The organism is Stenotrophomonas sp. STEN008 (assembly GCF_056760435.1).
Map to the genome: position 1 here is coordinate 1 of NZ_JBRRET010000012.1, position 99,448 is coordinate 99,448.

78 protein-coding genes and 1 pseudogene are annotated in these 99,448 nt (G+C 67.1%); 41 read left to right on the forward strand and 38 right to left on the reverse strand.

From position 1 onward, the window contains the following. The first annotated feature begins 262 nt into the window (after positions 1-262). The 4 genes from ACVOME_RS08175 to ACVOME_RS08190 all read left to right on the forward strand — a co-directional run bounded on the left by ACVOME_RS08175 (position 263) and on the right by ACVOME_RS08190 (position 4,595). Positions 263-1,399 (forward strand): ABC transporter ATP-binding protein, encoded by a 1,137-nt coding sequence (locus ACVOME_RS08175; RefSeq protein ID WP_193395569.1) that lies wholly within the window; start codon positions 263-265, stop codon positions 1,397-1,399. After that, positions 1,396-2,328, forward strand: coding sequence for an ABC transporter permease subunit (locus ACVOME_RS08180; protein ID WP_053516578.1), 933 nt, complete (start codon positions 1,396-1,398; stop codon positions 2,326-2,328). The genes ACVOME_RS08175 and ACVOME_RS08180 overlap by 4 nt, the downstream gene beginning before the upstream one ends. Beyond that, the gene (locus ACVOME_RS08185) at positions 2,325-3,167 is read left to right on the forward strand and encodes an ABC transporter permease subunit (RefSeq protein ID WP_005415928.1); all 843 of its coding nucleotides are present in this window, start codon (positions 2,325-2,327) and stop codon (positions 3,165-3,167) included. Before ACVOME_RS08180 ends, ACVOME_RS08185 begins: the two co-directional genes overlap by 4 nt. A gap of 63 nt (positions 3,168-3,230) precedes the next feature. Next, on the forward strand, positions 3,231-4,595 hold the full coding sequence (locus ACVOME_RS08190; RefSeq protein ID WP_065176214.1) for an NAD-dependent succinate-semialdehyde dehydrogenase: 1,365 nt from the start codon (positions 3,231-3,233) through the stop codon (positions 4,593-4,595). Between the two features lie 57 nt (positions 4,596-4,652). Here the strand turns inward: ACVOME_RS08190 and ACVOME_RS08195 are convergent, their stop codons facing one another. The 6 genes from ACVOME_RS08195 to ACVOME_RS08220 form a co-directional block, all read right to left on the reverse strand. Beyond that, positions 4,653-5,675, reverse strand: coding sequence for a magnesium and cobalt transport protein CorA (locus ACVOME_RS08195; RefSeq protein ID WP_053516581.1), 1,023 nt, complete (start codon positions 5,673-5,675; stop codon positions 4,653-4,655). Positions 5,676-5,681: 6 nt separating this feature from the next. Continuing rightward, positions 5,682-6,911: a lipoprotein N-acyltransferase Lnb domain-containing protein gene (locus tag ACVOME_RS08200; RefSeq protein ID WP_065181220.1), complete on the reverse strand. Its 1,230-nt coding sequence runs from the start codon at positions 6,909-6,911 to the stop codon at positions 5,682-5,684. After that, positions 6,908-7,789, reverse strand: coding sequence for an HlyC/CorC family transporter (locus ACVOME_RS08205; protein WP_053516583.1), 882 nt, complete (start codon positions 7,787-7,789; stop codon positions 6,908-6,910). The genes ACVOME_RS08200 and ACVOME_RS08205 overlap by 4 nt, the downstream gene beginning before the upstream one ends. A 64-nt stretch (positions 7,790-7,853) precedes the next feature. Continuing rightward, a complete protein-coding gene (locus ACVOME_RS08210) occupies positions 7,854-8,408 on the reverse strand; it encodes a hypothetical protein (protein WP_053516584.1) in 555 nt (184 codons plus the stop codon). A gap of 64 nt (positions 8,409-8,472) precedes the next feature. After that, positions 8,473-8,958 carry an rRNA maturation RNase YbeY gene (gene ybeY / locus ACVOME_RS08215; protein WP_053516586.1) on the reverse strand — a complete coding sequence of 162 codons (486 nt, stop codon included), beginning with the start codon at positions 8,956-8,958 and terminating at the stop codon, positions 8,473-8,475. Further along, positions 8,955-9,941: a PhoH family protein gene (locus tag ACVOME_RS08220; RefSeq protein ID WP_053516587.1), complete on the reverse strand. Its 987-nt coding sequence runs from the start codon at positions 9,939-9,941 to the stop codon at positions 8,955-8,957. The genes ybeY and ACVOME_RS08220 overlap by 4 nt, the downstream gene beginning before the upstream one ends. A 297-nt stretch (positions 9,942-10,238) precedes the next feature. On the opposite strand from ACVOME_RS08220, the gene ACVOME_RS08225 reads away from it, so the two are divergent. The 3 genes from ACVOME_RS08225 to ACVOME_RS08235 are packed head-to-tail and all read left to right on the forward strand — an operon-like array spanning position 10,239 to position 18,282. Continuing rightward, positions 10,239-13,418 carry a type VI secretion system Vgr family protein gene (locus ACVOME_RS08225; protein WP_481504965.1) on the forward strand — a complete coding sequence of 1,060 codons (3,180 nt, stop codon included), beginning with the start codon at positions 10,239-10,241 and terminating at the stop codon, positions 13,416-13,418. 2 nt (positions 13,419-13,420) lie between these two features. After that, positions 13,421-16,729 (forward strand): phospholipase D-like domain-containing protein, encoded by a 3,309-nt coding sequence (locus ACVOME_RS08230; RefSeq protein WP_481504966.1) that lies wholly within the window; start codon positions 13,421-13,423, stop codon positions 16,727-16,729. Then, the gene (locus ACVOME_RS08235; RefSeq protein WP_481504967.1) at positions 16,726-18,282 is read left to right on the forward strand and encodes a hypothetical protein; all 1,557 of its coding nucleotides are present in this window, start codon (positions 16,726-16,728) and stop codon (positions 18,280-18,282) included. The genes ACVOME_RS08230 and ACVOME_RS08235 overlap by 4 nt, the downstream gene beginning before the upstream one ends. 244 nt (positions 18,283-18,526) lie before the next feature. Here the strand turns inward: ACVOME_RS08235 and miaB are convergent, their stop codons facing one another. Together miaB and ACVOME_RS08245 are read right to left on the reverse strand one after the other, a co-directional pair. After that, a complete protein-coding gene (miaB, locus tag ACVOME_RS08240) occupies positions 18,527-19,948 on the reverse strand; it encodes a tRNA (N6-isopentenyl adenosine(37)-C2)-methylthiotransferase MiaB (protein ID WP_065176220.1) in 1,422 nt (473 codons plus the stop codon). 133 nt (positions 19,949-20,081) lie between these two features. After that, positions 20,082-20,702 carry a glutathione S-transferase family protein gene (locus ACVOME_RS08245; protein WP_053516594.1) on the reverse strand — a complete coding sequence of 207 codons (621 nt, stop codon included), beginning with the start codon at positions 20,700-20,702 and terminating at the stop codon, positions 20,082-20,084. A gap of 81 nt (positions 20,703-20,783) precedes the next feature. Here ACVOME_RS08245 and ACVOME_RS08250 point away from each other — a divergent pair. Beyond that, positions 20,784-21,680 (forward strand): annotated as a pseudogene (locus ACVOME_RS08250) (helix-turn-helix transcriptional regulator); the annotation flags it as partial. Between the two features lie 167 nt (positions 21,681-21,847). Here ACVOME_RS08250 and ggt read toward each other — a convergent pair. Then, positions 21,848-23,566, reverse strand: coding sequence for a gamma-glutamyltransferase (gene ggt / locus ACVOME_RS08255; RefSeq protein WP_053520297.1), 1,719 nt, complete (start codon positions 23,564-23,566; stop codon positions 21,848-21,850). Positions 23,567-24,262: 696 nt separating this feature from the next. Between ggt and ilvC the strand changes: the two genes are divergently transcribed. The 9 genes from ilvC to leuB all read left to right on the forward strand — a co-directional run bounded on the left by ilvC (position 24,263) and on the right by leuB (position 33,924). Further along, a complete protein-coding gene (gene ilvC / locus ACVOME_RS08260; protein WP_053520296.1) occupies positions 24,263-25,237 on the forward strand; it encodes a ketol-acid reductoisomerase in 975 nt (324 codons plus the stop codon). A 37-nt stretch (positions 25,238-25,274) separates the two neighbouring features. Further along, positions 25,275-27,011, forward strand: coding sequence for an acetolactate synthase 2 catalytic subunit (gene ilvG / locus ACVOME_RS08265; protein ID WP_283219486.1), 1,737 nt, complete (start codon positions 25,275-25,277; stop codon positions 27,009-27,011). Beyond that, the gene (locus ACVOME_RS08270; RefSeq protein WP_053520294.1) at positions 26,995-27,258 is read left to right on the forward strand and encodes an ACT domain-containing protein; all 264 of its coding nucleotides are present in this window, start codon (positions 26,995-26,997) and stop codon (positions 27,256-27,258) included. Before ilvG ends, ACVOME_RS08270 begins: the two co-directional genes overlap by 17 nt. Before the next feature lie 96 nt (positions 27,259-27,354). Continuing rightward, positions 27,355-28,446 (forward strand): threonine dehydratase, encoded by a 1,092-nt coding sequence (locus ACVOME_RS08275; RefSeq protein ID WP_053520293.1) that lies wholly within the window; start codon positions 27,355-27,357, stop codon positions 28,444-28,446. Continuing rightward, positions 28,443-30,029: a 2-isopropylmalate synthase gene (locus tag ACVOME_RS08280; RefSeq protein WP_065181712.1), complete on the forward strand. Its 1,587-nt coding sequence runs from the start codon at positions 28,443-28,445 to the stop codon at positions 30,027-30,029. The genes ACVOME_RS08275 and ACVOME_RS08280 overlap by 4 nt, the downstream gene beginning before the upstream one ends. A 10-nt stretch (positions 30,030-30,039) precedes the next feature. Next, positions 30,040-30,816, forward strand: a complete 777-nt coding sequence (locus ACVOME_RS08285) for a class I SAM-dependent methyltransferase (protein WP_481504968.1) — start codon at positions 30,040-30,042, stop codon at positions 30,814-30,816. A gap of 60 nt (positions 30,817-30,876) precedes the next feature. Then, on the forward strand, positions 30,877-32,295 hold the full coding sequence (gene leuC, locus ACVOME_RS08290) for a 3-isopropylmalate dehydratase large subunit (RefSeq protein WP_065181714.1): 1,419 nt from the start codon (positions 30,877-30,879) through the stop codon (positions 32,293-32,295). Further along, entirely contained in the window at positions 32,295-32,873 is a 579-nt protein-coding gene (gene leuD / locus ACVOME_RS08295; RefSeq protein ID WP_053520097.1) for a 3-isopropylmalate dehydratase small subunit, read from the forward strand. Before leuC ends, leuD begins: the two co-directional genes overlap by 1 nt. Further along, positions 32,863-33,924 carry a 3-isopropylmalate dehydrogenase gene (leuB, locus tag ACVOME_RS08300; protein ID WP_164152806.1) on the forward strand — a complete coding sequence of 354 codons (1,062 nt, stop codon included), beginning with the start codon at positions 32,863-32,865 and terminating at the stop codon, positions 33,922-33,924. Before leuD ends, leuB begins: the two co-directional genes overlap by 11 nt. A gap of 112 nt (positions 33,925-34,036) precedes the next feature. Here leuB and ACVOME_RS08305 read toward each other — a convergent pair whose 3' ends face one another. Continuing rightward, positions 34,037-34,810 (reverse strand): SDR family oxidoreductase, encoded by a 774-nt coding sequence (locus tag ACVOME_RS08305; protein WP_053520099.1) that lies wholly within the window; start codon positions 34,808-34,810, stop codon positions 34,037-34,039. Positions 34,811-34,927: 117 nt separating this feature from the next. Between ACVOME_RS08305 and ACVOME_RS08310 the strand changes: the two genes are divergently transcribed. Beyond that, the gene (locus ACVOME_RS08310; protein ID WP_053520100.1) at positions 34,928-35,833 is read left to right on the forward strand and encodes a LysR family transcriptional regulator; all 906 of its coding nucleotides are present in this window, start codon (positions 34,928-34,930) and stop codon (positions 35,831-35,833) included. 187 nt (positions 35,834-36,020) lie between these two features. Here the strand turns inward: ACVOME_RS08310 and ACVOME_RS08315 are convergent, their stop codons facing one another. Together ACVOME_RS08315 and ACVOME_RS08320 are read right to left on the reverse strand one after the other, a co-directional pair. Beyond that, on the reverse strand, positions 36,021-39,182 hold the full coding sequence (locus ACVOME_RS08315; protein WP_481504969.1) for an efflux RND transporter permease subunit: 3,162 nt from the start codon (positions 39,180-39,182) through the stop codon (positions 36,021-36,023). 4 nt (positions 39,183-39,186) lie between these two features. Beyond that, positions 39,187-40,317, reverse strand: coding sequence for an efflux RND transporter periplasmic adaptor subunit (locus tag ACVOME_RS08320; RefSeq protein ID WP_065181718.1), 1,131 nt, complete (start codon positions 40,315-40,317; stop codon positions 39,187-39,189). A gap of 114 nt (positions 40,318-40,431) precedes the next feature. Here ACVOME_RS08320 and ACVOME_RS08325 point away from each other — a divergent pair, with 114 nt between their 5' ends. The 3 genes from ACVOME_RS08325 (at position 40,432) to ACVOME_RS08335 (ending at position 43,272) form a co-directional block, all read left to right on the forward strand. Next, positions 40,432-41,109 (forward strand): TetR/AcrR family transcriptional regulator, encoded by a 678-nt coding sequence (locus tag ACVOME_RS08325; protein WP_065175109.1) that lies wholly within the window; start codon positions 40,432-40,434, stop codon positions 41,107-41,109. A 140-nt stretch (positions 41,110-41,249) separates the two neighbouring features. Next, positions 41,250-41,897, forward strand: coding sequence for a protein-L-isoaspartate O-methyltransferase family protein (locus ACVOME_RS08330; protein WP_053520104.1), 648 nt, complete (start codon positions 41,250-41,252; stop codon positions 41,895-41,897). A gap of 16 nt (positions 41,898-41,913) precedes the next feature. Beyond that, positions 41,914-43,272 (forward strand): TolC family outer membrane protein, encoded by a 1,359-nt coding sequence (locus ACVOME_RS08335; protein ID WP_065175111.1) that lies wholly within the window; start codon positions 41,914-41,916, stop codon positions 43,270-43,272. 69 nt (positions 43,273-43,341) lie between these two features. Here the strand turns inward: ACVOME_RS08335 and ACVOME_RS08340 are convergent, their stop codons facing one another. Together ACVOME_RS08340 and waaA are read right to left on the reverse strand one after the other, a co-directional pair. After that, positions 43,342-44,541, reverse strand: a complete 1,200-nt coding sequence (locus tag ACVOME_RS08340) for an amino acid transporter (RefSeq protein WP_481504970.1) — start codon at positions 44,539-44,541, stop codon at positions 43,342-43,344. Positions 44,542-44,755: 214 nt separating this feature from the next. Further along, positions 44,756-46,054, reverse strand: coding sequence for a lipid IV(A) 3-deoxy-D-manno-octulosonic acid transferase (gene waaA, locus ACVOME_RS08345; RefSeq protein ID WP_263175689.1), 1,299 nt, complete (start codon positions 46,052-46,054; stop codon positions 44,756-44,758). A 60-nt stretch (positions 46,055-46,114) separates the two neighbouring features. Between waaA and ACVOME_RS08350 the strand changes: the two genes are divergently transcribed. Continuing rightward, positions 46,115-47,032: an LpxL/LpxP family Kdo(2)-lipid IV(A) lauroyl/palmitoleoyl acyltransferase gene (locus ACVOME_RS08350; protein ID WP_053517401.1), complete on the forward strand. Its 918-nt coding sequence runs from the start codon at positions 46,115-46,117 to the stop codon at positions 47,030-47,032. Between the two features lie 42 nt (positions 47,033-47,074). Here the strand turns inward: ACVOME_RS08350 and ACVOME_RS08355 are convergent, their stop codons facing one another. The 5 genes from ACVOME_RS08355 to ACVOME_RS08375 all read right to left on the reverse strand — a co-directional run bounded on the left by ACVOME_RS08355 (position 47,075) and on the right by ACVOME_RS08375 (position 52,941). Beyond that, the gene (locus tag ACVOME_RS08355) at positions 47,075-47,278 is read right to left on the reverse strand and encodes a hypothetical protein (protein ID WP_193396797.1); all 204 of its coding nucleotides are present in this window, start codon (positions 47,276-47,278) and stop codon (positions 47,075-47,077) included. A gap of 162 nt (positions 47,279-47,440) precedes the next feature. After that, the gene (locus ACVOME_RS08360; protein WP_481504971.1) at positions 47,441-48,772 is read right to left on the reverse strand and encodes an O-antigen ligase family protein; all 1,332 of its coding nucleotides are present in this window, start codon (positions 48,770-48,772) and stop codon (positions 47,441-47,443) included. Next, positions 48,753-49,868 (reverse strand): glycosyltransferase, encoded by a 1,116-nt coding sequence (locus ACVOME_RS08365; protein WP_481504972.1) that lies wholly within the window; start codon positions 49,866-49,868, stop codon positions 48,753-48,755. Before ACVOME_RS08365 ends, ACVOME_RS08360 begins: the two co-directional genes overlap by 20 nt. A gap of 13 nt (positions 49,869-49,881) precedes the next feature. Further along, a complete protein-coding gene (locus tag ACVOME_RS08370) occupies positions 49,882-50,079 on the reverse strand; it encodes a zinc-finger domain-containing protein (protein ID WP_053517405.1) in 198 nt (65 codons plus the stop codon). 120 nt (positions 50,080-50,199) lie between these two features. After that, positions 50,200-52,941 (reverse strand): TonB-dependent receptor plug domain-containing protein, encoded by a 2,742-nt coding sequence (locus tag ACVOME_RS08375; protein WP_080375260.1) that lies wholly within the window; start codon positions 52,939-52,941, stop codon positions 50,200-50,202. A 459-nt stretch (positions 52,942-53,400) separates the two neighbouring features. Between ACVOME_RS08375 and ACVOME_RS08380 the strand changes: the two genes are divergently transcribed. Together ACVOME_RS08380 and ACVOME_RS08385 are read left to right on the forward strand one after the other, a co-directional pair. Beyond that, the gene (locus ACVOME_RS08380; protein ID WP_481504973.1) at positions 53,401-56,745 is read left to right on the forward strand and encodes a GH92 family glycosyl hydrolase; all 3,345 of its coding nucleotides are present in this window, start codon (positions 53,401-53,403) and stop codon (positions 56,743-56,745) included. Between the two features lie 5 nt (positions 56,746-56,750). Beyond that, positions 56,751-57,497, forward strand: coding sequence for a basic secretory protein-like protein (locus ACVOME_RS08385; protein WP_340044939.1), 747 nt, complete (start codon positions 56,751-56,753; stop codon positions 57,495-57,497). A gap of 96 nt (positions 57,498-57,593) precedes the next feature. Here ACVOME_RS08385 and ACVOME_RS08390 read toward each other — a convergent pair whose 3' ends face one another. After that, on the reverse strand, positions 57,594-59,885 hold the full coding sequence (locus ACVOME_RS08390; RefSeq protein ID WP_065175119.1) for an NADP-dependent malic enzyme: 2,292 nt from the start codon (positions 59,883-59,885) through the stop codon (positions 57,594-57,596). 230 nt (positions 59,886-60,115) lie between these two features. Then, positions 60,116-61,459 carry a dicarboxylate/amino acid:cation symporter gene (locus ACVOME_RS08395; protein ID WP_053517411.1) on the reverse strand — a complete coding sequence of 448 codons (1,344 nt, stop codon included), beginning with the start codon at positions 61,457-61,459 and terminating at the stop codon, positions 60,116-60,118. Between the two features lie 332 nt (positions 61,460-61,791). Between ACVOME_RS08395 and ACVOME_RS08400 the strand changes: the two genes are divergently transcribed. Both ACVOME_RS08400 and ACVOME_RS08405 read left to right on the forward strand, forming a co-directional pair. Further along, positions 61,792-62,961 carry an OprO/OprP family phosphate-selective porin gene (locus ACVOME_RS08400; RefSeq protein WP_053517412.1) on the forward strand — a complete coding sequence of 390 codons (1,170 nt, stop codon included), beginning with the start codon at positions 61,792-61,794 and terminating at the stop codon, positions 62,959-62,961. Positions 62,962-63,029: 68 nt separating this feature from the next. Continuing rightward, a complete protein-coding gene (locus ACVOME_RS08405) occupies positions 63,030-65,675 on the forward strand; it encodes a hybrid sensor histidine kinase/response regulator (protein WP_180875860.1) in 2,646 nt (881 codons plus the stop codon). Between the two features lie 311 nt (positions 65,676-65,986). Here the strand turns inward: ACVOME_RS08405 and ACVOME_RS08410 are convergent, their stop codons facing one another. Genes ACVOME_RS08410 through ACVOME_RS08425 form a run of 4 tightly spaced genes read right to left on the reverse strand, consistent with a single transcriptional unit; the run spans position 65,987 to position 69,820 of the window. Then, positions 65,987-66,634, reverse strand: coding sequence for a response regulator (locus ACVOME_RS08410; protein ID WP_053517414.1), 648 nt, complete (start codon positions 66,632-66,634; stop codon positions 65,987-65,989). A gap of 60 nt (positions 66,635-66,694) precedes the next feature. Continuing rightward, the gene (locus ACVOME_RS08415) at positions 66,695-67,750 is read right to left on the reverse strand and encodes an ABC transporter substrate-binding protein (RefSeq protein WP_481504974.1); all 1,056 of its coding nucleotides are present in this window, start codon (positions 67,748-67,750) and stop codon (positions 66,695-66,697) included. After that, positions 67,747-69,138 (reverse strand): sensor histidine kinase, encoded by a 1,392-nt coding sequence (locus ACVOME_RS08420; protein WP_476340476.1) that lies wholly within the window; start codon positions 69,136-69,138, stop codon positions 67,747-67,749. The genes ACVOME_RS08415 and ACVOME_RS08420 overlap by 4 nt, the downstream gene beginning before the upstream one ends. Next, the gene (locus ACVOME_RS08425) at positions 69,131-69,820 is read right to left on the reverse strand and encodes a response regulator transcription factor (RefSeq protein WP_476340474.1); all 690 of its coding nucleotides are present in this window, start codon (positions 69,818-69,820) and stop codon (positions 69,131-69,133) included. The genes ACVOME_RS08420 and ACVOME_RS08425 overlap by 8 nt, the downstream gene beginning before the upstream one ends. Positions 69,821-70,108: 288 nt before the next feature. On the opposite strand from ACVOME_RS08425, the gene ACVOME_RS08430 reads away from it, so the two are divergent. The 4 genes from ACVOME_RS08430 (at position 70,109) to ACVOME_RS08445 (ending at position 75,833) form a co-directional block, all read left to right on the forward strand. Continuing rightward, positions 70,109-71,248, forward strand: coding sequence for an OprO/OprP family phosphate-selective porin (locus ACVOME_RS08430; protein WP_065175123.1), 1,140 nt, complete (start codon positions 70,109-70,111; stop codon positions 71,246-71,248). Positions 71,249-71,321: 73 nt separating this feature from the next. After that, positions 71,322-72,650 (forward strand): CitMHS family transporter, encoded by a 1,329-nt coding sequence (locus ACVOME_RS08435; protein ID WP_053517450.1) that lies wholly within the window; start codon positions 71,322-71,324, stop codon positions 72,648-72,650. 25 nt (positions 72,651-72,675) lie between these two features. Further along, the gene (gene phbB, locus ACVOME_RS08440; RefSeq protein WP_053517420.1) at positions 72,676-73,416 is read left to right on the forward strand and encodes an acetoacetyl-CoA reductase; all 741 of its coding nucleotides are present in this window, start codon (positions 72,676-72,678) and stop codon (positions 73,414-73,416) included. A 140-nt stretch (positions 73,417-73,556) separates the two neighbouring features. Beyond that, entirely contained in the window at positions 73,557-75,833 is a 2,277-nt protein-coding gene (locus ACVOME_RS08445; protein ID WP_481504975.1) for a TonB-dependent receptor, read from the forward strand. Between the two features lie 81 nt (positions 75,834-75,914). Here ACVOME_RS08445 and ACVOME_RS08450 read toward each other — a convergent pair whose 3' ends face one another. Together ACVOME_RS08450 and rsgA are read right to left on the reverse strand one after the other, a co-directional pair. Next, entirely contained in the window at positions 75,915-77,168 is a 1,254-nt protein-coding gene (locus ACVOME_RS08450; RefSeq protein ID WP_065175125.1) for a flavohemoglobin expression-modulating QEGLA motif protein, read from the reverse strand. 124 nt (positions 77,169-77,292) lie between these two features. Continuing rightward, entirely contained in the window at positions 77,293-78,402 is a 1,110-nt protein-coding gene (rsgA, locus tag ACVOME_RS08455) for a ribosome small subunit-dependent GTPase A (RefSeq protein WP_065175126.1), read from the reverse strand. 115 nt (positions 78,403-78,517) lie between these two features. On the opposite strand from rsgA, the gene ACVOME_RS08460 reads away from it, so the two are divergent. Genes ACVOME_RS08460 through ACVOME_RS08470 form a run of 3 tightly spaced genes read left to right on the forward strand, consistent with a single transcriptional unit; the run spans position 78,518 to position 81,134 of the window. Beyond that, positions 78,518-79,792 (forward strand): pyridoxal phosphate-dependent aminotransferase, encoded by a 1,275-nt coding sequence (locus ACVOME_RS08460; RefSeq protein ID WP_180875858.1) that lies wholly within the window; start codon positions 78,518-78,520, stop codon positions 79,790-79,792. 3 nt (positions 79,793-79,795) lie between these two features. Further along, positions 79,796-80,413, forward strand: coding sequence for an SGNH/GDSL hydrolase family protein (locus tag ACVOME_RS08465; protein ID WP_065175127.1), 618 nt, complete (start codon positions 79,796-79,798; stop codon positions 80,411-80,413). A 4-nt stretch (positions 80,414-80,417) separates the two neighbouring features. Continuing rightward, the gene (locus ACVOME_RS08470; RefSeq protein WP_053517426.1) at positions 80,418-81,134 is read left to right on the forward strand and encodes a class I SAM-dependent methyltransferase; all 717 of its coding nucleotides are present in this window, start codon (positions 80,418-80,420) and stop codon (positions 81,132-81,134) included. An 89-nt stretch (positions 81,135-81,223) separates the two neighbouring features. Here ACVOME_RS08470 and ACVOME_RS08475 read toward each other — a convergent pair whose 3' ends face one another. Further along, positions 81,224-82,003 carry a polysaccharide deacetylase family protein gene (locus ACVOME_RS08475; RefSeq protein WP_481504976.1) on the reverse strand — a complete coding sequence of 260 codons (780 nt, stop codon included), beginning with the start codon at positions 82,001-82,003 and terminating at the stop codon, positions 81,224-81,226. 60 nt (positions 82,004-82,063) lie between these two features. Between ACVOME_RS08475 and grxD the strand changes: the two genes are divergently transcribed. After that, positions 82,064-82,990 carry a Grx4 family monothiol glutaredoxin gene (grxD, locus tag ACVOME_RS08480; RefSeq protein WP_476340465.1) on the forward strand — a complete coding sequence of 309 codons (927 nt, stop codon included), beginning with the start codon at positions 82,064-82,066 and terminating at the stop codon, positions 82,988-82,990. Between the two features lie 87 nt (positions 82,991-83,077). On the opposite strand, the gene ACVOME_RS08485 is transcribed toward grxD, so the two are convergent. Then, on the reverse strand, positions 83,078-83,617 hold the full coding sequence (locus ACVOME_RS08485) for a DUF924 family protein (protein ID WP_065175129.1): 540 nt from the start codon (positions 83,615-83,617) through the stop codon (positions 83,078-83,080). Between the two features lie 43 nt (positions 83,618-83,660). Then, a complete protein-coding gene (locus ACVOME_RS08490) occupies positions 83,661-84,437 on the reverse strand; it encodes an AMP nucleosidase (protein ID WP_053517431.1) in 777 nt (258 codons plus the stop codon). A gap of 151 nt (positions 84,438-84,588) precedes the next feature. On the opposite strand from ACVOME_RS08490, the gene ACVOME_RS08495 reads away from it, so the two are divergent. The 5 genes from ACVOME_RS08495 to ACVOME_RS08515 all read left to right on the forward strand — a co-directional run bounded on the left by ACVOME_RS08495 (position 84,589) and on the right by ACVOME_RS08515 (position 89,394). After that, positions 84,589-85,998 (forward strand): amidohydrolase, encoded by a 1,410-nt coding sequence (locus tag ACVOME_RS08495; RefSeq protein WP_481504977.1) that lies wholly within the window; start codon positions 84,589-84,591, stop codon positions 85,996-85,998. An 11-nt stretch (positions 85,999-86,009) separates the two neighbouring features. After that, positions 86,010-87,278 (forward strand): amidohydrolase family protein, encoded by a 1,269-nt coding sequence (locus tag ACVOME_RS08500; RefSeq protein WP_481504980.1) that lies wholly within the window; start codon positions 86,010-86,012, stop codon positions 87,276-87,278. Positions 87,279-87,295: 17 nt separating this feature from the next. Continuing rightward, on the forward strand, positions 87,296-87,928 hold the full coding sequence (locus tag ACVOME_RS08505; RefSeq protein WP_065181734.1) for a 2-hydroxychromene-2-carboxylate isomerase: 633 nt from the start codon (positions 87,296-87,298) through the stop codon (positions 87,926-87,928). 94 nt (positions 87,929-88,022) lie between these two features. Continuing rightward, positions 88,023-88,964: a DegV family protein gene (locus ACVOME_RS08510; RefSeq protein WP_053517434.1), complete on the forward strand. Its 942-nt coding sequence runs from the start codon at positions 88,023-88,025 to the stop codon at positions 88,962-88,964. Between the two features lie 91 nt (positions 88,965-89,055). Then, on the forward strand, positions 89,056-89,394 hold the full coding sequence (locus ACVOME_RS08515; protein ID WP_053443843.1) for a hypothetical protein: 339 nt from the start codon (positions 89,056-89,058) through the stop codon (positions 89,392-89,394). Positions 89,395-89,439: 45 nt separating this feature from the next. Here ACVOME_RS08515 and ACVOME_RS08520 read toward each other — a convergent pair whose 3' ends face one another. From ACVOME_RS08520 to ACVOME_RS08545, 6 genes are all read right to left on the reverse strand, one after another. Further along, the gene (locus ACVOME_RS08520; protein ID WP_081279736.1) at positions 89,440-90,762 is read right to left on the reverse strand and encodes an alpha/beta hydrolase family protein; all 1,323 of its coding nucleotides are present in this window, start codon (positions 90,760-90,762) and stop codon (positions 89,440-89,442) included. Between the two features lie 159 nt (positions 90,763-90,921). Further along, complete coding sequence (locus ACVOME_RS08525) at positions 90,922-92,349, reverse strand: GGDEF domain-containing protein (RefSeq protein ID WP_481504978.1); 1,428 nt, start codon at positions 92,347-92,349, stop codon at positions 90,922-90,924. 192 nt (positions 92,350-92,541) lie between these two features. Next, complete coding sequence (fghA, locus tag ACVOME_RS08530; protein ID WP_481504979.1) at positions 92,542-93,372, reverse strand: S-formylglutathione hydrolase; 831 nt, start codon at positions 93,370-93,372, stop codon at positions 92,542-92,544. Between the two features lie 51 nt (positions 93,373-93,423). Next, positions 93,424-94,533, reverse strand: coding sequence for an S-(hydroxymethyl)glutathione dehydrogenase/class III alcohol dehydrogenase (locus tag ACVOME_RS08535; RefSeq protein WP_065175135.1), 1,110 nt, complete (start codon positions 94,531-94,533; stop codon positions 93,424-93,426). Between the two features lie 58 nt (positions 94,534-94,591). Continuing rightward, positions 94,592-94,867: a metal/formaldehyde-sensitive transcriptional repressor gene (locus ACVOME_RS08540; RefSeq protein ID WP_053517440.1), complete on the reverse strand. Its 276-nt coding sequence runs from the start codon at positions 94,865-94,867 to the stop codon at positions 94,592-94,594. 68 nt (positions 94,868-94,935) lie between these two features. Further along, a complete protein-coding gene (locus ACVOME_RS08545; RefSeq protein WP_241685994.1) occupies positions 94,936-95,958 on the reverse strand; it encodes a glycoside hydrolase family 43 protein in 1,023 nt (340 codons plus the stop codon). A 130-nt stretch (positions 95,959-96,088) separates the two neighbouring features. Here ACVOME_RS08545 and ACVOME_RS08550 point away from each other — a divergent pair, with 130 nt between their 5' ends. Beyond that, on the forward strand, positions 96,089-96,493 hold the full coding sequence (locus ACVOME_RS08550; protein WP_111186172.1) for a VOC family protein: 405 nt from the start codon (positions 96,089-96,091) through the stop codon (positions 96,491-96,493). Positions 96,494-96,524: 31 nt separating this feature from the next. Here ACVOME_RS08550 and ACVOME_RS08555 read toward each other — a convergent pair whose 3' ends face one another. Then, the gene (locus ACVOME_RS08555; protein WP_053517442.1) at positions 96,525-97,193 is read right to left on the reverse strand and encodes an SMI1/KNR4 family protein; all 669 of its coding nucleotides are present in this window, start codon (positions 97,191-97,193) and stop codon (positions 96,525-96,527) included. A 66-nt stretch (positions 97,194-97,259) separates the two neighbouring features. Continuing rightward, positions 97,260-98,144 carry a LysR family transcriptional regulator gene (locus tag ACVOME_RS08560; RefSeq protein WP_053517444.1) on the reverse strand — a complete coding sequence of 295 codons (885 nt, stop codon included), beginning with the start codon at positions 98,142-98,144 and terminating at the stop codon, positions 97,260-97,262. A gap of 107 nt (positions 98,145-98,251) precedes the next feature. On the opposite strand from ACVOME_RS08560, the gene ACVOME_RS08565 reads away from it, so the two are divergent. Next, entirely contained in the window at positions 98,252-99,304 is a 1,053-nt protein-coding gene (locus ACVOME_RS08565) for an NAD(P)-dependent alcohol dehydrogenase (RefSeq protein ID WP_053517445.1), read from the forward strand. The last annotated feature ends 144 nt before the right edge of the window (positions 99,305-99,448 follow it).

Here is a 99,448-nt window from a genome sequence, read left to right on the forward strand (position 1 = left end):
GCGGGGGGGGGGGGGGTGTGTGGGGGGGGGGGTGGGGGGCGCTGCTTGCGGGGGGGGGGGGGGGGGGGGGGGGGGGGGGGGGGGGGGGGGTCGTCTCCCCCGCCCGGCGGGCCCGGCCCCCCCGCTACCGGAGCCAGGCCATGCGGGTAGCGCCGGGCCATGCCCGGCGGGCAACGGCCGCTCGCCATACCCCGTCATACCGTCATCGCCCCCTGGCCGGTAGAATGGCGCCCGCTGTCCACCGCCCGCTCCCGGAGCCCCCATGCCCGTTGAAGCCCAGCCGGAAGCCGCCGCCGTTGATTCGGTGAGTGCGCCCGGCTATCTCTCCATTCGTGACCTGCGCAAGGAATTCGACGGTTTCGTCGCCGTCGACGACGTCAATCTGGATGTGCGCAAGGGCGAGATCTTTGCCCTGCTGGGCGGCTCCGGCAGCGGCAAATCCACCCTGCTGCGCTGCCTGGGCGGCTTCGAGACACCCACCAAGGGCAGTATCACCCTTGATGGGCAGCGTCTGGACGCGTTGCCGCCCTATCAGCGGCCGGTCAACATGATGTTCCAGTCCTACGCGCTGTTCCCGCACATGACGGTCGAGCAGAACATCGCGTTCGGCCTCAAGCAGGACGGGCTGGGCAAGGATGCGATCGGCAGGCGCGTCGGCGAAATGCTGGAGCTGGTGCAGATGGGCCACCTCGGCAAGCGCAAGCCGCATCAGCTGTCCGGCGGACAGCAGCAGCGCGTGGCGCTGGCACGCTCGTTGGCCAAGGGCCCCAAGCTGCTGCTGCTGGATGAGCCGATGGGTGCACTGGACAAGAAGCTGCGCTCGCAGATGCAGCTGGAACTGGTCAGCATCATCGAATCGTCGGGCGTGACCTGCGTGATGGTCACCCACGACCAGGAAGAAGCGATGACCATGGCCACCCGCATCGCGGTGATGGATGCGGGCTGGATCCAGCAGGTCGGCAAGCCGGACGAAGTGTACGAGCAGCCGGCCAACCGGTTCGTCGCCGAGTTCATCGGCTCGGTGAACCTGTTCGACGGCGTGATCGACGAGGACCTGCCGGAGTATGTGACCGTACGATCGCCGCTGTTCCCGGCGCCGATCTACATCGCCCATGGCATCACTGGATATGAAGGGCAGCCGGTCGCATTCGCGCTGCGCCCGGAAAAGGTGATGATCGGCAAGGACGAGCCGGAAGGGCACACCAACAAGGCACAGGGTGTGATCGAGGACATCGCCTACTTCGGCAGTCACTCGGTCTACCACGTGCGCCTTCCCAGTGGAGCCAAGGTGCTGGCCAACTTCGCCAATTCGCAGCGCTGGGCCAGCGATGGCCTGACCTGGGGTGACAGCGTGTGGGTGCACTGGCGCGACAATGACGGCGTGGTGCTGACCTCATGAGTGTCGCCGGGCTGAAGCGCTGGCTGCCGGGACTGCGCGCCACGGTGATCGGTGTTCCGTATCTGTGGCTGCTGCTGTTCTTCGCAGTGCCCTTCCTGATCGTGTTGATGATCAGCTTCTCGCACAGCCGTGTCGGCTCGCCGCCGTACACCTGGCTGCTGCAGTACGTGGACGGCGGGTTCTCGCTCAAGCTCAACCTCGAGAACTATCTGGCGCTGTTCCGCGATTCGATCTACGCCCAGGCGTTCCTGAGTTCCATCAAGATCGCAGCGATCTCCACCTTCCTGACCCTGCTGATCGGCTACCCGATGGCCTATGCCATCGCCCGGCTGTCGCCGGCGGCGCGCAACGTGGCGATGATGCTGGTGGTGTTGCCGTCGTGGACCTCGTTCCTGATCCGCGTGTACGCGTGGAAGGCGATCCTGGACCGCAACGGCCTGCTCGACCAGTTCCTGCAGTTCACCGGTCTGCAGACGCTGATGACCGGTATGGGGCTGCCCAGGCTGCAGCTGATCGATACGCCGACCGCAGCCTATATCGGTATCGTCTACTGCTACCTGCCATTCATGGTGCTGCCGCTGTACGCCAACCTGGTCAAGCATGACCACCGCCTGCTGGAGGCGGCCTACGATCTCGGTGCGAAGCCGTGGCAGGCCTTCCTGCGCATCACCCTGCCGCTGTCCAGGGCCGGCATCATCGCCGGCTGCATGCTGGTGATGATTCCGGCGGTCGGCGAGTTCGTCATCCCTGAGATGCTCGGCGGATCGGAGACGTTGATGGTTGGCCGGCAGCTGTGGAACGAGTTCTTCAACAACCGCAACTGGCCGGGCGCCTCGGCGATGGCGGTGGCGATGATCCTGCTGCTGCTGGTGCCGATCCTGCTGTTCAACCGTTCCCAGCAGCGCCTGCTGGAAGGGAAGCAGGCATGAGCCCGCGTACCGCCAAGGGCCTGGGTCTGGGCGTGCTGCTGCTCGGCTTCGCCTTCCTGTACCTGCCGATCCTGCTGTTGATGTTCTATTCGTTCAACAGTTCGCGGCTGGCGATGGTGTGGGCGGGCTTCTCCACCCGCGCCTACAGCGATCTGTTCGCCGACCGTGCACTGATGGACGCGATGTGGACCAGCCTGGTGGTGGCGTTCTGGACCGCCTGCACCGCCACGGTGCTCGGTACGCTGGCGGCCATGGTGATGACCCGATTCAAGCGTTTCCGCGGCAAGCCGCTGTTCGGCGCGCTGGTCACCGCGCCGCTGGTGATGCCGGACGTGATCCTGGGTTTCTCGCTGATGGCGCTGCTGGCCTCGATGGGGGCCATTCCGGGCTTCCCGGCGCGTGGACTGGCGACCATCTGGATCGCCCACGTCACCTTCACTCTGTGCTTCGTCACCGTGGTGGTGTCTTCGCGCCTGCAGGAAATGGATCTGTCGCTGGAAGAAGCGGCGATGGACCTGGGGGCCAGCCGGCTGACCGTGTTCACCCGCATCACGCTGCCGATCATCGCCCCAGCACTGGTAGCGGGCTGGCTGCTGGCCTTCACGCTGTCGCTGGATGACGTGGTGGTGGCCAGCTTCGTCGCCACGCCGGGCTCGACAACACTGCCGATGAAGGTCTTCGCTTCGGTCCGCATGGGCATCAGCCCGAAGATCAATGCGCTGGCCACACTGCTGGTATCGGCGGTGTCGATCGCGGCGGTGATCGGCTGGTACATCAACGCGCGCGCCGAGAAGCGGCGCCAGCGCGACCTGCAGCTGGCCCGGCAGGACAACGGCTGATCCGGCAACGCGCGGCTCACGGGCAAGGGCGCACACTGGGGATCTGCCTGAAGGAGATCCCCCATGACTGTCGAGATCATCGATCCCACCACCGGCCAGGTGACCTACCGCCATGAACTGATGGGCGCTGCCGACGTCGAGCAGCGCCTGCAGGCCGCTGCCGACGCATTCCCGGGCTGGGCCGCACGTTCGCTGCAGGAGCGGGGTGCCGTCCTGCGAGGGATCGCCGCGCAGCTGCGCACGCGGCGTGACGAGCTGCAGCAGGCGATGACGCACGAGATGGGCAAGCTGAAGGCCGAGGCATTGGCCGAGGTCGACAAATGCGCGGCGGCCTGCGAGTACTACGCCGATCACGCCGCCGACTACCTCAAGCCCCAGCTGATCGATACCGAGGCACAGCGCAGCTACGTGCGCTACGAGCCGATCGGCTGCGTGTTCGCGGTGATGCCATGGAACTTCCCGGTCTGGCAGGTGTTCCGCTTCCTTGCGCCTGCCTTCATGGCCGGCAACGTGGCGCTGCTCAAGCACGCCAGCAACGTGCCCCAGTGTGCGGACCTGATCCTGGCGGTGTGCCGCGACGGTGGCCTGCCGGCCGGTGTGTTCGACGTTCTGCACATCGACAACGACCAGGCAGCCGAGGTGCTGCGCGATGCGCGGGTGAAGGCGGTGACGCTGACCGGCAGCGAACGCGCCGGGCGTTCGATCGCGTCCAATGCGGGCAGCCAGCTGAAGAAGTCGGTGATGGAGCTGGGGGGCAGTGACGCCTTCGTGGTGCTGGACGATGCCGACCTCGACAAGACCGTGGCGGCCGCAGTGAAGTCACGCTTCGACAACAGTGGGCAGACCTGTATCGCTGCCAAGCGCTTCATCGTGGTGGAGCGCGTGGCCGATGAATTCACCCGCCGCTTCGTCGAGGCGGCTGGTCAGCGCCGGTATGGCGACCCCAGCGAGCGCGAGACCACGCTGGCACCGATGGCCCGCGCGGACCTGCGCGACGAGCTGCACAAGCAGGTGCAGGCGAGTGTGGCCAAGGGGGCGCGGGTGCTGCTGGGCGGCGAGCCGATCGCGGGCACGCATGCCGGCTATCCGGCCACCGTGCTGGACCAGGTCGGGCCGGGCATGCCCGCCTACGACGAGGAACTGTTTGGGCCGGTGGCTGCGGTGATCCGGGTCAAGGATGAAGAGGAAGCGCTGCGCGTGGCCAACGACACCCGCTTCGGGCTGGGCGGCAGTGTCTGGACCGGAGACCCGGTGCGTGGCGAGTCCTTCGCCCAGCGCATGGAATGCGGTGCGGCCTTCGTCAATGCCATCGTCAAGAGTGACGCGCGGCTGCCGTTCGGCGGCAGCAAACAGTCAGGCTTCGGCCGCGAACTGGCGGACCATGGCATCCATGAGTTCATGAACATCAAGACCGTCTACGTGGCCTGATGATGCATTCCGTGTGCCACGGTAAAGAAGCAGCCGAGCCCGAACCTGGGCTCGGCTCTACAACCACCGCGCGCGCTTGAACAACCGGTACAGGCCCACGCAGACACCGCCCACGCCGACGATCATCAGCGGGTACGCCCATGGCTGGCTCAACTCCGGCATGTGACTGAAGTTCATGCCATACCAGCTCGTGATCAGTGTCGGCGCCGCCAGCAGGGCCGCCCACGCACCCAGCCGCTTTACGGTTTCGCCCTGCGCCAGCGTCACCAGCGAGAGGTTCACGCTCAGTGCGGTACCCAGCATCTCGCGCAGGGTATCGATCACGTCGCTGATGCGCACCGCATGGTCATGCACGTCGCGGACGTAGAGCTTCACTTCGTCCGGAATCAATTCGCCCTGGTAGCGGCGCAGCTGCGCCAGCACGTCCTGCAAGGGGGCCACGGCCATCCGCATCTTGTTCAACTCGCGCTTGAGCTCGTACAAGCGCACCACGGTGCTGCGCTTGTAGCTCTCGGCGAAGATGTCCTTCTCCAGCAGCTCCAGCGTGTCGCGGAAGCGGTTGGTGATCGGCAGGTAGTTGTCGACCACGAAGTCGGTGACGGCATACAGGCAATACGACGGACCCATCTTCAGCAGCTGCGGCTCGCGTTCCACCCGGGCACGTACTGGTGCATACGACAGCGAAGCACCGTGGCGCACGGTCACCAGGAAACGCGGCCCGAGGAAGGCGTGGGTTTCACCGTACTGGATGCGCTCATCGACCATCTGCGCGGTGGTCATCACCACGAACAGCGAGTTGCCGTAGGCTTCCACCTTCGGCCGCTGGTGCGCATTCCGCGCGTCCTCGATCGCCAGGTCGTGCAGGCAGAACTCCTCCTGCAGCTTCAGCAGCACGTCTTCATTGGGGTCGAACAGGCCGACCCAGACGAAGCCGTTGCCGCTGGCGATGACGTCGCTGATGGCGTCCAGGCTGATGTCATGGCGGACGCCCTGCTCATCGTAGTGGACGCAGTTGATGACGCAGGCGGGATTGGCCGAAGCAGGTGCGGCAGCGGAGGCGGGCAGTGACATGCCCGCCATCGTGCGTCAGTGCCGCGTATCCGACAAGTGACGATCGCGCCCCAGCACCCAGGCCAGGGCAGCATGGATCGGCAGCAGCAGCACGATCCATTGCACGTTGTACTGTGCCTGCAGGCTCAGCCAGTGCAGGACCAGCGCGGCCAGGGCCTGCAGTGCCACCAGCCACAGCACGACCGTGAACATGCGGCCCGGCGGGCGACGGCGCAGCAGCCGGACCGCGCCCGGCAGCAGCAGCACGCACAACGGCGAAAGCAGCAGCAGGTTGCGGTTGGCCCAGGCGGCGTAATGGGTGCTGAAGCCCCAGAGGAACACCAGCAGGCCACCTGCGACGGCACACAGCAGCCACAACGGCAGTCCCAGTCCGGCCAGCAGGCGCGGCCGGTTGCGCAACGCCAGCACGCCGGCAGCGATGGCCAGGCCGCACAGCAGCCACGGCCACCAGCGGCGCGGGAATTCCTTGGGCTCCGGATCGATGCGGTGCGGCAGCAGTTCCTGCTCGGACTGCACCAGCGGACGACCGTCGCTGTTGCGCGCCTGGCGCAGGGCGTCGGCCAGGCGCATCGGCACGAACGCTTCCTGCCAGCGTGACAGCGGCTGATCGGCGAACGGGCCCAGGCCCACGTCGAAGCCCAGCCACATCCACGGCGCGGGCGAGGCCAGGCGGACCGATTCGCTGCGGTAGGTATTGCCGCGCGAGCGTCCGGACAGCTGCGCATGCAGTCCACCACCCAGCGCCTTGTCCAGCGTGTCGCGCACCATCGTCGCGCAGTTGGCGGTGTAGTAGTCGTAGTGGTAGCGCGCGTTCTCCGGCCTGGCCCGCTCGGCCAGGTCGGCGGCCAGTGCGCGCGCCTGGTCCGGGCGCAGATCCAGCCACTGCACGCTCGCTCCGCGGCCGGTCTCGTCGTAGTACGACAGGTCCTGCTGAAGGGGCAGCGCCACCAGGTAATACATCATGTCGCCACGCACGAAACGACCGATGAAGTCATCCTCGGACGGATCGAAGTAGCCGAAATTGTACGACGTTGCTTCACCACTGGCCGGATCGAGTACCACGATGGCGTCATGACCGAAACGCTCGAAGAACACCGTGCCGGGCTGCATCGTCACCACGCCGATGCGCGGCGCCGGGGTTCCGGCGACTGTAGCCGTCGCCTGCGCGAAGGCGATGGCAGGCACGGCCGTGGCCAGCATGCACAGTGCCAGCCACAGGGTGAGGATCAGCCCGCGCCGCTTCAAGCGTCGTCCTGCGCGTCCGGTGGCAGCACCGTCACGTGGAAGGCCTGTACCCGGCGCGCATCGGCACGCGCGACACGGAACATGAAGCGGTCCAGCGCCAGTTCGTCTCCGATCTCCGGAAGGTGACCGACCGCTTCCGTGACCAGGCCGCCGATGGTGTCGTAGTCCTCGTCGGAGAACGTGGCACCGAAGCGCTCGTTGAAATCCCCGATCGGGGTCAGGGCATCGACCACGTACTGGCCGTCGGCCTGGATCGCGATCTGTGCCGACGGATCCTCGGCTTCGTCGTGCTCGTCATCGATGTCGCCGACGATCTGTTCCAGCACGTCCTCGATGGTGACCAGGCCGGCGACGCCGCCGTACTCGTCGACCACGATGGCCATGTGGTTGCGCGACAGGCGGAACTCCTTCAGCAGCACGTTGAGCTTCTTCGCTTCAGGAATCAGCACCGCCGGGCGCAGCAGTTCGCGTACGTTGGCCGGGCCGTGGTCGGCAACCACGCCGCGCAGCAGGTCCTTGGCCAGCAGGATGCCGAGGATGTCGTCCTTGTTCTCGCCATGCACCGGGAAGCGCGAATGGCCGGATTCGACCACCTGCTTCATCAGTTCCAGGAAGGGCGCTTCGACCGGCAGCGAGACCATCTGCGAACGCGAGATCATCACGTCGCCCACGGTCAGCTCGGCCACCGAAATGGCGCCTTCCATCATCTTCAGGGTATCGGCGGCGATCAGACCTTCTTCCTGCGCGGTGTGCAGGACAGCGACCAGCTCGTCGCGGGTATGGGGTTCGCCGGAGAATGCGGACGTCAGGCGTTCCAGCCAGCCGCGCTTCTTTTCACTGTGCTCCTGCAGGGAGCTACTACTGTCGTCTTCAGACATCTCTGGAAAAAGGGCACCCGGCATGCCGGGCGTTGGCGCCAGTCTAGCAGGATGTAGCGGCCTGTCAGCGCCCCCCGCTGCCGGGGCCGGTGATCGGGGGCGGCGCCAGTTCAGGCCGGGACGCCGGTGCTTCGGGCAGGTCCAGGCTGTAGGTGCAGCCGGCCAGCGTCCGGCCCGGGTGGGAGGCCACCGTTGAGACACTGAGGATGATCGACTCGATCTGCGCCTCGCCGGTGGTCGGGTCGGTCACGTCACGGCTGACCAGTTCGCGCCCCGCCATGAACTTGCCGTCCTGGTCGTATCCGGTCTCCAGCCCGAGCCGCCTGGCCAGTGGCCGGGGGTCGGCCTCATCGAGGATGGCCATGATGCTGGCACCGGCCATCGCGACCCGGTCCGTGCGGGTGCCGAACACCGTGATGGGCTGCGCCAGACGGTACTCGCTCAGGAACCGGTTGCCCTGCGGCAGGGGTTGCAGGCCGCTGGCGACCGCTTTCAGCGGGTCGGCCAGCAGCGGTGCCAGCGCGGCATGGGCGGCCACGTCCTGGCGGCATTCGATCAGTGCCGGCAGGTCCAGCGGAGCGGCGGACGCAGAGGTGGCAAGCAGCAGGGGCAGGAACACAGCGGCACTCCGTGGTGGCGCCGAGCCTGGGCTCGGCTGCCTTCCGGTCAGGGGGGCGGCGGGCTCAGCGCTCGCCGGCGTAAGGGTCGGCGATGCCGAGCTCGGCCAGGATCTCGCGCTCCAGCTGCTCCATCGCCTCGGCTTCCTTGTCGTCTTCGTGATCCCAGCCGAGCAGGTGCAGCACGCCGTGCACGGTGAGGTGCGCATAGTGGGCGTTGAGCGCCTTGCCCTGCTCACCGGCCTCGCGCTCGACCACCGGGGCACAGATCACCAGGTCGCCCAGCAGCGGGAACTTCACGCCCTTGGGCAGGCCTTCGGGCACTTCGGCCGGGAAGCTGAGCACATTGGTGGCGTAGTCCTTGCCGCGGTAGTGGCGGTTCAGCGACTGCCCCTCCTTGGCATCGACCACGCGGATCGCCAGGTCGGCTTCGCGGATCCGCCCCTTCAGGGCCGCGGCAACCCACCTGCGGAAGCTCACCGCGGCCGGCAGTCCGGCGCGGGGCAGGGCGTAACTGACGGCGACGTCCAGCCGTACGGGACCACGGGTCATGATGTCGCTCCGGGTTGGATCTGATGCAGGTCGCGGCGGTCGTAGGCACTGACGATGCGGGCCACCAGCGGATGGCGGACGACGTCGCGCGATTCGAAGAAGGTGAAGCTCACGCCCTCGACATCGCGCAGCACGTCGATGGCATCGCGCAGGCCCGATTTCAGGTGCTTGGGCAGGTCGGTCTGGGTCAGGTCGCCGGTGACCACGGCGGTGGAGCCGAAGCCCAGCCGGGTCAGGAACATCTTCATCTGCTCGATGGTGGTGTTCTGCGCCTCGTCCAGGATCACGAACGCGTCGTTGAGCGTGCGGCCACGCATGTACGCCAGCGGTGCGATCTCGATGACGTTCTTCTCCAGCAGCTTGACCACCTTCTCCACGCCCATCATTTCGTACAGGGCGTCGTACAGCGGCCGCAGGTAGGGGTCGACCTTCTGGGTCAGGTCGCCGGGCAGGAAGCCGAGCTTCTCGCCGGCCTCGACCGCAGGCCGCACCAGGATCAGGCGCTGCACGCGCGACTCGTTCAGCGCTTCCACCGCGCTGGCCACGGCCAGGAAGGTCTTGCCGGTACCGGCCGGGCCGATGCCGAAGTTGATGTCATGGGTGGCGATCTGGTGCAGGTAGCGGCCCTGGTTGGCGCCGCGACCGCGCACGGTGCCACGCTTGACCCGGATCGCCACGTCCTGTGCTTCGTACGAGCGTTCGGCGATCTGCTCCACGTTGGCCTGGGCCAGGCGCAGGTGGATGGCGTGGTTGTCGAAGGTGGTCTCGCCGGCTTCGGCGTACAGGGCCTCGATCAGCTTCTGCGCTTCCACGCTGGCTTCCTTCGGTCCACTGATGCGGAACACGAAGCCGCGATTGGCGATCTCCACGCCGAGTTTCAGTTCGATCTGTCGCAAATGGCCGTCGAACGGGCCGCACAGGTTGGCCAGGCGCGCGTTGTCTTCCGGCGACAGGGTGAAGTCTCGATGCTCGATGTTTTTCATTGCTGGAGGTGGGGCGGAAGCCTTCCACCACAGTGTCTTCAAGGGGAAACAAGGGTAGCGCGCGGGGGCGCACACGGCCAGTACGGGGGTTGCTACGCGGTTTTCCACACGGGGTGTGGATCGGGCCCGCGGGAACCTGTGGATAGACGTTCGCAATGCTTGTGCCACAAGCTTCCTGCGCCGGTGGTGAAAAAAGCGTCACGACCGGGTGGGGAACGGAAACCGGAAGCAGCGGTGGCCACGGGAAGGTTCACAGGCATTGAGCGTCGGGGCGGAGCGCCCGGCCAGGGAGAGGTCATGGATGTTTCACATACGGCAGCTGCGCACGCGCCGCTGGCGGGGCTCGGGTCGAACGGGCAACTGCATCGGCTGCAGGCTGAGGGCCTGCCTCCCTTGTTCGTCGAACAGTGGTGGGGCCACGAAAGCCTGGTCAACGGTTTCGATTACTGGGTAGATGCCGTGCACCCGGATGCGGGCCTGTCATGCGCAGACTGGCCGGGACTGAGCGCCGCGCTGGTCACCTGCCTCGATGATGGCCAGGACCACCATCGCTGCGGCTACATCGCCGCCGCTCACCTCCTTGGCGCAGACGGCGGTCTGGCGCGCTATCGGCTGCATCTCGTGCCATGGACATGGTTCCTGCGGCATGCGCGGCGCAGCCGTGTCCATCAGCAGCGGACCGTCCGGGACATCGTCGAGGACGTGTTCGGCACGCACAGCGGACTGGCCCGCTGGCGCTGGAGCGACGATGCCCTGGCCGCTCTGGCCGCCGCATCCGTGCGCGACTGCTGCATCCAGTATCGGGAGCCGGACCTTGAGTTCGTGCAGCGGCTGTTGGCCGATGAAGGCATTGCGGGCACGTTCGAGAGCGACAGCAGCGGCGGATTGACGCTCGTGCTGTTCGCCGACAGCAGCGTGCAACCTGAGAATCCACAATCGGCCCGAGACGGCGGTATCCGTTTCCACCGTGACGACGCCACCGAGCGCGCAGATGCCCTGCAGCAGCTGGGCAGGTGGCGTCGGCTGGGCAGCAGCCGGCTCTCGCTTGTCACCGACGATGGCCCTGCGGCCACCGTCCGACATGTGCAGATGCCACTGCAGGACGCCGGGCACAGCCCGCGCGAGGTCTATGAGCCGGTGGGCACCCACGCCCTGGCTGGCGCCGATGAGGGGTATCGTCGCGCGCGGCGAGCAGCTGAAGCGCACGAGGCCGGCAGTGCAGGCTGGCTGGCGGCAGGCAGCGTACGCAGCCTGCAGGTCGGTCGCTTCATCCGCGTTCTGGCCGCGGGCGCTGGTTCGACGCCGACCCTGCTGCCGACCGAACTACTGCATTACGGGTGCAATCCGCCGCCGATCACGCAGGGGGCGGAGCAACCACGCGCTGCGGCACCGGCCCGCTGGCTTGAGGCCGGTTCAGCCATGCCCGGCGTGGCGCTGGAGGCAAACGCGCCCCTGGGTTATGCCAATCGCTTCCGCGCCGTCGATCGGAATCGACCGTGGCGGCCCGTGCTGGCCGATGGCACCGGCGAACGCATCCACCCGCGGCCGCTCGCGCCAGGCCATCAGACCGCTACGGTCATCGCTGGCGATGGCCGTGATGATGCCGCTCTGTACGCCGATCACCTGGGCCGGGTACGGGTACGTCTGCATCTTCAGGACGCCACAGATGCCGGTACGACCTGTTGGCTGCGGGTCGCGCAGCGCTACGCTGGACCGGGCGTCGGTGCACAGTTCCTGCCGCGTGTCGGCCAGGAGGTGGTGATCGGCTTTCTGGACGGCAACATCGATCAGCCCTTGGTGCTGGGCGCGCTGTACAACGGTCGTGGCGAGGCGGGCGTTGCGCGCACCCCGGCCGGAGCAGCGGCCGCAGACGAAAGCGGCGGCCTGTTCGGGCATGCCACCGACTCCCGTCCGAGCGCACAGGGCAATGCGGCCGGCGGTCATGCGCCTGTCTGGCACGCGATGGCACCGGGGCAGGACCAGCACCGGCATGCCGGGGCGGTATGGGGCATCCAGTCACGGGAATGGTCCGGAACGGGTTACAACCGGCTGGCCTTCGATGATTCCGACGCACAGCTGCGCGTGCAGCTGGCCAGCAGCCACGCCAGCAGCGAGCTGAATCTTGGTCATCTGCTGCACATGGCTGACAACCATCGTGGTTCCCTGCGCGGAGAAGGCGCGGAACTGCGCACTGACGCGTGGGGCGCGCTGCGTGCCGAACGGGGCGTCTGGTTGACCGCGCGTGGCCACGCTGCGCTGTCACCCGCAGGCGAAGTGGCTGCGGCCGGCGCGCTGCTGCAGCAGGCCGCCCTCCTGGCCGCGTCCAGCCATGGCGCGGCTACGATGCACGGCACGGCTGGCTTGGACAGCCACGCAGTACGGGAGGACAGCACCGGCGTGGCAGGTCTGCAACGGGTTGCGCGGGCCAGTGTGACCGGACTTTCCTATGCGCAGGCCAGCGCCGATGAGGAGGGCCGCCCCGCGCCCGGCGATGTTCCGCATACCGGCCAGCCAACGCTGGGCCTGCATGGGCAGGCCGGTCTGATGATGGTGGCCGGGCAGGCACTGCACTGGGGCGGTGCCCGGAATGTGGCACTGTCCAGTGGCGGGCACACCGATGCCAACGTGGCCGGCGGTGCGCGCCTGCACGCGGCGCAGGCGGTGGGCATGCTGGCGGCCAGTGGCCGCAGCTTTGCCGGTGATGCGGCATTGACCATCGTCGCTGGGCAGGAGGTACTGGACATCCGGGCCCAGTCCGAAACGATCCACCTGCAGGCGCGCAGCACCGTGCGTGCAGCGAGCGGGCAAGGGGCTGTGGAGCTTGCCGCACCGCGCACCCTGCACATCGCCACCGCCGGTGGCGCCAGCATTACGCTGGAAGATGGCAACCTGGTGCTGGTCTGCCCCGGCACGGTGACCGTGCAGGCCGGGCAGCGCACCTTCGTCGGCCCGGCGCAGCTGACCCGTCCCCTGCCGGACATGCCGTCCAGCGCGCTGGACGGGCAGGTTCCGAAGCTTGCCTTCAGGCTGCAGGACATCCCGGGCCCACAGGGTGTGCCGCTGGGCGGGCAGCCCTGGAGGATCGTGCGCACGCACCGCGCCCTGGACGATGAGCAGCGTGACAGCGCCCTGCTGCCGGAACGCTGGGCCGAGACCCTGGCCGAAGGTGAGGCCGACGCACAGGGCGATGTCAGCCTGGACGATGCGCTGTGCGCGAGGATCTGGAGTGACGCAGGCCGCCATCCCGGCTGCCTGTTCCTGGTACACGGAATCGACGTGATCCCGCTGCAGCGGCCCCGGCCATACAGCGGCTCCCCGGGGGGGCGGGCAACCCTGGACACGCTGGAGGCGATCAACTATGGCAAGAGTCTGGCCGACCTGCCCGACGATGCCGCACTGCATGCCTACCGGCAGCGCGCCGAGTACGAGTTCCAGTCCCACATCGACGCCAGCCCGGCCCGGCGCAAGGAGATCTGATCATGGCAGACGCCAACGCATGGGGCAGGGTCGAGCGCGCCTCTCTCATCTGCAGGGATGGCCAGAAAGGCACGACCAGCGGCGACTACTACGCACCACCGGACCGTCAGTTCGCGCCGGTGCGGCACGGGAACCGCGTCGACGCGTTCACCGACGGGCGCTCGGCCATGAAGGCGATGGCCGATGCCATCCGCGGCGCGCAGAAGTTCATCTTCATCGCCGACTGGCAGATGAACTTTGATACCGAGATGGACGCGCGCGGCGACGCGCACTCCGCGCGCCTGAGCGAGCTGCTGTTCGACGCGATCAACCAGCGCGGCGTGGATGTGCGGGTACTGCTCTACGACAGCGTGGAGGCGGCCGCCTACACCCACGAGAACGAGGTGCGCACGGCGCTGTACAAGATGCAGGATGACAAGACGCCCGGGCAGGTGCAGGTGGGCCTGCACAACCCGGCGACCGGCCGCACCGATGCCTTCAACATCGCCTTCTCGCACCACCAGAAGATCCTGGTGGTAGACGGACGCATCGGCTTCGTCGGAGGACTCGACGTCGCCCATGGCCGTTGGGACGACGGCAACTTCGACGTGGTCTGCGACCCGACGCTGCACGTGATCAATGACCATTACAACAACTGCCTGAGCAAGTATCGGAGCATGACGGATGATGAGACGGAGCTCACGCTGGACAAGCCCGATACCAGCCCGGATGCGGCAGGCCGCGTTCGTCCCGGCTTCGCACAGGCGTATGTGCCCGGCATGGCCATCGCACTGGACCAGATGAAGTCGCAGTGGGATGCCGGTGCCGCATTGGCCGAACTGCAGGACTATGCGGACAAGCTGGGCGTACCCGACGCGCTTGAGCGCGAAGGCATCCGCAAGCTCGCCGAGATGGTCATTCCGGGAATGGAAGAGGGGATGGCGGTCAAGCGCACCGTCGCACGCACGTTCCTGGCCATCCAGACGACGCTGGAGGAGATCGGCAAGGAATATGCAGATGTCATTGCCGCGTCGAACCGTGCCGCCGACGAAGCCATCAAACTGAATCCGGTCCAGGCGGCTGCCGCAGCAGGGCGTGCGGTGGCAGGCTTCAGCGCCATCCAGGCGAAGAAGTTCGGCAGCTGGCTCGACCAGCAGAAGAACGACATCCGGGCGGCAGCGCTGCGGCCCTTCCAGACTGCAGAGAAAGCGGCGGGCTACCTGCTCGATCCGCGCAGCCTGCGCGCGGACATCGAAGGCCGACTCAGCGAAATAGAAGCAAAGATCGACAAGGCGAAGAAAGACTGGGAATCGCTGGTGCAGTGGATCAATACGCCGGTTGATCGCACCCAGCGGCTGCTCGACAGCGGCCGCCAGCCTCGCATGCCCTGGCAGGACGTGCACGCGCAGATCGCGGGCCCGGCCGTGTTCGATATCTGCAGCAACTTCATGCATCGCTGGAATGCCATGGTCTGGCAGAACCAGCGCGGCGACCGGACCATCGGCTCGCTGCTGCGCAAGGGGCTGAACACGGGCCTTCGCAAGACCAATGAATGGCTCGACACAGCGCTGCCCGAGCAGACCACCCTGGCGCGTGGCATGGAACTGACGCCATTGAGCGATCAGTGGCTGCAGTCCATGGGGGGCATGCAGGCGGTGTTCGGTGACCTGACGGTGCCGGGCACGGCGGGAAAGATCAGCGTGCAGATCGTGCGTTCCTCGGGCACCGCCCTGCATGCGCTGGAGAAGAAGGGGTGCAGGGAACTCGGCCTGAACCTGGACGACGCCAGCTGCCTGCAGCCGTACTGGGAGCGTGAGCAGCCGATGCACTCCATTCTCGACGCAATGGTCAACTGCATCGCATCGGCCAGTGCCTGCATCTATCTGGAAACGCAGTTCCTCATTTCCGATTGCGGCTGGTCCGACGCGGATCCGGGCAGCGTGGTGGAAACCGCAGTGAAGGGCGGGGAGCGGCGGGATGCGACGGATGCCGAAAAGGCGAAGCTTGGTCACGTGGGGCGCGGCGTGGGGATGAGCGGCCCGGTAGGCAGGGCCGGCATCGTGCAGGATGTGGTGGAACACAGGCAGGGAGTGAAGTCGGCGGCCAGCAACCCGCTGGTGGCCGCCCTGGCCGCGCGCATCCGCCGCGCGATCCTGGCCCGGCAGGGCTTCCATGTGTACATCACCCTGCCGGTGCACCCGGAGGGCAGCCTGGCGGACGGTGCCGTCGTGAAGCAGCAGTACTGGGTGCAGCAGACCCTGCTGCGTGGTGACGACAGCCTGATCCGGCGCATCTGCCGATCATTGATCGCACGTGACAAGGACATCCGCGAGGCCAGCGTGGAGGAGGCTGACCTGCAGGCCGAGGTCAAGGCCGGGCGCTGGAAGGAATACCTGTCGGTGATGAATCTGCGCAGCTACGGCGTGCTGGCCGAAACGCGCAGAAGCGATCATCTGCCGCCGCACACGATCGGCTCCGAGCATGGCCCCTCCCTGTATGTGGTGACCGAGCAGTGCTATGTGCATTCCAAGCTGCTGATCGTTGATGACGCGGTGGCGATCATCGGCAGCGCGAACTGCAATGACCGCAGTCTGCTGGGGACGGGTGATACCGAGATCGCCGCGGTGATCGTTGATGGCGAGGCGAAGCGGATGGATCTGGGCAACGGCGTGCAGGTAATAACCCGAACGTTTGCTCGGGAGCTGCGGTTGAAGTTGTGGAGGAAGTTTCTGGGGCAGGAGATTCAAAAGCTGCCGGAGAAGGAGAATCAGCACTTCGTGTTCTCCGAGTTGACCGAGGGCTACTACCCGTGGTTCAACAAGAACGTGCCAACCTTGACGGTGGACAGGCCAGCAAGTGCCGAGACGTGGAGAAGCATCAGAGATCTTGCCGATTCAAATTCCGCCGCTTATCAGCGTGTCTTCACCAATGTCCCCCGCGACTCGTTCCCTCGCTACGACTCCGTGCTTCATGGATTTCCCGCCGCAGGCCTGAGTGACAAAGGACACGTCAAGCGCGTCCTGTACGCGCAGCCGGCGGACCTGCAACCAGAGTTCATGCTGGAGCCAAGCGTTGTAAGCAACTACGTGACCGGTGCCGTGGGTCGGCACGATGCAGAAAGGGCGACAAGGATGCTGAGAGGCAATGAAGAGCGCAAGGGCATTCAGGGCTTCTGGGTCACCATGCCGCTGCTCTGGGGCAGCGGCATGGATGACCCTGCTGCCGCGATGCCGAAAGAGATCATTGCAGCCGCGCCTGTTCAGAGGGACAGGTCAACTGAACTGGCTTACTCCAGTCGGGAGGTCCCCGGGGAACAAGGAGAGCAGGTATGAGTGGTTATCAACTGTTGAGGGGATTCTTCGTTCTTGGTGGCCTGTGTGCCGTACAGACTGCGCCTGCCTATTGTGATTCGTCAAACGAGAAGAATGCGCCGATCTACGGCAATGAAGTAGTGCTCAAGTTCTCGCCGAGGGAGTTTGGTGGAGGGTCTGCAGTAGCCGCCAGTCTTGATCGTGTGAACGCGACTGCCCCCTTTGTGCGGATTGACATAAGCCCCCATGTCAGTGAGCTGCACAACAAGCCATTCAACTCGAGTGGTGGTTCGGTCTACTACCTGGAAAGAGGCGTTCAAGGGCAACGGATATGTCGCGCCGAGCAATGGAAGAGGCGAGAGTCCCAATTGATTGACGCACAGGCTCCTGAAAGCCTGCACCCTGCAGTCAGGCATGTGTATCCATATTTCGAGCTTTACAAGACGCAGGAGCTTGATTACGACGGGTCAGGTCAACTGACGTCGATTCATGCAACTGACGCGGAAGGGCATAGGGCGACAACCTTCTGTGCGCTCTATGATGGTGATGGTCGCATAGAAGTAGCGAATGAGAGCTCTGGGTTGATTGTCTCGGATAAGCCAGATTTTCAGTGTGCGCAGCTCCGCGATATGCCATCCCGCACTTCAACTCGATACTTCACTTATCGACCGGATGGATCGCGAGCTTCCGACGTAGTCAAGGAAGCCACGCGTAAGCCAGGTGAGAATCCCAATCGCGAGGACACCGGCTTTGGAACCGAGGCAACCGATGGTGCATGGACTGTGAGTGGCTTCATCAATGTCGACGATGCTGAGTTGAAGCGGGTCGTGGGTATTCGCTTCCATGGCAGTGAAAAGCGCGGGCTTCGTGGTGTTGAAAGTGCTTCATTCTCCATGGCGCCGTCGGACGCCACGGCTGTCTTCGCGCAACGCAGCCAAGAGCCCACTAATAAGCTGAAATACAGGTTCCCCGGCGAGCGTGTGCCAGCAGAAATCGCCAAGGGGCTGTTCGAGGGAATCACCGACTACACCCGCGTCCGGGAATATCGCCATCGCTCGCATCGACGGATCTTCGAGGTCTTCGGACCGGGTGCCAAGCAGCCCCACGAACGCCAGTGGCGCACGCTGGATCTGAATCGCCAGGAAAACTACGACGCAAACGGCAGGCTCACGCGGGTGATCCTGTTCGGCCCGGTTCCCGGTAGTGGTGGCTACACCGAGAACCTGCGCGCATACGCAGAGAAGGGTGTGTTGAAGCTCACGCCGCTGACCAGCGGCTACAGCTCCTACCGCGTCTACGACTATGACGCAGCAGGCAACGAGACGCTCTCGTTCGTGTGCTGGCGCCATGAAGTCTCGACCAACAAGCCGTATGCCCATTTCCCCTGGTGGGAGCCCGATCCCCGTCCCAAGCGCAGTCGTGAAGCCGAACTGCAGTACGGCAGGACGCAGGTGGGCACACGCTGCGGGACGCCGGACGGCAGGATGATCATAGAGGGCATGGGACCGGTGAAGAAGCTGATGGAGACCCGGTACGGATTCGGGACGACGAAGCTGGGATTCCTGAGCGAGTAGCGCGGTGCGTCCTTCTGAGGCTCAGAGCAGACCCGCTAAGCGAAGGTTGCGGCCAGCAACGAGGCCCGGCGGGCTCGCCCCTGAGACCCACCGCTTTTCCACAATCACTGTGGAACGACGCGCAATCAACCTGTGGATAGGTGACGCAGAGCCTTCTGCACAGAGGGTATGCGTGGCGTGGTGAGAAAATCACCACGACTGCTGTGTGGGGGCAAGCCGTACATGGCTCCCCCCGCCCCGGCGATCAGCCTTCCGTCACCACCCGCCCGCGCAGCGAATTGGTTAATGCCTCGGTGATCACCACATCCACGAACTGACCGATCAGGCGTGCCGGCGCCGGGAAGTTCACCGAGCGCATGTTCTCGGTCTTGCCGGTCAGCTCGTTCGGGTTCTTGCGCGAAGGACCTTCCACCAGCACCGTCTGCACGGTGCCGACCATCTTCGCGGAAATGCCGGCGGCGTGCGCGTTGATGCGCTCCTGCAGGCGCGACAGCCGCGCGTGCTTCTCGGCATCGCTGAGCGTGTCTTCCAGGTCGGCGGCCGGAGTGCCCGGACGACGCGAATAGATGAAGGAGAAACTGTGGTCGAAGCCGATGTCCTCGATCAGCTTCATGGTCTTCTCGAAGTCCGCCTCGGTCTCGCCGGGGAAGCCGACGATGAAGTCCGAACTGATCGAGATGTCCGGGCGCACCGCGCGCAGCTTGCGGATCTTCGACTTGAACTCCAGCGCGGTGTAGCCTCGCTTCATCGCCGACAGGACGCGGTCGCTGCCGGCCTGCACCGGCAGATGCAGGAAGTTGGCCAGCTGCGGCACATCGCGGAACGCGTCCACCAGCGAGTCGCTGAACTCCAGCGGGTGTGAGGTGGTGAAGCGGATGCGGCCGACGCCATCGATCTCGGCGATGGTGCGGATCAACAGGCCCAGATCGGCGAACTCGCCATCGCCATACGGGCCACGGTAGGCGTTGACGTTCTGGCCGAGCAGGTTGATCTCGCGTACGCCCTGCGCGGCCAGCTGTGCCACTTCCACCACCACGTCCTCGAATGGACGGCTGACTTCGGTGCCGCGGGTGTAGGGCACCACGCAGAACGAGCAGTACTTCGAGCAGCCTTCCATGATCGACACGAACGCCGACGCGCCTTCAGCGCGCGGTTCCGGCAGGCGGTCGAACTTCTCGATTTCCGGGAAGCTGATGTCCACCTGCGGTCGCTTCTGCTCGCGACGCGCTCGGATCAGCTCCGGCAACCGGTGCAGGGTCTGCGGGCCGAACACCAGGTCCACGAACGGCGCGCGCTTGATGATGGCCTCGCCCTCCTGCGAAGCGACACAGCCACCGACGCCGATGATGACCTCGCGGCCCTGGTTCTTCAGCCCCTTCCAGACGCCGAGCTGGCTGAACACCTTCTCCTGCGCCTTCTCGCGGATGGAACAGGTGTTGACCAGGATGACGTCGGCATCCTCCGGGGTGTCGGTCAGCACCAGGCCGTCGCTGGCGGCGAGCACGTCGGCCATCTTGGCCGAGTCGTACTCGTTCATCTGGCAACCGTGGGTCTTGATGTACAGCTTGCCCTTGATCTGCTCCGGCGTGCGCGGAGCGGAGGGCAGGGCAACGAGCGGGGTGCCGCCCGGCGTGGCGGGCGGAAAGACGTCTGGCGTCCCGGTCATGGCGCTTAATCCATTCGGGTGGCGGGAAAGCGGGCAATTCTACCCGCATCCTGCGCCTCCCGCCGCGCTGCACGCTCATGGGGCACGGCCCCTGCCGCGCCCGGTAGCGCCGGGCCGTGCCCGGCGGGCGCCCTTACGCCGCGATTAGCTCCGCGTCGATCTGCCGCGACCTGTCGAAGGCCGTCAGTGCGCCCATCCGGGCGATGTAGTCCGCCGTGGCGGGGGCGGGCTGCACCAGCCCGAAGTCGGTGGTCCATTTCAGGGCATTGCCCCACAGCACGTCGGCGGCGCTCATTTCCTCACCCAGCAGGTAAGGCCCCTGCGCCAGCTGCGCCTCGATCACCTGCAGTACGGTTTCCGCGTCGTTGTAGGGCGACATCGACTGCGGGGGCGGGTCGCGGCGCATCGCGCGGTCGATCATCGCCGGCTCGAAACAGGCGCCGTAGAAAGCCATCCAGCGCAGGTAGGGGCCGCGCAGCGGCGAGCCGATCGGCGGCGCCAGGCCGGCTTCGGGGTAGAGATCGGCCAGGTACAGGTAGATCGCCACCTGCTCGGTCACCAGCGCGCCCTCATGGATGATCGCCGGCACTTTGCCCATCGGGTTGATGGCCAGGTAGGCCGGGGCCAGGTTGGCGCCGGCTTTCAGGTCCAGCACATGCAGGCGGTAGTCGGCACCCAGGGCTTCAAGCAGGGCCACGGCGCCGCTCGAGCGTGAACGGGCAGCGTGATAGAGGGTGATCTGGCGGGACGTCATGGCAGTGCTCCTTGCAGCAGAGGGGTGAACTGGGGCCCATGCTGGGGCACTATTGCGGACGACTTCTGTCCTCGATCCCTCATGCGCCATACCGCCCATCGGCTGCTCCGCCTGATCGCCCTGCTGCAGGCCCGCCGACAGTGGTCGGGGGCTGAACTGGCCGAGCGCATGGGGGTGGACCGGCGCAGCATCCGCCGCGACATCGAGCGCCTTCGTGAGCTGGGCTATCCGGTCAGGGCATCGGCCGGGGTAGGGGGCGGCTATCAGCTGGGGGCGGGCGCACCGGTACTGCCGATGCTGCTGGACGAAGAGGAGGCGACGACCCTGGCCATCGCCCTGCGTGCGGCCTCGGCCACGGTGGCCGGCATCGACGAGACCGCGCGCGGTCTGCTGTCCAAGCTCGATCCACTGGTGCCGACCCGCCGCCGCCAGCAGGCTGGCGAGGTGCACGCCGCCACCGCGACGCTGTCGGATCTGCCTTCCACCGACGCACGTCTGCTGGGGCGCCTGGCCCAGCATTGCCGCCAGGCAACCCGGCTGGCCTTCGAGTACCGCAGCGCGCAGGACGCGGTGACCCAGCGCGAGGTCGAGGCCCAGCATCTGGTCAACTACGGACGTCGCTGGTACCTGCTGGCCTGGGATCTGGGCCGCCAGGACTGGCGCACGTTGCGGGTGGACCGGATGGGCGCGGTGCGCGCACTGGCCGAGCCCGGCCTGCATCGGCGCACGCCCGCACCGCCCGATGTGATGGTGCGGCAGGCGGTCAGCCAGGCGCCGTTCGCGCTGCAGGCGGTGCTGCGCCTGGCCGGCAGCCACACCGAGCTGGAAGGTCGCATTCCCCCCTGGTGTGGCGTGCTCGAAGCGGATGGTGCCGGTCACTGCCTGCTGCGCATGGGCGCGGAAAGCCGCGGCATGATGCTGGCGCAGATTCTCAGCCTCGACCGGGTGCCGCTGGAGCTGTGGACCACGCCGCCGGGGGGGGGGGGGGGGGGGGGGGGTGCGGGCGGGGGGCGCGGGGCGCCGCCCCCCCCCCCCCCCAGACCCCCCCCCGGCCCCCCCCCCCCCCCCCCCCCCCCCCCCCGGCCCCCATCCATGATCGGCTCTGGCGATCAGCCGCGAGGGGGCTCAGCCCGGTGGCCGGGACCTCAATACCCCGCCGCCTGCCCATCCTTCCGACTCTCCGACGCGCCGTAGTACACGCCCGTGTCCGGATCCCGCATGATCGCCTGATACCCGCCGTACGGACCGTCGGCGAACACGATGCGATGCCCCTTGCGCATCAGCGCGCGCACCGTTTCGTACGGGAAGCCCGTCTCCAGGTTCACCTCCCCCCCATCGGTCATCGCCGTGGCCTGACCGGTCGGCTCCGTGGAACCTTCATGCTGGATACGCGGCGCATCTCCGGCCTCCTGCAGGTTCATGCCGAAGTCCACCAGGTTCATCACGATCTGCGCGTGGCCCTGCGGCTGCATCGCACCGCCCATCACGCCGAAACTGGCATAGGGCTTTCCATCCTTGGTGATGAACGCCGGAATGATGGTCTGGAACGGGCGCTTGCCCGGTGCGTAGCCATTCGGATGGTTCTTCTGCAGCACGAACATCTCGCCGCGGTCCTGCAGGATGAAACCGAGCCCCGGGGGCGCCATGCCGCTGCCCATCCCGCGGTAGTTCGACTGGATCAGCGACACCATCATGCCGTCAGCATCGGCCACGGTCATGTAGATCGTATCGCCCTCCTCCAGCTGCTTCGGCGTGCCCGGCTGCACTTCCTTCAACGCCTTGTCCATGGAAATCAGTGCACGCCGCTGCGCGGCATACTCCTTGGAAATCAGCTTCTGGACCGGTGCGGGCTGGAAGGCCATGTCGGCGTAGAAGCGCGCACGATCGGCGAAGGCCAGCTTCTTGGCCTCCACGAACAGATGCACGTGCTCGGGCGAGCCGAATGGAATCTTCGAGAAGTCGTAGCCTTCAAGTACGTTGAGAATCTGCAGCGCGGCGATGCCCTGGCTGTTCGGCGGCAACTCCCATACGTCGTAACCGCGATAGTTGCTGCTGACCGGCTCGACCCACTCGCCGTGGTGGTCGGCCATGTCCTGGTAGCTCAGGTAGCCACCATTGGCCTTGAAGTAATCGCCGATGGTGTGGGCGATCTCGCCCTTGTAGAAGGCATCCCGGCCGCCGTCGGCCACCTTCTGCAACGTATCGGCCAGGTTCGGGTTCTTCCACATCTCGCCCTTGCGCGGGGCATGCCCGTTGACCGTGAACTGTTCCTTGAAGCCGGGATACTGCGACAGCCGTGGCACGGAACGATCCCAGTAATAGGCGATCACCTCGGCCACCGGGTGGCCTTCGCGCGCGTAGCGGATGGCGGGCGCAAGATTGTCGGCCATGGGCTTGCGGCCAAAGCGGCCATGCAGGGCGAACCAGCCATCGACGGCACCCGGCACGGAGACCGGCAACGGCCCGGTCGCCGGGATCTCCTTCAGGCCGCGGCGCTGGAACTCGGCCAGGGTCAGCGACTTCGGCGAGCGGCCGGACCCGTTGTAGCCGTACAGCTTCTGTGTCTTCGGGTCCCAGACGATGGCGAACAGATCGCCACCGATGCCATTGCCGGTCGGCTCCATCAGGCCCAGCGCAGCATTGGCGGCGATGGCGGCATCGACCGCCGAGCCGCCGGATTTCATCACGTCCAGTGCGATCTGGGTGGCCAGTGGCTGCGAAGTGGCCGCCATGGCGTGAGGCGCGATGACTTCCGAGCGGGTGGCGAAGGTGTGGCCGGTGATGCGGTCGGCAGCGAGGGAAAGCGCGGGCATGGCCGCCAGGACGGCGGCAGCCAGCAGGGAACGGGCAAGGCGTCGGGACACAGTCGGGTTCCGATGGAAGGGTGGTAGCACCGATCATCGCCGCTGCGGCCTTCACGCGGTATCGGGCAGAGGTCATGGGGCGAGGCGGCCGCGGCGACCGCTGCCGGCACCGGGTCATGCCCGGCGGGCAGAACCCCCAAAATCCGCGCAAAAACCTTGGTGAAAGGAGTGAATTCGGGTTCACCGAAACACTTTCAGCGGCAACCATCCTTGCGCCACAAGCGATTCCGCTGGACGCAGCGGAAAGTGCCTGGAATCACGCCGACAAGGGTTGACATCGTCAAAACAGCTGTGTTTCTCTCGATCACATGCTGCAACACAACACACCACCGCGAACCCACATCGAAGCCGCCGACATCGGCGCCGCGTCGCTGCGTTCGATTCTTGTGCTCGTACTTATTACCCAACCAACAGGTGCGGGACGAGCCAGCGTGTAAGCAGATAGAACACACCGGAACTCGATCAAAAACCCGCACCCGCCCAGGTGCGGGTTTTTTCATTTCAAGACCTGGTTTCAGACGCAACCACCATGACCACCGCCTTCTGCAAAACCCGGACCTGCTGCACCACGATGCCTCGTGGCGGCCGTTCCTGTGCGATGCGCGGCCCCTCCTCCACCGCTTTCCCCTGACCGGCCGGTACGTCGCTTCGACGACCGGCCGTTCTTTTTTCTTCCCACCGCAAGGAACCTCCCCCATGAGCACCAACGACCTGCCCCAGACCAAGATCGCCGTCATCGGCTACGGCAGCCAGGGCCGCGCCCACGCACTGAACCTGCGCGAATCCGGCTTCGATGTGGTGGTAGGCCTGCGGCCGGGCGGCCCGACCGAAGCCAAGGCCCAGGCCGATGGCTTCACCGTCGTGGCTCCCGCCGATGCGGTGAAGGATGCCGACCTGGTCGCCGTGCTGACTCCGGACATGGTGCAGAAGAAGCTCTACAACGACGTGCTGGCGCCCAACATGAAGCAGGGCGCGTGCCTGCTGTTCGCCCACGGCCTCAATGTCCACTACGGCATGATCGAGCCGCGCGCCGACCTGGACGTGGTGCTGGTCGCACCGAAGGGCCCGGGCGCGCTGGTGCGTCGCGAGTACGAGATCGGCCGTGGCGTTCCGTGCATCTGGGCGGTCTACCAGGACACCAGCGGCCAGGCCGCGCAGCATGCGCAGGCCTATGCGACCGGTCTCGGTGGCGCCCGCGCCAATCTGATCCAGACCACCTTCAAGGAAGAAACCGAGACCGACCTGTTCGGTGAGCAGGCGGTGCTGTGCGGTGGCGCCTCGGCGCTGGTACAGGCCGGTTTCGAGACCCTGGTGGAAGCCGGCTACCAGCCCGAGATCGCCTATTACGAAGTGCTGCACGAACTGAAGCTGATCGTGGACCTGTTCTACGAAGGCGGCATCTCGCGCATGCTGGAATTCATCTCCGAAACCGCGCAGTACGGTGACTACGTCAGCGGTCCGCGGGTGATCGATGCCGGCACCAAGGAGCGCATGAAGGAAGTACTGAAGGACATCCAGGACGGCACCTTCACCAAGAACTGGGTGGCCGAGTACGAAGCGGGCCTGCCGAACTACAACCGGTTCAAGCAGGCCGACCTGGAGCATCCGATCGAGAAGGTAGGCAAGGAACTGCGCGCCAAGATGGTCTGGTTGCAAGGACAGGCCGCGTAACCACGCGGCCCTCCCCCACCCGCTTGCAAGGTCCCCCATGAACTCTTCCACACACCGCAGCGCGCCACCCAACGGGGCGCGCTGGCTGACCCAGGCACTGGAGGCCGAAGGCGTCCGCACGCTGTTCGGCTATCCCGGCGGCACCATCATGCCGTTCTACGACGCGCTGGTGGATTCGTCGTTGAAGCACATCCTGGTGCGGCACGAGCAGGGCGCGGCGCTGGCCGCCAACGGTTTCGCACGCGCCAGCGGCCAGGTGGGCGTCTGCGTGGCCACCTCCGGCCCCGGCGCATCGAACCTGGTCACCGGTATCGCCGATGCGATGCTGGACTCGGTGCCGATGGTCTGCATCACCGGCCAGGTCGGTACGCCCCTGCTGGGTACCGACGCCTTCCAGGAGCTGGATGTGTTCGGCCTGACCATGCCGATCGTCAAGCACAGCTGGCTGGTACGCAGCGTCGATGACCTGCCCCGCGTGGTCGCCGATGCCTTCCGCATTGCCCGCGAAGGACGTCCCGGCCCGGTGCTGATCGACCTGCCCAAGGACGTGCAGGTGGCCGATGCCAGTCACCTGCCGGTGCATGTGCCGAGCAGCGTTGAACCACCGCCGGCAGCCACCGACGACGCCATTGCCGCCGCCATCGCAGCGCTGGCGGCGGCGGAGAAGCCGGTGGTGTATGCCGGCGGTGGCATCGCACTGGGCGATGCAGTGCAGGACCTGCGCGATTTCGTCGAGGCCAGTGGCATTCCCACAGTGATGACCCTGCGTGGACTGGGTGCTCTGCCGGCACACCATCCGCAGTCGCTGGGCATGCTGGGCATGCACGGCACCCGCGCTGCCAACATGGCGGTGCAGGAAAGCGATCTGCTGCTGGTGCTGGGCGCACGGTTCGATGATCGCGCCACCGGCAAGCTGGCGGAGTTCGCTCCGTTCGCGCGCGTGGTCCATATCGATGCCGATGCGTACGAGATCTCCAAGCTGCGCAGCGCCGACGTCGCTGTGCCCGGCAATGTCGGCCACGCCATCCGTGCCCTGCATGCGGCCTTCCCCTCCCCCAGGGCCCATCAGGACGCATGGCGCAGCCGCTGTGCGCAGCATCGCGACCGCTTCGCCGCCCGCTACGATGCGCCAGGGCAGCACATCTACGCACCGGCGCTGCTGAAGCGCCTGAGCGAACTGGCACCCGCCGACACGGTGATTGCCTGCGACGTCGGCCAGCACCAGATGTGGGTGGCCCAGCATTGTCGTTTCAATCATCCACGCAACCATCTGACCAGCGGCGCGCTGGGCACGATGGGCTTCGGCCTGCCGGCGGCGATGGGCGCGCAGCTTGCCTGCCCGGAGCGCGCCGTGGTGCTGGTGTCCGGCGATGGCAGCTTCATGATGAACGTGCAGGAGCTGGCGACCATCGCCCGGTGCCGGTTGCCGGTGAAGATCGTGCTGCTGGACAACAGCTCGCTGGGCATGGTCCGGCAGTGGCAGGAGCTGTTCTTCGCCGAGCGCTACAGCGAGATCGATCTGTCCGACAACCCGGATTTCGTCGCCCTGGCCCAGGTGTTCGGCATCGCCGCCAGCCGCATCGATTCGCGCGATGACGTCGAAGGTGGCCTGGCCGCGCTGCTGGCCGAGCCGGGCCCGGCGCTGCTGCACGTGGCCATCGACGCCCGCGCCAACGTGTGGCCGCTGGTGCCGCCGAACACCGCCAACAGCACCATGCTGGAAAGCAATCCAGCCCATGCCCGCCAGGAGACTCCCAATGCAATACCGGCTTGACCTGGTGCTGCAGCCGGCCGAAGGCGCGCTGCTGCGCGTGATCGGCATGGCCGAGCGCCGTGGCTTCGCGCCGCGTTCGATCAGCGGTGCTCCGGACGCCGCCGATGACGGACGCTGGCACCTGCAGCTGGTCGTGGACGGCCAGCGGCCGGCGGAGACGCTGTGCCGGCAGATCGAAAAGATCTACGACTGCGTATCGGTGGAGCTGACGCCGGTAGACAGCAGCATCGAAGGAGTATCGCAATGAACACCCGTACCGTTGTGACCACGGTGCCGGTACGGAGGCGTCTTCTTCGCCGCCCGTACCCGCATGCGGTGGTCGCGCACACCGCGCCGGTGGCCCATGCCGGCCGCTGATACCAGCAAGGAAAGTGATGTCGGCGACGTAAGCGTCGCCGATGTCCTGGCCGCGCAGGCGCGCCTGCGCCGCTTCCTGCCGCCCACGCCACTGCATCATGCCGAACGCTTCGGCACCTGGCTGAAGCTGGAGAATCTGCAGCGGACCGGCTCCTACAAGGTGCGCGGAGCGTTGAACGCCCTGCTGGCCGGCCGCGAGCGCGGTGACAGCCGCCCGGTGATCTGCGCCTCGGCAGGCAATCACGCCCAGGGCGTTGCCTGGGCCGCCTACCGGCTGGATGTCCCCGCGATCACCGTAATGCCGCACGGTGCACCGGCAACCAAGATCGCCGGTGTCGCCCACTGGGGGGCTACCGTACGCCAGCACGGCAACAGTTATGACGAGGCCTGCGCCTTCGCCGTCGAACTGGCGCAGCGTCATGGCTATCGCTTCCTGTCCGCATTCGACGACGCCGACGTGATCGCTGGCCAGGGGACGGTCGGCATCGAGCTGGCCGCGCACGCGCCGGACGTGGTGATCGTACCGATCGGCGGTGGCGGCCTGGCCGCCGGTGTCGCCCTGGCGCTCAAGTCGCAGGGCGTGCGCGTGATTGGTGCACAGGTGGAAGGCGTGGACTCGATGGCCCGTGCGATCCACGGCGATGTCCGCGAGATCGCCCCGGTGGCATCGCTGGCCGATGGCGTGCGGGTGAAGATCCCCGGCTTCCTGACCCGTCGCCTGTGCAGTTCGCTGCTGGACGACGTGGTGATCGTGCGCGAGGCCGAACTGCGTGAAACGCTGGTGCGGCTGGCACTGGAAGAACACATCATCGCCGAAGGCGCGGGCGCGCTGGCACTGGCTGCCGGTCGACGCATCGCCGGGCGCCGCAAGTGCGCCGTGGTCTCCGGCGGCAACATCGATGCCGGCGTGCTGGCCGGCCTGCTGACCGACATCCGCCCACGCCCGCCGCGCAAGCCGCGCCGGCGTCGCGCCGAGACGCCCCGCCCGCCGGCACGGACCGGCGTCACGCCCACCACCGCTGCCCCCCCTTCCCCCCTGCACGCCGTTGCACCTGTTGTCGAGGAGATCTCCCTGTGACCACCATCGAACGAATTACCACCCCGCGCATCCGCATCTTCGACACCACCCTGCGTGACGGCGAGCAGTCCCCCGGCTGCAGCATGAGCCCACCGCAGAAGCTGGTGATGGCGCGTGCGCTGGACGAACTGGGCGTGGACATCATCGAGACCGGCTTCCCGGCCAGCTCGCAGTCCGACCGCGAAGCGATGGCCCTGATCGGCCGCGAACTGCGCCGTCCGGGCCTGAGCCTGGCCGTGCTGTCGCGCTGCCTGCAGGCCGATATCGAGACCTCGGCACGTGCCCTGGAAGCCGCGGCCAACCCGCGCCTGCACGTGTTCCTGTCGACCAGCCCGCTGCACCGCGAGCACAAGCTGCGGATGACCCGCGAGCAGGTGCTGGAGTCGGTACGCAAGCATGTATCGCTGGCCCGTTCCTACATCGACGATGTCGAATTCTCGGCCGAAGATGCCACCCGCACCGAGCTGGACTACCTGATCGAGGTCTCGCGCGTGGCCATCGCCGCCGGCGCCACCACCATCAACCTGCCCGACACCGTCGGCTTCACCACGCCGGAGGAAATCCGCGCGATGTTCCAGCAGGTCATTGCCGGCGTGGCCGACGTGCCCAATGCCGCCAACGTGATCTTCAGCGCGCACTGCCACAACGATCTGGGGCTGGCTGTGGCCAACTCCCTGGCCGCCATCGAGGGCGGCGCCCGCCAGGTCGAGTGCACCGTCAACGGCATCGGTGAACGCGCCGGCAACTGCTCGCTGGAAGAAATCGCGATGGCGCTGAAGGTGCGCCAGGCCTTCTACGAGCAGGACACCGCGATCAACACCCCGCGCATCGTCGGCACCTCGCAGCTGCTGCAGCGCCTGGTCGGCATGCCGGTGCAGCGCAACAAGGCCATCGTCGGCGCCAATGCCTTCGCCCATGAATCGGGCATCCACCAGCATGGCATGCTGCGCCATCGCGGCACCTACGAAATCATGCGCCCGGAAGACGTGGGCTGGGAGGATTCGCAGATGGTGCTGGGCCGCCACAGTGGCCGTGCCGCCGTCGAAGCGCGCCTGCGTGCACTGGGCTTCTGGCTGGACGAAGAAGAGCTGAAGCTGGTGTTCGAACAGTTCAAGGGCCTGTGCGAGCAGCAGCGGGTGGTCACCGATGCCGACCTGCAGACCTTGATGCAGGGCGGCGCCAATGCACAGGGCTATCGCCTGGCCTCGATGACCATCAGCGATGTCGGCAGTCGCGCCAATGCACTGGTCGAGCTGTCCGACCCGGACGGCAACCGCGTGGCCGAGACCGCACAGGGCGATGGCCCGGTGGATGCGCTGTTCGGCGCGTTGTCGGCCGCCACCGGCGTGCAGCTGATGCTCGACAGCTATCACGTGCACAGCGTCGGCATCGGTGCCGATGCACGCGGCGAGGCCAACCTGAGCGTGCGCCACGACGGCATCGAATACGACGGCACCGGCACCAGCAAGGACATCATCGAAGCCTCCGCGCTGGCCTGGCTGGACGTTGCCAACCGGCTGCTGCGCCAACGCCAGGCTGCTGCCAGCAGCGTCAGCGAAACCGCCACCCCTGCCACCGCCTGAGAAACCTGACATGAGCGCCTTCGACACGACCACGTCCGCTACGGCGGGCCAGCAGTGGAACGCCCAGGACTATGCGATCGATGCCGGCTTCGTGCCGCTGCTCGGCGGCGCGGTGTCGCGCCTGCTCGACCCGCGCGCCGGTGAGCACATCCTCGATCTGGGCTGTGGCGATGGGGTGCTCAGCAGTGAACTGGCGTTGAGCGGTGCACGCATCCACGGCGTGGACGCGTCGCCGGAACTGGTGATCGCCGCGCGCGCGCGCGGCGTAGATGCGCAGGTGATGGACGGCCATGCCCTGTCCTTCGACGGCGCGTTCGACGCGGTGTTCAGCAACGCCGCGCTGCATTGGATGCGCCACCCCGACGCCGTGCTGGAAGGCGTGCGCCGTGCACTGCGTCCCGGCGGCCGCTTCGTGGCCGAGTTCGGTGGCCATGGCAACGTGGCGACCATCATCGCCGCGGTGCAGGCCGCACGTGCTGCGCATGGCCATGGCGCCAGCGGTTTCCAGTGGTATTTCCCGACCGCCGACGCCTATGCCGACCGCCTGCGCCAGCACGGCTTCCAGGTGCAGCTGATCGAATGCCTGCCGCGCCCCACCGCACTGCCGACCGGCGTGGCAGGATGGCTGCGGGTGTTCGCCGCACCACTGCTGGACGACCTGCCGGTCGAGGCCCGTGCCACCGTTCGCGAGGCCGCCGCGGCCCTGCTGGCCGACCTGCCCCGCAACGCGGCGGGCCAGCCGCTGGCTGACTACGTGCGCCTGCGCGTACTCGCGCGCCGCCGTTGACTTGACCCTTTCCCGTTATTTCCCGATGTTCGTTCAATCGTACTTCTGCCAGGCAACCGCATGACCTCCGCACCCCGCACCCTGTACGACAAACTGTGGGACGCCCACGTGGTCGTTCCCGAATCCGACAGCGCCCCTGCGGTGCTGTACATCGACCTGCACCTGATCCACGAGGTGACCTCGCCGCAGGCGTTCACCGAGCTGCGCGAACGCGGTCTCCGCCCACGCCGGCCGGACCGCACCAAGGCGACGATGGATCATTCCACGCCGACCCTGCCGGCCACCGCCGACGGCCGGCTGCCGTACGCCAGCGCCGCCTCCGAGGCGCAGGTCGCCACGCTTGCGCGCAATTGCAGCGAGCACGGCATCGAACTGTTCGACATGAGCTCGGACAACCGGGGCATCGTCCATGTCATCGCGCCCGAGCAGGGTTTCACCCAGCCCGGCATGACCATCGTCTGCGGCGACAGCCATACCTCCACCCATGGTGCGTTCGGCTCGCTGGCCTTCGGCATCGGCACCAGCGAAGTGGGTCATGTGCTGGCAACACAGTGCCTGCTGCAGCGGAAGGCGAAGACGCTGGCAATCACGGTCGACGGCCCCCTGGCGCCGGGCGTCGGCGCGAAGGACGTGGTCCTGCACATCATCGGTGTGATCGGCGTCAACGGCGGCACAGGCCATGTGATCGAGTTCCGTGGCAGCACCATCGAAGCGATGGACATGGAGCAGCGCATGACCCTGTGCAACATGTCCATCGAGGCCGGCGCGCGCGCGGGCATGGTGGCACCGGACCAGGTCACCTTCGATTTCGTCGCCAACACGCCACGCGGCCCCAAGGGCGCCGATTTCGAGGCGGCCGTGGCCCGTTGGCAGGAACTGCGCAGCGATGAAGGCGCGCGCTTCGACAGCGAAGTCCACATCGATGCAGCCGACATCCGTCCGACCTTGACCTGGGGCACGCATCCCGGCACCGCCATCGCGGTCGATGTGCCGATTCCTGCGGCCAACGACGCCGCCGCGCAGAAGGGCCTGGACTACATGCACTTCCAGGCCGGCCAGGCACTGGCCGGCACGCCGGTCGATGTCGTGTTCGTCGGTTCGTGCACCAACGGCCGCCTCAGCGACATGCGCGAAGTGGCACAGGTGCTGCGCGGCCGCCGCGTCGCCGAGCGCGTGCGCATGCTGGTGGTACCGGGCTCGGAGATCGTCAAGCGCCAGGCCGAAGCGGAGGGCATCGATGAGATCGTGCGTGCAGCCGGTGCCGAATGGCGCGAGCCGGGCTGCTCGATGTGCATCGCCATGAATGGTGATCTGGTCGCCCCCGGCCAACTGGCAGTGAGTACCAGCAACCGCAATTTCGAGGGCCGCCAGGGGCCGGGCTCGCGCACACTGCTGGCCTCGCCGATGAGCGCCGCCTGGGCGGCGGTGAAGGGCCACGTGGCCGATACCCGCGAACTGTTCGCGCAGGAGGTGGCGTAATGGCCGGTTTCCGCACCTTGACCTCGTCCAGCGTCGTGCTGCGCCAGACCAACATCGACACCGACCAGATCATTCCGGCCCGGTTCCTGTCCACCACCGAGCGTGCCGGACTGGGCCGCAACGCGTTCAATGACTGGCGCTGGCAGTCCGACGGTTCGCCGGTGGCCGATTTCGCCTTCAACCAGCCGCACAACGCCGGCCGCAGCATCCTGCTGGCGGGCCGCAACTTCGGCTGTGGTTCCTCGCGCGAGCACGCGCCGTGGGCGCTGACCGACCTGGGCCTGCGCGCCATCGTCAGCAGCGAGATCGCCGACATCTTCCGTGGCAACTCACTGAAGAACGGCCTGCTGCCGATCGTCCTGGACGAAGCCGACGTTCAGGCACTGATGCAGCGCCCCGACGACGAACTGACCATCGACGTGGCGGCACGCGAGCTGCGTACGCCGGATGGCCGGGTCTACTCCTTCCCGCTGGATGGCTTCTCGCAGACCTGTCTGCTGGAAGGCGTCGATCAACTGGGTTATCTGCTGGGCCGCGTCCCTGACATCGAACGTTACGAGAGTGAGCATGCACGCTGAGATCGTTGTACTCCCCGGTGATGGCATCGGCCCGGAAGTGGCCGCCGCTGCGGTTGCGGTCCTGAAAGCCATCGGCGAACGCTTCAACCACACCTTCACGTTCAGCGAGCACGATATCGGTGGCATCGCCATCGATCGCCATGGCGAGCCCCTGCCCGCCGCCACCCTCGCCGCATGCCAGGCCGCGAATGCCGTGCTGCTGGGTGCAGTGGGTGGACCGAAGTGGTCCGACCCGAACGCCAAGGTGCGCCCCGAGCAGGGCCTGCTGGCGATCCGCAAGGCGCTGGGCCTGTACGCCAACCTGCGGCCGGTGCGTACCCATGATGCCGCCCTGGGGGCATCGCCGATCAAGGCCGAACTGCTCAAGGGCGTGGACTTCGTGGTGGTACGCGAACTGACCGGCGGCATCTACTTCGGCGACAAGACCCGCGATGCCGACAGCGCCAGCGACCTCTGCCGCTACACCGTGGCCGAAATCGAGCGCGTGCTGCGCAGCGCGTTCCGCCTGGCACAGCAGCGCCGAGGCAAGGTGACCTCGGTGGACAAGGCCAACGTGCTGGAGACGTCCCGCCTGTGGCGTGACGTCGCCGCCCGTATCGGCCGCGAGGAGTTCCCGGACGTCGCGCTGGAACACCAGCTGGTCGATTCGATGGCGATGCACCTGCTGGCCAAGCCACGCGAATACGACGTGATCGTGACCGAAAACATGTTCGGCGACATCCTCACCGACGAGGCCTCAATGCTGGCCGGCTCACTGGGCCTGCTGCCGTCGGCATCGCTGGGAGAACCGGGTGCGGTCGGCATCTACGAGCCGATCCACGGCTCGGCACCGGACATCGCCGGCAAGGGCATCGCCAACCCTTACGCGACGATCCTCAGCGCGGCCATGCTGCTGCGCCACTCGCTGGGCCTGGATGCCGAAGCGGCGGCTGTGGAGGCGGCCGTGCACGCGGTGCTGGATGATGGCGTGTTCACTGCTGATCTGGCTGCAAAGGGCCAGGCCGTGAGCACGACGGCGGCGACCGACGCCGTACTGGCGAAGCTGGGCTGACCCGCCGGGCGGCACCTGTAGCGTCGAGCCATGCCCGATGGCTGTTGCATGAGCCGGGCATGGCCCGGCGCCACAGGTGCAGTGCGGTGGAGCCGCGCCCAGCGTGGCCCGGTTACTTGGTGGTGTAGCCACCGTTGACCAGCACCGTCTGCCCGGTCATCCACCAGCCGTCGGTGACCAGGAAACGGATCCACGGCACGATGTCGGCAATGTCGGTCAGACCGGTGCGGGTGAACGCGGACAGCGCCGCCGCGGTCTTGTGATACGCCTGCGCATCGGCACTCTCGGCAGGATAGAAGAACGGCGTGTCCATCGGCCCGGGACCGATCGCGGTCACCGAGATGCCCCGCTCGCCGAACTCCTTCGATGCCGCGCGGGTGAAGTGCTCCACCGGCGCCTTGGTGCCTGCATAGCTGGAGTAGAACGGCGTGTAGGCGCCCAGCAGCGACGTCACCAGGGTGCAGATGCGGCCACCATCATTGACGTGACGGCCGGCCTCCTTGAGGAAGAAGAACGCCGCCTTGGCATTCACCGCGCTCATCTCGTCGTACTCCGCTTCGCTGATCTCCAGCAGCGGCTTCTTCAGGACCTTGCCGACGGTATTGATGGCGACATCGGGACGGCCGACGGCTGCGACAGCGTCGGCGAACAGGCGCTCCATGGCGGCAGCGGAGGTCAGGTCGCCCTGCAGGGCCACGGCCTTGCTGCCCGCAGCCTGGACCGCCGCGACGGTCGCTTCGGCGTCGGCCTGGCTGGCGTCGCTGTTGTAATGGATGACGATGGCCCCGGCGCCGTGGGCGGCGAAATCGCGGGCGAGCAGGCCACCGAGGTTCTTGGCACCGCCTGCGATCAGCACGGTCTTGCCCTTGAGGGAGTGGTCGGTCATGGCTTCGGTCTCGGAGTGGGGCTGTCCGGGATGGCAACCCTGCCCCGATGACGATATCGTGCGGAAAATGCGGATAAAGCCCGCAACATTGACTTAACTTTCCAGAACGAGCGAACAATGGATCGGATCGACCGCTTCCGCATCTTCAGCCGGGTGGTGGAGTGCGCCAGCTTCACCCGCGCCGCCGACCAGCTCGGACTGCCCCGTTCCACGGTATCGGCGGCGGTCGCCGAACTGGAGCAGCGGCTGGGTACGCGCCTGTTGCAACGCTCGACGCGACGCGTCTCCACCACCCACGATGGCGATGTGTTCCACGCCCGCTGCCTGCGCCTGATCGCCGAGGTCGAAGATGCCGAATCGCTGTTCCGCCAGGAGGACGCGCAGCCGGTCGGCCTGCTGAGGATCGACGTACCCAGCCGCATCGGCAGGCGCATCGTGGCACCAGCGCTGCCTGACTTCTTCGCCCGTTACCCACAGGTGGAGGTGGATCTGGGCATGACCGACCGCGCAGTGAACCTGATCGAGGAAGGCTGCGATGCGGTGTTGAGGGTCGGCCAGCTGGGCGATTCCAGCCTGGTTTCGCGCACGCTGGGCACGCTGGACTTCGTCAACGTGGCCGCGCCGTCCTACCTGCGCGCGTACGGCGTCCCGCAGCAACCGACGGACCTGCAGCAGCACCGGGCGGTGAACTACGCCTCGCCGACGACCGCGCGGGTGGAACCGTGGGAATGGCAGGACGGAACCCAGCTGCGCACGCTGCCCATGCAGGGTTGGGTGCGGGTGAACAGCGCCGAAGCCTCGATCGCCTGCTGCGTGGCCGGACTGGGACTGCTGCAGATTCCGCGCTATGACGTGCAGGACGAGCTGCAGTCCGGCACGTTGGTGGAAGTGATGCCACGGCACGTCGCACAACCGTTGCCGGTGACCCTGCTGCAACCGCATCGGCAGCATCGGGCACAGCGCGTGCACGTATTCCTGGAGTGGCTGGTACCACTGCTGCGGAGCGGCCTGCAACTGCAGTAGATCCACGCCATGCATGGATGCTTCTGTAGAGTCGAGCCATGCTCGACTCATCCCATCATCGCGCAAAGAGCAGCCGAGCATGGCTCGGCTCTACAGAAAGCAGATCCCGCGAGCATGCGTGGATGCAACGCGCCGTGCCAACCAGGGTTGGCACCTGCCAGAGGCGGCGGCCCTGGAACCCGGGGCATTACGCCCCGGATTCATCCGGCTTCACCCGGAACCACGCCGCATACAGCGCCGGCAGGAACACCAGGGTCAGCACGGTACCCACGATCAACCCGCCCATGATCGAAATCGCCATCGAGCCATAGAACGCGCTGCGCGACAGCGGAATCATCGCCAGCACCGCCGCCAGGGCGGTCAGCACGATCGGGCGGAAACGCCGTACCGTCGCGTCGATGATCGCATGCCAGCGATCATGCCCGGCATCGATGTCCTGCTGGATCTGGTCGATCAGGATCACCGAGTTGCGCATGATCATGCCGGCCAGCGCGATTGTGCCCAGCAGCGCCACGAACCCGAACGGTGCACGGAACAGCAGCAGGAACAAGGTCGCGCCGATGATGCCCAGCGGTGCCGTCACCAGCACCATCGCGGCACGCGAGAAGCTGCGCAGCTGCAGCATCAGCAGCGTTGCGACCACGATCAGGAACAACGGCATGCCTGCCTTGATCGAGTCCTGGCCACGTGCCGAATCCTCCACCGTTCCGCCGGTTTCCAGCAGGTAACCGCTCGGCAGTGCAGCGCGGATGCCATCCAGCGTCGGCAGGATCTGCTGCACCACGTCCAGCGCCTGGCTGCCGTCACTGATATCGGCACGCACGGTCACGGTCGGCAGGCGGTTGCGATGCCAGATGATGCCGTCCTCGAACACGTACTCCAGGCGCGCCACCTGCGAGAGCGTCACCGACGTGCCACTGGCGGTGGGAATGGCCAGGCTGCCCAGCATGCCCAGCTGCACGCGCTCGTTCTCCGGCCCCCGCAGCAGCATCTCGATCAGGCGATTGCCCTCGCGATAGGTGCTCACGCTCATGCCCGACAGCGAAGTGCCCAGCAGCTGGCTCACCTGCGCACTGCTCACGCCCAGCGCGCGCGCACGGTCCTGGTCAAGCACCAGCCGCACGACCTTGCTCGGCTCGCTCCAGTCCAGGTTCACGTTCATCACATGCGGGTTCTCCCGCACCTTGTCCTGTACCTGGCGTGCGATCGCCTGCACCTGCTCGATGTGCTCGCCGGAGATCCGCAGCTGCACCGGGTAGCCCACCGGCGGACCGTTCTCCAGCCGCGTCACGCGCATCTGCACATCCGGGAACTGCGGGATCACGTCCTTCAGCAGCCAATCGCGCGTGGCCTCGCGCGCCTTGGCGTCTTCGGTGAGCACCACGAACTGCGCGAAGTTGGTCGCCGGCAGCTGCTGGTCCAGCGGCAGGTAGAAGCGCGGCGAACCGGTACCCACATAGGCCACATAGTTGGCGATGCCCTCACGGCCCTTCAGCAGCTTTTCCAGCTTGCTGGCCTGCGCCTGCGTGGCCTGCAGAGACGCGCCTTCAGCCAGTTCGATATCCACCATCAGTTCCGGGCGGGTCGAATCCGGGAAGAACTGCTGCGGCACGAAGCGGAACATCAGCAGCGAGAACACGAACAGGGCCACCGTTGCTGCGATCACCCACCAGCGGTGGCGCAGGCACATGTCCAGGAAACGGCGGAAACGCGTGTAGAACGGCCGCTGGTACGGATCGTGGTCGTGTGCATGCTCCTTCGGTGCGACCCAGCGCAGCAGCGCCGGATGGCGATCGGCCCAGGCCAGGCGCTTCGCACGCCAGCGACCGGCCAGGCTGTCCGGCTTGGGCAGCTGCGGATTGAACAGATCCGGCAGCATCTTGTCACCCAGGTACGGAATGAACAGCACCGCCGCAATCCATGACACCACCAGCGCGATGGTCACCACCTGGAACAGCGAACGGGTGTACTCACCGGTGCTTGACGCCGCCGTGGCGATCGGCAGGAAACCTGCCGCCGTGATCAGCGTACCGGTGAGCATCGGGAACGCCGTGGATTCCCAGGCGAAGCTGGCCGCGCGCAGGCGGTCGTAGCCCTGTTCCATCTTGGTGGCCATCATCTCCACCGCGATGATCGCATCGTCCACCAGCAGGCCCAGCGCCAGCACCAGCGCGCCCAGCGAGATCTTGTGCAAGCCGATATCGAAGTAGTGCATGACGAAGAAGGTCATCGCCAGCACCAGCGGAATGGTCACGCCCACCACCAGGCCCGTACGCAGGCCCAGCGAGAAGAAGCTCACCAGCAGCACGATCACCACCGCTTCGGTCAGCACCTGCACGAACTCACCCACCGACTCTTCCACCGCATGCGGCTGGTCGGAGACCTTGCGCAGGTGCATGCCCGCCGGCAGCGTCTTCTGCAGGCGCTCGAACTCGGCATCCAGCGTGGAGCCCAGCTTCAGGATGTCGCCGCCGTCTTTCATCGCGACCGCAATGCCGATCGCATCCTCACCCATGAAGCGCATCTTCGGCGACGCCGGATCGGCGAAGCCGCGCTTGATCTCGGCGATATCGCCCAGGTGCACCGTGCGGTCGCCGGCCTGGATCGGGAAGCGACGGATGTCATCGATGCTCTGGAACTGGCCGGTCACGCGCAGCTGCACGCGATCGGTCGGGGTCTCGAAGAAGCTGGTGGCGCTGATCGCGTTCTGGTCGGCCAGCGCCTGCTGCACCTGCTGCAGCGACACGCCCAGCGTGGCCAGCTTGGTGTTGGACAGCTCGATCCAGACCTTCTCGTCCTGCAGGCCCTGCAGCTCGATCTTGCCCACGTCCGGCACCCGCTGCAGTTCCAGCTGGATGCGATCGGCGTAGTCACGCATCACGGCGTAGTCGAAGCCCTGCCCGGTCAGCGCGTAGATGTTGCCGAAGGTGTCGCCGAACTCATCGTTGAAGAACGGACCGACGATTTCGCGCGGCAGGTTCGGCTTGATGTCGCCCACGCGTTTGCGCACCTGGTACCACAGGTCCGGAATGGCCTTGGAGCGCAGGCTGTCCTTGGCCGCGAAGATCACCTGCGACTCGCCCGGGCGCGAGTAGGAGCGGATGAACTCGTACTGCCCGGTGTTGAGCAGCGCCTTCTCGATCGGCTCGGTCACCTGGCGCGAGACCTGCTCGGCGGTCGCGCCCGGCCACATCGTGCGTACCACCATCACCTTGAAGGTGAACGGCGGATCCTCGGACTGGCCCAGATGCTTGTACGACCAGGCGCCGATGAGGGCGAAGGCGAGCATGGCGAACAGCACCAGCGCGCGGTTGCCCAGCGCCCATTCGGATAGATTGAAACGGCGCACAGGCTTACTCCTTCGCCTTCGGTGCGGCAGCCGGCGCTGCGGGCTTCAGCACCGGGCGATTCTGCCGGTCCACCGCGACGACCTGCTGGCCGGATCGCAGCAGATGGCCGCCCGCAGCCACCACCCAGTCGTCGGCGTCCACGCCGGACAGCACCGGCACGGCGTCGATGCCATAGGCGCCCGTGCTGACGGTGACCGATTTCAACGTGCTGCTGGCCGGGTCCACCACCCACACACTGGTTGCGCCACCTGCACCGCGCTGGAGAGCGGCCATCGGCAGCTGCAGGGTGCCGTGGCGGCCGGCGCTGCTGAACACGCGCGCGCTCTGCCCCAGCTCGACATCGGCCAGTGCATCGGCGGGCAGGCTGACCCGGGTTGCGTAGGTCCGCGCCTGCGGATCGGCGGCGGCGGCGATCTCGCGGATCGTGCCGGGCAGGCGCTGCCCCGGGCGGTTCCACAGCTCCACCTCCACCGGCTGGCCTACCGCGTAGTCGCGGATGGTGGCTTCCGGCAGGTCGATCAGCACTTCGCGGCCACCGTCTGCGGCCAGGTTGAAGATGGTCTGGCCCGCGGCCACCACCTGCCCGGCTTCCGCCTCACGGCTGGCGATCACACCATCGGCCGGCGCACGCAGCTGGGCGTAGCCAGCCTGGTTGCGCAGCACGTCCAGGTTGGCCCGGGCCGCGTTGGCCTGGCCCTGCGCGGCCTTGAACGCGGCAGACTGCTGATCCAGCTGCGAGCGGCTGACCAGCTGCTGGTCGGCCAGCACCTGGTAGCGCTTGAGATCGTCGCGGGCGCGTACCAGATCGGCTTCGGCCGCGGCCAGCTGCGCCTGCGAGGCGCGCGCCTGCAGGGCGAAGTCGGCGACATCCAGCTCGGCCAGCACCTCCCCCTTCTTCACCCGTTGGCCGGCGTCCACATGGCGCTTGACCAGGTTGCCGCCGACGCGGAACGACAGCGGGCTCTCCTGGCGTGCCCGGACCGTACCGGGAAACGCCGCCGGCGCCTGCCCGACCTGCTCGCCGGGATGCACCACCAGCACCGGCACGGCCGCCGGTGGCGCCTGCTCCTGTCCCGAACAGGCTGCCAGCGCAGCCACCCACACGATACCGCCCATCCAGCGCACGATCTTCATCGGTCAACGTCCTGACAACACTGAGTTCAGCAGGGGAGCCGCAACGTCCGGCCCAATTTAGTAAACTGGCCGGTATAGTATAAATATCGAACCGCTTGGTCTAGTATTACCGCAATGAGTTCTTCCACTTCCCGCAAGCCGTCGGCCAAGCCTGCTGCCAAGGCCGCCGGACCCGGGCGTCCCAAGGATCTTGGCAAGCGCGCGGCGATCCTCGAGGCGGCCAAGACCCTGTTCATCGAACAGGGCTATACCGGTGTGAGCATGGACAGCATCGCTGCCCAGGCGGGCGTGTCGAAGCTGACGGTGTACAGCCATTTCGGCGACAAGGAGACCCTGTTCTCCGAGGCCGTGCAGTCCAAATGCATCGAGATGCTGCCGGATGCGCTGTTCGTGGCCGACGCCGAAGGGCCACTGCGAGACCAGCTGATCGGGATCGGCCTGGCCTTCTTCAAGCTGATCACCTCCGACGCGGCGATCTCGATCCAACGGGTGATGATGGCCCCGGAGACCGACGAACGCCTGCGTGAGCTGTTCTGGCAGGCCGGGCCCGAGCGCACCTGCGAGGCGCTGGCCGACTTCCTGCGCTCGCGCAGCGAGCGGGGCGAGCTGCAGATTCCCGACCATCACCTGGCCGGGCAGCAGTTCCTGACCCTGGTCAAGGGTGAAGTGCACATGCATATGATGTGCGGCATGCCACTGTCATCGGTGGAGATCGATCCTGTCACCCACGTGGCGGCCAGCGTCGACTTCTTCCTGCGCGCCTATGCGCCCGGAGGAGCCGGAACCGGCTGAAACGGCAAAGCTGAACGAACCGGTGGTCGCGATGACTTCCGGCACTGCGACCCCGGCCCCCCGGCAGCGGATGCTCTGGGCGCGCCGCCGGCCTCCGGCACCGGTAAAATGGCCGGCCCACTGCGCTGGATTTGAACCTCATGACGATTGATTACGCCCACGCCCGCGAACTGATGGTGGAACAGCAGATCCGTCCCTGGGACGTGCTGGACATCAAGGTGCTCGACGTCCTGGCCCGCTTGCCGCGCGAGGCCTTTGTCGCCGACGCGCACCGGGCACTGGCCTACGCCGATGTTGAACTGCCGATCGGCAATGGCCAGAAGATGATGAAGCCCGTCATCGAGGGCCGTACCCTGCAGGCGCTGGACCTGCAACCGGGTGACGAAGTGCTGGAGATCGGCACGGGCAGCGGCTTCCTGGCCGCCTGCATCGGCGCGCTGGCGCGCGACGTGCTGAGCCTGGAGATCGATCCGGAACTGGCGACCGCCGCGCGTGCGCGACTGGATGCCTCCGGCCTGGGTACCAACGTCCGTGTGGAAGTGGCTGACGCGCTGGCGTGGCAGACCGAACGTCGCTTTGACGTGATCTGTGTCACTGGTGCTGTCAACGTGGTGCCGTCACAGTTCGCCTCGTGGCTGCGTCCGGGTGGTCGCCTGTTCGTGATCCAGGGCCGTTCGCCGGCGATGGAAGCGCTTCTGATCAAGGCCGATGGCAGCACCGAATCCCTGTTCGAGACCGATATCGATTACCTGCGCGGTGCCGCCCCGGCACCCCAGTTCCACCTCTGAGTCCAAGGAAGCCGCAATGATCCGCCGATCCCTCGCTGTTGCGCTGGCCACTGCCCTGCTGCCGTTGTCTGCCCATGCCGCTGACCTGTTGCAGGTCTACGAGATGGCGCGCAACGGCGATCCGCAGCTGTCGGCCGCCGAATCCACCCGGCTGTACGACAAGGAAGGCGCCGTGCAGGCGCGCGCTGCCCTGCTTCCGCAGATCAACGGCCAGGCCACGCTGAACCGCACACGCAGCGAAGCCAACGCCGATGCCAATACCGGCACGGTCAGCAGCAAGCGCCGCAACTACACGATCGACGGTTCGCAGACCCTGTTCAACTGGACGCAGATCAACAACCTGCGCTCGCAGCGCGAACTGAGCAAGGCGGCTGACTTCACCCTGGATTCGGCCAACGACAGCCTGATCGTCCGCACCTCGGCGGCCTACTTCAACGTGCTGGTGGCGATCGAATCGCTGAATGCCGCACAGACCAACGAAGCGGCCGCGAAGAAGCAGTTCGACTTCGCCGACAAGCGCCTGGAAGTGGGCCTGGCGCCGATCACCGACGTGCACGAAGCGCGCGCGCAGTATGACCAGGCCCGCGCCAACACCATCGTCGCGCAGAACACCCTGGCCGATAACTACCAGGCGCTGACCGAACTCACCGGCCAGCCGGTGCTGAACCTCAAGGGGCTGCCGGCCGACTTCCGTCCCGAAGTGCCGGCCAACCGCGGCAACATCGATGAACTGGTGCAGCAGGCAACCAGCCAGAACCCCTCGCTGAAGGCACAGGAGCTGAAGGTCAGCGCGGCCGAGGCCGGCGTGCAGGCCGCCCGTGGCGCCCACTACCCGACGCTGTCGCTGGGCGGCAGCTGGGGCAAGACCGCGACCTGGGGCGACAGCACCGGTTCGGGTTCGCTGTCCCCGGATGCGCGCACCAACAGCATCGGCCTGACCCTCAGCGTGCCGATCTTCGCCGGCGGCGCCACCCAGTCCGGCGTGCGCCAGGCGCTGGCCCAGCGTGACATCGCCCAGGATGGCTACGAGCAGCAAAAGCGCGCGCTGGATCGCAACACCCGCAATGCCTACCAGACCCTGGTGCAGGGCATCAGCGAGGTGGAGGCACGCCGCCTGGCCGTCGTCTCGGCACAGAGCGCGTACGACGCCTCGCAGGTCGGCCTGGAAGTGGGTACCCGTACCGTGCTGGACGTGATCCAGAACCAGCGCATCCTGTTCTCGGCACAGCTGGACTACGCGCAGGCCCGCTACACCTTCCTGCAGAACCGCCTGCTGCTGAGCCAGTCGCTGGGCGCGTTGGACGTGGCCGAACTGCAGGACATCAATCGCCTGCTGACCCAGGACGCGGGCAATCCCGCCACGACCACGCAGTAAGTCGTCACCCGCTTTGACGGAAAGCCACCCGGCCGGGTGGCTTTTCTGTTTGTGCCGCGGCGATGTGATCTAGCGCAGGAGCGGCAGCAGGCACAACGCTGCTGCCGCCATGCCCAGCACGGCGTCGGCAGGCGAGCGCGTCACCTCGCTGCGCCGCTGAAGTCCTCCCAGGCACACGGCGGCCACCACCAGCAGTCCCACCGGCCCCGGCATCGCCGGCAAGACGCCGGCCGGCAGCCACAGCGCCAGCAGGGTCGCCAACAGGATGATCGCCACGGTCGCCACGCACGCCGCCGGTGGGTCGCCCTCGTTTCCAAGCGGCCACAGCGGCAGCGCCAGCCGCGTCGCCAGCATCAGCAGCACCAGTTGCAGCGCCGCCAACCCTGCATAGCCTGCCAGCGGCAGCCACGGCAACATCCAGGACAACTGGGGATGGCTTCGCAGCGCAACCGTCAAGGGCCGGCTGCTGGCCAGCGCTGGATAGTCGACCAGGCCCGCCTGCAGTGCGGCCAGTGCGATCAGCATCAGCGTCGCCGCGACGAGCACCATGAGCATCGTCAGTGGGCGTCGCGCCAGCCCGCCAACAGGCACCCCGGGAACGCCCAGTGCCAGGCCGGCGCTGGCAAAGATGCCCAGCAGCGGCACAGCCGCAGTGAGCACGCCTCCCAGGCCGAAGCGATACGGTGCAGTGGCGGGGGGAACCCATGGGATCCAGTGCGCGTAGTGCACATACCGGGCCGCCAGCGCCAGCAGCAGCACGCCGATGCCGATCTTCACGGTCAACAGCGCGCACACCAGCAGCACCGTCCGCGCCGGTCGCATCAGCGCGGTGGCTCCCAATAGCAGCAGGCCTGCAGCGGCTGTCACCTGCACCGGCAGCGTACCGGCGCTGGATGCGCTCGCCGCCGCCAGTGCCGCATGCAGATGGCCAGCCCCGGACTGCGCCGCACCCGCCAGCGTCGCCGTGCACTCCAGCAACAACGCCAGGCACAGTACGCGGGCAATCGACCGCCCCCAGCCGGCCACCAGCAGGCCATGCAGGCCATGCAGGCCATCGGCCATATCCGCCTGCGTCACCACCCTGTACAGGCGTGCCAGCACCAGCGCCGCACCGAGGGCTGCGAGCAGCAGACTGAGAACGACGGCCGGCCCCGCCTGCGCCGCCGTGTACTGACCGACCCGTGCGATGACACTGCCACCGAGCAGCAACGTCATCAGGATCACGCCCAGATGATCCATTCCAAGCCAATGGCCATCGCTGCCGCTCATCTCAAGCTCCCTTGATGCCGTCCAAGCACGGTCGACATCAGGCTGGCAGCCTGTGCGGGCAATCGATATCAGATTTGCATCTGCATGCCGCGAGGTGTGATCCGAGGCACGTTGCGGCGTCGGCGACCGGTCCTGCTACGACAGAACGATAGCCGTCAAGCAGGCTTAATCCAGTTGATCGCGACAGTACGGCGGCGAGCGCGCCGCGTGCGGCTCAGCCGCGGGGCGGTGGCAGGTGCGGGGCCACCAGCGCCAGCGTCCGCTGCAGCGCGCCGCGCCCATTGCTGACCAGCGTGCATCCAGCGTGCGCCATGTCCTCGCGGGCCTGCGGATCCTCCAGCAGGTGCTGCAGCAGACCGCCGACCGCCTGCACGTCTTCGCCGATCAACAGCGCACCGGCCTCGCGCATGCGCCGCGAGATCTCCGAGAAATTGTGCAGGTGCGGACCGGTCACCGCGGCAGTGCCCATCGCCGCCGGCTCCAGCAGGTTGTGGCCACCGATCGGCTGCAGGCTGCCGCCGACGAAGGCGACCTGCGCACAGCCATAGAACGGCATCAGTTCGCCGAGGGTGTCGATGATGAAGGCATCGGTATCGGCGGACGGCCACTGCTGCGCACGGCGGGTCGCCACGTTCCAGCCCTGCTCGCGCGCCAGCGCCTCCACCTTCGGGAAGCGCTCGGGATGCCGGGGTGCCCACAGCAGCAGCAGGTCCGGATGGTGCTGGCGCAGGCGCCGGTGCAGATCGATCACCGCCTGCTCTTCGCCATCATGGGTACTGGCCGCGATCCAGACCGGTCGCGTGTCCGGCACCCGTGCGTGGAACTGTTCGATGAAGGCCTGCACGTCCGGCGTGGCGATGTCGAACTTGAGGTTGCCCAGTGCCTGCACCTGGTCAGGCGCCGCCCCCAGCTGCACGAAGCGCTCTGCGTCGTCCTGCGACTGGGCTGCCACGCACGTCACCGTGCGCAGCGCGCGGCGGATCAGCGCGGCCAGCAGCCGGTAGCCACGCAGCGAGCGGGCCGACAGGCGGGCATTGAGGATGTAGACCGGAATGTCGCGGTCACGGCAGCCGAACAGCATGTTCGGCCACAGCTCGGTTTCCAGGATCAGCGCCAGGCTGGGCTGGAAGTGGCCGAGGAAACGGTTGACGCTGCCGGGCACGTCATACGGCAGGTAGACGTGGTCCAGCGCATCGCCCCACAGCGCGCGCACGCGCTCGGAGCCGGTGGGAGTGATGGTGGTGATGACCCAGCGGATATCCGGGCGCTGCTGGCGCAGGGCGTTGACCAGCGGCGCGGCGGCGTTGACCTCGCCCACCGAGACCGCATGCAGCCAGACCCGTGGCTGGCCGCTGGGCTGGGGATAGGAGGCGTAGCGCTCGTCCCAGCGGCGGAAATACTCACGGACCCGGAAGCCGCGCCAGACCAGGTGGTACACGGTGATCGGCAGCAGGATGTAGAGCACGACCGAATACAGGCCGCGCAGGATCCATTCGACAGGGTCTTTGCGCATGCGGCAAGGATACGGGACACCCCCGGGAAAGACACGCAGCCGGATTGCTAGAATGGCGCCATGTCCGATGCCTCCACTGCCGTCCGCCCGTCACTGCGCGATCCCCGCAACTGGCCGATGTTCGCCGCCATGTACGGCGCTTTCGCCATCGCCCGCCTGCCGTGGATGCTGCAGCGCGCCCTCGGTCGCGGGGTGGGGTCGATCGCCTGGCGCCTGGCCGGCAGCCGTCGCCGTGCAGCCGAGGTCAATCTCGCACTGTGTTTCCCGGAAAAGGACGATGCCTGGCGCAAGCGGTTGGTTCGCGACAGCTTCGATGCCCTGGGCGTGGGCGTGTTCGAGTGCATCCGTGCCTGGTGGGGCAGCATCGACAGCATCCGCCCGCAGGTGCAGATCGAAGGGCTGGAGCACCTGCGGCAGATGCAGGCCGAGGGTCGCGGCGTGCTGCTGGTGTCCGGGCACTTCATGACCCTGGAGATGTGCGGCCGCCTGCTGTGCGACTACGTCGACCTGTCCGGCATGTACCGCAAACATAAGAATCCGGTGTACGAGTGGGCGGTGAAGTTCGGCCGCCTGCGCTATGCCAAGGCGATGTTCGCCAACGAGGACATCCGCGCCACCGTGCGCCACCTGAAGAAGGGCGGCTTCCTCTGGTATGCCCCCGACCAGGACATGCGTGGCAAGGACACCGTGTTCGTTCCGTTCTTCGGCCACACCGCCGCCACCATCACCGCCACCCACCAGCTGGCGCGGATGACCGGTTGCGCGGTCATTCCGTACTTCCACCGCCGCGAAGGCGGGAAGTACTTCCTGAAGATCGGCGCGCCGCTGGAGAACTTCCCGAGCGAGGATGTGGAAGCCGATACCGCGCGCGTCAACCAGGCGATCGAGGAGATGGTGCGCGAAGCCCCTGACCAGTACCTGTGGATCCATCGCCGCTTCAAGCGCCAGCCCGGCGGGCGCAGCGACTTCTACAAATAACCGTGGAACAGAATGGCGACCCGAGACAGCACAGGAACTTTATCAGCGCTGCCCGGGATAGCCAGACGACCGATGGAGTCGCACGTCATCCACAATCACCTTGATCAGTGAAAGAAGGATCGTGAAGGACGACGCCGAGAAGATCATGTTTACGACATTGCCCTGATCCAGGGCTGCCTTGAACACGATGATGGAGAGTATGGCGATATAGAGTGCTGCAGCAGTCGCCACATAAGCGATCTTCATCTCAAGACTCCTGTTCTGTGCCCCCCGCCCAACTGCTGGGAGGGGTGAAGATTGGCATTAGACGCCTGCACTCGGTACTACAACAAGGGCAGCAACTTCAGGGGTCGTCGCAGCGACGTTTGCACCTTGAACTGAAACAGTCAAACGGTCATGGATCTGCGATCAGCCGACGCGTGGTGAGTCATCCGCGTCATGCGCCAGCAGGCTGCCGGCGAACAGCGCCGCCAGCAGCACGGTCAGCCCACCCCAGAACGCAGAGTAGAACGCCAGGTGGGTGTTGAGCGGGAACACGGTGACCGCCAGCGCCAGCATCGCCGGCCGCGCCCGCTCGCGGGCCGCGGTCGGTGCGAAGCGCCACGCCCGCCAGGCCTGTGCCACGGCGGCCAGCCACAACAGCAGGCCCAGCGCGCCGGTCTCGGCCAGGATCTCCAGCACGATCTGGTGCGCGTGCAGGGCCGGTTCCGCGCCCCACACCGCGGTTCCCTCCCCTGCGACGCAGGCGGGATACGCATCGCGGAAGCCACGCGCGCCGACACCGTTGATCGGATGTGCTTCGATCATGCACGCCGCTGCGCTCCAGATTCGCGCACGCCCGGACAACGCCTGGTCGACGCCCGTCTCGTCCCCATCCCAGGCCATCGTCGTGCGCAGCACGCGCTCACGCAGCTGCGGCACACTGGCAACCAGGACCCCGGCCCCCAGGACCCCGACCATCGCCAACAGCGCCAGCCGCTTCCAGCCGAACTGGCGCATGCCGCTGTAGGCCAGCACGAGCGCGAAGGTGATCCACGAGGCGCGTGAGCCGGCCAGCAGCAACACACTGCCGAGGGCTGCAGCGGCCAGCAGCCAGCCGGCAGCACCGAAGCGGCGCGCCAGCGGCAGCAGCAGGAACGGCGACAGGCTGGCCAGCACCTGGCCGAATTTCAGGTTGCACGGGCCCAGTACGCCACTGAGCCGGTCGGCCAACGCCGCTTCATCGGCCGGGCACAGCGCACGCCCGCTGATTGCCAGTTTGAGCTGCTCCAGCGACCAGAACCATGGGCTGGTGCCGGCCACCGCCTGTACCAGCGCATCCAGCGTCCAGGCGCCGGTGATCACCGCCAGTCCACCCAGGCTGAGTCTGCGCCGCTCCGGCGTGGCCACTGCGATCGCTACCAGCCACATGAAGGGCAGGTAGCGCAGGCCTCCTGCCGCCTTGGTCCACGAGGCCGACGGGTCGATCGCATCGAATGCGGAAAATGCCTGCGGCAACCAGTAGCCGAGGAACAGGATCGAGGTCAGCGCCCAGGCCGCCGGGCTCAGCAGATGCGGCCGGCGCTGCAGGCGGCGGATGACCATGCGCACTGCGGCATAGATTGCACCCAGGCCCAGGACGGTCTCGGCGATGCCTGGCAGCGGCCACAACGCCACGTAGGCAAGCACCCACAAGGGCGCCCAGCGCCCGGCGCGTTCATCGCGCAGGACCGCTGCGGTGTCAGCCTGCGAGGTCGGCATAGAGACGGAGGGTATCGCGCTGCATGGCCTGCAGGGTAAACGGGATACGGCCCGGCAACGATGGCGGCTGCGCCAGAAGGGCCAGCGCACGTTCACCCAGTGCCTGCGCATCTCCCACCGGCACCGCGCCGGTGGGCTGGAGCTGCTGCAGCAGTTCGCCCACCCCACCGTGGTTCCAGCCGAGCACCGGCCGGCCCACCGACAGTGCTTCCACTACAGTACGACCGAAGGCTTCGGGCTTGTCGGACAGCTGCAGCACCAGATCGCTGGCGGCATAGGCCTGGGCAATGCGGGCGGTCGGCGTGCTGATGTGGACCGCGTCTGCGATGCCGAGCGTGGCGGCCTGGCGGCGCAGGTCGGCCACATAGGCTTCGCGCCCCGGCTCGTCGGTGCCCAGCATCCACAGCTGCGCCGGCACGCCGGCAGCGCGGACGTCGGCCAGCAGCTGCAGCGCGTGCGTGTGCCCCTTCAGGCGCGTACCACGGCCCGGCAGCAGCAGCAGCGGCCCGTCCACCCCGGCCAGCCACGGGTAGTCCGCCACCAGCGACAGGCGCGGCCGGCGATCACCGCGCGCCACCCGCGGGAACTGACTGACATCGACACCACGCGGGATCACCCGCAGGTGGTCCTCCGGCACGGTCGGATAGTGGCGCTGCACGTATGCGCGCACGCTGTTGGAGACACAGATCACCCGCTCGCCGCTGGTCATCACCGCGCTGTAGCGGCTGGGCGAGTTCAGCCCGTGCACGGTGGTTACCCAGTGCGGCCGCTGCGCCTGCGGCATCGCCCGGATCGCATACAGCCCCAGCCATGCGGGCAGGCGCGAGCGGGCGTGCACGATATCGGCGCCGACCTCGGCGAACAGGCGACGCAGGGTCGGCAGATGACGCAGGGTCAGCAGCGACTTGCGGCCGATATCGAGGGTGAGATGCTCGGCACCGCTGGCCAGCAGCGGTTCAACGAGGCGGCCACCGGCAGACACCACCAGCGCGCGATGGCCGGCTGCCACCAGTGCCGACGCGATTTCCAGGGTCGAGCGCTCGACGCCGCCGGAGTGCAGCGCCGGCAGCAACTGCACCACGGTCAGTCGACGCATCGGTGAAGGCCGTTCAGTCAGCCAGTACGAACACGGAACCGCAGTACGGGCACTGCGCTTCACCGTTGGGTTCGTCTTCGATCGCCAGGTAGACCCGCGGATGCGAGTTCCACAGCGCCATCTCCGGGGTCGGGCAGCTCAGCGGCAGGTCGCTGCGGTGCACGGTGTAGCGCTTCTCGGCGTTGGCGGGCGCGGTGGCGGTATGGCTCATGGCGGATGTCGATGAACGGATTGCGAGGCCTGCGATTCTAGCACCTGGGGCGGCGACCCGGCCGCCCCTGTCCTTTCCTTGCCCCCGTCCCCTGACAGCCGGGACCTGCCAGCGCCCGGCCTACTGGAAGTCCAGCGACAGCTCCAGGAAGGCCGAGCGGCCATAGGCGTTGTAGATGCCCTGATCGTAGTACGGCCAGTTGCCGTTGCTGCGGTCGATCGGCGGCATCTCGTCGGTCAGGTTGTTGACCGTCAGCAGCAGGCTGGCCAGGTCATTGATGCGGTAGCCGACCGTGGCGTTCCAGGTGGTCCACGGGCCGATGTTGCGCTGCTCGCCACGGCTGTCCCAGGTGGGCGCGTTGCGCACGCCGAACGCACTGGCGCTGAACGGCCCGCGCTTCCAGTTCACGCCCAGCGTGGCCCGGTACTGCAGTTCATTGGAATTGCCGCAGCACAACTGGTCGTAGACCGGATCGCCTTCCTTGTCCTGGGTGGTGTGCTTGAGCGGGCGGTAGTAGCCCGCGTTGACCGTGAAATCTCCCACCGAGGAGGTACCCCAGCGATAGTCCAGCGCTGCCTGCACACCGGTCTGGCGTTGGCTGGCGATGTTGATCGGGTAGGAGAACACCTTGTCCACACCGTTGGGGTTGAGCGGATCGGTGGCCGGCTTGCGCTGCACCTGGCCCAGGACCTGCTGGCAGGTGGGCGAGGTGATGTCGAAGCGGGTCTGCCCGTTCTCCGATACGCCCAGCCGGCAGTTGGCCTCGGTGTCGAGGATGCTGTCGGTACCGAGGATGCGTACTTCGTTCTCGATCACCACCGAGTTGTAGTCCACCGACAACGTCAGCGCGTTGTCCAGTGTCGACCACACCGCACCATAGGTGAACGTGCGTGCAGTGATGTCCTTCAGATCGCGGTTGCCGGTACTGGAAGACAGCACCGCCAACCCGGACTGCTCGCAGTCATCGAAGTTGTCGGAGGTGTAACCGGCCTGCCGGCACTGGTAGAGGTCGGTGTTGGTGGTATAGCCGCTGCTCTCGCGGGAAAACAGGTAGAACATGTCCGGCGAACGGAACGCAGTGGCGTAGCTGCCACGCAGCAGCAGCGATTCGATCGGCCGGTACTCCAGGCCAAGCTTCCAGGTCGCCTTGCCGTTGCCGCCACCGCCCTGCAGGGCGTACTTGTCGTAGCGGCCGGACAGATTGGCGCTGAAGGTATCGATGATCGGCACCTGCAGTTCCGCACCCAGCGCGTACAGGTCCCGCTGGCCCTGCGCCGAGGTGCCGGCGGTCTGCCCGCGGAACAGCACACCGGCATCGGGATCGGCCGACTGGTTGAAGAACTTCTCGCGCTGGCCCTGGGCGATCAGCGCGAAACCGACGTCGCCGGCCGGCAGGGTGAACAGCGAACGATGGGTCAGCAGTGCCGTCACTGCTGTGCGCGACGCGCTGGATGCAGCACGGTTGAGGCCGCTGAAGCTGTCGTACTGGTCGCGGGTGATCGGCTGGTACAGGCGCGACAGGTCCGGGGCGTAGACCTCGTAGCCATCCTGCATGCCCAGCATCGGCCCCAGGTAGTAATCGTCCACGCCGTTCCGGGCGAGGAAGTCGGTGGATTTGCGGGTGACATCGGTGCTGGAACGGTTGACGTAGACGTCGTAGTCGAAGCTGCCCAGCACGCCACGCACGCCGGCGGTGACGTTCAGCGATCGCGTGTAGACGCGCTGGTCCTTGGCATCCAGGCCGACTTCCTCGGGCGCGTAGATGCGCTGCCACTGCTCGTACTGGCCGCTGGTGCGGTTGTAGAAGGTCTTGTTCCAGAACGGGCTGCCACCGCTGTAGGTCGGCCGGCTGAAGCCGAACAGGATGTCCGAGTACAACTCGGTATCCGGGCTGAGGTGATAACGCAGGAAGGTGGTCGCGTTGACGTCCTGGCTGGCGTTGTACAGCGACGCGGTGCCGACGTTGTCGGGGGTGCCGCAGTAGTAGCCACCGCCGGAAATGTCGCGGTGCGCGTACACGGTGCTGCCACCGAACAGATTCGACAGCGGCGCGCAGGTGGCCGCGCCCGGGTCGATGTAGGCGTTGGGCCCCTGGCGCATGCGCAGGAAGCTGCGCGATGGATCCTGCGGCCCGGTCGGGTTGTCGTTGACGCTGTCGATGCGGCTGCGGTCGAAGGCGTAGATCGCCTTCTGGTTGGTGTATTCCAGCCCGTAACTGATATCGAGGTTGCCGAAGGTCTGCCCACTGCTGGCGCTGAAGCGCTGGCTGGAACCGCCGCCCTGGCTGTAACCACCGACGCGGTAGCGCAGATGGGTGCCTTCCACGCGGTCTTTCAGCACGATGTTGACTACGCCGGCCACGGCCGAGGAGCCATACACCGAGGACTGGCCACCGGTGAGCACATCGATGCGTTCGACCATGCCCAGCGGGATGTTGGCAATGTCGGCGATGCTGGTGTTGCCGTTGTAGGCCAGCGGATAGCTGTTGATCGGCCGCCCGTTGATGAGGGTAAGGGTGTAGCTGGGGTCCAGACCGAACAGGCTGATGGTCTTGGCGCCCGGAGTGTAGAAGCCGGTTCCCTGGGAATCCTGCACCGACCCATTGGAGACCGGCAGCGAGCGCAGCGCATCGAACACCGTGGTGAAACCCTGCGCCTGGATCTGCTCGGCGGTGATGGTCGTCACCGGTGAGGGGCCCTCCACCTGCGCGCGCGGAATGAGCGACCCGGTCACCGTGACCGCATCCAGGTCGCGCGTACGCGGCGGATCGGCGCCCTCCCCTGCGTTGGAGGACTGGGCCTGCACGGCCAGCGGCGACAGCAGCAGCGAAGACATCAACAACGACAGCAACCTCGGTTTCATCAAGCGCTCTCCAGAGACGGATGACGGTCCTGCCGGTGGGGGACGGACGGGAGGGTCGTGGATGGACGGTGGTGACGGGCAGCAGCAGCAAGCGCAGGCCGCCCGCCCGGATCAGGGCATGCAGGGTGTTCCGGGACAGATGGAAGGGTTGGGATCGGGACGGGAAGGACGCCGCCTTCCCCGGGCCTGGACCCCGGCCACTTTTAAATCGATCCAATCCCCTCTGTCAATAATTTGAAATGAAACGTTTTTCCCGGATTTGGATCGAACTAATTGCACTTGTCAGGGGGCAACGCACTGAGGCAGGATCGGGACCACTCCGACGACCCGATCGCATGGCCCGCCCCCACCGGACCGGCATCGCTCCTTTCCACCGCCCCTGGGCGGCGGGCGCGATGCTGGCCGTGGTACGTGCCGATGCGGGTCCTGCCTGCCGCCTGCCCTTCCGGGAGACCCTGCATGACCCTTTCCGATCCGCGCCGCGCCCTGCTTCCGCTCGCCCTGGCCCTGGCCTGCGCCACGCCCGCCCTGCCCGCAGTGGCACAGGGCCTGCAGACCTCGTTCGAAGCAGGTGAGCCCGCACCGGCCAAGGCCGGCGGCGCGCTGCAGGTGCAGATCGGCACCGGTCCGGCGGCGCCGTATGCGGCCAAGCGCAACGCCGGCTACAGCGGCCTGCGCGCGCTGCACTACCAGGCCGACGGCGGCGCGGCGCGGCGCGACCTGTTCAGCACGGACCTGACCATCGACGCCGACACCACCCTGTCCTGGCTGGTGCTGCCGGAGATCGTCGACAAGGACACGGTGGCCTCCACCTACGTCTCGCTGGACCTGCGCCTGGACGATGGCAGCCGTGTATCGGCCAGCTCCGCGCGTGATCAGCACGGCATCGCCGTGGGCGCGCGTGCGCAGGGCGATTCGAAAACGCTGTACCCGCAGCAGTGGGCGCGCAAGGCCGTACGCCTGGGCGATGTGCCTGCGCTGCGCGGCCGCCGGGTGGTCGCCATCGAGCTGGAAGTGGCCAGCGCCGACGGTGCGCCGGTGTCCGGCTGGATCGATGACGTGCGCCTGGATGCGCAGCCGCGGCAAGTGCCGCAGCGGGTCTCGGACTGGGTGCTGACCACCCGCGGTACGCAGGCCAATGGCACGTTCTCGCGCGGCAACAATTTCCCGGCCACGGCGGTGCCGCACGGCTTCAACTTCTGGACCCCGGTGACCGATGCCGGTGCACTGAACTGGCTGTACCGCTGGAACGAGCAGAACGATGCGAACAACCGCCCGCAGCTGCAGGCGCTCGCGCTGAGTCACCAGCCCAGTCCCTGGATGGGCGACCGCCAGACCTTCCAGGTGATGCCATCGGCCAGCCGCGGTGTGCCCGAGGCCGACCGCAGCAAGCGGGCACTGTCCTTCGACCGCACGCACGAGAACGCGCGCCCCTACCGCTACGACGTGCGCTTCGACAACGGCATCGCCGCCTCCATCGCGCCGACGGACCACGCCGCGGTCTTCCGCTTCGATTTCCCTGCGGAAGGTGATGCCAACCTGCTGTTCGACAATGTGGACGCACGCGGCGGGCTGACACTGGATGCGGCCACGCAGACACTGTCCGGCTACACCGACACCCGCAGCGGCCTGTCCAACGGTGCCGGCCGCATGTTCGTGGTGGCCCGCTTCGACCGGCCCTGGCGCAACAGCGGACGCATCGACAGCGGCCGCCCGACCGGCTACATCAAGTTCGATGCCGGCAGCGATCGCCGCGTCACCATGCGCATTGCCACCTCGCTGATCTCGCTCGAACAGGCGCGGCACAACCTTGCTCTGGAGATTTCCGCCACGGATACGCTGGAAAGCGTGGCCGGCCGCGCCCAGGATGCCTGGGATGCGCGCCTGGCCCGCTTCGATATCGGCGATGCCACGGACGACCAGAAAACCACGCTGTACTCCAGCCTCTACCGGTTGTACCTGTATCCCAACTCCGGCCACGAAAACGTCGGCAGCGCTGCCGCCCCCGAGTGGCGTTACGCCAACCAGGCCAGCGCCAGCGAGAACAACACCGATGGCAGTGACAGTCGCACCTTCAGTGGCGTGCGCGATGGCCGGGTGTTCGTCAACAATGGCTTCTGGGATACGTTCCGCACGACGTGGCCGGCGTACGCACTGTTCACGCCGGAGGACGCCGGCCAGCTCGTGCAGGGTTTCATCGAGCAGTACCGCGCGGGCGGCTGGATCGCCCGCTGGTCATCGCCGGGCTACGCGGACCTGATGGTCGGCACCAGTTCCGACGTGGCCTTCGCCGACGCATGGCTGAAGGGCGTCGGCGGTTTCGATCCCGCCGAGGCCTATGCCGCGGCGCTGAAGAATGCCACCGTGGTACCGCCCGATCGCCATGTAGGGCGCAAGGGCATGGACCGCTCGACGTTCCGCGGCTATGCCAGTGCCGACGTGCATGAAGGCATGTCATGGACGATGGAAGGCGCGCTGAACGACTTCGGCATCGCCAACATGGCCGAGGCACTGGCCAAGCGCGCGACCACCGCCGCGCAGCGCGAGCGCTACAGCACCGAAGCCGACTACTTCCGCTACCGCGCTGCCGGCTACGCGACCCTGTTCGACCCTGCCGCCGGCTTCTTCCAGGGCCGCAAGGCCGACGGCAGCTGGCGCGTGGACGCCAAGGACTACGATCCGCGCGTGTGGGGCCACGACTACACCGAATCCAACGGCTGGACGTTCGCCTTCACCGCCGCGCACGATGGCGAGGGCCTGGCCGCGCTGTACGGTGGCCGCGACAGGCTGGCCGCCAAGCTCGATGCCTTCTTTGCCACGCCGGAGACCGCCGATGCAGCGTTTGCAGGCTCCTACGGCGGCATCATCCATGAGATGACCGAAGCGCGCGACGTGCGCATGGGCATGTACGCGCACAGCAACCAGCCGGCGCACCATATCCCGTGGATGTATCTGTACGCCGGGCAGCCCTGGAAGACCCAGCAGCACGTGCGCGAGATCCTGTCGCGGCTGTACGTGGGCAGCGAGATCGGCCAGGGCTATCCGGGCGATGAGGACAATGGCGAGACGTCCGCGTGGTACGTGCTGGCTTCGCTGGGCCTGTATCCACTGCGGATGGGCGCGCCGGAATACGTGATCGGCTCCCCGGCATTCAGGCACGCCCGGGTGGAACTGCAGGGTGGCGCGGTGCTGACCGTCAACGCGCCGCAGAACTCCGCGGAGAACGTCTACGTCCAGTCGCTGAAGATCAACGGCACGCCATGGACCCGGACCTGGGTACCGCACGAGGTGATCGCCAAGGGCGCGACGCTGGACTTCGAGATGGGCCCGCAGCCTTCGCGCTGGGGCACAGGCGCCGACGACGTGCCCCGTTCGCTGACCGCACCGGGCCAGCGACCGCAGATGCTGCACGATCTGCTGGGCAGCGGCGCGCGCGCTGCGCTGGCCGATGGCCGCGTGGTGCCCGCGCTGTTGGACGACGATGCGACCACGGCCGTTCCGCTGGGCGCGGGTGCCACCCTCATGCTGGGCGCCGTGGGTGATGGCGCGCCGACGATGTATACGCTGACCAGCGGCGAAGGGCCGATCCGGGGGGCTGGATGGACGCTGGAAGCCCGTAACGGCGTCGGCCGCTGGACCACGCTGGACCAGCGGCGTGGCGAAGACTTCAGTGCTGCGCGGCAGACCCGTCCGTTCCGCATCGCCTCGCCCTCACGCTATGCCGAGTACCGCCTGCGCGTAACTGCGCCGGGACGCCTGCAGCTGGCTGAGATCGAACTGCTGTCCCCCTCCACTGTCCGGTGACCCCAATGCGCATTCGCCTGCTGACTCTTGCACTTGCTGCATTCACCCTGCCCGGCATTGCGCTGGCCCAGCCGTCGCAGCCCCGGGCCTTCGATGGCCAGTTCACCCGCGAAGGCATCACGTTGCACTACCAGGATGCGACCGGTGCGCTGGCCGCACCGGCACGCCAGCGCATCGTCGATACGTTCTATTCCGCCTACCTGCGCGAACGGGCGGACTTCCACCCGGCGGCACCGGCCGAGGTGCACATCGTGATCGATCCGGCCTACGACGGCGTCGCCTACGTGGGCGAGAAGGACAAGGCGAGCACCATCACCATCAACCCGGGCTGGCTGGTGAAGCACCCCGATGACATCGACCTGGTGACCCACGAGGCGATGCACATCGTGCAGGGCTACCCGAGCTACGGCGACACGCGGGTGCCGGGCTGGCTGGTGGAAGGCATCGCCGACTACGCCCGCGACCGCTACGGCACGGACAATGCCGCAGCGGGCTGGGCGCTGCCGGAAAAAGTGGGCAAGGGCCAGAGCGTGGAAAGCGGCTACCGGGTAACCGGGGCCTTCCTGAAATGGGCCGAAGCTGGACACCCCGGCTTGGTACTCGCGCTGGACAAGGCCCTGCGCAACGGCCAGTACACCCTGGCGCTGTGGCAGCAGCACACCGGCAAGGGCCTGCCGGCGCTATGGGCCGAGTACGCCAAGCCGCGTTCGGATGCCCCGCCGCCGGCACCGGCACGACCCGGCAAGCGCTGACCGGTAGCGCCGGGCCATGCCCGGCGGAATGCCTGATTTGCCGCGCTGCGCGCTCGCCGGGCATGGCCCGGCGCTACCGATCGCGGTGACGAAGGATTACGCCTTCTTTTCCGCTTCCAGCTGCTTGCGGATCTGCGCATCGACCGCAGCGATGGCGGTCATGTTCAGGATGCGGCGCGAGGTCGCGCTGGTGGTCAGGATGTGCACCGGCTTGTTCACGCCCATCAGGATCGGGCCGATCGCCACGCCATCGGTGAACACACGCACCAGGTTGTAGGCGATGTTGGCCGCTTCCAGATTGGGCAGCACGAACAGGTTGGCGCGACCCTGCAGGGTGGAACCCGGCAGCAGTTTCTGGCGCAGCGCCTCGTCCCAGGCGGTATCGCCCTGCATCTCGCCGTCCACGTTCAGGCGCGGATTGCGCTTGAGCAGCAGCTCGCGGACCTGGCGCATCTTCAGCGCGTCCTTGGAATCGTGGCTGCCGAAATTGGAGTGCGACAGCAGCGCCACCTTCGGTTCGATGCCGAACAGTTTCATGCGGTACGCAGCCTGCAGGGTCGCCTCGCAGATCTGCTCGGCACTGGGATCTTCCTGCACGTGCGTGTCGACGAAGAAGAACACGCCCTGCTGGTTGATGACGCCGGTCATCGCCGAGGTCGAGGTGACCTTCGGCTCCAGCGGCAGCACGCTGCGGACATAACCCAGCTTCTTGTGGAAACGGCCGACGATGCCGGTCAGCATTGCATCGGCTTCGCCACGCGCGACCATCACCGCGGCGATCAGGGTCGGCCGCGAACGCATCAGGTTCTTCGCCGCCGCCACGGTGACGCCGCGACGACCGGTCAGCCCGTGGTAGTACTGCCAGTATTCGTTGAAGCGCGGATCGTCATTGATGTTGGTGATCTCGAAGTGCTCACCGGCCTTCAGGCGCAGGCCCAGGCGCTCGATGCGCGCTTCGATCACGTCCGGCCGGCCGATCAGGATCGGATGTGCGAGCCCTTCATCGACCACGTTCTGCACCGCCTGCAGCACCACTTCCTCTTCGCCTTCGGCGTAGACCACGCGCTGCTTGTCGGTGCGTGCACGGTCGTACACCGGCTTCATCATCAGGCTGGTGCGGTAGACGAACTGGGCCAGCTTGTCACGGTAGGCGCCCATGTCGGCGATCGGCCGGGCGGCCACCCCCGAGTCCATCGCGGCCTGGGCCACGGCAGCGGACAGCTCCACCAGCAGGCGGCGATCGAACGGGCGCGGGATCAGGTACTCGCGGCCGAAGCTCGGGGTTTCACCGCCGTAGGCCGAGCCCATGTCGGTCGCGGCGCGGCGTGCCAGTGCGGCGATGGCGCGCACGCAGGCGATCTTCATTTCCTCGTTGATCGCGGTGGCGCCCACGTCCAGCGCACCGCGGAACAGGTACGGGAAGCACAGCACGTTGTTGACCTGGTTCGGGTAATCCGAACGGCCGGTGCCGATGATCGCGTCCGGACGCGCCGCACGCGCCACTTCCGGCATGATTTCCGGGGTCGGATTGGCCAGTGCGAAGATCACCGGGTCCGGCGCCATGGTCTTGACCATTTCGGCGGTGAGGATGCCGGGCGCCGACAGGCCCAGGAAGATATCCGCGCCGTCGACGATCTCGGCCAGGGTGCGCTTGTCGGTGTCGCGTGCGTAACGCTGCTTTTCCGGGTCCAGATCGGTACGACCGGTGTGGATCACGCCCTCGCGGTCGAACGCCAGGATGTTCTCCGGCTTCAGGCCCAGCTGCACCAGCATGTTGACGCAGGAAACGCCCGCCGCGCCCATGCCCGTGGTCGCCAGCTTCACCTCCTCGATCTTCTTGCCGGTGATCGCCATGGCGTTCAGCACCGCCGCGCCGACGATGATCGCCGTACCGTGCTGGTCGTCATGGAACACCGGGATCTTCATGCGCTCGCGCAGCTTGCGCTCGACCACGAAGCATTCCGGCGCCTTGATGTCTTCCAGGTTGATGCCGCCGAAGGTCGGCTCCAGCGAGGCGATGATATCGACCAGCTTGTCCGGATCGGTTTCGTCCACTTCGATGTCGAACACATCGATGCCGGCGAACTTCTGGAACAGCACGCCCTTGCCTTCCATCACCGGCTTGCCGGCCAGTGCGCCGATGTTGCCCAGGCCCAGCACCGCGGTGCCGTTGGAGATCACCGCCACCAGGTTGCCGCGGGCGGTCAGCTCGCTGGCCTGCTGCGGGTCGGCCTTGATTGCTTCACAGGCGTACGCCACGCCCGGCGAGTACGCCAGCGACAGGTCGCGCTGGGTCAGCATCGGCTTGGTCGCGGAGACCTTGATCTTGCCCGGCGGGGACATCCGGTGGTAATCGAGGGCGGCCTGTTTGAAATCTTCGTTGGACATCGACGTTGGATACATGAATGGGCAAGAGGGACAGGGGATCATACCCCCGTTGGGGCGCCCGGACCTGTCGCTATCCTGTCGCAGGCATGCTGCGACCGCACAATTCCCTGGCGTATGCGACAACCTGGAGCCACCAGCTTCGGCGCTGCCCATGACAGCCATGGGACGCCTTGAAACGCCGCGGGGCCGCACCACTCACGTGACCGGCCCCGCGGTACCACACACCTGGATCAGCCCTTGGCGGGCAGTGCCTCCGGCACGGCATCGACCGGCGGCGGCAGTTCGCTTTCGCGACCGTCCAGCGCCAGCTTCAGGCGGTCACGGTCCAGTGCGCCTTCCCAGCGCGAAACCACCACGGTGGCCACGGCATTGCCGATGAAGTTGGTCAGCGAACGGCATTCGCTCATGAAACGGTCCACGCCGAGGATCAGCGCCATGCCGGCCACGGGCACTTCCGGCACCACGGCCAGGGTGGCCGCCAGGGTGATGAAGCCGGCACCGGTGACGCCGGCCGCGCCCTTGGAGCTGAGCATGGCGACCAGCAGCAGCGCGATCTGGTGGCCCAGGGTCAGTTCGGTGTTGGTGGCCTGGGCGATGAACAGCGCCGCCAGGGTCATGTAGATGTTGGTGCCGTCCAGGTTGAACGAGTAGCCGGTGGGGACCACCAGGCCCACCACCGACTTGCTGCAGCCGGCCCGCTCCATCTTCTCCATCAGCGACGGCAGCGCCGACTCGGACGAAGAGGTACCCAGCACCAGCAGCAGTTCGGCCTTCAGGTAGCGGGCCAGCTTGAACACCGAGAACCCGCACAGGCGGCAGACCACGCCCAGGATGACCGCCACGAACAGGAAGGCGGTGATGTAGAACGAACCGACCAGCCAGGCCAGGTTGATCAACGACCCCACGCCGTACTTGCCGATGGTGAAGGCGATCGCGCCGAAGGCACCGATCGGAGCAGCCTTCATCAGCATGTGCACGAGCTTGAACACCGGAGCCACCAGCGCTTCGAGGAAGTTCTGGATCGGCTTGCCCTTCTCGCCGACCGACGCCAGCGCGATGCCGAACAGCACGGCCACGAACAGCACCTGCAGGATGTTGCCGTCCACGAAGGCGCTGATCAGCGTCTTCGGGATGACATCCATCAGGAAGCCGACCAGGGTCAGGTCATGCGACTTCTCGACGTAGCTGTGCACCGCGGTCTGGTCCAGCTCGGCCGGGTTGATGTTCATGCCCGCGCCAGGCTGTACCACGTGGGCCACGATCATGCCCACGACCAGCGCCAGCGTGGAGAAGAACAGGAAGTAGGCCATGGCCTTGGCGAACACGCGGCCGACCGTGCGCAGATGGGTCATGCCGGCAATGCCGGTGACGATGGTCAGGAAGATCACCGGCGCGATGATCATCTTCACCAGGTTGATGAAGGCATCGCCGAGCGGCTTCATCTTCTCGCCGATCAGGGGTTCGTAATGGCCGAGGATGGCGCCCAGGACGATCGCCACGATCACCTGGAAGTACAGCTGGCGGTAGATCGGCAACGGCTTTGCAGGCGCCGGGGCAGCGGTCGGGATGTGCATGGCGGACTCCGGGGAAGGGCGTTTTCAGGCACGTACGGCCCCGGAACTGCATGGGAGCCGATACCGTGGAAGCTGGTCACCGCCCCCCTCGCTCCACGCGCAGGGTGGCGACCAATGGACGCCTTTGTACGCGCCGGGCACGCCAACGCAGATAACCTATTGGTACTAGCCCCCCGGTTCAGGTGGCCGGGACCCCTAAACTGGCCCGGCATCGCACCGCGCCGGGAGGCCGGTGGCGCGGGCTGAACGGCCCGTGGCGTCCCTGCCCAAGTTCCGGCCCTGGCGGCCGTTGTTGTCCTGACCCTACGCAATCCGAGAGAGCCGCACCCAACATGCGCCCCATTCCCACCCTGCTGGCCCTGTCGCTGGCCGCCCTGCCCGCCTTCGCGTCCGCTGCCGATTTCGACAACTGGCCGACCAAGTACGCGTTCGGCGACGGCACCGAGCTGGCGGCCACCGCCAACATCGCCTACGACTACAACGATTTCTCCTCCGGCAGTGGCCTGGACGATGACGATGCCGTGCGCCGCAAGGAATTCGGCGCCACGCTGAAGAAGAAGGGCGTGTACGACGCGATGGTGTACTACGACTTCCAGGCCGACACCTGGCTGGACGTGTTCCTGCGCCTGGAGAGCAAGGCCTTCGTGGGCCGCGACATCGGCCGCTTCCGCTTCGGCTACATGAAGACGCCGGTCGGCCTGGATGCCAACACCTCCTCGCGCGCCGGTAGCTTCCTGGAGACCGCGCTGCCGGTGCAGGCGTTCTACGCCGGCCGCCGCACCGGTGTGGAATGGGTGCTGGAGCGCCCGCAGTACCTGCTGCAGGCCGGTGCCTACGGCGGCAAGGACCTGCAGGGCGACAACCCCGGCACCACGCAGGCGGTTCGTGCGGTGTGGACGCCGGTGAAGGCGCCTGGCGATGTGATCCACCTGGGCCTGGCCTACTCGCAGGAAAACCCGCGCGGCTACCGCGATGGCCGTGACGTCCATCACGAGGCCAGCGCACGGTTGCGCGCGCGCCCGGAAGCCGGCCTGACCGACATCCGCTACGTGGATTCCGGCGCGCTGGTGACCGCCGACCAGATCCGCCGCACCGGCCTGGAAGGCATCTGGATCCGTGGCCCCTTCTCGCTGCAGGCCGAAGCGCTGCAGGCCACTGTCACCCGCAACGACGGCAAGCCCGACTACACCGGCCACGGCCAGTACGCGATGGCCAGCTGGGTGCTGACCGGCGAGTCCCGTCCGTACAACGCCGGCGCCGTGGCCAACATCAAGCCCGCCCACGACTACGGCGCGGTCGAGCTGGTGGCACGCTACAGCCGCCTGGATCTGGACGACGGCAGCATCCTGGGGGGGCGTCAGCACGACCTTACCCTCGGCGCGAACTGGTACCTGACCAGCCATTTCAAGTTCCAGGCCAACTACGTCAAGGTCGATGCCAGCCGCCGCGGTGTGCACAGCACCCCGGAGATCTTCGAACTGCGCGCACAGATGCACTTCTGATCCGCGCCACGGTGCGGAATCCGGCGGGCATGCACGTCATGCCCGCCCTCACTGCGTAGACTGCCGCCATGTACTGGCTCGGCCGCCACCGGATGCTGCTGCTGACCCTCCTCGCGCTGGCCGGAGGCACCGTGCTGTGCGCGATCGCGGCGGGCCACTACGCGTGGCGCAGCGCCCTGGCTGCCGAGAGCACGCAGGTCCAGCGCCAGCTGCAGCTGTACGGCCAGGGCCTGCAGCAGCGTATCGACCGCTTCGGCACCCTGCCGCAGGTGATGGCACTGGACCCGGACCTGCTGCGCGTACTGCGCACGCCGCCCTCGCCCGCCGAGCGCCAGCAGCTGAACCTGAAACTGCAGCGCGCCAACCAGGTCACCCGAACCTCCACCCTGACCCTGGTCGGCCGCGATGGCGTCGCGGTCGCGGCCAGCAACTGGGACCAGCCGACCACCAACGTCGGCGAGGACTACAGCTACCGGCCCTATTACCAGCAGGCCCTGGCCCACGGCCGCGGCCGCTTCTACGGCATCGGCATGACCACCGGCGTGCCCGGCTATTTCATGTCCGAGGCGATCGTCGACGACCGCGGCCAGCGCATCGGCGTGATCGTGATCAAGATCGAGCTGTCGGCGCTGGAACAGGAGTGGCTGAACAGCCCCGACGTGGTGCTGGCCAGCGACAACCATGACGTAGTGTTCCTGTCCAACCGCGATGCCTGGCGCTACCGCCTGCTGCGGCCGCTGGGCGCGGACGAGCGCCGCGAGATGCTTGATGCCCGCCAGTATGCCGACCGCTCGTTGCAGCCGCTGCGGGTGCGTACCGAGGATGTGCTGGCCGATGGTGGCCGCATGGTGCGCCTGCTCGACCCGGTGCTGCCGCAGGCGATGCTGTGGCAGAGCCTGGCGCTGCCCGACGAACACTGGAACCTGCATCTGCTGCACGATGCCAGTGCCGCCACCAGCGCCGGACGCGGTGCCGCCCTGGCCGGCGCCGCTGCGTGGCTGGCACTGGGGTTCCTGCTGCTGTTCGTGCAGCAGCGCCGGCGCCTGGCCCGGCACCGCCAGCGCAGCCGCAGCGAACTGGAAACCCTGCTCAAGCAGCATGCACAGGAACTGCGCACCGCCCAGGACGGATTGCTGCAGGCTGCCACCGATGCCGACAGCGGCCTGAGCCGCAGCCTGGAGCACCTGCCGCAGGGCGTGGTGATCATTGATCGCGAACAGCGCCTGGTCGCCTGGAATTCGCGCTATCTGGAACTGTTCCGCTTCCCGCCGGGGCTGGTCCGTGTCGGCCGGCCCATCGAAGAACTGTTCCGCTACAACGCACGCCGCGGCCTGCTCGGGCCGGGGCCGATCGACGAGGCCATCGAGCGTCGCCTGAATCACCTGCGCAGTGGCCGCCCGCACATGCGCGAGAGCGAAAAGGACGATGGCACCGTTCTGGAGATCCGTGGCAATCCGCTGCCTGATGGCGGCTTCGTCACCAGCTACGCCGACATCACCAGCTACAAGAACGCTGCACGCGAACTGCGGTCACTGGCCGATGCGCTGGAACACCGCGTGGCCGAGCGCACCCATGACCTCGACGAGGCCCGCCGCGAAGCCGAACAGGCCAACCGCTACAAGACCCGTTTCGTCGCATCCGCGGTGCACGACCTGCTGCAACCGTTGAACGCCGCGCGCATGTTCGTCTCCGTGCTGCGCGGCAAGCTGACCGACCCGGCGCAACAGCAGACCACCGACCACATCGATGCCGCACTGGCCGCGCAGGATGCCATCCTCAACAGCCTGCTCGACATCGCGCGACTGGAGTCAGGCAGCCTGCCCACGCGCGTGCATGCGTTCCGGCTGGGCCCGCTGCTGCAGACGCTGGCACGCGAGTTCGGCATCGCCGCGCAGACACGCGGGCTGGTCGTGGACTGGGTGGATACCCGCGCGGTGGTGGTCAGCGACGAAGCACTGCTGCGCCGCATCCTGCAGAATTTCCTGTCCAACGCACTGCGCTACAGCGAGCGTGGCCGGGTGCTGCTCGGCTGCCGCCGGCGCGGAGACCAGTTGTGGATTGAAGTGCATGACCAGGGCCCCGGCATTCCTGATGCGCTGCAGGGTGAAATCTTCGAGGAATTCCGCCGTCTGCACGATGGTCACCAGCGCGGCGCCGGCCTGGGCCTGGCAATCGTCGACCGTATCGGCCGCCTGCTCGGCCATCCGATCCGCCTGCGCTCGCAACTGGGGCGAGGCAGCGTGTTCGCAGTGGGCGTACCTCTTGGCGATGCCAACGCGATTCCCGCTGTTGCGCAGGCACCGGCGCAGGCACAGGAACCGGCGGCAGACAATCCGCTGCGCGGCCGCCGCGTGTGGGTGATCGATGATGATCCGCATGTCTGCGCTGCCAGCCGTGCCCTGCTGGAGCGCTGGGGATGCGAGGTGGTGCTGGCCGATGGCCCCCAGGCCGCGCTGCAGCTGGCCGGCGTGGGGTCCGTCCCGGAGCTGGTGCTGCTGGACGTTCGCATGGGCGACCATCACGGGCCGGTGCTGTACGAAGTGCTGGCCGAGCACTGGCAGGCACGGCCGCCGGTGGTGCTGGTGACCGCCGAGCGCGACGCAGGACTGCGCGAAATGGCGGCCGAACGTGGCTGGGGCATGATGGCCAAGCCGGTGAAGCCGCCGGCGCTGCGGGCGCTGATGAGCCAGTTGCTGATCCGCCATCGCGGGTGATTCCAGCCAACGGCGCAGCCCCTCGCCGGTGGCACGTAAAGCAGTCCATGGTTGAGGCCGGGCAGGTTCCTTATTCGTCCACCCACGTGGAAGAAAAAGAAGATCAAACGCGGGTCGCGACGCCGCGCGTGCTCGTGTAGAGCCGAGCCCATGCTCGGCTCCACAGAAGGCGGCCGGACAGGCTGCTTCTGCTTTTGATCTTTTTTCTTCTCCGCAGGGGCAGGCCACCGAAATCTGTCAGAGATCGGCCGGGTTGGGTTCGCGGGGGCGTCCGCCGCATGGATGCGGCAGCCAAGCCTCCAGGGACGGATTCACGGCGCTCCTGCATCACCTTCCGGCTCAAGCGCCTTCACCAGCACCGCGGCCTGCGTGCGGCTGTGGCATTCGAGCTTCTTCAGGATCGCGGTGACATGCACCTTCACCGTGTTTTCGGCCAACCCCAGCGTGTAGGCAATCTGCTTGTTGAGCAGGCCATCGGCCAGGCACAGCAGCACCCGGAACTGCTGCGGTGTCAGCTGCGCCAGGCGGCTGGCCAGCAGTGCATCGGCCTCAGAACGCTCGGCCGCCATCGCCGGGAACCACAGGCCACCCTCCAGCACCGCCGTCACCGCCTCGCCAATGGTCTCGGCGGGCGCCGACTTCGGGATGAAACCGGCTGCGCCGAACTGCTGCGCGCGCCGGATCACCCGGGGATGATCGTTGGACGACAGGATCACCACCGGAATGTCCGGATGCGAGCCGCGCACGTGCAGCAGCGCGGAGAAACCGTGGGCACCGGGCATGGTCAGGTCGAGCAGCACCAGGTCCACGTCAGGATGCGCATCCAGCGCCTCGGCGAGCGCTTCGGCACTGGCCACCTCGCGCACCTGGGCAAGCGGCAGGCTCTGCCGCAATGACTGCACCACCGCCGAACGCAGCAACGGGTGGTCATCGGCGATCAGGATGGTGTATTCGCTCATGCGGCCATTGTACGGGCAGCGCACTGCATCCGCCGGGCATGGCCCGGCGCTACCAGGGCATCAGCGCCCCGCCGGCTCCACGCTGCTGCGCCAGGCATCGAGGAACTGGCGCCGCTTGAGCGCGTCCAGGTAGACCAGCAGTCCCGGCCCGAGCTGGATCGGGCGCCGGCTGCGACCGGGCGCATCATCGCGCCGGGCATCGCTGCGCACGATCGGCATCAGCCGCGCCTCGCGCGACAGCACCTGCTGGCCGCGCGGCGACAGCAGGTAATCGAGGAAACGCCGCGCCTCCTCCGGATGCGGACCGGTGCGCGGGATCACGGCCGTGCGCAGCACCACCAGCGTGTAGTCCTCCGGCTCGATGATGGCCAGTGGCGCGCCGGCATCGATGCGCGCCTGCGCGTACGAGCCGAGCACATTGTAGACCAGCGACAGCTGGCCGCTGGCGACCTTGTCCAGCAGTACCCCGGTGCGCTCCTCGCGAACCACCTCGTTGTCGCCGAGCGCCCCGAGCAGCGCACCGGCAATGCTGCCACGCTGCGCATCCTGCGTGGCCAGCAGGTAACCCACACTGCTGCGTTCGATGTCGTAGGTGCCCACCCGTCCGCGCAGGGGCGCGCCTTCCGCGCGCAGCAGGTCCAGCAGCTGCCGGCGTGTACGCGGCACCTTGGCAGCGGGCAATGTGCGCGTGTTGTGGACCATCACCACCGGCTCGTAGCTGATTCCGAATGCCTCGCCCCGCCACTGTGCCCAGGCCGGCAGCGCCGCGGTCTGCGCCGAGCGGTGTGGCAGGGCATGACCGTCATTGACCAGCTTGGTCTGCAGGTCCATGCCGCTGGAGATCAGCAGATCCGGCGACGCCGGGCTGGTGCGGTCCTGCAGGTAACGCGCGTACAGATCCTGGGTGATGATGTCCTCGTACACCACTTCCGTGCCGGGATGCAGCCGCTGGTAATCGGCGATCACCACTGCGAACACCTCGATGTCGGTGGTGCCGTGGATGCGCAGCTGGGCAGTGGCGGTCTCACGTGCGGGGAAACGGCGCACATCGCCGGGTGCAGCCTGCGCAGGCAGAGCCAGCAGCAGCGCGATGACGGCGGCAAACAGGCGGATCATGGGTTGCTCCGGGGCAGGCGGATGGTGGCGATCAGCCCCCCCTGCGGGCGGTTGCTGAGGTCGATATGGCCTGCATGGCTGTCGATCACGCGTTTGACGATGGCCAGCCCCAGGCCGGCGCCACCGGATGGCACGCCTTCGCCACGGGCGAATCGCTCGAACACCCGTTCGGCGTCGGCCGCGGCGATGCCCGGGCCGTGGTCGGCAATGGTCAGCACCGCCTGGCCGCCCTCGACCGTCAGTGCGATCTGCAGCGGACCATCGCCGCCATACTTCAACGCATTGTCGACCAGGTTCTTGATCGCCTCGCGCAGCAGCAGCGCATCACCGTGCACATGCACCTGCTCGGAAGTGACGGCCAGCTGCACGCGCGGCGCGGGACCGGCCTGCGGCAACGCATCGTGCAATGCCTGGTGCACGGTTTCTGCCAGATCCACCGGCGCGAACCGCTGCAGATGCGAACGGTGGATCACGCTGGCATCGCTGAGCAGCTGGTTGAGCAGCCGGCTCATGTGCGTGGCATTGCGCTCGATGGCCTGCAGGCTGCGCCGCATGTCCTGCGGGTCGTCATCATCCAGCGCCAGCTGCGCCTGCGCGCGCAGGGCGGCCAGCGGGGTACGCATCTGGTGCGCGGCTTCCGCCATGAACGCGCGCAGGGTCTCGTTGCTGCTCGACAGCCGCTCCATGAAGCGGTTCAGCGCCGCCACCATCTGGTCCATCTCACGGGGCACACGTGCATCCAGCGGCTTCAGGTCCGACGGTTCACGGCGCGAGAGTTCGCGTTCCACCCTCACCAGTGGCCGGAATGCACGGTGTACACCGAAGGCGACCAGCGCCAGCAGCAGACCGGACAGCACACCGATCGCCAGCAGCGACCGATTGACCATGTCCTGCGCCACCGCCTCGCGCGCGCGCCGGGTCTGGCCGACCTGCACCAGCACCTCGCCCTGCGCGGACGCAGCAGCGAAGCTGCGGCCCACCACCACGAACCGCACGGTCTCACCGCTGTAGCGCGCATCAAAGAACTGCGGTTGGCTCCCCGGCCGCCGGGGTGGCACCGGCAGGTCGCCGTAGCCAGTGATCAGCGTGCCGCGACTGTCCGCGACGCGGTAGAACACCCGGTCCTCCGGCGCCATCGCCAGCAGGTCGAGCGCCGCGTACGGCAGGTCGACCTGCCATTGGCCATCGGCCAGGGCCACCGAATCGGCGATGGACAGTGCAGAGGACGCCAGCAGGTGATCGTAGGAGCGATTGGCCGCACGCTGGCCGTAGTCGCGTGCGGCAAACAGCAGGGCGACTGCGAACACCGCCAGCAGCGCACCCAGATACAGCAGCAGGGTCCGCCGCAGCGAACCCGGCGCGGCCGCTGCCGGGCGCGCGTCAGTCATCGCTGTCCACGCCTTCGTCGCGGGCCTCGAGCAGGTAACCGACGCCGCGCACGGTCGTGATGCGCAGCGGCGCGTCGGCGAGCTTCCTGCGCAGGCGGCCGACATAGAGCTCGATCGCGTTCGGCCCGGCCTCGTCATCGAAGCCGAACAGGCCATTGCCGATCTCATCCTTGCCGACCACGTGGCCCAACCGGCCGACCAGGATTTCCAGCAGACGGTACTCGCGGTTGGGCAGCTCGATGGGCTCACCATCCAGGGTGACCCGATGCGCGGCATTGTCGAACTGGAAGCCGCCCACCTGCACCACCTCACTGGCCTGGCCGCGGGCCCGTCGCAGCAGCACGCGGCAACGCGCCTCGAACTCGCGGAAGTCGAAGGGCTTGCCGAGATAATCATCGGCACCCACATCCAGCGCCTGCACGCGGTCCTCGATGCCGTCGCGCGCGGTCAGCATCAGCACCGGCGTGCTGTCGCCGCGCTCGCGCATGCCGGCCAGCACGCGTAGCCCATCAAGCTTGGGCAGGCCGATATCCAGCACCACCAGATCAAAACTCTGGTAGCGCAGCACGCTTGCGGCGGCCAGGCCATCGGCCTGCCAATCCACCGCGTGCCCACTGCGGCGCATGCGACGGATGATCGCATCGGCCAGATCCGGGTTGTCTTCAACCAGCAGCAGGCGCATGGGGACAAGCGTGGGAGGGGAAGCGAATGCTACCGCATGCCGCCCGGCCTGCCCGCCGGGCGTGGACCGGCGCTACCGGACAGCCTGCACGGGGGTAGCGCCGGGCCATGCCCGGCGAGCGCAGCGGCCGCTTTTACGCTGCAACGCACAAACCGCTGACAGGCGGATGACAGCTTGCGCGACCCAGACTGCGGCCGCGCACCATCCGGTGCCCACGATTGCCGCGCGCCTGGCGCGCACCTGGGAGGGTTTGTGGAATTCACGTTTGCCTGGCCGCGTTCCGCCGCCATGATGGCCCTGGCTGCGTTGGCCGCGCCGGCCTTTGCCGCTGATGACGAGCGGCCGGTCACCGCCACGCTGGGCGGTCGCCTGCACCTGGACTTCGCCACGTTCGACAATGACAACCGCGGTACGCCGAACAAGGATGACACCGAGATCCGCCGCGCCTGGCTGGATGTCTCCGGCAGGTTCTTCGTGGTCGACTACAAGATGGAAGCCGACTTCTCCGGCGACCGTGTAGAAGCCAAGGACGTCTACCTGGCACGCAGCTTCGGCAAGGCCGGCAAGCTGACGGTCGGCCAGTTCAAGCAGTACTTCTCGCTGGATGACCGCACCAGCTCCAACTACGGCAGCTTCCTGGAGCGCGGCAATGCCGGTACCACACTGGCGCCGCTGTACCGGCTGGGTGCCTCGTGGCAGGCCAATCCGGGTGACTTCACCTGGGCCGCCAGCGTCTACAGCCTGGAGAGCATCGATGCCTGGCAGGTGAAGGGGCGCGCCGCCGGCGGCCGCGTGACCTGGGCGCCCTCGCCCAGCGACGGCGATGTACTGCACCTGGGCCTGTCGCTGGCCCGTGAGGCGTACGACAACCCTGGCGCCAACGGTGTGCCGGCACTGCGCATCCGCCCGCGCCCCGCCGGCCATCTGTCCGATGAGAGCCGCCTGACCCTGGTCGATTTCTCCGCAGGCCGCGATACCGACGTCAACAAGTGGTCACTGGAGTACGCCCAGGTCCGCGGCCCGTTGTCATGGCAGGGCGAGTTCAGCGGTGCGACCTTCGATGACGGCGCCCAGCGCGGCGACGTCATGGCCGGCTACGGCATGCTCAGCTGGTTCGTTACCGGCGAGAGCCGCGCCTACGACCGCAAGACCGGCCGCTTCGCCAGGGTGAAGGACATCCGCCACAAGGCCGGTGCCTTTGAAGTCGCGCTGCGCTACGACCGGATGTGGGGCGCGCAGCACCTCGATGGCGCTCCCGACCTGCGCCGTGGCAGTACCGAAGCCTGGACGCTCGGCGGCAACTGGTACCTGCGCGACAACCTGCGATTCATGCTCAACGTCATCGAAAGCCGCAACCGTGACCGCCTGGCCGGGATCACGGTGGACCGCACGCGCGCCGTGACCGGCCGCCTGCAGTACGACTTCTGAGCCTCTTCCGCGCCCCCCTCCGCACCCGCCCCTCCCTTTCCCACGTCCTGTTTTCTCAAGGAGTCCGCAGATGATGCTGAGCATCCTCGGCTTTGGCATGGTCATTACATTCATGTACTTGATCATGAGCAAGCGGCTGTCACCGCTGGTGGCCCTGATCACCATCCCGATCCTGTTCGCGCTGATCGGTGGCTTTGGCGCCGGCATCGACGAAATGATGCTGGAAGGCATCAAGAAGATCGCGCCGACCGGCGTGATGCTGATGTTCGCCATCCTCTACTTCGGCGTGATGATCGACGCGGGACTGTTCGATCCGCTGGTGCGGGTGATCCTGCGCTTCGTCAAGGGCGATCCGATGAAGATCGTGCTCGGCACCGCCGTGCTGGCGATGCTGATCTCGCTCGATGGCGATGGCTCGACCACGTACATGATCACGGTCTCGGCAATGCTGCCGCTGTATCAGCGGCTGGGCATGAACGCGCTGAACATGACCTGCGTGACCATCCTCGCCGGTGGCGTGATGAACCTGACTCCGTGGGGCGGCCCGACCGCACGCGCCGCCACCGCACTGCACGTTGATCCTGCTGATGTGTTCGTGCCGCTGATCCCGTCGATGGTGATCGCCTGCGCGGGCGTGCTGCTGCTGGCGTGGTACCTGGGTCTGAAGGAACGCCGCCGGCTGGGCGTGGTGACGTTGCCCAAGGGCGGCAGCTGGATGGACAGCAGCGTGTCCGACGACAGCAATGCGCTGCCGACGGTTGAGGATGCCGAGGACATCAAGCGGCCCAAGCTGCTGTGGGTGAACCTGGTGCTGACCCTGGTCCTGATGACCGCGCTGATCGTCGGCGTGCTGCCGATGCCGGTGCTGTTCATGGTCGGCTTCGCCATTGCCCTGGTGATCAATTACCCGAACCTGGCCGAGCAGCGCCGTCGCGTGGTCAACCACGCCGGCAACGTGCTGTCGGTGGTGTCGCTGATCTTCGCGGCGGGCATCTTTACCGGCATCCTCAACAACACCGGCATGGTCGAGGCGATGTCGCACAGCTTCCTGGCGGTGATTCCGGATTCGTGGGGCCCCTATCTGGCGGTGATCACTGCCGTGGCCTCGATGCCGTTCACCTTCTTCATGTCCAACGACGCGTTCTACTTCGGCGTGTTGCCGATCCTGTCCGAAGCCGCTGGCAACTACGGCATCACGCCGGTGGAAATGGCCCGCGCCTCGCTGGCCGGCCAGCCGGTGCATCTGCTCAGCCCACTGGTGCCCTCCACCTACCTGCTGGTGGGCCTGGCCAAGGTCGAGTTCGCCGACCACCAGAAATTCACCCTGAAATGGGCCATCGCCATCTCGCTGCTGCTGATGGTCGGCAGCCTGCTGTTCGGCCTGTATCCCCTCGCCGCCTGATCCCGTTACCAAGGAGCGTTCCGCAATGACTCTTCGCATCGCTTACGTCACCAGCGGCATGGGCAGTGTCGGCACTGCCATCTGCCAGAGCCTGGCCCGCGCCGGCCATACCGTTGTTGCCGGCTGTGCGCCGAACTCGCCGCGCAAGGCCAACTGGCTGCGCGAGCAGCGCGAGCAGGGCTTTGACTTCATCGCCTCCGAGGGCAATGCCACCGACTGGGCCTCGACCAGCGCCGCCTTCGCCAAAGTGCGCGCGGAAGTGGGTGAAGTGGACGTGCTGGTCAACAACTCCGGAGGCAGCCGCGACCTGCTGTTCCGGCAGATGACGGTGGAGGACTGGAATGCGGTGATCGCCTCCAACCTCAACGCGCTCTTCAACCTGACCAAGCAGGTGGTCGATGGCATGGCCACGCGGGGCTGGGGACGCATCATCAACATCGGTTCGGTCAGCGCCCACAAGGGGCAGATCGGCCAGGTGAACTACGCCACCGCCAAGGCCGCCATGCATGGCTTCAGCCGGGCGCTTGCCGCTGAAGTAGCGTCACGCGGAGTGACGGTCAACACGCTCTCGCCGGGCTACATCGCCAGCCAGGCCATCAGCAGTTTCCCCCCGGATGTCCTGGACCGCCTGGCCGCATCGGTGCCGGTGCGGCGCCTGGGCCGTCCGGAAGAAGTCGCCGGCCTGTGCGCCTGGCTGGCCTCGGACGAGGCGTCGTATGTGACCGGCGCCGATTATCCGGTCAATGGTGGGCTGTACATGGGCTAATGAGCCGCCCTGGGTGCGCCGCCAACGTGGCGGCGCGTACCCGCATGGGTGTTCCGTAAAGAAGCTTTCATGTTCCGTTCGCATAGTGGGGCGGCATCGCGCACGCACGCCGGTGCCCATCCCCCATGCAACGGACCACCATGCAGACTCGACACCTGACGATCGCCGTAGCGATCGCGCTTTCCGCCGCTGCCAGCGCCTCCGCCGCCGATATCGACGCCGCGCCCAGCGCGCAGACGCTGGATACCGTCTCGGTGATCGGCCAAGGCGAGACCCGTCAGGTGCAGCGCATCACCAGCGTCGACAAGCAGGTGCTCCCGCCAGGCACCAGCGGCCAGAAGATCCTCGATCGGCTGCCGGGCGTCTCGGTGCAGTCCAACGATGCGTTCGGCGCCAATGAGGAATCGCAGACCATCAGCCTGCGCGGATTCGACAAGAGCCGGCTGGGCTATACCCTCGATGGCATTCCGCTGGGCGACAACAGCTACGGCAACTACAACGGCCTGAGCATCGCCCGTGCGCTGATCGCCGAAAACCTGGCCGGCGCCGAGCTGTCGCAGGGCATCGGTTCACTCGGCGTGGCCTCGACCAGCAATCTCGGCGGCACCATCCAGTACTTCTCGTCCGATCCGTCCACCGAGTTCGGCGGCCGTGCCAGCGTCACCGTCGGCGACGACAATCAGCGCCGTGGTTACCTGCGCGTGGATACGGGCGACCTCAACGGCTTCTCTGCGTATGTCTCCGGCGTTCACCAGGACCAGGACATGTGGGCCGCGCCGCATCAGAACCAGACCACCCGCCAGTTCAATGCCAAGGCCGTGTGGAACGTGGGCGACCATCGTTTTGGCGCGTTCGTGGCGACCTCGCGTGCCAGCCAGGCCAACTACGCCTACCTGTCCAAGGACATGCTGGCCAGGGGCCTGGGCTGGGACTGGAACATCTATGCGCCGGACTGGAACCGCGCGGTGGCCGCCGCCTACTGCGCGCCGGCTACGCGTGATCCGGCGCGATGTGCCTACAGCGGCGGCGTGACCAGCATCGACGATGCGTACTACCAGAGCCGTGCGCTGCGCGATGACAACCTGTACTCGATCGATGCCGACCTTCGCCTGGGCGAGCAGGGCCGCCTGAAGCTGCTGGCCTACCACCATGACAACCGCGGCCAGGGTCACTGGTGGGCGCCGGGCCAGCCGTCCTACCCCGGCACCGACCGGATGCTGCCGATCTCCATCCGCAGCACCAACTACACGATCAACCGCGACGGCGTGACCGCAGCGCTGTCATGGACGGCTGGCATCCACCAGCTGGAAGCCGGCCTGTGGTACGAGCAGAACGACCACAACGTGTCGCGCAATTTCTACTACATCAGCGGTCCGTTCCTGGACGACCTGTACCTGAAGAATCCGGACCGCCTGCTGTTCAACCAGGACTACGACATCCGCACGCAGCAGTTCTACGTGCAGGACCGCATGCGCTTCCTCGACCAGCGCCTGACCGTTGATGTCGGCATCAAGAGCCCGAACACCCGCATGCGTGCCACGGCCCGCCCGGGCGTGGAAACCCGCCTGGCGTCCGGCACGCTGACGGCCAAGGAGTCGGTGCTGCCGCAGCTGGGCGTGGGCTTCAAGCTCAACGCCAACAACGAGCTGTTCGCCTCGTACGCCGAGAACATCGCCGCCTTCGTCGGTGGTGGCAGTGGCGGCCCGTTACAGGTGGCACCGGAATCGTTCGCTGCCAGCGCCGACCTGGAACCGGAAAAGTCGAAGAGCCTGGAGGCCGGTTTCCGCACGTTCGGCGAGAAGTACCAGGCCTCGATCGCCGCCTACAACGTCACGTTCGACAACCGCCTGCTGTCACTGAACCCGTGCTCCAGCATCGAAGTGGGCACCCGACCGGAGTGCGTGACACGCTTCATCAACGTCGGCTCGGTGAAGAGCCACGGCGCGGAACTGACCTTCATCCTCAAGCCGGTCGATGGCCTGCAGTGGTACAACGCGCTGTCCTGGAACAAGACCACCTACGAAGATGACTACATCTCCGGCGGCGCGGTGGTGCCGGTGGCCGGCAAGATCACGGTGGACACGCCGCAGCGCATGGCCTCCAGCGAAATCAGCTGGAACCGCGATGGCTTCTTCGCCAGCCTGCGTGCCAAGTACACCGGCAAGCGTTATTACACCTACACCAACGATCAGTCGGTGCCGGGCGTGACCACCTTCGATGCGGGTGCCGGCTATGACTTCGGCCCTGGGCTGGGACTGCGCAACGTGCGGGTCTCGTTGAACGCGACCAATCTGACCAACAAGCGCTACGCCGGCCAGCTGAGCTCGTTCGCGCCGACCGACCCGGAAGGCAAGCGCTACGCGATCCACGCCAGCGCACCGCGGCAGGTGTTCATGACGGTGGCGGCAGAGTTCTAAGTCAGAAGCGGGCGCTGCGGCGCATCGAGTGTTCCTGCATGGCGCGGGTAGGCAGGCCCATGCAGGATCCGCCAACGCATGTCATTCCGGCGCCAGCTGGTCCATCCGTATCCGGTTGGCAAACAGCGAAAATGCCAGCATGCCGGCCAGGCCATTGGCCCGGCTGACCCAGTGCGGCAGCCAGCGCGGTGGCTTCAGCACCCCGGCCTGGAACAACGGCGCGAACGCGATGGCGTCCTGCAGGCTCATCTTGCCCGCGAACAGCCACCGGCAGACCTGCAGGCGATCCTCGGCCAGCATGTGGCGGAAGAAGGTGTGCACCGATACCAGCCCGCGCAGGTACACGGTGTCCTTGGTGAAGGCCAGCCCGCCGCCGGGGGGCACTCCGCGGAACACGCGCTGGGCCGATGCGAAGCTCTCTTCCGGGTTCTGCCCGGCATCGCAGAAGTAGCGGAACACCTCGATGAAGTCGGCGCCCTCGCGGGCCATGGCGATGGCTTCGGTACGCAGGCTGATCCGCTTCAGGCGCTCGATGTCGATGCTGCCGGTGATCTGCTCGGCAAAGGTGGCCAACCCTTCCTGGGTAGCCGTCACCCGGGGTGAGGACAAAGCCAGGCTGGGCAGCACCGGCTGCTCCCGGCCATTCAACGCGGTCAGCGAATGCACCAGCGCTTCGTGATGGAACAGCTGTGCACGATCGTAGGCGCTGAAGCGCGCACTGGTACGCAGGCGGATCCGCGTCGGCCCGGCGGCCGCCTTGGACACCAGTTCCGGATCCAGCTGCACCTGGATGATCCGCGATTCGAAGAAGGCATCCAGATCGTTCTGCAGCTGCAGTTGCAGCGCGATCGCAGACACCGGCACCTGTTCTTCCGGCGCCAGCAGTTCATGGTCCAGCTCGGCCGCGATCTGGATGAAATGGCGCGCTGCATCGCGCGTGCTCGGGCCATTGCCCGGCAAGGGCTGTTCGGGGGCGCCGAACAGCTGCACCGAACAGGTGTCCACCGCTGCGGTACCCAGGCCCTCCAGCAGGCGTGCGGCCAGGTCCCAGCTGTGCGCGGACTGCTGCACGTAGTGACCCAAGGGATGCCCCGCGTCGCAGTCGGCGGCGATGGCTGCCAAGGTGCGGCGTTCCTCGCTGAAATCCAGCTTCGGGTAGTCCACCTTCGGCAACTGCGGCTGCCCGCGCGCAACGCTGTCCAGGAACGGTGCCTGCACCGTCGCCGGCCAGCTGGTCAGGCCCAGCAGGCGGATGCCACCCACGGCCTCGACCAGCCGCGCATCGAGCGCCGCATGGTGGGCCACCTCGCGATCCAGCACGGCGGTCGTTTCCATGCGCGGACTATAGCGCCCTGCCAGGCCGTGCGCTGTCCACCGCGGGCCCCGGCATCAGCGAGGGCGTTACCCCGGCATCCCGGGATGAATCTCCATGCAGCCGCGCCCGTGGCCGGCTGCCTCATCAACGACGTCGCGGCTTTCCTGCCGGACGGAACTGCTGGCCCTTGCCTTTCCTGCCACCACGTTCCTGCGCGGTCTCGGCCTGGCGCACGGCCAGCTTGGCGGCCGCAGCCGCCACTTCTTCCTTCAACTTGAAGTAGTTCAGCAGCCGGCTTTCCTCGATCTCACCCGCGTCGATAGCTGCCCGTACCGCACAACCGGGCTCCTGGTGATGCGAGCAGTCGCGGAAGCGGCACTGTTCGGCCAGTGCTTCGATATCGGCGAAGCCCCCTTCGGCCAGCGTCTCCTCGCCGGTCGGCTTGAGCTCGCGCATGCCGGGCGTGTCGATCAGGCAGGCGCCGGTCGGCAACGGCATCAGCGCACGATGGGTGGTGGTATGACGCCCGCGTGAGTCGTTGGCGCGCACCGCATTGGTCTTCATCCGCTGCTCGCCAAGCAGCGTGTTGGTCAGCGTGGATTTGCCGGCGCCGGAGGAGCCCACCAGCACCACGGTGCGGCCCGGCCCCAACCATGGCTGCAGCACAGCCACGCTGCCAGCATCCAGGCCATTGATGGCATGCAGGGCGATCCCCTGCATTTCCAGTTCTTCCAGCACCGCCAGCGCATCTTCGCTGTATTCGGTCTGGTCGGCCTTGGTCAGCACCACCACCGGTTCGGCACCGCCGCCGCCCACCAGCAGCAGGTAGCGCTCGATACGGCGTGGATTGAAGTCCGCATCCAGCCCGCAGACGATGAACACCGTATCGATGTTGGCCGCGATCACCTGCTGGTGATAATGCTCGCCGGCGGCACCGCGCTTGATCGCGGTGCGACGTGGCAGCAGCGCCACGATGCGGATGCCGTCGAGCAGCACCCAGTCGCCGACCGCCGGCCGCTCATGGCTGGGAAAGCGTGGCCGCTGCCATTCCGGCAGCGATTCGGCCTTGATCGCAGCGTCCGGGGCGTCGGCCACGACATAGTGCGTACGGTGCTGCTCGATCACCCGGGCCGGGCGGGCCTGCGGGTGCTCGGCCATCATGGCCTGCCAGTCGGCCTGCTGCGCCGGGCCCGGCCAGGGCCAGCCGATGGTCTGCAGGGCGGTGAAATCGGGGGTCTGGGTCATCGCCTCCATTCTACCCGTGCCAACGCCGCTCCAGCCCAGCAGCGGCGGGCCCTGGGGGCCTTGCCATGCAGTGCAGCAATTCCGCTACCATGGAACCTCCATGCCATCCGACGGCTCACCGACCATGTCAACCTCCGCGCCCAAGCCCCTGGCCACCCGCGAGCGCCTTTCCGAAGTGCGCTACGAAATCCGCGGAGAACTGGCCCGGCGAGCCCGGGAGCTGGAGGCGCAGGGCCGCAAGCTGATCAAGCTCAACATCGGCAACCCCGGCAATTTCGGCTTCCGCGCCCCGGAACACCTGCAGCGCGCGATCGCCGACGACATGGGTCGCACCGATCCCTATACCCACCAGCAGGGCCTGCCGGTGGCGCGCGAGGCGATCGCCGCCTACTACAGCCGTCGCGGCGCTCCCGACGCGCACCCGGACCGTGTGTTCGTCGGCAACGGCGTCAGCGAACTGATCGACCTGTCGCTGCGTGCGCTGCTCAACCCCGGCGATGAAGTGCTGGTGCCGTCCCCGGACTACCCGTTGTGGTCGGCCTCCACCATCCTCAACGACGGCCGGCCGGTGTACTACCGTTGCGCCGCCGAGAACGGCTTCCAGCCGGACCCGAGCGAGATCGAGACCCTGGTGTCCTCGCGCACCCGCGCGATCGTGCTGATCAATCCGAACAATCCCAGTGGCGCCAGCTACCCGCGCGAACTGCTTGAACGCGTGGTGGACATCGCGCGCCGGCACAACCTGCTGCTGCTGGTCGACGAGATCTACGACCAGATCCTGTATGACGAGGCGGTGTTCCAGCCGGTCGCACCGCTGGCGGGCGACCATCCGTGCCTGACCTTCAGCGGGCTGAGCAAGGTGCATCGCGCCTGCGGCTGGCGCGTGGGTTGGGCGCACCTCAGCGGCGATGACGCACGCCTGGGCGACTTCCGCGCGGCGATGGACCTGCTCAGCGCGCTGCGCCTGTGCGCCAATGTGCCCGGCCAGTACGCCATCGAAGCTGCGGTGAACGGGCCCGACACCATTTCGGCACTGTGTGCCCCGGGGGGGCGCCTGTACGAAACCCGCCGCGCGGTGATCGAAGCCTGCGAGGCCAGCGAGCATCTGTCGCTGGTGGCCCCCGCCGGCGCGCTGTATGCCTTCCCGGCGGTGGTCGGCGCTGCCGCCAAGGGCTTCGACGATCACACCTTCGCCCTGGACCTGATGGACAACGAGGGCGTGCTGGTGGTGCCAGGTTCCAGCTTCAACGTGCCCTACCGCAACCACTTCCGCGTAACCCTGCTGCCGGAGGCCTCGGTGATGCGCGATGTGTTCGCCCGCATCGACCGCGTGCTGGCCCGCCGCGCCGAGGATGCAACCAAGGTCGTACCGATCAAGCCACGCCGTTCGGTGGCCTGAGTCGTGGGCTTGTCCTATCTGGCGCTGGGCGACTCCTACACCATCGGTGAGGCCGTCGCGGTCGAAGGCCGCTGGCCCCATCAGCTGGCCGCCGCGATGCGCGCACAGGGCGTCGCGCTGGCCGATCCGCAGACCATCGCCACCACCGGCTGGACCACGGACGAGCTCGATGCCGGCATCGACGAGGCCGCCCCGCAGGGGCCGTTCGACTTCGTCAGCCTGCTGATCGGGGTCAACAACCAGTACCGCGGCCGCCCGCTCGACGAATACCGCACGCAGTTCCAGGCCCTGCTGCAGCGCGCGATCGGTTTTGCCGGCGGCCGTACCGATCGGGTGCTGGTGCTGTCGTTTCCCGATTGGGGCGTGACGCCGTTCGGCGCCAGCAGCGGCCGACACCGTGGCCGCATCGGCATCGAAACCGACGCGTTCAACGCGGCTGCGGAGCAGGTCTGCAGTGGCCTCGGCGTCGACTTCGTCGACATCACCGACATCAGCCGCGTCCACGGTCACGACCCGGCGATGATCGCCGAAGACGGTCTGCACCCCTCCGCGCGCATGTATGCATTGTGGAGCGAGCGTGCCTTGCCGGTCGCCCTGCGCCGGCTAGGCGACGCCGGCTGACCCGATGGACGGCACGCCACGGAATGGCACGCCCCTGCCCTGCTCCCCGCTGACCTCCCCGCAGGCCCGCGCGATCGCCGAGGCGTTCCGACCTGCACAGGCCTGGGGCAGCCGCCGCGACTATTACTACACCCGCGGCAAGCTCGGCAGCGATCCGTTGTACGACGGCGTGCTGCAACAGCTGCCCGAGGATGGCCAGCCGGTGCTGGACCTGGGTTGCGGACTGGGCCTGTTCGCGCATGTGCTGCGCCAGCGCGGGCGCGGCCAGCCCTATCTCGGGGTGGACGTGGACGCCGCCAAGATCGAGCGGGCGCGGCAAGCCGGTGAAGGCCTGCCGGCCGTGCGCTTCGAATGCCTGGATGTGCAGGCTGCGCTGCCGTCGCACGTCGGCCATGTACTGCTGCTGGACGTAGTGCAGTACCTGGATGCCGGACCGCAGCAGACGCTGCTGCGTGCCGCAAGCGCGCGGGTGTCCCCCGGAGGACGGCTGCTGCTGCGCACGCCGCTGGCGACCGGTGATGGCCGGGACCGCACCACGCGGGTCGCGGACCGCCTTGCCTGGCTGGTGGGCTGGATGGGTACCCGCCCGCGGCACTATCCCCAGCCGAAGACCCTGCTGGCGACACTGAGCGAAGCGGGATTGCGCGTCGCCGCACCACGGCCGCTGCACGGGCGCACACCGTTCAACAGCTGGCTGGTGGTGGCCGAACGGCCTGGGTGACGTCGGGCGTGGCCCGGCGCTACCGGATGCCTGCCCATTCCCCTGGTAGCGCCGGGCCGTGCCCGGCGGATTCCGTGCGTGCCGCTGCGCTATACCGAAGGCAGCGTTGCCTTCAATCCACGCTGATGCAGTGCCTGCAGCACGCGTTCGATGATTACCAGGTTGTGGCCATGGGCGGCCCCCTCATGCAGCAGCACGATGGCGCCCGCGCGAAGATCCGGCAGCAGGCGCTCCAGCACGCGCTCGGGCGTACAGCCGACACCATCGAAGCCGCGGGCGCTCCATCCCACCCGCACCAGGCCCAGGCGGCGCAGCACCGGGCCCACGAACGGATTGGTCATGCCCACCACCGACCGGTACCAGCGTACCGGCGTGCCCGACAATGCCTGCAGCGCATGCTGGCAGCCTTCGATCTCCGCACGCATCGCCTTCGGTCCCAGCCGCCAGAAGCGCGCCTGCGGATGGCTGAAGCTGTGGTTGCCCAGATCGTGCCCGCGGCGCAGGATCTCGGCCACCAGCGCCGGCTGGGCCAGCGCCCGCTCGCCCACCAGGAAGAATGTCGCCCGCGCCTGATGCCGATCCAGCAGATCAAGCACGGCCAGCGTGTCCGCACCGGGACCGTCATCGATGGTCAGCCAGACCGCGTCGTCCGCCTGCGCCAGGCGGCTCAGCACCGGCGTGTAGAAGCGGCTGTTGGGCAGGAACACCGGCACGATGAACAGCGCGTGGCTGGCCACCATCAGCGGCAGACCCCAGTGCCATCCCGCCAGCACCCAGGCCAGGATCACCCCCAACTGCGACGCCACCAGCCAGGGCAGCCAGCGCCATGGCCGGGGCGGAATGCGATGCAATGTTCCTGCGCTGCTCATACCCCATGATGCCATGAGGGGTAGAATCGAAGATTCGAATTACTGGACCCCCGACTTCCCATGTCTCTCGATCCTGCCCTGCGTTCGCGCATCGAATCCCTCCTCAACGCCAACCGCGTCGTGCTGTTCATGAAGGGCCAGCCGTCGATGCCGCAGTGCGGCTTCTCGGCCAAGGCCGTGGGCGCGCTGCAGGACCTGGGCGTCGAGTTCGCTCACGTCAACGTGCTGGCCGACCAGGAAATCCGTGAAGGCATCAAGGCCTACGGCGACTGGCCGACCATCCCGCAGCTGTACATCGACGGCGAACTGGTCGGTGGCAGCGACATCGTGCTGCAGATGGCCGCCAGCGGCGAACTGAGCAGCGTGCTGGGCCTGCCCGCGCCGGACCGCACCCCGCCGCGCATCACCGTCACCCCGGCCGCGGTGGAGATGCTCAAGGGCGCGCTGGCCGACGCCCCGGGCGCCGCCCTGCAGCTGACCATCGATGCAGGCTTCCAGCCCAACTTCCAGCTCGCTCCGCATGACGAGGCTGCGATCGCCGCCGAATCCAATGGACTGCGCGTGCAGTTTGACCTGGCCAGCGCGCGCCGTGCCGAAGGCATCACCATCGACTGGGTGGACGACATCCGCGGCAAGGGCCTGGCCATCGACAACCCGAATGCACCCAAGCCGGTGCAGGAAATCAGCGTGCGCGACGCCGACGACCTGGTGCGCGCCGGCAACGCGATCCTGGTGGACGTGCGCCCGGCTGACGAGCGCGCCATCGCCGCCGTCGGCGTGCCGTTCAAGGTGTTCGACGGCAACGGCCGCGCCGAGCTGGAAGCACTGCCGAAGGACACCGCACTGGCCTTCCTGTGCCACCACGGTGGTCGCAGTGCGCAGGCTGCCGAGCAGTTCCGCGCGCTTGGCTTCACCAAGGTCTTCAACATCACCGGCGGCATCAACGCCTGGTCCGAAGAGGTGGACAACGGCGTGCCGAAGTACTGATCGGCTGCAGCGCGGAACAGGAGAACGCCGGCGCACGCCGGCGTTTTCCGTTTCCTGCCTGTCGCGCGCGTGGCCGGCCCCGCCCGGTCAGCCGGCAAACCCGCCTTCGGCCAGGTAGTCCAGTTCCTCCGGCGTGGGAATGCGGCCCAGCACGGCGTTGCGGTGCGGGAAGCGGCCAAAACGGCGGATGATGTCGCGATGCAGGTCGGCGTACTGCAGGTATTCCTTGTCACCCAGCACGTCGAACATGGCCACCGAACGGTCCTGGTCCAGCGGATCCTCGGAATGCTCGAACGGCAGGTAGATGAAGGCCCGCAGCTTCGGAACCAGCTGCAGGTCCAGCCCTTCCTCGATGGCACGCATGGCGTAGTGCCGGGCCAGCCCATCGGTGGCGTAGGAGTGGGCGGTGCCACGGAAGCAGTTGCGCGGGAACTGGTCCAACAGCAGCATCAGGGCCAGCGCACCCTCGGCGCTGCCCAGCCAGTGTTCGCGCGCACGCGCGGCCGCAGCGAAATGCTCATCGAGGAACAATCGGCGGAACTGCGCGTCGAACGCATCGTCGCGGGCGAACCACTTCGCAGGGCCCGCCTCCTTCCAGAATTCCACCACCTGCGCGGCAACGTCCATTACCTACTCCCGGGCCCGGACGTCCCGCGCCCGGCCCTCATCATCATTCGTCGAAGCGCAGATGGCGGACCGACTTGCCGTTGCGCCGGATAAGCTTAAGCGCCTCGATGCCGATCTGGATATGGTTTTCCACGAACTGGGAGCTGACCTTGGCATCGGAGGCTTCGGTCTTGACCCCGTCGGGAATCATCGGCTGGTCCGAAACCAGCAGCAGGGCGCCGCTGGGGATGTGGTTGGCGAAGCCGGCGGCGAACACCGTGGCCGTTTCCATGTCGATGGCCATGCAGCGCATCGCGCGCAGCCGTTCCTTGAATGCCTCGTCGTGTTCCCAGACCCGCCGGTTGGTGGTGTAGACGGTACCGGTCCAGTAGTCGTGCCCAAGATCGCGGATCATGGTCGAGACCGCGCGCTGCAGGGCGAAGGCCGGCAGTGCCGGTACTTCCGGTGGCAGATAGTCGCCCGAAGTGCCTTCACCACGGATCGCGGCGATCGGCAGCACCAGGTCGCCCAGCTGGTTCTTGCGCTTCAGGCCCCCGCACTTGCCCAGGAACAATACCGCCTTGGGCATCACCGCCGACAGCAGGTCCATGATGATCGCGGCATTGGGGCTGCCCATGCCGAAGTTGATCATCGTGATGCCATCGCTGGTGGCGCTGGCCATGGGCCGGTCCAGGCCGACGATGGGCGCACCGGTCAGTTCGGAGAAGGTGTGCAGGTAGCCGCCGAAGTTGGTCAGCAGGACGTGCGGGCCGAACTGGTCCAGGGGCACGCCGGTATAGCGCGGCAGCCAGTTGTCGACGATTTCCTGCTTGCTCTTCATGCTCGGTCCGGAACGGCGGGGACCGCCTATTTTCGGCCAGTGGGGCGACGCCGTCGAGGCACGCGGTCGCACCCTGTGAAGAAGGTCACTTGGCAAGCCCACCGCTGCCCGGCTAGCGTCAGCGGTTGCTTACGTTGCCGAGGGGATCTGCATGACGTCGACGTTGTTGCGCGCCGGGCTGGGGCTGGCGCTGGTTACGCTGGCCGTCGCGCCAGCACTGGGCGCCTCGCGCTTCATGGCCGATCCTTACCCCAGCACCTATCGGGCGCAGCCCGATGCGCCGGTGCTGATCCACAACGCAACGGTGCTGACCGGCACCGGCCAGCGCCTGGACAATGCCGACGTCCTGCTGCGTGAGGGCCGCATCGTTGCTGTCGGCCAGCAGCTGCAGGCCGAGGCCGATGTCACCCGCATCGACGCGCAGGGCAAGTGGGTCACCCCCGGGCTGATCGACGTTCACTCGCACCTGGGCGTATATCCAAGCCCAGGGGTGGGCGCCCACAGCGATGGCAACGAGATGACCGCACCGGTCACGGCCAATGTCTGGGCAGAGCATTCGGTGTGGCCGCAGGATCCCGGCTTCGCTGCCGCCCTGGCCGGCGGCGTGACCAGCATGCAGGTGCTGCCCGGCTCGGCCAACCTGGTCGGTGGCCGCGGCGTGACCCTGAAGAATGTTCCGGCCATCACCTACCAGGCGATGAAGTTTCCCGGCGCGCCGTGGGGCCTGAAGATGGCCTGCGGCGAGAACCCCAAACGCGTCTATGGCGAAGGCAAGGGTGTGACCCCTGCTACCCGGATGGGCAACGTCGCCGGCTACCGCGCAGCCTTCATCGATGCCGCCGACTACATCACCAAGAACACGCCCAAGGCAGCCAAGCGCAAGCGCTGGTTCGGCAGCGACAAAGGTGACAGCGCGGGCGATGCCGGTGGCAAGCGCGATCTCAAGCTGGACACCCTGGCCGGCGCGATCCAGGGCGACATCCGCGTGCACATCCACTGCTACCGCGCCGATGAAATGGCCACCATGCTCGATCTGGCCAAGGAATTCGGTTTCAAGGTGGCAGCGTTCCACCACGGCGTGGAGGCCTACAAGCTGGCCGACCGGCTGGCGGCGGACGGCGTCTGCGGTGCACTGTGGGCCGACTGGTGGGGCTTCAAGATGGAAGCCTTCGATGGCATCCCCGAGAACATCGCGCTGGTGGACCGGGCGAAGAACAGCTGCGCCATCGTCCATTCCGATTCGCCCGAAGGCATCCAGCGCCTGAACCAGGAGGCCGCAAAGGTCATGGCCGCCGCGCGCCGCGCACGCATGGCCCCGATCACTCCTGAACATGCGATCACCTGGATGACCGCCAATGCCGCCAAGGCGCTGGGCATCGAGCGCCAGACCGGCACGCTGGAGCCCGGCAAGATGGCCGACGTGGTGGTGTGGAACGGCAATCCCTTCAGCTCCTACGCATTGGCCGAGCAGGTCTATGTCGATGGCCGCCGCCTGTACGACCGCAGTGCGTTGCCGGCAACGCCGCAGTCGGACTTCCAGCTCGGGCAGGAGGTGCACTGATGGCCGGTTCCATGCAGATCGCAAGGTCTTCCAGCCGCAACCGGGCATGGCTCGGCGCTGCGATCATGGTGCTGGCAGGCATCACCGGCGCGGCATCGGCACAGGATCTGCTGGTGCGCGGCGCAACGGTTCACACCGCCAGCGCACGCGGCAGCCTGCAGCACGCCGATGTGCTGGTGCAGGGCAGCATCATCCGTGCCGTGGGTACGGGCCTGGCCGCACCGGCCGGCACGACCGTGGTTGAAGCCGATGGCCGCCCGCTCACGCCCGCGCTGTTCGGTGGCATCGCCGAGATCGGCATCGAGGAAGTCTCGGGAGAAGCGAGTACGGTCGACAGCAGCCTGAAGATCGGCGAGCAACCGCTGCGCCCGGAGTTCGACGTGACCCTGGCCTACAACCCCGCGTCGGTGCTCATTCCGGTGGCGCGACTGGAGGGCATCGGCTTCACCGCGCTGGGCGCCGTCACCGGCGGTGGCTTCGTGGCGGGCCAGGGTGGGGTGATGCGGCTCGATGGCAGCGCCGACCCGCTGGGTCCACGTGCGCTGTTCCTGCGGCTGGGCGCCGCAGCGTCGGAACTGACCGGTCATTCGCGTGCAGCACAGTGGATGCTGCTGCAGCAGATGGTGGATGAAGCGCGCGGCCAGGTCGCCGCCGATTCTCCGCACGCCGTGCTGACACCGGCCGGTCGCCGCACACTGTCGCGCTATCTGGCCGGCCAGGGCCGCATCGTGGTTGAAATCGATCGCGCTGCCGATATCCGCCAGCTGCTGCGCTGGGCTGCACGCGAAAAGGTGAAGATCGCCCTGTCTGGAGCCAGCGAAGCCTGGCAGCTGGCGCCGGAGCTGGCTGCGGCCGGCGTGCCGGTGTTCGTCGACGTGCTGGCCAACCTGCCGGCCAGCTTCGACCAGATCGGCGCCACCCTGGAAAACGCGGCACGACTGCAGCGTGCGGGCGTGCCCGTCAGCTTCGTGCAACGTGGCGATGCCTCGCACAACGCACGCAAGATCCGCCAGCTCGCAGGCAATGCGGTAGCCCATGGCCTGCCCTGGGCCGACGGGCTGGCAGGCCTGACCCGGGTTCCCGCACAGGCGTTCGGGGTGGCCGACCAGATCGGCAGCATCGAGCCCGGCAAGCGCGCCGACCTGGTGCTGTGGGAAGGCGACCCGCTGGATGTGGCGCACTATGCCGAACAGGTCTGGATGGGCGGGCGGCCGATGCCGATGCGCTCGCGCCAGACCGACCTGCGCGACCGCTATCTGCAGCGCAACGCGCAGCCCTGACCGACGAGGAAAGCCCCATGGCCCCGCTGCACTGGTACTTCGATTTCGTCTCGCCCTACTCCTACCTGCATTGGCAGAAGGTCAAGCAACTGCCCCAGTTCGCACAGGTACAGCCGGTGCCGATCGCCTTCGGGGCGGTGCTGCAGCAGCTTGGCAATCTCGGCCCGGCCGAGATCCCGGCCAAGCGGCGCTTCATCTACCGCCAGTTGCTCTGGAACGCGCAGGCGGAAGGCGTGACGCTGCGCTTCCCGCCTGCCCACCCGTTCAACCCGCTGGCCGCCCTGCGGCTGTGCCTGGCCGCAGGCGGCGGCGCGCAGGCCGTGGACGTGCTGTTCGACTGGATCTGGCGCGAGGGTAACGCTGCCGACAGCGCCGAGGCGCTGCGCGAACCCGGCGCGCGGCTGGGCATCGCGGATGTGGCGGCCGCCACGGCAACCGCAGAGGTCAAGGAGCAGCTGCGGCGCAACACCGAGGCTGCGCTCGCGGCCGGCGTGTTCGGCGTACCGACCTTGGCCATCGGCGACGAGCTGTTCTGGGGCAATGACGCGCACCCGCTGATGGCCGCTGTGCTGGCCGATCCGGACCTGCTGAAGCAGCCGGAATGGCAGCGGGTGGAGGCCCTGCCGATCGCGGTACAGCGCAGACGCTGAACAGGGCGCCTGCGCTTCCCTCGCGCGCGGGCTCCCGTTTTGAGATATTTTTCACACTTCCGAACCAACAACCGCCCTGGAGGGGGAGCCGCGGATGCGCATCGGAATCGTCGTCGACTCGGCCTGCGACCTGCCGCAGGCGTTCATTGCCGAACACAACATCGTGCTGCTCCCGATCACCGTACGGATCGGCGAAGCCGTACTCGCCGACCACCGCGACGAACAGGCCACGCTCAGCTTCCTGCACGCACACGTGGCCGAACATGGTGCCGAGGCGGAGACCATCCCCTTCAGCGTCAACCAGATCCGTGACCTGTTCCTGCAGCAGCTGGTGATCGACTACGACCACGTCTTCTGCATGACCATCACCAAGACCCGCAGCCCGATCCACGACAACGCCCTGCAGGCCAGCTTCGCCATCCTCAACGACTACAAGCCGGTGCGGCAGGCCGCGGGCTACAACTCGCCCTTCGCACTGCGCGTGCTCGACACCCAGAACCTGTTCGCCGCGCAGGCGGTGACGGCGGTGGAAGCGGTTCGCCTGCGCGACAGCAACGCCAGCGTGCAGCAGATCCGCGAGCGGCTGGAGGAACTGGCCGGCAACGTGCATGGCTACATGGTCACCCGTGACCTGTATTACATGCGGGCCCGCGCGCGGCACAAGGGCGACCGCAGTGTCGGCCTGCTCAGTGCCGCGCTGGGCAGCGCACTGGACATCAAGCCGGTACTGCACGGCTACCGCGGTGAGACCGGCCCGGTAGCCAAGATCAAGGGCTTCGACAATGCCGTGCAGAAGCTCTTCGCTGTGGTTGGCCAGCGCGTGCGCAGTGGACTGATGACACCGACAGTCTGCGTCAGCTATGGCGGTGAGCTGGAGGAGCTGCGCGCCCTGCCCGGCTATGCGCAGCTGACGGACGTCTGCGCCACCCACGGCGTCACCGTGTACGAATCGGTGATGAGCCTGACCGGCATGGTCAACGTCGGCAAGGGCGCCGTTACCGTGGGCTTTGCCGATGGACCGCATCGGTTCGAATGAGGGCGGGCGACGCCTGCATGCAGGTGTGCCGGATGTACACAAGCATTGCACCGCGTCTATGCCAGCCTTGCCGCACTTCAAGGAGATCACCATGCCTGCGCAGTACCACATCAGCCTTCCCGACCCGTCCAAGGCCCGCGGCAACGACCCCGACCTGTCCTTCCATTCGCAGGGCGCCGCCGGCTTTGCCGAAGAACTGCAGGACGCCCTGCGCAGCGGCGCGCTGTTCGAGCGCTGGAAAGCCAAGCAACCCGATCCGGATGCAGTGGAGCCGCAGTGGGGCGTGACCGACCCGGACGCCACGGTAACCGGTGAGCAGAAGGACCTGCGCATCAACCTGGTGGCCACCACCCGCATCGACAGCGATGTGTTCAAGCAGCGCCTGCGTCTGCTGGCCGGCCATCACTGGGAACTGCGCGACGTGCGTTGAGCGGCGAACGCGCTGGCGTCTGCTGGGCTTCGCCCGTCGAAGCCCTCATCGCGCGGACGTGGGGCGGGCCTGGCCGTATTCGGACCGCAGCGCATCGCCACGGATGAAGTCCGTCATCAGCTGGAAGTACCCGGCCGGCTGCCGTGTCGATACACGTTCCCCGGCCGCATCCAGCTCGAACTCGTACATGCCATGATCGGCGTCTGCATACACGGCCGTGTAGATCGGCCGTCCCTGGCCCTGCAGAACCGCAAGACGCCTGAGCGTCTCTCCCGGCGGTGCATCGCGGTCCTGCCCGCCAAAGATCCACAACTGCGGCACCTGCAGATGCGTGAGCACCGGTAAAGGGTCGTAATGGGCCGGCACCCCGTCCAGCAACCGTGGCCCCTGCTCGCGTGCAGTCACCTCCGGAGTCGACAAGAGATACCCGGTAATGTTCCCGCGTACCGCAGGGAACCAGGGCGCATGCTGGTAACGCTGCTTCACCTCCGCCAGTACATCGAATCCCTCGGTGAATCCGCTCTCGACGATGGTCGCCACCGCATCGGCGATCTGCATCGCCTGCGCAGTGGCTTCTGCGTCCTGGCCGGCCCGCTGCATGTCGAAAGCGATCGCCTCGCGGTCTTCCTCCAGCGGCGAGACCGCCAGGCCGAAGCTGATCACGATGAAATCCACAGGCTCGATGCGTGCCGCCAGCGGCGCCACCCAGCCACCCTGGCTGCCGGCCTGGTAGCCGACCCGCTGCGCACGTGCCCCCGCCAACCGGCGTGCTTCGCGCGTGGCCAGGATCAGATCATTGGCCAGGGTCAGGTAGTTCTGCGTGTACCGCCCGCCAGAGCGTCCCGTGCCCCGCTTGTCGTACGCGAACACGGCGATGCCGGCACTGGCGAACTCGCGCTGCAGCGAGTAGCGCTCCAGCGCGGAGCTGTTCTCCGCACCATGCACCAGCACCACCAGTGGAACCGGCGCATCGCCCGGAGGCAGCGTCAGCCGCCCCTGCAGCGTTGCGCCGGCACCGCTGAAACGGGTGTCGATCTGCCGCAGCGGAATGCGCTCGCCCTTCATTCCATCGACGCTGATGCCGCGCTTCCCACAGTCCGTGAGCACCATCCGGTGCCCGTCCGGCTGCCCGGTCCAGCCGCGGGTACTGGTCCAGGCATCGCCCGCGGTGCGCTGCAGTGCGCCGCTGCGACCATCTGGCGTGCGCCACCGCAGCTGATCGCCCGCACCCGGGCCGATGTCCAGCGTACTGCCATCGGCCATCCGGTAGCTCGCAGCGGCGCAAGGCGACGCCGCCGTGGCCGCGACCGCCTGCGCACTGAAGGCCATCGCGCTCCACGCGGCCAGCGACACCAGGGTTCTGTGCATGTCTGCTCCTCTCCACACTGGGGCTGACGGTGGACCGGCTCCCGCGCGATCGCCAGCGCGGTGCGACGGAGTGCCGGTACAGCCGACGAAGGCGCGTCCGCGGGCGACAGCCACCGGCGGCGCAACCGCGCTCCCTTGGCGAATGCGCGGGGGCGGGGGCTAGCGGCGGTCTGCGCTAGCCGGTGCTGCCCCCTGCATGGCCACGCGATTGCGTCCCGCGCGTTTGGCCGCATACAACGCCGCATCCGCATCGGCGAGCAGCTGTCCGGCATCGGCTGTTGCCGGCGGATGCAGGAACGCGATGCCGACGCTGATGCTGACCCGCCCTTCCGGCAACTGCAGCGCTTCCACCGCGCGTCGCAGTCGCTCGGCCAAGGCCTGTACGCCGTCCAACGGCGTGCCGGGCACGATCACCGCGAACTCCTCACCGCCGTAGCGCGCCACGCTGTCGCCCGCACGCCCGGCGCTGTGCTGCAGCAGCGCCGCCACGGCCTGCAGGCAACGGTCGCCGGCGGGATGACCATGGGCATCGTTGAACGCCTTGAAATGATCGATATCGACCAGCAGCAGCGCCAGTTCGGTGCCGCTCCGCCGCGCCCGGTTCCATTCGGCCTGCAGTTCGGCATCGAACTGGCGGCGGTTGGCTACGCCGGTCAGGCCATCCTGGCGCGCGAGCTGGTCGAGCCCGGCCTGCCGTTCCAGCAGATCGATCTGCAGAAGCGCACTGCGCAGGCTGAAGCCCAACGTGGCCAGAACGAATCCAGCCAATGCCAGGGGCCTGGCATGGTCCACCACCAGGGTGCCCACCACCAGCAACAGCAGCGGCAGGATGATCGGGCCGCCGGCCTGCACCAGCCGGGCCAGCCGCGGCTGCAGCACGAATCCGGTAGCTGGCGACCGCCGCAGTGCCAGCAGCGCGAGCAACAGGAACGGCACGTCGATCAGCAGATCGTTGTAGGCGCCGAAAGACTGTTCGGAGGTGAAGTGGTTGATGTAGTAGGCCACCAGCAGATAGGCCAGCGCGTACAGCGCCAGCGCGCGGAACACGCTGCGTCGCTCCGGGACATCACAGGACACCCAGCGCACGATGGCAAAGACAGCGATGCACAGGTTCTGGATATCGAACATGCGCTGCATGTTGGCCAGCGCCTGGTCGTCGATGCCGACATGGTCGGCAAATGACTGGGTATGCACGAAGAACAGCACGCCCAGCAGGGCCGCCATGATTCCGTCGATCACGCTGATGGCCCAGCGCTCCCGCCGCGAGCGGGCCAGGATGAACACCAGCGGCACGCCATACAGCACGTACAGCAGCAGGCTGGCGCCCGGGGTGATGTCGGGGCGGTCGGCACGGAGTGCATCGAGCATGTTGATGCCCATGCCCCCCGCCCACAGCAGCAGTGCCAGCGCGATGGCACGCCAGCCCAGCGCGGCGCGATCCGCACGCGCGCGCCACAGGCATGCGGCGGCGGCCAGCAGCGGCGCGCCGGTGAGGAACACGAACGAACCCAGGCCTGCCGGCCCCGGCAACAGGGCCACGACCAGGCCATGGCCGAACACGTACAGCAGCGCCAGCACTACCGGCATGCATCCCCCACTGCGCAAGCCTGTCTGCACGCACGATAGCGCGACAGGCCGCCATGGAGGCGTGATCCACGCCACACCTGCTTCCCCTGCCCCTGCGCCGGGCATGGCGCGGCGCTACATCGACGCAGGCGTTCCGTCGCGCCGGGGCATGCGCGGTTGCGTCCCCGGGACCGCAGCTGTCACGCGGGCTATTCAGCCGTGCAGCGCGCGGGCGTGGTGAGCGATGTGCTCGCCGATGAAGCTGGCAATGAAGTAATAGCTGTGGTCGTAGCCATCCTGCAGGCGCAGGGTCAGCGGATGGCCGACGGCGTCGCAGGCCTGCTGCAGGCGCTGCGGCTGCAGCTGGCTCTGCAGGAACTCATCGGCCCCGCCCTGGTCCACCAGCAGCGGCAAGCGTTCGCTGGCCGCAGCGATCAGTTCGCAGGCATCCCACGCGGCCCAGTCGGCGCGGTTGTCGCCCAGATAGGCCTGGAACGCCTTCTGTCCCCAGGGCACCTGGCTGGGGGCAACAATCGGCGAAAATGCCGACACGCTGCGGTAACGCCCCGGATTGCGCAGCGCGACCACCAGTGCACCGTGACCTCCCATCGAGTGACCACTGATCGCGCGTGCCCCGGTCACCGCGAAGTTCGCCTCGATCAGCGCCGGCAGTCCCTGCGCCACATAGTCATGCATGCGGTAGTGCTTGGACCACGGCTCGCGGGTGGCGTTGAGGTAGAAGCCGGCACCCTTGCCCAGATCGTAGCCCTCCGCGTCGGCGACATCGTCGCCACGCGGGCTGGTGTCGGGCGCGACCAGAATCACGCCATGTTCGGCCGCATAGCGCTGCGCGCCCGCCTTGGTGATGACGTTCTGTTCGGTGCAGGTCAGTCCGCTCAGCCAGTACAGCACCGGCAGCGCCTGCGTTTCCGCCTGCGGCGGCAGGTAAACGGCGAACTGCATGTCGCAGCCCAGCGTGGACGAGGGATGACGGTACACGTCCTGCCAACCGCCGAAGCAGGCACGATGTTCGATGCGTTCCATGGTGTCTCTCCAGAAGGGTGGCAGCCCTGACGGCCTGCCACCCGGGATGGCTCAGTAGTGCACGACCGAACGGATCGACTTGCCTTCGTGCATCAGATCGAAGGCATCGTTGATCCCGTCCAGATCCATGGTGTGGGTGACGAACGGCGCCAGTTCGATGTCGCCCTTCATCGCGTCCTCCACCATGCCCGGCAGCTGGCTGCGACCCTTGACGCCACCGAAGGCCGTGCCCATCCACTTGCGGCCGGTGACCAGCTGGAAGGGACGGGTGGAGATTTCCTGGCCGGCGCCGGCCACGCCGATCACTACGCTCTGGCCCCAGCCACGGTGCGCGCATTCCAGCGCCGCGCGCATCACGTTGACGTTGCCGATGCACTCGAAGCTGTGGTCCACGCCCCAGGTGGTCATTTCAACAATGACCTGCTGGATCGGCTTGTCGAAGTCCTTCGGATTGATGCAGTCGGTCGCACCGAACTCACGCGCCAGCTCGAACTTGGACGGATTGGTATCCACCGCGATGATGCGGCCGGCCTTGGCCTGGCGCGCGCCCTGGATCACGGCCAGGCCGATGCCGCCGAGGCCGAACACTGCCACGCTGTCGCCTTCCTGCACCTTGGCCGTGTTGTGCACCGCACCGATGCCGGTAGTGACACCGCAGCCGAGCAGGCAGACATGTTCCGGGTTCGCCTGCGGATTGATCTTCGCCAGCGAGACTTCGGCCACCACTGTGTACTCGCTGAACGTCGAGCAGCCCATGTAGTGATAGATCGGCTCGCCGTTGTAGCTGAAGCGGCTGGTGCCATCGGGCATCACGCCCTTGCCCTGGGTCGCGCGTACCGACACGCACAGGTTGGTCTTGCCACTCTTGCAGAACAGGCATTCGCCGCACTCGGCGGTGTACAGCGGAATCACGTGGTCACCCGGCTTGACGCTGGTCACGCCCTCGCCTACTTCCACCACGATGCCGGCACCTTCATGGCCCAGCACCACCGGGAACAGACCTTCCGGATCATCCCCTGACAGGGTGAACGCATCGGTGTGGCAGACGCCGGTGTGGGTGATCTTGACCAGCACTTCGCCGGCCTTCGGCGGGGCGACGTCGATCTCGACGATCTGCAGCGGCTGGCCGGGAGCAAAGGCGACGGCGGCACGGGATTTCATGGTGGGATTCTCCAAAGACAGGCAGTAACAGATGGACGACGCTATGCTGCGCCGTTGCTTATTTCAGGTATGAGCGGATCAGCCCGCTCATCTCGCGCACGCGCTCGGCGCGCTGTTCATCGGACGCTGCGGGTTGTCCGAACTCTTCGCGCAGGTGGGCTTCCATCACCTCGGACATCAGCCCGTTGACCGCCCCGCGGATGGCGGCGATCTGCTGCAGCACGGGCCCGCAGTCGGCGCCGGCTTCCAGCGCACGGTCCAGTGCATCGCACTGGCCGCGGATGCGGCGCACGCGGGCCAGGACCTTCTTCTTCTCTTCGGGAGAGTGCGGCATGGCAGGGTGACCCAGGAACTATACTGGGGGATAGTATATACAGGTGGCGGAAAGGTACATCCTGCGCCTCAGCGCAGGCGGTGCGCGGGTACGCCCTCGTGCGTCATCTTCACCGGCAGGATGCGGCCCTGCGCGTCGAAGTACAGGCGATCGATCGCGGTGACGCGGGCATTGCGGTCGGTCTGGTCGAGCGGCCGGCGGTGGTAGACGATGTACCACGTGTCATCGCCGGGCGCGTGGATCAGGGAGTGGTGCCCGGCGCTGGTCGCGATGGCCGGGTCCTGCTGCAGGACCCGGCCGATGCGTGTGAACGGCCCGGTCGGCGCGTCGGCGATCGCATAGGCCACCGAGTAGTCCGGCTCGCCCCAGCCGCCTTCGGACCACATGAAGTAGTAGCGACCGCCCCGCTTGAACATCAGCGGACCTTCCACGTACTCCGGCGCCGGCGTGATCTCCTTGAACAGCGTGCCGTCGTCCCAGGGCAGCAGGCCGCTGAAATCCGCCTTCAGGCGCACGATGTTGGCGTGCTTCCAGCCGCCATAGATCATGTACCAGGCACCATCGTCATCCTTGAACACATACTGGTCGATCGGCTGCGCGCCATTGTGGAACGCGCCCACCAGTGGCTTGCCGAGCAGATCGCGGTAAGGCCCTTCGGGCTGGTCGGCCACGGCCACGCCGATGCCACCGGTCTCGCCGTCGTTCTGGATGTCATTGGCGGAAAAGAAGAAGTAGTAGCGCCCGTCGTTGGCCACCACCGAGGGGGCCCACAACGCCTGCCTGGCCCAGGGAATGTTCTCGATGGACAGCACGCTGTCGTGCCGGCGCCAGTGCACCAGGTCGGGCGACGAAAAGGCATCGAAGGCAACCTGTTCTGCATAGGGCCGCGAGCGCGTGGGGAAGATCCAGTAGGTGCTGCCGAATACGGCCGCCTCCGGGTCCGCGTACCAGCCCGGCAGGATCGGATTGCCGGACATCACCGGTGCCTGGCTGTCACGCGCATCCGCGATGCCGACGCCAGTGGCTGCGAGCAGCACGGCCAGTGCGGCCCCCCTCCCCCATTCGCGCAGTCCCATCAGAGCCACTCCCATGCAGGTTCGATCGCTCGAGTCTAGAACGATCGCCGGCGCCTTTCCGCGACACGCTGCCTCAAACCGCGCACCCTCTTGATCGACGGGAATCATCGGCGCATGGTGCCTGGCACAACGCAGGACCCGGGCCATGATCCCCTTCATCATCAATCTGGACGTTCCGGACCTCGCGGCCGCCGAGGCGTTCTACACACGCGCCTTCGGCCTCCATGCCGGGCGCCGTCTCGGCCCGGAGGTGCTGGAACTGCTGGGCGGCCCGACCCCGCTCTATCTGCTGCAGAACGAAGCGGGCAGCGCGGCTACCGTCGACGGTGACGTGCGGGATTACGAACGTCACTGGACCCCGCTGCACATCGACTGGATCGTGGAGGACCTCGACGCCGCGCTTGCCCAGGCGTTGGCGGCAGGCGCGGCGCTCGAGCAGGCGCCACGCGAGCGTTCATGGGGGCGCATCGCAATGCTGGCGGATCCGTTCGGACACGGCTTCTGCCTGATCCAGTTCACCGGCCCCGGCTACGACGCCTTGCTGGATTGATCGGCGGAATGCACCGGGCCCGCCGCCAGCATCAGCGCACGTAGGCGAATGATTCGTCCAGCCGCTCGAATCCGATCAGCTGCTGCACCAGCGCCTGCGCCTGATCCTCATCGATCTCTCCCTGCTCGATCTCTGCGCTGCGTGCAAACAGGGCCTCCAGCGCAGTGGCCTGGTCGTCCCGCAGCCACGCGCGATGCGAGCCCAGCCAGCGCTGGAGATTGTCGGCCAGGTCACCGTGCGACAACAGCGTGTAGGGGGCCTCGTAGTCCGCCACTGCCTCCACCATCTTGCGGAACAGGAAATCCTGAAGGTTGCGGGCCAGTACGTCAGCGCGATCATCGTCGTGCCACACCAGCAGCACCGGCGGCTCGTCGCAGCCCGGCGCATTGGTCCAGAAGCAGTAGCTGTCACCGGCCCCCGTGCGGGCGAACGGCAGCAGCTGCAGATCCTCGCGCAATGGGTTGTAGTGATCCTCTGCAGTCAGCTCCTGCCAGGCCTCGAGCAGTTCGCCACGCTCAAGCGGCTCGTAATCCTGCGCATACAGCAGAATCGGCGGTACCGGTTGCAGCTCCGGAAGGCACACCTGCGCCCATTGCGGATGGGTCGCCCCCCAGCTCAGCCGGTCTTCTGCATCGAGCCGGTGGTAGAGAGCAGGAAAGGTCTGGCCGGTGGCCAGTTCGATCTCGGCAAGCGTATGCATGAACGTCCCTGTGATTGGATCGGCGCGCACTTTACCTCGACAGGCAGCGTCCGCGCAGGCATGGATCTATTCGCGCAGCATGTCCACGAATGCGCGCAAGGCCGACGCCATCTGCCGTTGCCTGGGGTAATACAGCACGAAGCCGGGAAACGGTTCGCTCCAGTCCTGCAGTACCGCCACCATCCGCCCGGCCTCGATGTGCGGGCGCGCGGCATCCTCGAGAACATAGGCCAGGCCGAAGCCATCCAGCACCGCGCGCATGATGGTGGTCTGCTCGCTCAGCGTCAGTCGCCCACGCACGTCGATTTCCAGCGACTGCCCATCGCGGTCGAACTGCCACTTGTACAGGTGACCGCTGGCGAAGCGGAAGCGGATGCATTCGTGCTGCAGCAGGTCGCGGGGATGCTGCGGCGCCGGGTGCTGGCGCAGATACTCGGGCGAGGCCACGATCATGCCGTGCAGGGCCGGGCCCAGCGGCACGGCCACCATGTCCTCGGGCACGAACTCATGCAGGCGCACGCCGGCATCGAAGCCTTCGGCGACGATGTCCACCAGCCCATCGTTCTCGGTCAGCTCCAGGCGCACATCGGGGTGCGCGCGCAGGAAGCGGGTCAGGCGTGGGCCGAGCTGGGTCGGCACTGCGGCGCGGGCCGCGTTGATGCGCAGCAGGCCCGTCGGGCTGTCCCTGAACTGGTTCATCTCCTCCAGCGCCTCGTGCACCTGGCCCAGCGCCGGCTGCAACCGGTCCAGCAGGCGCTGCCCGGCCTCGGTCAGGGCCACGCTGCGGGTAGTTCGATGGAACAGGCCCACCCCCAACCGCTCTTCCAGTGCCCGGATCGCATAGCTCACCGCCGAGGTCGACAGGGCCAGCTCGGCGCCGGCCCGGCGGAAGCTGCGGTGGCGGGCCACCGCCGCGAAGGCGGCCAGGTGGGTGAGATTGTCAGTGGCCATGATTGTGCAGTCTGCCTTGATGAATCATGCCGATATCCACGCTTTGTGGGCGGGTATGAGGGGCGTATTGTAAAACGCCTTTCCACAAACCCCGCCAAGGATTCCCCATGTCCCTCGCCCATGGTTATGCGGTGCGTACCAATACCGCTCCGCTCGAGCCCTTCACCTTCGAACGCCGCGCCGTCGGCGCCAACGATGTCCGCATCGAAGTGCTGTACAGCGGCATCTGCCACTCCGACCTGCACCAGGCCCGCGACGACTGGGGCGGCGCGGAGTACCCGATGGTTCCCGGCCACGAAATCATCGGCCGCGTGGTCGAAGTCGGTCCGGCCGTCACCCGCCTCAGCGTCGGCGATATCGCCGGCGTCGGCTGCATGGTGGATTCCTGTCGCCATTGCGATGCCTGCGACCACGACCTTGAGCAGTACTGCGAAAAGGGCCCGACCTATACCTACAACAGCCGCGACCGCAATACCGGTGAGCTGACGATGGGCGGCTACTCCGACCACATCGTGGTCGAGCAGCGCTTCGTGGTGAAGGTCTCCGAGACGCTGGACCTGAAGGCCGCCGCGCCGCTGCTGTGCGCCGGCATCACCACCTACTCGCCGCTGCGCCACTGGAAGGTCGGCCCCGGCCAGAAGGTGGGTGTGATCGGCCTGGGCGGTCTGGGCCACATGGGCGTGAAGTTTGCCAAGGCGATGGGCGCCACCGTAGTGATGATCACCACCACCCCGGAAAAGGGCGCCGACGCCAAGCGCCTGGGCGCGGACGAGGTGCTGGTCTCGCGCGATCCGGCGCAGATGAAGGCGCACGCCAACAGCTTCGACTTCCTGCTCAACACCGTGCCGGTCAGCCATGACACCAACCCGTACATGAGCCTGCTCAAGCGCGATGCCACCATGTGCCTGGTCGGCGTCATCACCGAGCTGGACCCGCCCCTGATGGGTGCCAGCGTGATCTTCGGCCGCAAGCACGTCACCGGCTCGGCCATCGGCGGCATGGCCGAGACCCAGGAAATGATGGATTTCTGCGCCGAGCACAACATCGTCAGCGATGTTGAGGTGATCGACATCAAGGATGTCAACCACGCGTGGGAGCGCATGGCGAAGAACGATGTGCGCTATCGCTTCGTGATCGACATGGCCAGCCTCAAGGCCTGACGGCCCGGCTGATGGAATGAAAAACCCCGGCGTGGAGGCCGGGGTTTTTTCTGCGCGCAACACCCGCCGGGGGGGGGGGGGGGCGGGGGGGGGCCGGGGGGCGGGGGGGGGGGGGGGGCGGGGCGGCGCGGCGGCGCGGGAGCG

Excerpts from the sequence above, each read along its gene's own strand:
- ACVOME_RS08175 (WP_193395569.1), top strand. The coding sequence starts at position 263 with ATGCCCGTTGAAGCCCAGCCGGAAGCCGCCGCCGTTGATTCGGTGAGT.
- ACVOME_RS08180 (WP_053516578.1), top strand. The coding sequence starts at position 1,396 with ATGAGTGTCGCCGGGCTGAAGCGCTGGCTGCCGGGACTGCGCGCCACG.
- ACVOME_RS08185 (WP_005415928.1), top strand. The coding sequence starts at position 2,325 with ATGAGCCCGCGTACCGCCAAGGGCCTGGGTCTGGGCGTGCTGCTGCTC.
- ACVOME_RS08190 (WP_065176214.1), top strand. The coding sequence starts at position 3,231 with ATGACTGTCGAGATCATCGATCCCACCACCGGCCAGGTGACCTACCGC.
- ACVOME_RS08195 (WP_053516581.1), bottom strand. The coding sequence starts at position 5,675 with ATGGCGGGCATGTCACTGCCCGCCTCCGCTGCCGCACCTGCTTCGGCC.
- ACVOME_RS08205 (WP_053516583.1), bottom strand. The coding sequence starts at position 7,789 with ATGTCTGAAGACGACAGTAGTAGCTCCCTGCAGGAGCACAGTGAAAAG.
- ybeY (WP_053516586.1), bottom strand. The coding sequence starts at position 8,958 with ATGACCCGTGGTCCCGTACGGCTGGACGTCGCCGTCAGTTACGCCCTG.
- ACVOME_RS08220 (WP_053516587.1), bottom strand. The coding sequence starts at position 9,941 with ATGAAAAACATCGAGCATCGAGACTTCACCCTGTCGCCGGAAGACAAC.
- ACVOME_RS08225 (WP_481504965.1), top strand. The coding sequence starts at position 10,239 with ATGGATGTTTCACATACGGCAGCTGCGCACGCGCCGCTGGCGGGGCTC.
- ACVOME_RS08230 (WP_481504966.1), top strand. The coding sequence starts at position 13,421 with ATGGCAGACGCCAACGCATGGGGCAGGGTCGAGCGCGCCTCTCTCATC.
- ACVOME_RS08235 (WP_481504967.1), top strand. The coding sequence starts at position 16,726 with ATGAGTGGTTATCAACTGTTGAGGGGATTCTTCGTTCTTGGTGGCCTG.
- miaB (WP_065176220.1), bottom strand. The coding sequence starts at position 19,948 with ATGACCGGGACGCCAGACGTCTTTCCGCCCGCCACGCCGGGCGGCACC.
- ACVOME_RS08245 (WP_053516594.1), bottom strand. The coding sequence starts at position 20,702 with ATGACGTCCCGCCAGATCACCCTCTATCACGCTGCCCGTTCACGCTCG.
- ilvC (WP_053520296.1), top strand. The coding sequence starts at position 24,263 with ATGAGCACCAACGACCTGCCCCAGACCAAGATCGCCGTCATCGGCTAC.
- ilvG (WP_283219486.1), top strand. The coding sequence starts at position 25,275 with ATGAACTCTTCCACACACCGCAGCGCGCCACCCAACGGGGCGCGCTGG.
- ACVOME_RS08270 (WP_053520294.1), top strand. The coding sequence starts at position 26,995 with ATGCAATACCGGCTTGACCTGGTGCTGCAGCCGGCCGAAGGCGCGCTG.
- ACVOME_RS08275 (WP_053520293.1), top strand. The coding sequence starts at position 27,355 with ATGCCGGCCGCTGATACCAGCAAGGAAAGTGATGTCGGCGACGTAAGC.
- ACVOME_RS08285 (WP_481504968.1), top strand. The coding sequence starts at position 30,040 with ATGAGCGCCTTCGACACGACCACGTCCGCTACGGCGGGCCAGCAGTGG.
- leuC (WP_065181714.1), top strand. The coding sequence starts at position 30,877 with ATGACCTCCGCACCCCGCACCCTGTACGACAAACTGTGGGACGCCCAC.
- leuD (WP_053520097.1), top strand. The coding sequence starts at position 32,295 with ATGGCCGGTTTCCGCACCTTGACCTCGTCCAGCGTCGTGCTGCGCCAG.
- leuB (WP_164152806.1), top strand. The coding sequence starts at position 32,863 with ATGCACGCTGAGATCGTTGTACTCCCCGGTGATGGCATCGGCCCGGAA.
- ACVOME_RS08305 (WP_053520099.1), bottom strand. The coding sequence starts at position 34,810 with ATGACCGACCACTCCCTCAAGGGCAAGACCGTGCTGATCGCAGGCGGT.
- ACVOME_RS08310 (WP_053520100.1), top strand. The coding sequence starts at position 34,928 with ATGGATCGGATCGACCGCTTCCGCATCTTCAGCCGGGTGGTGGAGTGC.
- ACVOME_RS08320 (WP_065181718.1), bottom strand. The coding sequence starts at position 40,317 with ATGAAGATCGTGCGCTGGATGGGCGGTATCGTGTGGGTGGCTGCGCTG.
- ACVOME_RS08325 (WP_065175109.1), top strand. The coding sequence starts at position 40,432 with ATGAGTTCTTCCACTTCCCGCAAGCCGTCGGCCAAGCCTGCTGCCAAG.
- ACVOME_RS08330 (WP_053520104.1), top strand. The coding sequence starts at position 41,250 with ATGACGATTGATTACGCCCACGCCCGCGAACTGATGGTGGAACAGCAG.
- ACVOME_RS08335 (WP_065175111.1), top strand. The coding sequence starts at position 41,914 with ATGATCCGCCGATCCCTCGCTGTTGCGCTGGCCACTGCCCTGCTGCCG.
- ACVOME_RS08340 (WP_481504970.1), bottom strand. The coding sequence starts at position 44,541 with ATGAGCGGCAGCGATGGCCATTGGCTTGGAATGGATCATCTGGGCGTG.
- waaA (WP_263175689.1), bottom strand. The coding sequence starts at position 46,054 with ATGCGCAAAGACCCTGTCGAATGGATCCTGCGCGGCCTGTATTCGGTC.
- ACVOME_RS08350 (WP_053517401.1), top strand. The coding sequence starts at position 46,115 with ATGTCCGATGCCTCCACTGCCGTCCGCCCGTCACTGCGCGATCCCCGC.
- ACVOME_RS08355 (WP_193396797.1), bottom strand. The coding sequence starts at position 47,278 with ATGAAGATCGCTTATGTGGCGACTGCTGCAGCACTCTATATCGCCATA.
- ACVOME_RS08360 (WP_481504971.1), bottom strand. The coding sequence starts at position 48,772 with ATGCCGACCTCGCAGGCTGACACCGCAGCGGTCCTGCGCGATGAACGC.
- ACVOME_RS08365 (WP_481504972.1), bottom strand. The coding sequence starts at position 49,868 with ATGCGTCGACTGACCGTGGTGCAGTTGCTGCCGGCGCTGCACTCCGGC.
- ACVOME_RS08370 (WP_053517405.1), bottom strand. The coding sequence starts at position 50,079 with ATGAGCCATACCGCCACCGCGCCCGCCAACGCCGAGAAGCGCTACACC.
- ACVOME_RS08375 (WP_080375260.1), bottom strand. The coding sequence starts at position 52,941 with ATGAAACCGAGGTTGCTGTCGTTGTTGATGTCTTCGCTGCTGCTGTCG.
- ACVOME_RS08380 (WP_481504973.1), top strand. The coding sequence starts at position 53,401 with ATGACCCTTTCCGATCCGCGCCGCGCCCTGCTTCCGCTCGCCCTGGCC.
- ACVOME_RS08385 (WP_340044939.1), top strand. The coding sequence starts at position 56,751 with ATGCGCATTCGCCTGCTGACTCTTGCACTTGCTGCATTCACCCTGCCC.
- ACVOME_RS08390 (WP_065175119.1), bottom strand. The coding sequence starts at position 59,885 with ATGTCCAACGAAGATTTCAAACAGGCCGCCCTCGATTACCACCGGATG.
- ACVOME_RS08395 (WP_053517411.1), bottom strand. The coding sequence starts at position 61,459 with ATGCACATCCCGACCGCTGCCCCGGCGCCTGCAAAGCCGTTGCCGATC.
- ACVOME_RS08400 (WP_053517412.1), top strand. The coding sequence starts at position 61,792 with ATGCGCCCCATTCCCACCCTGCTGGCCCTGTCGCTGGCCGCCCTGCCC.
- ACVOME_RS08405 (WP_180875860.1), top strand. The coding sequence starts at position 63,030 with ATGTACTGGCTCGGCCGCCACCGGATGCTGCTGCTGACCCTCCTCGCG.
- ACVOME_RS08410 (WP_053517414.1), bottom strand. The coding sequence starts at position 66,634 with ATGAGCGAATACACCATCCTGATCGCCGATGACCACCCGTTGCTGCGT.
- ACVOME_RS08415 (WP_481504974.1), bottom strand. The coding sequence starts at position 67,750 with ATGATCCGCCTGTTTGCCGCCGTCATCGCGCTGCTGCTGGCTCTGCCT.
- ACVOME_RS08420 (WP_476340476.1), bottom strand. The coding sequence starts at position 69,138 with ATGACTGACGCGCGCCCGGCAGCGGCCGCGCCGGGTTCGCTGCGGCGG.
- ACVOME_RS08425 (WP_476340474.1), bottom strand. The coding sequence starts at position 69,820 with ATGCGCCTGCTGCTGGTTGAAGACAACCCGGATCTGGCCGATGCGATC.
- ACVOME_RS08430 (WP_065175123.1), top strand. The coding sequence starts at position 70,109 with ATGATGGCCCTGGCTGCGTTGGCCGCGCCGGCCTTTGCCGCTGATGAC.
- ACVOME_RS08435 (WP_053517450.1), top strand. The coding sequence starts at position 71,322 with ATGCTGAGCATCCTCGGCTTTGGCATGGTCATTACATTCATGTACTTG.
- phbB (WP_053517420.1), top strand. The coding sequence starts at position 72,676 with ATGACTCTTCGCATCGCTTACGTCACCAGCGGCATGGGCAGTGTCGGC.
- ACVOME_RS08445 (WP_481504975.1), top strand. The coding sequence starts at position 73,557 with ATGCAGACTCGACACCTGACGATCGCCGTAGCGATCGCGCTTTCCGCC.
- ACVOME_RS08450 (WP_065175125.1), bottom strand. The coding sequence starts at position 77,168 with ATGGAAACGACCGCCGTGCTGGATCGCGAGGTGGCCCACCATGCGGCG.
- rsgA (WP_065175126.1), bottom strand. The coding sequence starts at position 78,402 with ATGGAGGCGATGACCCAGACCCCCGATTTCACCGCCCTGCAGACCATC.
- ACVOME_RS08460 (WP_180875858.1), top strand. The coding sequence starts at position 78,518 with ATGTCAACCTCCGCGCCCAAGCCCCTGGCCACCCGCGAGCGCCTTTCC.
- ACVOME_RS08470 (WP_053517426.1), top strand. The coding sequence starts at position 80,418 with ATGGACGGCACGCCACGGAATGGCACGCCCCTGCCCTGCTCCCCGCTG.
- ACVOME_RS08475 (WP_481504976.1), bottom strand. The coding sequence starts at position 82,003 with ATGAGCAGCGCAGGAACATTGCATCGCATTCCGCCCCGGCCATGGCGC.
- grxD (WP_476340465.1), top strand. The coding sequence starts at position 82,064 with ATGTCTCTCGATCCTGCCCTGCGTTCGCGCATCGAATCCCTCCTCAAC.
- ACVOME_RS08485 (WP_065175129.1), bottom strand. The coding sequence starts at position 83,617 with ATGGACGTTGCCGCGCAGGTGGTGGAATTCTGGAAGGAGGCGGGCCCT.
- ACVOME_RS08490 (WP_053517431.1), bottom strand. The coding sequence starts at position 84,437 with ATGAAGAGCAAGCAGGAAATCGTCGACAACTGGCTGCCGCGCTATACC.
- ACVOME_RS08495 (WP_481504977.1), top strand. The coding sequence starts at position 84,589 with ATGACGTCGACGTTGTTGCGCGCCGGGCTGGGGCTGGCGCTGGTTACG.
- ACVOME_RS08500 (WP_481504980.1), top strand. The coding sequence starts at position 86,010 with ATGCAGATCGCAAGGTCTTCCAGCCGCAACCGGGCATGGCTCGGCGCT.
- ACVOME_RS08505 (WP_065181734.1), top strand. The coding sequence starts at position 87,296 with ATGGCCCCGCTGCACTGGTACTTCGATTTCGTCTCGCCCTACTCCTAC.
- ACVOME_RS08510 (WP_053517434.1), top strand. The coding sequence starts at position 88,023 with ATGCGCATCGGAATCGTCGTCGACTCGGCCTGCGACCTGCCGCAGGCG.
- ACVOME_RS08515 (WP_053443843.1), top strand. The coding sequence starts at position 89,056 with ATGCCTGCGCAGTACCACATCAGCCTTCCCGACCCGTCCAAGGCCCGC.
- ACVOME_RS08520 (WP_081279736.1), bottom strand. The coding sequence starts at position 90,762 with ATGCACAGAACCCTGGTGTCGCTGGCCGCGTGGAGCGCGATGGCCTTC.
- ACVOME_RS08525 (WP_481504978.1), bottom strand. The coding sequence starts at position 92,349 with ATGCCGGTAGTGCTGGCGCTGCTGTACGTGTTCGGCCATGGCCTGGTC.
- fghA (WP_481504979.1), bottom strand. The coding sequence starts at position 93,372 with ATGGAACGCATCGAACATCGTGCCTGCTTCGGCGGTTGGCAGGACGTG.
- ACVOME_RS08535 (WP_065175135.1), bottom strand. The coding sequence starts at position 94,533 with ATGAAATCCCGTGCCGCCGTCGCCTTTGCTCCCGGCCAGCCGCTGCAG.
- ACVOME_RS08540 (WP_053517440.1), bottom strand. The coding sequence starts at position 94,867 with ATGCCGCACTCTCCCGAAGAGAAGAAGAAGGTCCTGGCCCGCGTGCGC.
- ACVOME_RS08545 (WP_241685994.1), bottom strand. The coding sequence starts at position 95,958 with ATGGGAGTGGCTCTGATGGGACTGCGCGAATGGGGGAGGGGGGCCGCA.
- ACVOME_RS08550 (WP_111186172.1), top strand. The coding sequence starts at position 96,089 with ATGATCCCCTTCATCATCAATCTGGACGTTCCGGACCTCGCGGCCGCC.
- ACVOME_RS08555 (WP_053517442.1), bottom strand. The coding sequence starts at position 97,193 with ATGCATACGCTTGCCGAGATCGAACTGGCCACCGGCCAGACCTTTCCT.
- ACVOME_RS08560 (WP_053517444.1), bottom strand. The coding sequence starts at position 98,144 with ATGGCCACTGACAATCTCACCCACCTGGCCGCCTTCGCGGCGGTGGCC.
- ACVOME_RS08565 (WP_053517445.1), top strand. The coding sequence starts at position 98,252 with ATGTCCCTCGCCCATGGTTATGCGGTGCGTACCAATACCGCTCCGCTC.